The sequence below is a fragment of the Paracoccus aminovorans genome (assembly GCF_900005615.1).
GTDB classification, from domain to species: Bacteria; Pseudomonadota; Alphaproteobacteria; order Rhodobacterales; family Rhodobacteraceae; genus Paracoccus; species Paracoccus aminovorans.
This window is the reverse complement of sequence record NZ_LN832559.1, coordinates 1,261,919-1,373,611: the sequence shown is the minus strand read 5'-3', so window position 1 is coordinate 1,373,611 and position 111,693 is coordinate 1,261,919. Positions and strand designations below refer to the sequence as shown.

Annotated in this window: 106 protein-coding genes, 1 tRNA gene and 4 pseudogenes (2 of these 111 only partly in view); 42 read left to right on the top strand and 69 right to left on the bottom strand. The window is 65.7% G+C overall.

Going from position 1 to position 111,693, the window contains the following annotated elements; translation table 11 throughout:
• On the top strand, positions 1-378 hold the 3' portion of the coding sequence (locus JCM7685_RS06880; protein WP_083412962.1) for a c-type cytochrome. 84 nt of this gene lie to the left of the window's left edge; 378 of the gene's 462 nt are visible here — the last part of the coding sequence; the start codon falls outside the window, past its left edge; its stop codon occupies positions 376-378.
• Between the two features lie 526 nt (positions 379-904).
• Here JCM7685_RS06880 and JCM7685_RS19840 read toward each other — a convergent pair.
• Positions 905-1,147, bottom strand: coding sequence for a hypothetical protein (locus JCM7685_RS19840; RefSeq protein WP_139218142.1), 243 nt, complete (start codon positions 1,145-1,147; stop codon positions 905-907).
• A gap of 83 nt (positions 1,148-1,230) precedes the next feature.
• Between JCM7685_RS19840 and JCM7685_RS06875 the strand changes: the two genes are divergently transcribed.
• Positions 1,231-1,812, top strand: coding sequence for a dimethylsulfonioproprionate lyase family protein (locus tag JCM7685_RS06875; RefSeq protein WP_074970880.1), 582 nt, complete (start codon positions 1,231-1,233; stop codon positions 1,810-1,812).
• Positions 1,813-1,998: 186 nt separating this feature from the next.
• Here JCM7685_RS06875 and JCM7685_RS06870 read toward each other — a convergent pair whose 3' ends face one another.
• The 4 genes from JCM7685_RS06870 to putA form a co-directional block, all read right to left on the bottom strand.
• On the bottom strand, positions 1,999-2,208 hold the full coding sequence (locus JCM7685_RS06870; protein WP_074970878.1) for a TOBE domain-containing protein: 210 nt from the start codon (positions 2,206-2,208) through the stop codon (positions 1,999-2,001).
• A 26-nt stretch (positions 2,209-2,234) separates the two neighbouring features.
• On the bottom strand, positions 2,235-2,747 hold the full coding sequence (locus JCM7685_RS06865; RefSeq protein ID WP_074970876.1) for a DUF2478 domain-containing protein: 513 nt from the start codon (positions 2,745-2,747) through the stop codon (positions 2,235-2,237).
• A 290-nt stretch (positions 2,748-3,037) separates the two neighbouring features.
• A complete protein-coding gene (locus tag JCM7685_RS06860) occupies positions 3,038-4,447 on the bottom strand; it encodes a Glu/Leu/Phe/Val family dehydrogenase (RefSeq protein WP_074970874.1) in 1,410 nt (469 codons plus the stop codon).
• Between the two features lie 30 nt (positions 4,448-4,477).
• Positions 4,478-7,879 carry a bifunctional proline dehydrogenase/L-glutamate gamma-semialdehyde dehydrogenase PutA gene (gene putA / locus JCM7685_RS06855; RefSeq protein ID WP_074970872.1) on the bottom strand — a complete coding sequence of 1,134 codons (3,402 nt, stop codon included), beginning with the start codon at positions 7,877-7,879 and terminating at the stop codon, positions 4,478-4,480.
• A 110-nt stretch (positions 7,880-7,989) separates the two neighbouring features.
• Between putA and JCM7685_RS06850 the strand changes: the two genes are divergently transcribed.
• Positions 7,990-8,454 (top strand): Lrp/AsnC family transcriptional regulator, encoded by a 465-nt coding sequence (locus JCM7685_RS06850; RefSeq protein ID WP_074970894.1) that lies wholly within the window; start codon positions 7,990-7,992, stop codon positions 8,452-8,454.
• On the opposite strand, the gene JCM7685_RS06845 is transcribed toward JCM7685_RS06850, so the two are convergent.
• Both JCM7685_RS06845 and JCM7685_RS06840 read right to left on the bottom strand, forming a co-directional pair.
• Positions 8,451-9,380 carry an ornithine cyclodeaminase family protein gene (locus JCM7685_RS06845; RefSeq protein ID WP_074970892.1) on the bottom strand — a complete coding sequence of 310 codons (930 nt, stop codon included), beginning with the start codon at positions 9,378-9,380 and terminating at the stop codon, positions 8,451-8,453. The two genes, JCM7685_RS06850 and JCM7685_RS06845, sit on opposite strands and share 4 nt — an antisense overlap.
• A complete protein-coding gene (locus JCM7685_RS06840) occupies positions 9,377-10,159 on the bottom strand; it encodes a 3-hydroxybutyrate dehydrogenase (protein WP_074970869.1) in 783 nt (260 codons plus the stop codon). The genes JCM7685_RS06845 and JCM7685_RS06840 overlap by 4 nt, the downstream gene beginning before the upstream one ends.
• 367 nt (positions 10,160-10,526) lie before the next feature.
• On the opposite strand from JCM7685_RS06840, the gene JCM7685_RS06835 reads away from it, so the two are divergent.
• Genes JCM7685_RS06835 through JCM7685_RS06830 form a run of 3 tightly spaced genes read left to right on the top strand, consistent with a single transcriptional unit; the run spans position 10,527 to position 12,870 of the window.
• Positions 10,527-12,383 carry an extracellular solute-binding protein gene (locus JCM7685_RS06835; protein WP_074970867.1) on the top strand — a complete coding sequence of 619 codons (1,857 nt, stop codon included), beginning with the start codon at positions 10,527-10,529 and terminating at the stop codon, positions 12,381-12,383.
• Positions 12,380-12,517 carry a hypothetical protein gene (locus JCM7685_RS19835; RefSeq protein WP_170848986.1) on the top strand — a complete coding sequence of 46 codons (138 nt, stop codon included), beginning with the start codon at positions 12,380-12,382 and terminating at the stop codon, positions 12,515-12,517. Before JCM7685_RS06835 ends, JCM7685_RS19835 begins: the two co-directional genes overlap by 4 nt.
• Positions 12,517-12,870 (top strand): hypothetical protein, encoded by a 354-nt coding sequence (locus JCM7685_RS06830; RefSeq protein ID WP_074970865.1) that lies wholly within the window; start codon positions 12,517-12,519, stop codon positions 12,868-12,870. The genes JCM7685_RS19835 and JCM7685_RS06830 overlap by 1 nt, the downstream gene beginning before the upstream one ends.
• 175 nt (positions 12,871-13,045) lie before the next feature.
• On the opposite strand, the gene JCM7685_RS06825 is transcribed toward JCM7685_RS06830, so the two are convergent.
• Positions 13,046-13,516, bottom strand: a complete 471-nt coding sequence (locus tag JCM7685_RS06825; RefSeq protein ID WP_100526026.1) for a phage virion morphogenesis protein — start codon at positions 13,514-13,516, stop codon at positions 13,046-13,048.
• 219 nt (positions 13,517-13,735) lie between these two features.
• On the opposite strand from JCM7685_RS06825, the pseudogene JCM7685_RS06820 reads away from it, so the two are divergent.
• Positions 13,736-14,668 (top strand): annotated as a pseudogene (locus JCM7685_RS06820) (IS5 family transposase).
• A 293-nt stretch (positions 14,669-14,961) separates the two neighbouring features.
• On the opposite strand, the gene JCM7685_RS06815 reads toward JCM7685_RS06820, so the two are convergent.
• The 5 genes from JCM7685_RS06815 to JCM7685_RS06795 form a co-directional block, all read right to left on the bottom strand.
• Positions 14,962-16,011 (bottom strand): patatin-like phospholipase family protein, encoded by a 1,050-nt coding sequence (locus JCM7685_RS06815; RefSeq protein WP_074969617.1) that lies wholly within the window; start codon positions 16,009-16,011, stop codon positions 14,962-14,964.
• A 128-nt stretch (positions 16,012-16,139) separates the two neighbouring features.
• Positions 16,140-17,267 (bottom strand): peptide chain release factor 2, encoded by a 1,128-nt coding sequence (gene prfB, locus JCM7685_RS06810; RefSeq protein WP_062563715.1) that lies wholly within the window; start codon positions 17,265-17,267, stop codon positions 16,140-16,142.
• 148 nt (positions 17,268-17,415) lie between these two features.
• Positions 17,416-19,953, bottom strand: coding sequence for a penicillin-binding protein 1A (locus tag JCM7685_RS06805; protein WP_074969615.1), 2,538 nt, complete (start codon positions 19,951-19,953; stop codon positions 17,416-17,418).
• Positions 19,954-20,023: 70 nt separating this feature from the next.
• Positions 20,024-21,244, bottom strand: coding sequence for an N-acetylmuramoyl-L-alanine amidase (locus tag JCM7685_RS06800; RefSeq protein WP_074969614.1), 1,221 nt, complete (start codon positions 21,242-21,244; stop codon positions 20,024-20,026).
• The gene (locus JCM7685_RS06795; RefSeq protein ID WP_074969612.1) at positions 21,241-22,377 is read right to left on the bottom strand and encodes a pyridoxal phosphate-dependent aminotransferase; all 1,137 of its coding nucleotides are present in this window, start codon (positions 22,375-22,377) and stop codon (positions 21,241-21,243) included. The genes JCM7685_RS06800 and JCM7685_RS06795 overlap by 4 nt, the downstream gene beginning before the upstream one ends.
• Before the next feature lie 147 nt (positions 22,378-22,524).
• On the opposite strand from JCM7685_RS06795, the gene JCM7685_RS06790 reads away from it, so the two are divergent.
• Positions 22,525-23,274, top strand: coding sequence for a DsbA family protein (locus JCM7685_RS06790; protein WP_074969610.1), 750 nt, complete (start codon positions 22,525-22,527; stop codon positions 23,272-23,274).
• Between the two features lie 92 nt (positions 23,275-23,366).
• On the opposite strand, the gene ispG is transcribed toward JCM7685_RS06790, so the two are convergent.
• From ispG to hemA, 3 genes are all read right to left on the bottom strand, one after another.
• The gene (gene ispG / locus JCM7685_RS06785; protein ID WP_074969608.1) at positions 23,367-24,491 is read right to left on the bottom strand and encodes a flavodoxin-dependent (E)-4-hydroxy-3-methylbut-2-enyl-diphosphate synthase; all 1,125 of its coding nucleotides are present in this window, start codon (positions 24,489-24,491) and stop codon (positions 23,367-23,369) included.
• Between the two features lie 125 nt (positions 24,492-24,616).
• Positions 24,617-25,849: a helix-turn-helix domain-containing protein gene (locus tag JCM7685_RS06780; protein WP_074969606.1), complete on the bottom strand. Its 1,233-nt coding sequence runs from the start codon at positions 25,847-25,849 to the stop codon at positions 24,617-24,619.
• A gap of 106 nt (positions 25,850-25,955) precedes the next feature.
• Positions 25,956-27,185: a 5-aminolevulinate synthase gene (gene hemA / locus JCM7685_RS06775; protein ID WP_074969604.1), complete on the bottom strand. Its 1,230-nt coding sequence runs from the start codon at positions 27,183-27,185 to the stop codon at positions 25,956-25,958.
• 169 nt (positions 27,186-27,354) lie between these two features.
• On the opposite strand from hemA, the gene JCM7685_RS06770 reads away from it, so the two are divergent.
• The gene (locus JCM7685_RS06770) at positions 27,355-28,740 is read left to right on the top strand and encodes a dipeptidase (RefSeq protein WP_074969602.1); all 1,386 of its coding nucleotides are present in this window, start codon (positions 27,355-27,357) and stop codon (positions 28,738-28,740) included.
• A gap of 9 nt (positions 28,741-28,749) precedes the next feature.
• Positions 28,750-29,016 carry a hypothetical protein gene (locus JCM7685_RS06765; RefSeq protein WP_074969600.1) on the top strand — a complete coding sequence of 89 codons (267 nt, stop codon included), beginning with the start codon at positions 28,750-28,752 and terminating at the stop codon, positions 29,014-29,016.
• A gap of 77 nt (positions 29,017-29,093) precedes the next feature.
• On the opposite strand, the gene JCM7685_RS06760 is transcribed toward JCM7685_RS06765, so the two are convergent.
• From JCM7685_RS06760 to JCM7685_RS06740, 5 genes are all read right to left on the bottom strand, one after another.
• Positions 29,094-29,603: a CarD family transcriptional regulator gene (locus JCM7685_RS06760; protein WP_074969598.1), complete on the bottom strand. Its 510-nt coding sequence runs from the start codon at positions 29,601-29,603 to the stop codon at positions 29,094-29,096.
• A gap of 442 nt (positions 29,604-30,045) precedes the next feature.
• A complete protein-coding gene (fdxA, locus tag JCM7685_RS06755) occupies positions 30,046-30,384 on the bottom strand; it encodes a ferredoxin FdxA (protein ID WP_074969596.1) in 339 nt (112 codons plus the stop codon).
• A gap of 174 nt (positions 30,385-30,558) precedes the next feature.
• On the bottom strand, positions 30,559-30,834 hold the full coding sequence (locus JCM7685_RS06750) for an RNA-binding S4 domain-containing protein (protein ID WP_074969594.1): 276 nt from the start codon (positions 30,832-30,834) through the stop codon (positions 30,559-30,561).
• Positions 30,831-33,770, bottom strand: coding sequence for a helicase-related protein (locus JCM7685_RS06745; RefSeq protein ID WP_074969592.1), 2,940 nt, complete (start codon positions 33,768-33,770; stop codon positions 30,831-30,833). The genes JCM7685_RS06750 and JCM7685_RS06745 overlap by 4 nt, the downstream gene beginning before the upstream one ends.
• A complete protein-coding gene (locus JCM7685_RS06740) occupies positions 33,770-34,477 on the bottom strand; it encodes a tetratricopeptide repeat protein (RefSeq protein ID WP_231964696.1) in 708 nt (235 codons plus the stop codon). The genes JCM7685_RS06745 and JCM7685_RS06740 overlap by 1 nt, the downstream gene beginning before the upstream one ends.
• A gap of 70 nt (positions 34,478-34,547) precedes the next feature.
• Here JCM7685_RS06740 and JCM7685_RS06735 point away from each other — a divergent pair, with 70 nt between their 5' ends.
• The 3 genes from JCM7685_RS06735 (at position 34,548) to JCM7685_RS06725 (ending at position 37,730) form a co-directional block, all read left to right on the top strand.
• Positions 34,548-34,832: an SCP2 sterol-binding domain-containing protein gene (locus JCM7685_RS06735; RefSeq protein ID WP_074969590.1), complete on the top strand. Its 285-nt coding sequence runs from the start codon at positions 34,548-34,550 to the stop codon at positions 34,830-34,832.
• Positions 34,833-34,836: 4 nt separating this feature from the next.
• Entirely contained in the window at positions 34,837-35,781 is a 945-nt protein-coding gene (locus JCM7685_RS06730) for an alpha/beta hydrolase (RefSeq protein WP_074969588.1), read from the top strand.
• 83 nt (positions 35,782-35,864) lie between these two features.
• On the top strand, positions 35,865-37,730 hold the full coding sequence (locus tag JCM7685_RS06725; protein WP_231964695.1) for a M3 family oligoendopeptidase: 1,866 nt from the start codon (positions 35,865-35,867) through the stop codon (positions 37,728-37,730).
• Positions 37,731-38,649: 919 nt separating this feature from the next.
• On the opposite strand, the gene JCM7685_RS19555 is transcribed toward JCM7685_RS06725, so the two are convergent.
• A complete protein-coding gene (locus tag JCM7685_RS19555) occupies positions 38,650-39,003 on the bottom strand; it encodes a hypothetical protein (protein ID WP_139218115.1) in 354 nt (117 codons plus the stop codon).
• A 290-nt stretch (positions 39,004-39,293) separates the two neighbouring features.
• On the opposite strand from JCM7685_RS19555, the gene JCM7685_RS06715 reads away from it, so the two are divergent.
• Both JCM7685_RS06715 and JCM7685_RS06710 read left to right on the top strand, forming a co-directional pair.
• The gene (locus tag JCM7685_RS06715) at positions 39,294-40,460 is read left to right on the top strand and encodes a dipeptidase (RefSeq protein ID WP_074969586.1); all 1,167 of its coding nucleotides are present in this window, start codon (positions 39,294-39,296) and stop codon (positions 40,458-40,460) included.
• Between the two features lie 37 nt (positions 40,461-40,497).
• Positions 40,498-41,157 (top strand): glutathione S-transferase family protein, encoded by a 660-nt coding sequence (locus JCM7685_RS06710; protein ID WP_074969584.1) that lies wholly within the window; start codon positions 40,498-40,500, stop codon positions 41,155-41,157.
• Positions 41,158-41,191: 34 nt separating this feature from the next.
• Here the strand turns inward: JCM7685_RS06710 and ppk2 are convergent, their stop codons facing one another.
• Positions 41,192-42,232 carry a polyphosphate kinase 2 gene (gene ppk2, locus JCM7685_RS06705; RefSeq protein WP_074969582.1) on the bottom strand — a complete coding sequence of 347 codons (1,041 nt, stop codon included), beginning with the start codon at positions 42,230-42,232 and terminating at the stop codon, positions 41,192-41,194.
• A 236-nt stretch (positions 42,233-42,468) separates the two neighbouring features.
• Between ppk2 and parE the strand changes: the two genes are divergently transcribed.
• From parE to JCM7685_RS06685, 4 genes are all read left to right on the top strand, one after another.
• On the top strand, positions 42,469-44,439 hold the full coding sequence (parE, locus tag JCM7685_RS06700; RefSeq protein ID WP_074969580.1) for a DNA topoisomerase IV subunit B: 1,971 nt from the start codon (positions 42,469-42,471) through the stop codon (positions 44,437-44,439).
• Positions 44,436-44,768, top strand: coding sequence for a YnfA family protein (locus JCM7685_RS06695; protein ID WP_074969578.1), 333 nt, complete (start codon positions 44,436-44,438; stop codon positions 44,766-44,768). The genes parE and JCM7685_RS06695 overlap by 4 nt, the downstream gene beginning before the upstream one ends.
• Positions 44,769-44,923: 155 nt before the next feature.
• Positions 44,924-46,033, top strand: a complete 1,110-nt coding sequence (locus JCM7685_RS06690) for a hypothetical protein (RefSeq protein WP_139218114.1) — start codon at positions 44,924-44,926, stop codon at positions 46,031-46,033.
• Between the two features lie 12 nt (positions 46,034-46,045).
• Positions 46,046-46,348, top strand: coding sequence for a hypothetical protein (locus JCM7685_RS06685; protein WP_074969574.1), 303 nt, complete (start codon positions 46,046-46,048; stop codon positions 46,346-46,348).
• Between the two features lie 8 nt (positions 46,349-46,356).
• On the opposite strand, the gene JCM7685_RS06680 is transcribed toward JCM7685_RS06685, so the two are convergent.
• The 3 genes from JCM7685_RS06680 to JCM7685_RS06670 form a co-directional block, all read right to left on the bottom strand.
• The gene (locus JCM7685_RS06680; protein WP_231964694.1) at positions 46,357-46,839 is read right to left on the bottom strand and encodes a phosphatase PAP2 family protein; all 483 of its coding nucleotides are present in this window, start codon (positions 46,837-46,839) and stop codon (positions 46,357-46,359) included.
• 191 nt (positions 46,840-47,030) lie between these two features.
• Complete coding sequence (locus tag JCM7685_RS06675) at positions 47,031-47,705, bottom strand: ABC transporter ATP-binding protein (RefSeq protein WP_074969572.1); 675 nt, start codon at positions 47,703-47,705, stop codon at positions 47,031-47,033.
• Positions 47,698-48,999, bottom strand: coding sequence for an ABC transporter permease (locus JCM7685_RS06670; RefSeq protein WP_074969570.1), 1,302 nt, complete (start codon positions 48,997-48,999; stop codon positions 47,698-47,700). The genes JCM7685_RS06675 and JCM7685_RS06670 overlap by 8 nt, the downstream gene beginning before the upstream one ends.
• Before the next feature lie 131 nt (positions 49,000-49,130).
• Here JCM7685_RS06670 and JCM7685_RS06665 point away from each other — a divergent pair, with 131 nt between their 5' ends.
• Positions 49,131-49,586 carry a GNAT family N-acetyltransferase gene (locus JCM7685_RS06665; RefSeq protein ID WP_074969568.1) on the top strand — a complete coding sequence of 152 codons (456 nt, stop codon included), beginning with the start codon at positions 49,131-49,133 and terminating at the stop codon, positions 49,584-49,586.
• Positions 49,587-49,758: 172 nt separating this feature from the next.
• Here the strand turns inward: JCM7685_RS06665 and JCM7685_RS06660 are convergent, their stop codons facing one another.
• Both JCM7685_RS06660 and JCM7685_RS06655 read right to left on the bottom strand, forming a co-directional pair.
• The gene (locus JCM7685_RS06660; RefSeq protein WP_074969566.1) at positions 49,759-50,217 is read right to left on the bottom strand and encodes an Lrp/AsnC family transcriptional regulator; all 459 of its coding nucleotides are present in this window, start codon (positions 50,215-50,217) and stop codon (positions 49,759-49,761) included.
• A complete protein-coding gene (locus JCM7685_RS06655) occupies positions 50,214-50,669 on the bottom strand; it encodes an Lrp/AsnC family transcriptional regulator (protein ID WP_074969564.1) in 456 nt (151 codons plus the stop codon). The genes JCM7685_RS06660 and JCM7685_RS06655 overlap by 4 nt, the downstream gene beginning before the upstream one ends.
• A gap of 128 nt (positions 50,670-50,797) precedes the next feature.
• Between JCM7685_RS06655 and ilvC the strand changes: the two genes are divergently transcribed.
• A complete protein-coding gene (gene ilvC / locus JCM7685_RS06650; RefSeq protein ID WP_074969562.1) occupies positions 50,798-51,820 on the top strand; it encodes a ketol-acid reductoisomerase in 1,023 nt (340 codons plus the stop codon).
• Positions 51,821-51,868: 48 nt separating this feature from the next.
• Here ilvC and JCM7685_RS06645 read toward each other — a convergent pair whose 3' ends face one another.
• The 7 genes from JCM7685_RS06645 to JCM7685_RS06615 form a co-directional block, all read right to left on the bottom strand.
• Positions 51,869-52,930, bottom strand: coding sequence for a hypothetical protein (locus JCM7685_RS06645; protein ID WP_074969560.1), 1,062 nt, complete (start codon positions 52,928-52,930; stop codon positions 51,869-51,871).
• A gap of 49 nt (positions 52,931-52,979) precedes the next feature.
• Positions 52,980-56,450 carry a DNA polymerase III subunit alpha gene (gene dnaE, locus JCM7685_RS06640; RefSeq protein ID WP_074969558.1) on the bottom strand — a complete coding sequence of 1,157 codons (3,471 nt, stop codon included), beginning with the start codon at positions 56,448-56,450 and terminating at the stop codon, positions 52,980-52,982.
• 142 nt (positions 56,451-56,592) lie between these two features.
• Positions 56,593-57,066 carry a DNA starvation/stationary phase protection protein Dps gene (gene dps, locus JCM7685_RS06635; protein ID WP_074969556.1) on the bottom strand — a complete coding sequence of 158 codons (474 nt, stop codon included), beginning with the start codon at positions 57,064-57,066 and terminating at the stop codon, positions 56,593-56,595.
• Between the two features lie 128 nt (positions 57,067-57,194).
• Entirely contained in the window at positions 57,195-57,428 is a 234-nt protein-coding gene (locus JCM7685_RS06630) for an acyl carrier protein (protein ID WP_010397399.1), read from the bottom strand.
• Between the two features lie 137 nt (positions 57,429-57,565).
• A complete protein-coding gene (gene fabG / locus JCM7685_RS06625; RefSeq protein WP_074969554.1) occupies positions 57,566-58,303 on the bottom strand; it encodes a 3-oxoacyl-ACP reductase FabG in 738 nt (245 codons plus the stop codon).
• A 63-nt stretch (positions 58,304-58,366) separates the two neighbouring features.
• Positions 58,367-59,293, bottom strand: a complete 927-nt coding sequence (gene fabD, locus JCM7685_RS06620; RefSeq protein WP_074969552.1) for an ACP S-malonyltransferase — start codon at positions 59,291-59,293, stop codon at positions 58,367-58,369.
• A 72-nt stretch (positions 59,294-59,365) separates the two neighbouring features.
• Complete coding sequence (locus tag JCM7685_RS06615; RefSeq protein ID WP_074969550.1) at positions 59,366-60,706, bottom strand: ATP-binding protein; 1,341 nt, start codon at positions 60,704-60,706, stop codon at positions 59,366-59,368.
• 58 nt (positions 60,707-60,764) lie between these two features.
• Between JCM7685_RS06615 and JCM7685_RS06610 the strand changes: the two genes are divergently transcribed.
• Together JCM7685_RS06610 and JCM7685_RS06605 are read left to right on the top strand one after the other, a co-directional pair.
• A complete protein-coding gene (locus JCM7685_RS06610; protein WP_074969548.1) occupies positions 60,765-61,631 on the top strand; it encodes an MBL fold metallo-hydrolase in 867 nt (288 codons plus the stop codon).
• Between the two features lie 101 nt (positions 61,632-61,732).
• Positions 61,733-61,807 (top strand) — tRNA-Asn (locus JCM7685_RS06605).
• A gap of 498 nt (positions 61,808-62,305) precedes the next feature.
• Here JCM7685_RS06605 and JCM7685_RS06600 read toward each other — a convergent pair.
• Positions 62,306-62,620: pseudogene (locus tag JCM7685_RS06600) on the bottom strand (transposase); the annotation flags it as partial.
• A gap of 377 nt (positions 62,621-62,997) precedes the next feature.
• On the opposite strand from JCM7685_RS06600, the gene JCM7685_RS19550 reads away from it, so the two are divergent.
• Positions 62,998-64,314: a hypothetical protein gene (locus JCM7685_RS19550; RefSeq protein WP_139218170.1), complete on the top strand. Its 1,317-nt coding sequence runs from the start codon at positions 62,998-63,000 to the stop codon at positions 64,312-64,314.
• Positions 64,315-64,378: 64 nt separating this feature from the next.
• On the opposite strand, the gene JCM7685_RS06595 is transcribed toward JCM7685_RS19550, so the two are convergent.
• From JCM7685_RS06595 to JCM7685_RS19540, 3 genes are all read right to left on the bottom strand, one after another.
• Positions 64,379-64,735 carry an HNH endonuclease gene (locus JCM7685_RS06595; RefSeq protein ID WP_074971284.1) on the bottom strand — a complete coding sequence of 119 codons (357 nt, stop codon included), beginning with the start codon at positions 64,733-64,735 and terminating at the stop codon, positions 64,379-64,381.
• A 6-nt stretch (positions 64,736-64,741) separates the two neighbouring features.
• Positions 64,742-65,467 (bottom strand): hypothetical protein, encoded by a 726-nt coding sequence (locus JCM7685_RS19545; protein ID WP_139218169.1) that lies wholly within the window; start codon positions 65,465-65,467, stop codon positions 64,742-64,744.
• A 144-nt stretch (positions 65,468-65,611) separates the two neighbouring features.
• Positions 65,612-65,953: a hypothetical protein gene (locus tag JCM7685_RS19540; protein ID WP_139218168.1), complete on the bottom strand. Its 342-nt coding sequence runs from the start codon at positions 65,951-65,953 to the stop codon at positions 65,612-65,614.
• 139 nt (positions 65,954-66,092) lie between these two features.
• Here JCM7685_RS19540 and JCM7685_RS06585 point away from each other — a divergent pair, with 139 nt between their 5' ends.
• Positions 66,093-67,025, top strand: a complete 933-nt coding sequence (locus tag JCM7685_RS06585) for an IS5 family transposase (RefSeq protein ID WP_100526019.1) — start codon at positions 66,093-66,095, stop codon at positions 67,023-67,025.
• Positions 67,026-67,055: 30 nt separating this feature from the next.
• Here the strand turns inward: JCM7685_RS06585 and JCM7685_RS19535 are convergent, their stop codons facing one another.
• On the bottom strand, positions 67,056-67,295 hold the full coding sequence (locus tag JCM7685_RS19535) for a hypothetical protein (RefSeq protein WP_139218160.1): 240 nt from the start codon (positions 67,293-67,295) through the stop codon (positions 67,056-67,058).
• Positions 67,296-67,770: 475 nt separating this feature from the next.
• Between JCM7685_RS19535 and JCM7685_RS19530 the strand changes: the two genes are divergently transcribed.
• The 3 genes from JCM7685_RS19530 to JCM7685_RS06580 are packed head-to-tail and all read left to right on the top strand — an operon-like array spanning position 67,771 to position 70,434.
• Complete coding sequence (locus tag JCM7685_RS19530; RefSeq protein WP_139218161.1) at positions 67,771-68,340, top strand: hypothetical protein; 570 nt, start codon at positions 67,771-67,773, stop codon at positions 68,338-68,340.
• Between the two features lie 4 nt (positions 68,341-68,344).
• Positions 68,345-68,731 carry a hypothetical protein gene (locus tag JCM7685_RS19525; protein WP_139218162.1) on the top strand — a complete coding sequence of 129 codons (387 nt, stop codon included), beginning with the start codon at positions 68,345-68,347 and terminating at the stop codon, positions 68,729-68,731.
• Positions 68,732-68,769: 38 nt separating this feature from the next.
• Entirely contained in the window at positions 68,770-70,434 is a 1,665-nt protein-coding gene (locus tag JCM7685_RS06580) for a calcium-binding protein (RefSeq protein ID WP_083412987.1), read from the top strand.
• A 135-nt stretch (positions 70,435-70,569) separates the two neighbouring features.
• Here JCM7685_RS06580 and JCM7685_RS19520 read toward each other — a convergent pair whose 3' ends face one another.
• From JCM7685_RS19520 to JCM7685_RS06570, 4 genes and pseudogenes are all read right to left on the bottom strand, one after another.
• A complete protein-coding gene (locus JCM7685_RS19520; protein ID WP_139218163.1) occupies positions 70,570-71,229 on the bottom strand; it encodes a hypothetical protein in 660 nt (219 codons plus the stop codon).
• 41 nt (positions 71,230-71,270) lie between these two features.
• Positions 71,271-72,203, bottom strand: coding sequence for an IS5 family transposase (locus JCM7685_RS06575; RefSeq protein WP_100526042.1), 933 nt, complete (start codon positions 72,201-72,203; stop codon positions 71,271-71,273).
• A 128-nt stretch (positions 72,204-72,331) separates the two neighbouring features.
• Positions 72,332-72,433, bottom strand: a pseudogene (locus tag JCM7685_RS20705) (IS66 family transposase); the annotation flags it as partial.
• The gene (locus JCM7685_RS06570) at positions 72,388-72,972 is read right to left on the bottom strand and encodes an HK97 family phage prohead protease (protein ID WP_074966608.1); all 585 of its coding nucleotides are present in this window, start codon (positions 72,970-72,972) and stop codon (positions 72,388-72,390) included. The gene JCM7685_RS06570 and the pseudogene JCM7685_RS20705, both read right to left, overlap by 46 nt.
• Positions 72,973-73,033: 61 nt before the next feature.
• Here JCM7685_RS06570 and JCM7685_RS06565 point away from each other — a divergent pair.
• Positions 73,034-73,409 (top strand): annotated as a pseudogene (locus JCM7685_RS06565) (IS5 family transposase); the annotation flags it as partial.
• A gap of 86 nt (positions 73,410-73,495) precedes the next feature.
• Here the strand turns inward: JCM7685_RS06565 and lipA are convergent.
• Complete coding sequence (gene lipA / locus JCM7685_RS06560; RefSeq protein WP_074966607.1) at positions 73,496-74,443, bottom strand: lipoyl synthase; 948 nt, start codon at positions 74,441-74,443, stop codon at positions 73,496-73,498.
• A 141-nt stretch (positions 74,444-74,584) separates the two neighbouring features.
• Between lipA and JCM7685_RS06555 the strand changes: the two genes are divergently transcribed.
• Positions 74,585-75,133: a peroxiredoxin gene (locus tag JCM7685_RS06555; RefSeq protein WP_074966606.1), complete on the top strand. Its 549-nt coding sequence runs from the start codon at positions 74,585-74,587 to the stop codon at positions 75,131-75,133.
• 64 nt (positions 75,134-75,197) lie between these two features.
• Here the strand turns inward: JCM7685_RS06555 and JCM7685_RS06550 are convergent, their stop codons facing one another.
• Positions 75,198-76,382 carry a DUF6456 domain-containing protein gene (locus JCM7685_RS06550; RefSeq protein WP_083412607.1) on the bottom strand — a complete coding sequence of 395 codons (1,185 nt, stop codon included), beginning with the start codon at positions 76,380-76,382 and terminating at the stop codon, positions 75,198-75,200.
• Between the two features lie 212 nt (positions 76,383-76,594).
• Between JCM7685_RS06550 and JCM7685_RS06545 the strand changes: the two genes are divergently transcribed.
• A complete protein-coding gene (locus JCM7685_RS06545; RefSeq protein ID WP_074966605.1) occupies positions 76,595-76,927 on the top strand; it encodes a DUF6477 family protein in 333 nt (110 codons plus the stop codon).
• Here JCM7685_RS06545 and JCM7685_RS06540 read toward each other — a convergent pair.
• Positions 76,914-78,494 carry a helicase HerA-like domain-containing protein gene (locus JCM7685_RS06540; RefSeq protein WP_074966604.1) on the bottom strand — a complete coding sequence of 527 codons (1,581 nt, stop codon included), beginning with the start codon at positions 78,492-78,494 and terminating at the stop codon, positions 76,914-76,916. The genes JCM7685_RS06545 and JCM7685_RS06540 overlap by 14 nt on opposite strands.
• 491 nt (positions 78,495-78,985) lie before the next feature.
• Here JCM7685_RS06540 and JCM7685_RS06535 point away from each other — a divergent pair, with 491 nt between their 5' ends.
• Positions 78,986-79,726, top strand: a complete 741-nt coding sequence (locus tag JCM7685_RS06535; RefSeq protein ID WP_231964693.1) for an invasion associated locus B family protein — start codon at positions 78,986-78,988, stop codon at positions 79,724-79,726.
• Between the two features lie 75 nt (positions 79,727-79,801).
• On the opposite strand, the gene JCM7685_RS06530 is transcribed toward JCM7685_RS06535, so the two are convergent.
• From JCM7685_RS06530 to JCM7685_RS06500, 7 genes are all read right to left on the bottom strand, one after another.
• Positions 79,802-81,346: a DegQ family serine endoprotease gene (locus JCM7685_RS06530; protein ID WP_074966603.1), complete on the bottom strand. Its 1,545-nt coding sequence runs from the start codon at positions 81,344-81,346 to the stop codon at positions 79,802-79,804.
• A 213-nt stretch (positions 81,347-81,559) separates the two neighbouring features.
• Positions 81,560-81,811 (bottom strand): hypothetical protein, encoded by a 252-nt coding sequence (locus tag JCM7685_RS06525; protein WP_074966602.1) that lies wholly within the window; start codon positions 81,809-81,811, stop codon positions 81,560-81,562.
• Positions 81,812-81,822: 11 nt separating this feature from the next.
• On the bottom strand, positions 81,823-85,434 hold the full coding sequence (locus tag JCM7685_RS06520) for a vitamin B12-dependent ribonucleotide reductase (protein WP_083412605.1): 3,612 nt from the start codon (positions 85,432-85,434) through the stop codon (positions 81,823-81,825).
• Positions 85,435-85,858: 424 nt separating this feature from the next.
• Positions 85,859-86,416, bottom strand: a complete 558-nt coding sequence (locus JCM7685_RS06515) for a 5-formyltetrahydrofolate cyclo-ligase (protein WP_074966600.1) — start codon at positions 86,414-86,416, stop codon at positions 85,859-85,861.
• Positions 86,401-87,786: a magnesium transporter gene (gene mgtE / locus JCM7685_RS06510; RefSeq protein ID WP_100526041.1), complete on the bottom strand. Its 1,386-nt coding sequence runs from the start codon at positions 87,784-87,786 to the stop codon at positions 86,401-86,403. Before mgtE ends, JCM7685_RS06515 begins: the two co-directional genes overlap by 16 nt.
• Positions 87,787-87,862: 76 nt before the next feature.
• Positions 87,863-88,678 (bottom strand): histidinol-phosphatase, encoded by an 816-nt coding sequence (hisN, locus tag JCM7685_RS06505; protein WP_074966599.1) that lies wholly within the window; start codon positions 88,676-88,678, stop codon positions 87,863-87,865.
• Positions 88,679-88,755: 77 nt separating this feature from the next.
• Positions 88,756-89,115, bottom strand: a complete 360-nt coding sequence (locus tag JCM7685_RS06500; RefSeq protein WP_074966598.1) for a helix-turn-helix domain-containing protein — start codon at positions 89,113-89,115, stop codon at positions 88,756-88,758.
• 200 nt (positions 89,116-89,315) lie between these two features.
• Here JCM7685_RS06500 and JCM7685_RS06495 point away from each other — a divergent pair, with 200 nt between their 5' ends.
• The 3 genes from JCM7685_RS06495 to acnA all read left to right on the top strand — a co-directional run bounded on the left by JCM7685_RS06495 (position 89,316) and on the right by acnA (position 94,138).
• Complete coding sequence (locus tag JCM7685_RS06495; RefSeq protein ID WP_331716675.1) at positions 89,316-90,263, top strand: NADPH:quinone oxidoreductase family protein; 948 nt, start codon at positions 89,316-89,318, stop codon at positions 90,261-90,263.
• 122 nt (positions 90,264-90,385) lie between these two features.
• Positions 90,386-91,129 carry a Bax inhibitor-1/YccA family protein gene (locus JCM7685_RS06490; protein WP_074966597.1) on the top strand — a complete coding sequence of 248 codons (744 nt, stop codon included), beginning with the start codon at positions 90,386-90,388 and terminating at the stop codon, positions 91,127-91,129.
• A gap of 228 nt (positions 91,130-91,357) precedes the next feature.
• Positions 91,358-94,138 (top strand): aconitate hydratase AcnA, encoded by a 2,781-nt coding sequence (gene acnA / locus JCM7685_RS06485; RefSeq protein WP_074966596.1) that lies wholly within the window; start codon positions 91,358-91,360, stop codon positions 94,136-94,138.
• A 51-nt stretch (positions 94,139-94,189) separates the two neighbouring features.
• On the opposite strand, the gene JCM7685_RS06480 is transcribed toward acnA, so the two are convergent.
• The 4 genes from JCM7685_RS06480 to rpsD form a co-directional block, all read right to left on the bottom strand.
• On the bottom strand, positions 94,190-94,858 hold the full coding sequence (locus JCM7685_RS06480) for a metal-binding protein ZinT (RefSeq protein ID WP_074966595.1): 669 nt from the start codon (positions 94,856-94,858) through the stop codon (positions 94,190-94,192).
• A gap of 61 nt (positions 94,859-94,919) precedes the next feature.
• The gene (locus JCM7685_RS06475) at positions 94,920-95,528 is read right to left on the bottom strand and encodes a hypothetical protein (protein ID WP_074966594.1); all 609 of its coding nucleotides are present in this window, start codon (positions 95,526-95,528) and stop codon (positions 94,920-94,922) included.
• A gap of 111 nt (positions 95,529-95,639) precedes the next feature.
• Complete coding sequence (locus JCM7685_RS06470; RefSeq protein WP_083412601.1) at positions 95,640-96,053, bottom strand: DUF1801 domain-containing protein; 414 nt, start codon at positions 96,051-96,053, stop codon at positions 95,640-95,642.
• Between the two features lie 82 nt (positions 96,054-96,135).
• Positions 96,136-96,756, bottom strand: a complete 621-nt coding sequence (gene rpsD, locus JCM7685_RS06465; RefSeq protein ID WP_074966592.1) for a 30S ribosomal protein S4 — start codon at positions 96,754-96,756, stop codon at positions 96,136-96,138.
• Positions 96,757-96,953: 197 nt separating this feature from the next.
• On the opposite strand from rpsD, the gene JCM7685_RS06460 reads away from it, so the two are divergent.
• The 5 genes from JCM7685_RS06460 to JCM7685_RS06440 all read left to right on the top strand — a co-directional run bounded on the left by JCM7685_RS06460 (position 96,954) and on the right by JCM7685_RS06440 (position 100,791).
• Positions 96,954-97,334, top strand: coding sequence for a HesB/IscA family protein (locus JCM7685_RS06460; protein WP_074966591.1), 381 nt, complete (start codon positions 96,954-96,956; stop codon positions 97,332-97,334).
• Between the two features lie 82 nt (positions 97,335-97,416).
• The gene (gene tpiA, locus JCM7685_RS06455) at positions 97,417-98,145 is read left to right on the top strand and encodes a triose-phosphate isomerase (RefSeq protein ID WP_074966590.1); all 729 of its coding nucleotides are present in this window, start codon (positions 97,417-97,419) and stop codon (positions 98,143-98,145) included.
• Positions 98,146-98,278: 133 nt separating this feature from the next.
• A complete protein-coding gene (locus tag JCM7685_RS06450; protein ID WP_074966589.1) occupies positions 98,279-99,325 on the top strand; it encodes a methionine ABC transporter ATP-binding protein in 1,047 nt (348 codons plus the stop codon).
• Positions 99,315-99,989: a methionine ABC transporter permease gene (locus tag JCM7685_RS06445; protein ID WP_074966588.1), complete on the top strand. Its 675-nt coding sequence runs from the start codon at positions 99,315-99,317 to the stop codon at positions 99,987-99,989. The genes JCM7685_RS06450 and JCM7685_RS06445 overlap by 11 nt, the downstream gene beginning before the upstream one ends.
• Positions 99,990-100,008: 19 nt before the next feature.
• The gene (locus JCM7685_RS06440) at positions 100,009-100,791 is read left to right on the top strand and encodes a MetQ/NlpA family ABC transporter substrate-binding protein (protein ID WP_074966587.1); all 783 of its coding nucleotides are present in this window, start codon (positions 100,009-100,011) and stop codon (positions 100,789-100,791) included.
• Positions 100,792-100,959: 168 nt separating this feature from the next.
• On the opposite strand, the gene JCM7685_RS06435 is transcribed toward JCM7685_RS06440, so the two are convergent.
• Positions 100,960-101,385, bottom strand: a complete 426-nt coding sequence (locus tag JCM7685_RS06435; protein ID WP_083412599.1) for a DoxX family protein — start codon at positions 101,383-101,385, stop codon at positions 100,960-100,962.
• Between the two features lie 106 nt (positions 101,386-101,491).
• Here JCM7685_RS06435 and JCM7685_RS06430 point away from each other — a divergent pair, with 106 nt between their 5' ends.
• Entirely contained in the window at positions 101,492-102,403 is a 912-nt protein-coding gene (locus tag JCM7685_RS06430) for a LysR family transcriptional regulator (RefSeq protein ID WP_074966586.1), read from the top strand.
• Here JCM7685_RS06430 and JCM7685_RS06425 read toward each other — a convergent pair.
• The 10 genes from JCM7685_RS06425 to coxB all read right to left on the bottom strand — a co-directional run bounded on the left by JCM7685_RS06425 (position 102,366) and on the right by coxB (position 111,236).
• On the bottom strand, positions 102,366-103,766 hold the full coding sequence (locus tag JCM7685_RS06425; RefSeq protein WP_074966585.1) for an FAD-binding oxidoreductase: 1,401 nt from the start codon (positions 103,764-103,766) through the stop codon (positions 102,366-102,368). The genes JCM7685_RS06430 and JCM7685_RS06425 overlap by 38 nt on opposite strands.
• Positions 103,766-104,347, bottom strand: a complete 582-nt coding sequence (locus JCM7685_RS06420; protein ID WP_074966584.1) for a GNAT family N-acetyltransferase — start codon at positions 104,345-104,347, stop codon at positions 103,766-103,768. The genes JCM7685_RS06425 and JCM7685_RS06420 overlap by 1 nt, the downstream gene beginning before the upstream one ends.
• Positions 104,347-105,612: a M16 family metallopeptidase gene (locus JCM7685_RS06415; RefSeq protein ID WP_074966583.1), complete on the bottom strand. Its 1,266-nt coding sequence runs from the start codon at positions 105,610-105,612 to the stop codon at positions 104,347-104,349. The genes JCM7685_RS06420 and JCM7685_RS06415 overlap by 1 nt, the downstream gene beginning before the upstream one ends.
• A complete protein-coding gene (gene thrC, locus JCM7685_RS06410; RefSeq protein ID WP_074966582.1) occupies positions 105,609-106,997 on the bottom strand; it encodes a threonine synthase in 1,389 nt (462 codons plus the stop codon). Before thrC ends, JCM7685_RS06415 begins: the two co-directional genes overlap by 4 nt.
• A 9-nt stretch (positions 106,998-107,006) precedes the next feature.
• Positions 107,007-107,678, bottom strand: a complete 672-nt coding sequence (locus JCM7685_RS06405; RefSeq protein WP_074966581.1) for an SURF1 family protein — start codon at positions 107,676-107,678, stop codon at positions 107,007-107,009.
• 64 nt (positions 107,679-107,742) lie between these two features.
• Complete coding sequence (locus tag JCM7685_RS06400; RefSeq protein ID WP_074966580.1) at positions 107,743-108,543, bottom strand: cytochrome c oxidase subunit 3; 801 nt, start codon at positions 108,541-108,543, stop codon at positions 107,743-107,745.
• Between the two features lie 37 nt (positions 108,544-108,580).
• Positions 108,581-109,165, bottom strand: coding sequence for a cytochrome c oxidase assembly protein (locus tag JCM7685_RS06395; RefSeq protein WP_074966579.1), 585 nt, complete (start codon positions 109,163-109,165; stop codon positions 108,581-108,583).
• Positions 109,162-109,416 (bottom strand): hypothetical protein, encoded by a 255-nt coding sequence (locus JCM7685_RS06390; RefSeq protein WP_074966578.1) that lies wholly within the window; start codon positions 109,414-109,416, stop codon positions 109,162-109,164. Before JCM7685_RS06390 ends, JCM7685_RS06395 begins: the two co-directional genes overlap by 4 nt.
• Entirely contained in the window at positions 109,416-110,333 is a 918-nt protein-coding gene (gene cyoE / locus JCM7685_RS06385; RefSeq protein ID WP_074966577.1) for a heme o synthase, read from the bottom strand. Before cyoE ends, JCM7685_RS06390 begins: the two co-directional genes overlap by 1 nt.
• A 9-nt stretch (positions 110,334-110,342) precedes the next feature.
• A complete protein-coding gene (gene coxB, locus JCM7685_RS06380) occupies positions 110,343-111,236 on the bottom strand; it encodes a cytochrome c oxidase subunit II (protein WP_074966576.1) in 894 nt (297 codons plus the stop codon).
• Positions 111,237-111,400: 164 nt separating this feature from the next.
• On the opposite strand from coxB, the gene tldD reads away from it, so the two are divergent.
• Positions 111,401-111,693, top strand: the beginning of a protein-coding gene (gene tldD, locus JCM7685_RS06375; protein ID WP_074966575.1) for a metalloprotease TldD. Its footprint extends 1,129 nt past the window's final position; 293 of the gene's 1,422 nt are visible here — the first part of the coding sequence; its start codon is at positions 111,401-111,403; its stop codon lies off the right edge, out of view.

The following is a 111,693-nucleotide window of genomic DNA, read 5'->3' as shown; positions in this document are numbered from 1 at the left end:
GTCCGTACTGCGTCCACCGCCGCGGCGTCTGCAGAAGTCATCAAACAGGGCCGGCAGGTCTATGCGGATCAATGCGCGTCCTGCCACGGTGCGCAGCTTGAGGGGCAGCCCGACTGGAAGACGCCGCTTCCGTCCGGGCGTCTCCCGGCGCCACCGCACGATGCCGGCGGCCACACATGGCACCATCCCGATGACATCCTGTTCCGCATCGTCAAGGAAGGCACGGCCGCCATTGTCGGGGGCGGCTATGAGAGCGACATGCCGGGGTTTGCCGATGTCCTCGGCGACGCCGAGATCCGGGCTGTCCTCGCCTATATCAAGAGCACCTGGCCGGAGCGCGAGCGCGGATATCAGAAGGAGGTTTCCCGCCGCGACTGAAATGCCGGGGCCGCGTCCCTATCGCGGTCAATCCGCGCCGCGCAGCAGTCTTTGCGGATGGGTCCATGCTGCCGAGATGGTCTAGAAATTATTTGAAAACAATAATTCAGTAGATGGAGAAGGTTGGACGCCAGGCCCATCCCCTCCGCCATTTCAGACCGCCTCTGGGCACGCTAATCGCCGCCGATTGCCGCACTTGCCCCGCAATAAGCGTTCTTAGCAGCTCCGTCTTCGCATCCCATGATGCGGATTGCGTCGTCCGCGACCTCGACGCCCATAGTTCGTCTCCCTTGCTGCACATTATGCTATCAAAGGAGCGGCACCAAACCGCGACAGGTCCAGAGAGTTCCGCCGCGGCGGAGAGATGTCCCCCGAGGGACGAGAATTGCGCGATCCCGGCCCGGTCCTCAATCGGCGGCTTGCAGATAGGCGTTGGCTTCCGGCTCGGCGGCAGGCGGCGCGGTACGCAGCGCCAGGTCGTTTACGAGCCTCACGCCCCGGATGCGCATTGCGCCGCCATCGGGTTTCAGGTTGTCGAAAACGGGCGAAATGAAGCGGCAGCTGCGATCTTCCAGCGCGGCCTGCAGTCTGCGTCCACCTGACCGACGCCATGACCTCCGCCTTCCAGCTTCAGGTCCCTGATCCAGCCGGCCGCGCGAGAGTCGGCAATGGCCTGGGGCGCCATGGAACGATGGTCGAAGTCGATCGGAATTCCGTGCTCTGCCTCCGGGTCGGTGGAGAAGCGGGAACCTTGTTCCAATCCGTTCAACACCCCGGCTTTGACTCGCCTTCCACGTCCGGGCAATCTGCCGGGATCGAACCGGCCGACAACGACCGGCCAAGGAGGACGCCATGACCCGCCCCGCACCCCTGCAAAGCCTGCTGGACACAGCGCTGCCCGCCTTGCGCGCCCGCGCCCACGACGGCGATTCTCCCGCCTCGGTCGAGCGCATTGCCGCCGCCTGGGAAACCGTCGCCGCGCCCGGCGCCAAGCCCGCGCGCCTGCCGGTCTGCGAATGGTTCGACCGCGTGCTCGACGATCCGCCCGAGGCAGCGGACCTGGCGGCGCTGTTCGCGGCACTGCGGGAACTGTCGCCGCTGCTCTGCTGGCGCCGCCACAGCGGCGGCGACACCGCCAGCGCGAATTTCGCCGAAAGCCACGCCAACGCCATGCTGCTGGGACCCGCCGGGATCGAAGACCGTCGCGACCTCTGGCTGGGTCTTAGCGTTCTTGCACCGCAGACGCGCTATCCAGACCACCATCACGCGCCCGAGGAAACCTATCTGGTGCTGTCGCCGGGCCAGTTCCGGCATGGCGATTCCGATTGGTTCGAGCCGGGCATGGGCGGCAGCTTCTACAATCCTCCGGGGATCGTGCACGCCATGCGATCGGGCGATGCGCCGCTGTTCGCGCTGTGGGCGCTCTGGGCCTGAGGCCCGACGCTGGTTTCACGGGTGGTCCGCAGCGGCAAGCGGCACAGGGCGCAGGAGTTGGCCCGGGTCTTGTTCCCGGGCTTCCGCAACCAGCTCCGGGCGGACGACCACATCGCATGACTCCGCTCGGTCCCGGTCACGCAAGTGAAACTGCGGGAAGCTGCCTCACGCGTTGCGGGACACCGATCAGTCGTCCACACCGACCATCACGTCGGAGGCCTTGATCACGGCCGAAGCCCGAGAGCCGACCTTCAACCCCAGTTCCTTCACCGCCTCGTTGGTGATCGCGGCGGTGACGGTGCTGCCGCCCAGATCGATGCGGACATGGCTGGTCACCGCCCCGGTGACGATCTCGGTCACGGTGCCGGGCAGGATGTTGCGGGCGCTGAGTTTCATGGCGTGTCTCCTTGGTTTGATCGGGATCAGGCGGCGGAAGCGGCGCAGCCCGTCCGCAGCCAGTCGAATATCGGCGCCTCTTCGGCCGGCAGCCGCTCTGCCCGGCCGTCGGCGAAATCCAGGAAGGCATCCAGCAAGGCGGGCGAGACCCCGATCAACACCGGGATGCCCCGGGCGCAGGCCTCGCCGATGGCATGGACAAGGCCGCGACCGGCCGCCTCCTGCTTGCCGAACTTGTTCACCACCAGCGCCTGCGCACCGGGCAACCGGCGCTGGACGACCACGACGGCCTCCTCAAGGGCCCCGGGGTTCAGCCGGCAGCCCTCATGGCCGGGCTGCAGCGGATAGCTGATGTCGCGCCGCTCGCCGTCCGGCAGCAGGGCCAGCACGATATGGCATTTTTCCGGCGGCACATCGGGATCGACCGGCTGCACCGTGCCGGCCAGGGCGATGCCCTGCTGCGCTGCCCTTTCGGCGACGGCGGCCAGGACCGCGTCGGTCCTGCGTTCGTCCTCGGAGCAGACATAACGAATATCCATCGGCCTTCCCCTTGCCGGCAATGCAGCCCGGTCCTGTGCTGCCGATGGGCATAGTGAAACACATCGTGCCGACTTGGCAAGGCCCGGATCCGGCCGCGCCATGCCGGCCTTCGGCCCATCCAGGACCATCAGACCGGACTCCGGCGTTTCACACCCAGCTTTGGCAGATCGGACTGCAAGTGCGCGAGGCGGCCAAAGCCGTCCTGGCTTTCGCAGAAGATCGGCCTGAAGCAAGGCAGGGCACACCGTTCAAGGCCCCGCCGCGTCCACCCCGCCGCACAGGCCAGCCGTCAGAGACCGATGGCCTTGTAGGCCTGGGCGACCTCGTCGATGGCCAGCACATAGGCGGCGGTGCGCAGGTCGGGATAGGCGCCGTCGGGGCGGTTCCACAGCGCGCTCATGCGGCGATAGGCCGCGCGCATGATGTCGTCGAGCCCCGAGCGCACCAGCGCGATCTCGCTGCGCGCCTCCAGGAAGCCGGCGTGCTCGCTGGGAAAGTCCCGGCCGGTCATCTGTTCGAGCGAGCGGGCAAGCAGCCTGTGCTCGTCCTCTTCCAGCCGCCGCTCCATCAGGCCGAAGGGGATGTGGCTGAGGTTCTTGACCCATTCGAAATAGGACACCACCACGCCGCCGGCATTGGCGAACAGGTCGGGCAGGATGATCTTGCCGGCCTGGCGCAGGATGGTGTCCGCGGCCTTGGTCGTGGGACCGTTGGCGGCCTCGACGATCAGCGCCGCCTTGATCGCGGCGGCGTTCTCGGCGGTGATCGCGCCCTCGGCGGCGGCGGGGATCAGGATGTCGCATTCGTCGCCCAGCGCGCCCATGTCGGGCAGGCTGACCGCGCCGCCGGCAAAGCCCTCGACCGAGCCGGTCTGCACCAGATGCGCCTTGAGCGCGTCGATGTCGAGGCCGTCGGGATTGCGCACCACGCCCGTGCGTTCGATCACCGTGACGATGCGGACGCCGTCCTCTTGCGACAGGAACTTGGCGGCATGGAAGCCCACGTTGCCAAGACCCTGCACCACGCAGGCGAGGCCGGCCAGGGTTTCGGACTGGAACCCGGCCCGGGCGCGGTCGGCGGGGTGGCGGAAGAATTCGCGGATCGCATATTGCACGCCGCGGCCGGTGGCCTCGGTGCGGCCCTCGATGCCGCCGCCGCCGACCGGCTTGCCGGTGACGCAGCCCAAAGCGTTGATGTCCTGCGGCCGCGCGCGGCGGTATTCGTCGGCGATCCACATCATGTTCAGCTCGCCCGTGCCCATGTCCGGCGCCGGCACGTTGGTCGCCGAGCTGAGGAATTCGTGCGCCATCAGCTCTTGCGCGAAGCGGCGGGTGATCTTTTCCAGCTCGGTCTCGTTCCAGTCGGCGGGATCGATCTTCAGCGCGCCCTTGGAGCCGCCGAAGGGCAGCCGCACCAGCGCGCATTTGTAGGTCATCAGCGCCGCCAGCGCCTCGACCTCGTCCTGGTCGGCATCGGGGGCGAAGCGGATGCCGCCCTTGGCCGGGCGGCTATGCGTCGAATGCACCGCCCGCCAGCCGGTGAAGGTATGCATCCGGCCGCGCAGCCGCACGCCGAAGCGGGTGACATAGGTGGCGTTACAGACCTTGATCTTCTCGGCCAGCCCCTCGGGCAGGTCGCATCGGGTGGCGGCGACGTCGAACATCTCGTTCACGTCGGCGAGGAATGACTGGTTGCTCATGGGACGCCTCCTTGGGGCAATGTCCTGAATTCAGCCGGCCAGCAGCGCGGCATTGCCGCCGGCCGCGGTGGTGTCGACGCAAAGGTGCCGCTCATGCGCGACATGGGCGAGGTCGGGGATCGCCGTCACCAGCGACACGATCTCGCCCTCGCGCCGGGCCAGGGCCTGGGCATAGTCGCGGCCGCGCGCCGCGTCGCCCCACCACAGCACGGCGGAAAGCTGCGGCAGCCGGGTCAACGCCTCGGGGGGCAGGTCGCCCTCGGCGCCGACGGCCTGGCCGCCCAGCGCCTCGACCGCCGCCACCTGGGCCGCAACCGCCGCAGCGCCGGGGCCAAGGCACAGGACCGGCGGGCGGCGATGGGCGGTCAGCCGGTTCAGCTCTCCGGTCGGGCCGGGCATCAGCCGTTCCTCGATCTGCTTCGGGGCTGCGGCGGCCAGCGCGCCGCGCAGCCGCGCCTCGTCGGCCAGGCCCTGCCAGGTGCCGGCGGGGACCGGCGGCGCCGCAGGTGCGAAGAAGCGCGGCACATAGCGCGGTCCGCCGGCCTTTGGCCCGGTGCCCGACAGCCCCTCGCCGCCGAAGGGCTGGCTGCCCACGACCGCGCCGATCTGGTTGCGGTTGACGTAGATATTGCCGACATGGATCGCGTCCGACACCTCCTGCACGCGGCTGTCGATGCGGGTGTGCAGGCCGAAGGTCAGGCCGAAGCCGCGGGCGTTGATGTCGGCGATCACCTTGTCCAGCTGATCGCCGCGGAAGGTCGCGACATGCAGGACGGGACCGAAGATCTCGCGTTCCAGGTCGTTGATGCCCGCGACCTTCAGCATGGTCGGCGCGATGAAGAAGCCCTGCGACGGCGCGGCCAGCCTGTGGATGATGCGGTTGCTGTTCGCGGCGATGTAGTCGCCGATCTCGTTGCGCGCCTTGGGGTCGATCACCGGGCCGACATCGGTGGTCAGCGCCCAGGGATCGCCGATGCGCAGCTCGTCCATGGCGCCCTTGATCATCTCGATCAGATGCGGCGCCACGTCCTCTTGCACATAGAGGCAGCGCAGCGCCGAACAGCGCTGGCCGGCCGAACGGAACGCCGAGTTCACGATGTCGCGCACCGCCTGTTCCGGCAGGGCGGTGGAATCGACCACCATCGCGTTCAGCCCGCCGGTTTCCGCGATCAGCGGCATGCCGGGCGCCAGGTTCGCGGCCATGGTGCGGGCGATGGTCTGCGCGGTCGCGGTCGAGCCGGTGAAGACCAGCCCCGACACCCGCGCGTCCGCGGTCAGCGCCGTGCCGACCACGCGGCCAGCGCCCGGCAGCAGTTGCAGCGCCGTTTTCGGCACCCCGGCCTGATGCAGCAGGCGCACGGCATAGGCGGCGACGATGGGCGTCGGCTCGGCGGGCTTGGCGATGACGGCATTGCCGGCCATCAGCGCCGCCGCGATCTGGCCGGTGAAGATCGCCAGCGGAAAGTTCCAGGGGCTGATCGCGCCGACGATGCCGCGCGGGGCCTCGGCATGGGCCTCGCCCTCGGCGGCGTAGTAGCGCAGAAAGTCCACCGCCTCGCGCAGCTCGGCCACCGCGTCGGGCAGCGCCTTGCCGGCCTCGCGGGCGAGGATGCCGAAGATGGGGCCGTAATGCTCCTCGTAGAGGTCGGCGGCCCGGCGCAGCACCGCCGCCCGCTCGGCGGCCGGCACATCCCAGCTGCGGGCATCGTCGACGGCGCGGGTGGCGGTCTCGGCATCGACCATCAGCACCGCGGCGATCCTTTCGCCCGTCGCCGGGTTCAGCACGTCCTGCATCGTGCCGGTGGCCTCGGAAACCGTCAGCGGCATCGCATCGGGGATCGTCCCCTCGCGGGCAGCGGCGATGCGGGCGAGCGTCTGCGCGTCCGAGAGATCGAAGCCGGCTGAGTTCCGGCGCGACGCGCCGAACAGCGCCTCGGGCGCCAGCAGCCCACGCGGCGGCCGGGCCTCGGGCAGCGCGGCGATGGGATCGCGGGCGACCTCCTCGGGCGCAACCGCCTCGTCCACGATCTGGTGCACGAAGCTGGAATTGGCGCCGTTTTCCAGCAGGCGGCGCACCAGATAGGCCAGCAGGTCGCGATGCGCGCCGACCGGCGCATAAATGCGGCAGCGGGTGTTGTGGTCGCGCATTACGATGTCGTGCAGCCGCTCGCCCATGCCGTGCAGGCGCTGGAACTCGAAGCGGATGTCGCCGGCCATTTCCAGCACCGCCGCCACGGTCTGGGCGTTGTGGGTGGCGAATTGCGGATAGATGCGGTCGGCATAGCCGATCAGCTTGCGGGCATTGGCGATATAGCTGACGTCGGTCGCGACCTTGCTGGTGAACAGCGGAAAGCCGGGCAGGCCCTCGACCTGGGCGCGCTTGATCTCGGTATCCCAATAGGCGCCCTTGACCAGCCGCACCATGATGCGGCGGTCCAGCCGTTCGGCCAGCGCATGCAGCCAATCGATGGTCTGGCCCGCGCGCTTGCCATAGGCCTGGACCACGACCCCGAACCCGTCCCAGCCGGCCAGCGAGGGGTCGGACAGCACCGCCTCGATCACCTTGAGCGAGATCACCAGCCGGTCCTGTTCCTCGGCGTCGATGTTCATGCCCATGCCTGCGGCCTTGGCCTGCCGCGCCAGCTTCAGCACCACCGGCACCAGCTCGGTCATCACCCGTCCCTCCTGCGCCACCTCGTAGCGCGGATGCAGAGCGGACAGCTTGATCGAGATGCCGGGATTGTCCTCGACCGAGCCCTTGGTGCAGGCCTTGGCGATCGCCGCGATGGCGTCGGAATAGGCGCGGTCGTAGCGCGCGGCGTCAGTGCCGGTCATCGCCGCCTCGCCCAGCATGTCGTAGCTGTAGGTAAAGCCCTGCGCCTCGCGCTGGCGGGCGCGCTCCAGCGCGGCGTCGATGGTCTGGCCCAGCACGAACTGCCGACCCATCTCCTTCATCGCCCGACCGACGGCGGTGCGGATCACCGGCTCGCCCAGACGGCGCACGGCGCGGCGCAGCGTGCCGGCGATGCCGGCCTGGTCGTCGTCCAGCACCTTGCCGGTCAGCATCAAGGCCCAGGTCGAGGCGTTGACCAATGAGGACGAGGCCTCGCCCAGATGCTTGCCCCAGTCCGAGGGCGCGATCTTGTCCTCGATCAGCGCGTCGATGGTCATCTTGTCGGGCACGCGCAGCATCGCCTCGGCCAGGCACATCAGCGCCACGCCCTCGCGCGTGGACAGCCCGTATTCCGACAGGAAATGCTCCATCATCGTGGGCTTCGCCTCGTCGCGGATGCGGCGCACCAGTTCGGCGGCGCGGGCGGTGATCGCCGCGCGCGCCTGGGGGCTCAGCGCGGCCTGCGTGACCAGGTCCCGCAACAGCGCCGCCTCATCGGCGAATTTCGCGTCGGTGGTGAACGGGGCGGTGCTGGACATGGCGCTTCCTCTGCTGCGATGGGGCAGGAATACCAGAAAGGTGATGGACCATGCGCCTGAAGATGTGCATTCACATGGTCGAACGGAACATTTTCGGGGCGGTTTCCAGGATGGACGACAGGCTGGACGGCGTGGATCGCAAGATCCTGGCGGAACTGACGCAGAACGCGCGAATCCCGGTGGCGGAACTGGCGCGCAAGGTCGGGCTGTCCAAGACGCCCGTGGCGCTGCGCATCCGGCATCTGGAAGAGATCGGGCTGATCACCGGCTATCGCGCCATCCTGTCACCGCTGAAGCTGGGCCTGACCCATGTGACCTATGTCGAGGTTAGCATGAACGACACCCGCGAGGCGGCGCTGCAACAGTTCAACGCGGCCGTCCGCGCCATCCCGGAGGTCGAGGAATGCTACATGATCGCCGGCGGTTGCGACTACCTGATGAAGGTGCGCTCGCGCGACATGGCCGATTTCCGGCGCATCTTGGCCGAAAAGATCTCGACCCTGCCCCATGTCGGCAACACCTCTAGCCACGTCTCGATGGAGGCGGTGGTCGAACAGAACTTCCGGCTGGGCTAGCCCATCGCCCGGGCGATGTAAGCCGCCGTCATCAGGTCCAGATGCGCGCCGCCGCCGTTCTTGAAGACGGTGATTTCCGCGTCCGACTGCCGCCGGCGGGCGCCGGGCCGCACGAGGTCGTAGAAATCGCCCAGCACGCTTTCGGCCGTGATCGCGCCCGAGGCGATGGGCAGGATCAACTCGCCGATATGGCCCAGCGTGGTCTCGCGGCTGTCCACGAAAAGCGCGGCCTTGGCCATCAGCGCGTCGTCCGCCTCGCGCATGTCGGCCTTGAAGGCACCGATCAGGTCGACATGGGTGCCGGGCCGGACCCAGTCGCCCAGGATGACCGGCTGCCGCGCCATGGTGGCCGAGGAAACGATATCCGCCTGCCCGACCGCATCGCGCAGGTCCTCGACCGCGGCCAGTTCGGCCGCGACCCCGTCCAGCGCCGCCACCAGGTCGCGCGCCTGCTCGGGCCGGCGCGCCCAGACGGAAACGCGCTCGATCCCCGGCAGCACCGCCGTATAGGCCCGGACCAGGCTGGCCGCGACCGTGCCCGCGCCGACGACCAGCAGGTGTCGGCTGTCCGGCCGCGCCAGCAGGCGCGCGCCCAGCACGGAATCGGCGGCAGTCTTGATCTCGGTCACCAGCCGGCTTTCGACGATGGCCCGCAGCCCGCCGTCGTCCTTGTCGAAGACCAGCATCGCACCCTGCACCGTCGGCAGGCCCCGCGCCGCATTGCCATCGAAGACCGTGAAGGTCTTGGCGCCGTAGCCCAGCCCCTCGATCCAGGCCGAGCGGCTCATCATCGTGCCGGTCGGCGGGCCCAGGAACACATCCCGGATCTGGGCCCGCGGCAGGACGTGGCCCTGCCGCAGCGCCTCGACGGCATCCGACCAATCCAGCCGGCCGGCGGCCGCCTGATAGGTCAGGATCTGCGTCACAGCGCCGTCCAACCGCCATCGACCGAGATGGTGGTGCCGGTGATCTGGTCGGCCGCGGCCGAGCACAGGAAGACCGCGGTGCCACCGATCTGCTCGACCGTCGCGAACTGGCCCGAGGGCTGGCGTTGCAGCATGACCTTGGCGATCACGTCCTCGCGGCTCATGTTGTGGGTCTTCATCTGGTCGGGGATCTGCTTTTCCACGATGGAGGTCAGCACGTAGCCCGGGCAGATGGCGTTGCAGGTGATCGCCTCTTTCGCGGTCTCCAGCGCCGTCACCTTGGTCAGGCCGACGATGCCGTGCTTGGCCGCGACATAGGCCGACTTGAACTCGCTGGCGGTCAGCCCGTGGGCCGAGGCGATGTTGACCACCCGGCCCCAACCCGCCTTGCGCATCATCGGCAGCGCCACCGCCGTGGTGTGAAAGGCCGAGTTGAGGTTGATGGCGATGATCGCGTTCCATTTCTCGACCGGGAAATCCGGGATCGGCGCGACGTGCTGGATGCCGGCGTTGTTGACCAGGATGTCACAAGTGCCCGCCTGCGCGATCAGCGCCCGGCACTGCTCGCCGTCCGACATGTCGGCCTGGATGTAGCGCACCTTGACGCCGTGCTCGTGCGCCATGCTGTCGGCCAGGGCATGATCCTCGGGCGCGTCGGTGAAGCTGTTCAGGACGATGTCGGCGCCGGCGCGGGCCAGCTCATGGGCGATGCCCAATCCGATCCCCGAATTGGAACCCGTCACCACCGCCGTCTTGCCGCTGAGGAATTTCTGAAACATCGCTGCCTCCTGAGCCCTGCGTTGCTGTTGCGGCGGCAGCATGGGGAAAAAGCTGACGGGGCACAAGCAGCCGCCAGGGCCGCGCAAGCCCTGTCCTGCGTTCACATTTTCGCGTGATCGATTCCACCCCCGGGCGGTTTGGACCAGGACGGCCCGACGGCCCCCGGAAAGCCCATAAAAAAAGCGCCCGCACGAGGCGGGCGCAAGTCATGAGGCAGGTTTCATACAGGCAAGAAACCTATCGAGCAGTGCCTTATCTATACGCTTTTCCCCCCATGAGTCCAAGGCGTAAGTTTGCCTCGTGGTGAACGGGCGGCTAATCTGGCCGCGGGCAGGACCAACGACCCGGAAAACAGGGCAAACGAGCATGCGATTCTTCAAATTTGCTAACGAATCCGCGATCTGGCGGCGAATCGCGCTATGCGTGTGTGTTGCATCCATGCCGCTGGCAAGCCCCGCCGAGCCCATGCATGCCATTGCAATGTATGGAGAACCTGCGCTGGCGCCGGGTTTCGACCACCTGCCCTACGCCAATCCCGAGGCCCCCAAGGGCGGCACGATTCGCCTGGCCGAGACCGGCAGCTTCGATTCGCTCAATCCCTGGATCCTGATGGGCAACCCGGTCTGGCCGATCTTCACTCAACCCGGCCTTCTGACCGAGTCGCTGATGACGCGCTCGATCGACGAGCCCTTCACGCTTTACGGGCTCCTGGCCGAAAGCGTCGAGACCGACCCGGACCGCACCTGGGTCGAGTTCACCCTGCGGCCCGAGGCGCGGTTCTCGGACGGCTCGCCCGTCACCATCGAGGACGTGATGTGGTCCTACGAGATGCTGGGGACCAAGGGCCACCCGCGCTATACCACCGTCTGGTCCAAGGTCGCGACGATGCAGCAGACCGGTCCGCGCTCGGTCCGCTTCACCTTCAACACCCCGGACCGCGAGCTTGCCATGCTGATGGGGATGCGGCCGATCCTGAAGAAGGCGCAATGGCAGGGCCGCGACTTCGACCGTTCCAGCCTGATGGTGCCCGTCGGCTCGGGCCCCTATGTGATCGACAGGGTCGATCCGGGCCGCTCGATCAGCTTCCGGCGCAACCCCGATTATTGGGGCCGCGATCTGCCTGTCTCGCGCGGCCTGTATAATTTCGACGTGATCCGCTACGACTATTTCGCCGATGCCTCGACCATGTTCGAGGCCTTCAAGGCCGGCGAGATCGACGTCTGGCGCGAGCTGGTCGCCGCGCGCTGGGACCGCGATTTCGACTTTCCCGCCATCCGCGACGGCCGCGTGGTCAAGTCCGAGATCGCGCATCAGCGGCCCTCGGGGATCATCGGGCTGGTGATGAACACGCGCAATCCGCTGTTCGCCGACTGGCGGGTGCGGCAGGCGATGATCGAGGCCTTCAACTATCGCTTCATCAACATGACGCTGTCGGGCGGCAAGGACCCCCGGATCAGCAGCTATTTCTCGAACTCCGAACTGGCGATGGAGCCCGGACCGGCCACCGGGCGCGAGGCCGAGCTGCTGGCGCCTTTCGCGGACCAGCTGCCGCCCGGCACCATCGAGGGCTACAGCCTGCCCAAGGGCGGCACCCGCGCCATCGACCGCGAAGGCATCCGCGCCGCGCTGGACCTGCTGCGCCAGGCCGGCTGGACCGTGCAGGACGGCGAATTGCGCGATGCCGCAGGCCGCCCCTTCGCCTTCGAGATCCTGTTGAACCAGTCCGGCAGCGCCATGCGCACCAGCGCCGAGACCCGGCAGATCGTCGATATCTTCGTGCAATCTCTGCGCAACCTGGGCATCCGGCCGCAGGTGACGCTGCTCGACGCCGCGCAATATGTCGAGCGCACCAACAACTATCAGTTCGACATGACCTGGTACGAGCGCGGGCTGTCGCTGTCGCCCGGCAATGAGCAGCTGCTCTATTGGGGCCACAAGGGCGTGACCCAGACCGGCAGCAAGAACTGGATGGGGATGAACGTGCCCGCCGCCGAGGCGATGATCGCCGAGATGGGCCATGCCGGCGGCGCCGAGGATTACCGGGCCGCGGTCAGGGCGCTTGACCGGATATTAACCGCCGGGCGCTATGTGATCCCGGTCAGCTATTCGCGCATTTCGCGCTTGGCCCATGCCTCGCGTCTGGATTACCCTGAAAAGACGCCGCTTTACGGGGACTGGCCGGGCTTCATGCCGGAAACCTGGTGGCAGAAGGAGAAGAAATGAGAACCGTTCGGATCGCAACTTTGCTGGCCGTCCTGGCGTTGGCCGGATGCAACACCGTCGCCGGCGTCGGCGAGGATATCTCGGGCGCCTCACGCATGGTGCAGGGCGGCATCGGAGGAGGAGGAGGCTACTGATGAAATGGGTGCATGTCCGCGACAACTGGCCCGCCTTCTTCGAGGCGATCGTCGAGAAATGGCCCGAGGCCGACGAGGCCGAGCTTGACGAGATCGACGGCGACCAGCGCGCCTTCATCGCCTATATCGCCGAGGTGACCGGCCAGGAGATCGCCGAGACCCGGGACGAGATCCGCGACTGGCTGGCGGGCGAGATCCCCGCGGACGTGGTCATGGACCCCAGCCACGACAACCACTCGATCACGCTGTCGGCGAAATACGTCGGCGAGGGCGAGGACGAATACGACGACGACGCCCGTTTCGGCGACGACGACGAGATTCTGGGCGACGGCGACCTGAACGACCCGCGCTGAGGCTTGCGCGGCGGCGGGGGCTCTGCCCCCCGCCCCTTCGGTCCCTCGATGGTGTCATGTGTCAAAACCTTTGATCTACGGTGTCAAAAGGTTTGAGCCTGTTTTTCGTGGGAATAGCTGACAATAACCGATTACAAACAATAGTCCGGGAGATGTTGCGAATGTGGCTGCGGCACTACCCGGGCGAGCCCGCAGCGCGCTGCAAACACTCGTCGATGATTTCCAACACGTCGCTGCGATCTTCGTCTGACAGGCCGATGAAGGGCCGGGCGGGAATGTCACCCCAGAGGTTCGGATGCTCGGCCTTGCGGCCGCCGAATTGCATCATCGCCGCCTGAATGGCGTTTGACCCAATCGTCGCGGCGTCCATTTCGGCCTGCATGTGGATCTTGCCGTAAAGGTCACCATGACGCCACAGCGGCTTCTTACCGTAGTGCTCGCCTGCCTTGTCGTAGTGCCCAAGCGTCACGGGCGACCGCAGCGCGAAAGCGGTTCCTCCGGCGTCACGCCAGCCTTGAATCGCTTTGTCGTTGAGGCAAGCAGCGAATCGCCAAGGTCGTTCATCAGGCCTGAAGTGTCGGTAAACGCCCTCTATCTCCTTAAACGCACGACGGATAACCGCATCGTTGAACTCGACTTCAATCATGCTTCACGTCCTCTTTCTGGCGCGGCGCTCCGCATCAGCGCGCAGTCGCTCGCGGTTCTCGGCCTCGCGGCGCAGATAGGTGCGGACCGAGATATCGGAGATGCGCAGTTTGCGGGCGATCTGGGCGATGGACAGACCCTGCGCATGGAAATGGGCGGCACTGTTGCACAAATCCTGTCATGGATTCATCTGATGAAACCCGTACGGTAGCTGGTCTGCATGAGCCGACCCGCATCCCCGACATACAGAACCCGGAACTGACCAGCCTACAATGAAGCGCTCAAGCGCCGGGGTTCGCTGACGATCTGGTTCGACCCCGAGATGAGCTGGGATGCCGCGCCGACAGGCAGGCGTGGCCGCCAGCAGACCTACAGCGATGCCGCCATTCAGACGTGTCTTTCGATGAAGGTGCTCTTCGGCATGGCGCTCAGGCAGACGACTGGTTTCGTCGAGAGCCTGCTGCAGTTGGTTGGTCTCGACTGGACGGTGCCTGACTTCAGCACCCTGTCCCGTCGCCAGAAGACCCTGGCTGTGAACATACCGTATCGCGGGTCCAAGGGGCCGCTGCACCTGCTGATCGACAGCACTGGCATCAAGGTCGAGGGCGAAGGCGAGTGGCACGCCCGCAAGCATGGCGGCCCGAAACGGCGCGTCTGGCGCAAGATCCATCTGGGGATTGATGAGGAAACGCTGGAGGTTCGGGCGGTGGAGATCACAGGGAGCCACATCGGCGATGCGCCGGTGTTACCCGACCTGCTCAAACAGATCCCGGCGCACGAGCAGATCGGCCGCGTCACAGCAGACGGCGCCTACGACACCCGCAAATGCCACGATGCCATCGCTGACCGCGGCGCCGACGCTGTCATTCCGCCCCGCAAGAACGCCAAACCCTGGAAGACAGTCGCCGCCGGCGCGGGCGCACGAAACGAGGCTCTGCGGGCATCGAAATACCTCGGTCGTGCCCTCTGGCGACGATGGAGTGGATACCACCCCCGAAGCCGCGTCGAGACGAAGATGCACTGTGTGAAACTGCTGGGTCAGCGCCTCATGGCACGGGACTTTGACCGACAGGTCGCCGAGCTTCAGGTCCGTATCGCTATTCTGAACCGTTACACCGCGCTTGGCACCCCCGTCACAGAGGCCGTGGGATAGATCTGTCCGGGGAAAGGGGGAAAACCGGCCATCAACTCTTTGGTGCAACAGAGTCCGCGGCACCAAGAACCTTACTTAGTGGTGATGATTGGAAGGGCGGGGAGCGATCCTCGCCCTTTCTGCTGGGCTGGTGAGTCTCGAAAATGGGGGGCCGCGTTTGCCTAAGATGCCAACTTGACGTAACGTTAACTTTTGTCGGAATTTGGCATAAATTTGGTGCCAGAATCACTCATAAGATATTGATTTTGCTTATCCGATGGTGAAGCCCAGCCTTCACCCTTGCCGCAGCAGCGCTAATGGAACAGCTTCGACAGGTCGTAGGAATCGCGGCTGCCGATGTTGCCGGCATCGTTCTCCAGGAACCGCTCGGCGGCAGCCACCCCTGCGTCATGCATGCGCGCCAGCAGCCCCGGGGCCGGTATCAGCTTGGTGCTCGCGCTCAGCGAATTCATCAGGCTTTCGTCCATGATCGCATGCAGCAGCACGTTCTTCATCGATCGCCCCGTAAGCCGGCCCTCGGCATGCAGCTTCTTGACGAAATTGATCGCCCGCAGATCGGCCAGCAACGAGGCATTGAAGCTGATCTCGTTCACCCGGTCCTGGATCGCGGCCGGAGTCTTCGGCACCGCCTCGCGCAGCATCGGGTTGATGTTCACGATCACGATGTCGCGCGGCAGGTCGACGCGATACAGCGGAAACAGCGCCGGATTGCCGGAATAGCCGCCGTCCCAGTAAGCCTCGCGCCGACCCGTCTTCGGGTCGTCGATCTCGACCGCGCGGAACAGTTCCGGCAGGCAGGCCGAGGCTAGGATCGTGTCCACCGTCACCTCTGCGCCGCCAAACACCCGGACCAGACCGGTGCGGACATTGGTGGCGGTGACGAAAAAGGCCGGCCCCTCTTCGCGGCCCAGCCGTGGATGCGGCATCTCGCGCAGGATGGCGGCCAGCGGATTGGTATAAAACGGCCCGGAATCGTAAGGGCTGAACACACGGGTCAGCGAACCCAGCCACGCCACGGGAGAGAACAACTCCGTCAGCCGCTGCCAGGCCCGGGGCGCGGGAAACATCGAATGCAGCCATCGCACCATGGAATTGTCGCTGACCTGCCCGACCTGCGACCAGACATAGGCCAGGTTATCGCGTGCCGCCTGACGCCCACGCCGACCCGGCCCGCAGGACAGCCCCGCCGCCAGGGCCGCACCGTTCAATGCCCCCGCGGATGTGCCGCTGATACCGCGGATCTCGATCTCGGGCTCGTCCAGCAGCCGATCCAATACGCCCCAGGCAAAGGCGCCATGCGCGCCGCCGCCCTGCAAGGCCAGATTGATGCGCTTGACCGCCATGTCGCCTCCGAGGTTTGGCCGTATTTCGTACTCGCAGCATATCATGCTGCAATGCAGCATCAAACGGGACGCTTCCGGCTTTCCGTTTTCCAAATACCCCCCGCGACCGGGCCACAGGCGCGGCGGGCTCAGTCCTCGGCCTGCGCCTCGGCGCGGGATTTGCCGGCCACGTCCAGCGCCAGGGTCGCCGCCATGAACGCGTCGAGATCGCCGTCCAGCACCCCCTGCGTGTCCGAGGTCTCATGTGCGGTGCGCAGATCCTTCACCATCTGATAGGGATGCAGCACGTAAGAGCGGATCTGGTTGCCCCAGCCGGCATCGCCCTTGGCCTCGTGCTGGGCGTTGATGGCGGCATTGCGCTTGTCGAGTTCCAACTGATAGAGCCGCGCCTTCAGCGCCGCCATGGCGTTGGCGCGGTTCTGGTGCTGCGACTTTTCCGAACTGGTCACCACGATTCCGGTCGGCAGGTGCGTGATCCGCACCGCCGAGTCGGTGGTGTTGACGTGCTGCCCGCCCGCGCCCGACGAGCGATAGGTGTCGATGCGGATGTCCTTGTCGGGAATGTCGATCTCGATATTGTCGTCCACCACCGGATAGACCCAGACCGAACTGAACGACGTATGCCGCCGCGCCGCCGAATCATAGGGCGAGATGCGGACCAGCCGGTGCACGCCCGATTCCGACTTCAGCCAGCCATAGGCGTTCGGACCGGAAATCTTGTAGGCGGCCGAGCGGATGCCGGCCTCGTCGCCGCCGGTCTCGCTGAGCAGTTCGACGGTGTAGCCCTTTTTCTCGGCCCAGCGGACATACATGCGCGCCAGCATCGAGGCCCAGTCGCAGCTTTCGGTGCCGCCGGCGCCGGCATTCACCTCAAGGAAGGTATCGTTGCCGTCGGCCTCGCCGTTCAGCAGCGCCTCGAGTTCCTTCTGCGCCGAAAGCTCGGCCAGCGCCTTCAGCGATGCCTCGGCATCGGCGACGATCTCGGCGTCATCCTCGGCCTCGCCCAGCTCGATCAGTTCGGCATTGTCCTTGAGCTCGGTCTCGATGCGGCGATAGGTCTCCACCGCATCCGAGAGCATCTGCCGGTCGCGCATCAGCTTTTGCGCGCGGGCCGGATCGGACCAGATGTCGCCGGCCTCGATCATCGCGTTCAGTTCCTCCAGCCGGTGCGGCGCGGTTTCCCAATCCATGCGCTGCGCCAGAAGCTTCAGCGACTTGCGGATCGCATCGATGGTGGCTTGGGTTTCGGCGCGCATGGGTCGGTCTCTTTCAGGTCGGAACCGCAGACAGATAGCGCGGGCGCGCGTCGCGGGCAAGGGATGCGCGCGGGGCAAGGCCGCTGCCGGGGGTCCTCGGCCCCCCGGACCCCCGAGAGTATTTGGGAACGGAGAAAGCCCGGGAAGCCTAGTAGAGGCCGCCCGAGGAGAGGGTGCCGAAATCGGCCTTTTTCGGGATCACCTTCTTCTTGCCGGTCGAGGTGGTGACCGCCTGGCCGCCGTCGCGGGCCGAGGTGAACAGCGGCAGCGTCGCCGGGTCGGCGCGACCAAAGCCGCCATCGACCAGGCCGAGGCCGCTGAGATCCTGGCCGTCGCGGAAATATTCGGCGATGACATTGTCGCCCTTGGCGTCGGGGCCGAGGATGGCGCCGCTGAAGCGGTCGATGTTGACGAAATGCCCTCCCGGCGGGACATTGAACGCGGTGCCGCCGAATTCCTTGACCGCTTCCTTCATGAATTCGTTGAACACCGGGACGCAGAGCGTGCCGCCGAAGGCGTTCGAGCCCAGCGTGCGCGGCTGGTCATAGCCCAGGTAGCAGCCGGCGACGAGGTTCGAGGTGAAGCCGATGAACCAGACGTCCTTGGCATCGTTGGTGGTGCCGGTCTTGCCGGCCACCGGCACCGGCAGGCTGACGCCGCGGCCCGAGCCGCGCTTGACCACGCCCTCCATCATCGAGGTCAGCTGGTAGGCGGTGATCGCGTCCATCACCCGTTCGCGATTCGAGACGATCTGCGGCGAGGCGCCGGCCGGCAGCGTCGCCTGGCCGCAGGTCACGCAGTCGCGGCGGTCGTGGCGATAGATGGTCCGGCCGCGCCGGTCCTGCACGCGGTCGACCAGCGTCGGTTCCACCCGTTCGCCGCCGTTGGCGAACATGGCATAGGCCGCGACCATCTTGAACAGCGTCGTTTCCTGCGCGCCGAGCGAATTCGCGAGGAAATGGCCGAGATGGTCGTAGACGCCGAATTTCTCGGCATATTTCGCCACCGTATCCATGCCGATGTCCTGGGCGATGCGGATGGTCATCAGGTTCCGGGACTGCTCGATCCCGGTGCGCATCGGCGTCGGACCGTAGAACCTGCCGCTGGCGTTCTTGGGCGTCCACAGCCCCTGCGGCGTGTTCACGGTGATCGGCTCGTCGACGATGATCGTCGCGGGCGTGAAGCCCGAATCCAGCGCCGCCGCATAGACGAAGGGCTTGAAGCTGGAGCCCGGCTGGCGCTGCGCCTGGGTGGCGCGGTTGAAGACCGAGCTTTGATAGCTGAAGCCGCCCTGCATCGAGATCACCCGGCCGGTGTTCACGTCCATGGCCATGAAGCCGCCCTCGATCTCGGGCACCTGGCGCAGGGTCCAGCGGATCAGCGCGCCGGTCTTGTCGTCGGTCATTTGCCGGACCAGCACCACGTCGCCGACCTCGAGCAGGTCCGAGGCGACCCGCGCCTTGGGGCCGAGCTTGCCGTCCGAGAGCCGCTTTCGCGCCCATTGCACGTCCTTGGCGGGGATGGTCTGGGTCGCCTCGTTGTCCTCGATGCCGATGGTCGCGTCGGTGTCGCCGAGCGCCAGCACCACGGCCGGGAACCAGCCCTCGATGTCGCGGGGCACCTTGGTCTCGGCCAGGGCGGCGCGCCAATCGGCCTCGGTGGCAAGCTTTTCGGCCGGGATGGTCACGCGGGTGCCGCGCCAGATGCCGCGGCCGCGGTCGTATTGCTCCAGCGCCTTTTGCAGCGCCCGGGCCGCGACCTTTTGCAGCCGCGGATCGACGGTGGCGCGGATGGCGAGGCCGCCCGAGAAGAACTCTTCGGCGCCGAATTGCGCCGAAAGCTGGCGGCGGATCTCGTCGGTGAAATAGTCGCGCGGCGGCAGTTGTTGCTGGAAGGCGGGGAAATCGCCGTTCTGCACCGAGCGCAGCGGTAGCTTCGATTCCGACTGATAGGTCGCCTCGTCGATATAGCCGTTCTGCCACATCTCGCGCAGGACGTAGTTGCGCCGTTCGGTGACCCGTTCCTTGGCACGGACGGGATGATAGCGGCCGGGCGCCTGCGGCATGGCGGCCAGCGTCGCCGCCTCATGCGGCGCGAGCTCGGTCAGCGGCTTGTTGAAATAGGTCTGCGCCGCGGCGGCGACGCCGAAGCTGTTCTGGCCGAGGAAGATCTCGTTCAGATACAGTTCCAGGATCTGGTCCTTCGACAGGGTCGTTTCCAGCCGGGTGGCCAGGATCAGTTCCTTGATCTTGCGTTCGACGCTGCGGTCGCTGGACAGCAGGAAGTTCTTCATCACCTGCTGGGTGATGGTCGAGGCACCGCGCACGTTCTCGCCCCGCGTGCGCACGGCCTGCACCAGCGCCCCCATCATGCCGCGCGGGTCGAAGCCGTGGTGATGATAGAAATTCTTGTCCTCGGCGCTGATGAAGGCTTCCTTCACCAGCGGCGGAATCTCGTCGATGGGCACGAAGATGCGGCGTTCCTCGGCGAATTCGTCGATGATCCGGCCCTCGCCGGAATAGATCCGGCTGATGGTCTTGGGGGCGTATTGCGCCAGCTGCTCATGGCTGGGCAGGTCGCGCGTATACATCCAGAAGACCGCGCCCAGCGTCAGGGCAACGAAGAAGGCGGCGGTCACGAGCCAGGAAAAGATCGCGCCGAAGAAGGACAGGACGAAACGCAGCAAGGGGCAAGGCCTCTGGGGAAAACAGGGTCTCTATAGACAGCACCGCGGCCCCCGTCAAAGCAACCTTGCGCTACTTTCGGGAAAGCGCCGCGCGTGCCGCGTCGTCCTGGGCCCACAGCCCCACCGCCCGCGCAATGGCCTGCGCGGTGCGGGAGCGCCATTCGGGATCGAAGAGGTTGGCCCGGTCGCCGGCATCGGTCAGAAAGCCCAGCTCGATCAGAACCGAGGGAATATCGGGCGATTTCAGCACCGAAAAGGCCGCACCCCGCACCGGCCGGCGGTGCATGACGATGCCGGCACGGTTCAATTCGGAAACGGCGAACTTGGCGAAGGCCTCGGAACGCGGCTGGGTCTCGGTGCGGGCCAGGTCCATCAGCACGTCGGCGATCTGGTCGTCTGTGCCGGCCAGGTCCAACCCGGCCACCAGGTCGCTGCGGTCGTGGCGCATCGCCAGGTCGCGGGTGGCGCGGTCGTCGGCCTGCGGGTTCCAGGTATAGATCGACAGGCCGGCGGCCTCGCCCGCCGGCAATGCGTCGGCGTGAAGCGAGATGAACAGGTCCGCCTTGCCCGCCCGCGCCAGGGTCATGCGCCGTTCTAACGGCACGAAGCTGTCGTCGCTGCGCGTCGCCACCACCTCGAAACCGGCGCGGGACAGGACCTCGGTCAGTTCGCGGGCAAAGCCCAGCATGACCGCGGCCTCGTAGATCGCGCCGACCTGCGCCCCGGGATCGTGGCCGCCATGGCCCGGGTCGATGGCGACGCGCAGCACCCGCTCGGCGATTCGGCGCGGCACCGGCGCCACCGCGGCCGGCGCCGGCAGGTCCCAGAGCGCGGAAAGCGCGTTGTCGCGGGGCGCGAACTCATCCTGGCCGACCGGTTCGATCCGCAAGGCGACCGCCGCGCCGCCGCCCTGGGCCGGACCCTGCACCGCCGCGCGCAGCGCATAGGGGCCTGGCAGTTCCATCACCAGCCGCGACCAGCCCGGCCGGAACCGGCCCCAGCGCAGCGCCGGCACCAACTCGCGGCCGCTCAGCGCGGCGGCATCGGCGCCGGAAAAGTCGATTTCGCGAAAATCGGCCACCAGCCGCGGCGGGCCGTCGAGGAAATAGACCCGATAGGGCACCGGCTGGTCCAGCACCAACCGCAGCTCCATCGGCCGCGGCTTGCCGCGGTCGCGTCCCTCGGCCACCAGCGACGAGCGCGCGGCATCGATCCTGGCCAGCGCCGAAGGCTGCTGGGCCAGCACCGGCAGCGCCAGCCAGACCAGCAGCAGGGCGCAGAGCCACCTCATCGCGCCGCCATGAAGGCGGCGAGCCGGTCGAGCCCCTCGGCGATCTCGGCCGTGGCCCGCGCATAGCTGAAACGCAGCGTGCGCGCGCCCCGCACCGGGTCGAAATCCAGCCCCGGCGTGACGGCGACGCCGGCCTTTTCAAGGATTTCCGCCGCAAAGCCGAGGCTGTCCTTGGTCAGGTCCGAGACATCGGCATAGATGTAGAAGGCGCCTTCGGGCGGGGCGATGCGCGAGAAGCCGATCTGCGGCAGGCGCTCCAGCATCAGGCGTCGATTTTCGGCGTAGACGGCAAGGTTTGCATCGGCTTCCTGGAAACAGTCCAGCGCCGCCAGCGCCGCGACTTGACTGGCATGGGGCGGGCAGATGAACATGTTCTGGGCGATGCGCTCGACGGTGCGGATCATGGTTTCGGGTACCACCATCCAGCCGACGCGCCAGCCGGTCATGCTGAAATATTTCGAGAAGCTGTTGATGACGAAGGCGTCGTCCGTCACCTCAAGCGCGGAATGGAAGCCCGCGCCATAGTCGAGCCCGTGATAGATCTCGTCCGAAATGACATTCATCCCCAATTCCGCCGCCCGCGCGGTCAGCGCCGCCAGTTCTTCGCGCCGCAGCACCGTGCCCGAAGGGTTGCCGGGCGAGGCCAGGATCAGCCCCTGCGCATCGATGGGCAGGTCCTGCGGGCGCGGCTGGTAGCGGTCCTCGACCCGGGTCGGGATGCCGACGGGGTCCAGCGACAGGGCGCGCAGGATCTGCCGATAGCTGGGATAGCCCGGCTCTCCCAGCGCCACGCGGTCGCCAGCATCGAACAGCGCCGAAAAGGCCAGGATGAAAGCGCCCGACGACCCGGGCGTCACCACCACGCGATCGGGGTTCAGCTCGATCCCATACCAGCGCCGGTAAAGCCCGGCGATGCCCCGGCGCAGCTCCGGCAGGCCAAGCGCGACCGTATAGCCCAGCGGTTGTTCCAGCGCGGCGGCCAGCGCGCGACGCGCGCCCCGCGGCGCCGGGGTCGAGGGCTGGCCGACCTCCATATGCACGATATGGCGGCCGGCGGCCTCGGCCCGGCGCGCGGATTCCATGACATCCATGACGATGAAGGGATCGACCTGCCCGCGGCGGGATTGTCTCATGTCTGCCTCGATGGTTTTGCGCCGGGTATCACGCCTGCGGCCGGTCGGGTCAAGCTTTGCCGGTCAAGCCCGCGTGAAACCGGGACGCATCGCTTGCAAGGGGCGGCCCGGCGGGCCAATCTTCGCGCCAAGATGAAAGGACCCCCGATGAAAGCCATCCTGACCGCCGCCGCCCTGACGGCGACCGCCCTGCCCGCCTTCGCCTTCGATCCGGCCGACATGAACGAGGCCGAGAAGGCCGCCTTCGGCCAGGCGGTGCGCGAGTTCCTGATGGCCAATCCCGAGGTGCTGGTCGAATCCATCAACGTGCTGGAGGAGCGCCGGCTGGCCGACGAGTCGAAGAACGATCTTCTGCTGGTCGAGAACAACCGCGAGGCCATCTTCAACGACGGCCACAGTTGGATCGGCGGCAATCCCCAGGGCGACGTGACCCTGGTCGAGTTCATCGACTATCGCTGCGGCGTCTGCAAGAAGGTGAACCCGGACCTGGAGAAGCTGATCTCGGCCGACGGCAATATCCGCTGGATCCTGAAGGAATTCCCGATTCTGACCCAGGAAAGCGACCTGGCCGCACGCTTTGCCGTGGCCGTCCAGCAGGAAGCGGGGCCGGAGGCCTACAAGAAGGCGCATGACGCGCTGATGGAATCGCGCGGGCCGGTGAACCTGGAAAGCCTGACCGCGCTTGCCGGGGAGTTGGGCGTGGACGACAAGACGGTGCTGAACCGGATGAACACCGAGGAGGTCTCGGCCGTGATCCGCAAGAACCGGCAGCTGGCGGAGCAGATGAGCGTGATGGGCACCCCCACTTTCATCATCGAGGGCGAGATGCTGCGCGGCATGCCGGCTGACGGGCTGGAAGGCGCCATCGCCCGGGCGCGGGCGGCGAAGCAGGGATGAGCTTTCGCCGTTCGGGCCGATGGCGCGGGCGGCATTGGGTATTTGGGAAACGGAAAAAAAGGCAGGGGCGGCGTGTCGGGCCGCCCTTTCGCTTATTCGGCCGCCTCGGATCGGGCGGATTCGAGTTCGGCGGCGCGTTTCTCGACCAGTTCCACGATATGGTCGACCATCTGGTCGTTGGTCATCTTGTGATCCTGCTTGCCGGCCAGATAGACCATGCCCGCCCCGGCGCCGCCGCCGGTGAAGCCGATATCGGTCATCAGCGCCTCGCCCGGGCCGTTGACGACGCAGCCGATGATCGACAGGCTCATCGGGGTCTTGATGTGTTCGAGGCGTTTTTCCAGCGTCTCGACGGTGCGGATCACGTCGAAGCCCTGACGCGCGCAGCTGGGGCAAGAGATGATCTGCACACCGCGGGTGCGCAGCCCGAGCGATTTGAGGATTTCGAATCCGACCTTGACCTCTTCGACCGGATCGGCCGACAGGCTGACGCGGATGGTGTCGCCGATGCCCATCCACAACAGGTTGCCGAGGCCGATGGCGGATTTCACCGTGCCCGCCGTCAGCCCGCCCGCCTCGGTGATACCAAGATGGATCGGCGCGTCGGTCGCCTCGGCCAGTTGCTGATAGGCGGCGGCGGCGAGGAAGACGTCCGAGGCCTTCACGCTGATCTTGAATTCGTGGAAGTCGTTGTCCTGCAGGATCCTGATATGGTGGAGGCCGGATTCGACCATCGCGTCCGGGCAGGGCTCGCCGTATTTCTCCAGCAGGTGCTTTTCCAGGCTGCCGGCGTTGACGCCGATGCGGATCGAGCAGCCGTGATCGCGTGCGGCCTTGATCACCTCGCGCACGCGGGTGGCGTCGCCGATATTGCCGGGGTTGATGCGCAGGCAGGCGGCGCCGGCCTCGGCGGCCTCGATGGCCCGCTTGTAGTGGAAATGGATGTCGGCGACGATCGGCACCGGGCTTTCGCGGCAGATTTCGCGCAGGGCCGCGGTCGAAGCCTGGTCGGGGGTCGAGACGCGGACGATGTCGGCGCCGACATCGGCGGCGCGGATGATCTGGTCCAGCGTCGCCTTCACGTCGCTGCTGTCGGTGTTGGTCATGGTCTGCACGCTGATGGGCGCGTCGCCGCCCACGGGCACATTGCCGACCATGATCCGGCGCGACTTGCGGCGGTCGATATTGCGCCAGGGGCGGATCGGATTATGCGACATGGTCGGGACCTTTTCCTGCGCCGAGAGCGGACTGTTGCCAGAGAGATAGGCGCATGCGCCCGGACGGGCAAGCCGTCAGCCGGTGCCGGGCCGGGCAATAGCGCATCCGTGACCGTCGCGCGGGGCTATTCCTGGACCGGGGGCTGGTCGGTGCCGGCGGTCGATGCCAACGTCACCATCTGCGCCAGTTCCGGATCCTTGGCCAGGTCGGCAAAGGCGTATTTCGAGGTCAGGGCGGTCGGCGACAGCTCGACGTTCTTGACCACCTTGGCCCCCGGGGCGGCCGGGCCGTAAGCGCGGCCGTTCACGGCGAAATAGACCGCGCCCGAGTTACCGGCGCGCAGGATCGGCGGCGCTTCGAGCTTGGGCAGGGCGAAGCGTTCGCCGGCATCCATGGTTTTTTCCAGCAGCACCGTGCCATCGGCCGAAGTCACCCGCACCCAGGCCGGGCGAGCGGCGAGAATCTCGATTTCGGCGGCATCGGGGGCGACGGTGCGCACGGCCAGCTGCTCGGCCGGCATCTGCGGGCCAAAGGTCTCGGCCGCCTGCGCCGGGCCGGGCGCGGTCACCGCCTGCGCCACGACGCTTTCCGGCGCCAGCGCCGCCGGAGCGGCGCGGCCGGGGTCGATGGCGGCGATGGGGCCGTCGCGGGCCACCAGCACCGGCACCTCGAGCGCCTGCGGGCGATAGGTGCGGTCCAGACCTTCGGGACGCGGCAGGTTGACCTGGGCCGATTCGACGGTCTCGGGCTCGGCCGCCTCTTGCACCGGGTCCAGCGCGGCGATCACGCCGGGGGCCTGGTCGCCCGGGGTCAGATTGACCTTCTGCACCTCTTGCAGCACCGCCCAACCGCCATAGCCCAGCCCGCAGGCCAGCGCGACCATCACCGCGAGCGAGCCGATGGCGCGGGGCTCGATCGAATTCCAGATGCTTTCCTGCCGCGGCAGGAAGATCGGATGCGGATTGGCCAGCGCCTCGGCCGGGTCCGAGGGCCGGCGCTGCGGCTTCGGACCCGAGGCCGCGGGGGCCATGCCATGCGTTGGCTGGAAGCCGGATTCCTGGCAGAAGCGCCGGAAGGTCCAATCGCAATCCATGCCCAGATAACGGGCATAGGAGCGGACGTAGCCGGCGATGAAGCTGGGCGTATCGAAGGCCGAAATGTCGCAATTCTCGATGGCGGCGACGTAGGAGGCGCGGATTCGCAGCTCGCGCTGCACGTCCAGCAGCGACTTGCCCAGCGTGGCGCGTTCGCCCCGCATCAGGTCGCCGAGTCGAATATCAGGATCGTCGAAGCCGTGCGGCAAAGCCGCAGCCTCGTCATGGCCATGCGACGGGGGATTACCCCTCAGCCCGATCATCGCGCCTGCCCCATTCTTGTCTGCTCGCCTCCCGAATCGGGAGACTCTCACGATTTGATTAAAGCAAGGTTATCACGGGCGCGAGAGGGGTTCACCTTGAAACGTATCAAGCCGCAGAAGTTGAACGGTTCAGTTTGCACTGCGACCACAGGTTGTCCATGGCACGGACCAGCTGGTCGATCTGGCGCGGATCGTGCACTGGCGAGGGCGTGAAACGCAGCCGCTCGGTCCCGCGCGGCACGGTCGGGAAGTTGATCGGCTGCACATAGATGCCGAAATCGGCCAGCAGCATGTCCGACAGCGCCTTGCAATGCACCGGATGGCCGACATGCACCGGCACGATGTGGCTGCCGTGGTCCATGATCGGCATGCCGAGCCCGCGCAGCCGCATCTTCAGGATGCGGGCGTTCAGCTGTTGCTGGTCGCGCAGCACCTGGCCCTGTTCGGTCTTCAGGAAGGCGATCGAGGCCGCCGCGCCCGCCGCCACCGCCGGCGGCAGCGAGGTGGTGAAGATGAAGCCCGGCGCATAGGAGCGGACCGCGTCCACCATCTTCGCCGAGGCGGCGATATATCCGCCGAAGACGCCGAAGGCCTTGCCCAGGGTGCCGTTGAAGATGTCGATGCGGCCCATGAGCCCGTCGCGCTCGGCCACGCCGCCGCCGCGGGGGCCGTACATGCCGACGGCATGGACCTCGTCCAGATAGGTCAGAGCGTTGAATTCCTGGGCCAGATCGCAGATCGCGGCGATGGGGGCGAAATCGCCGTCCATGGAATAGATCGATTCAAAGGCGATCAGCTTCGGCGCCTCGGGATCGTCGGCTTCCAGCAATTCGCGCAGATGCGCCACGTCGTTGTGGCGGAAGATGCGCTTGGCGCCGTCGAAGCGCTTGATGCCCTCGATCATCGAGGCGTGGTTCAGCGCGTCGGAATAGATGATCAGGCCCGGGAACAGCTTGCGCAGCGTGGAAAGCGTCGCGTCATTGGCGGTATAGGCGCTGGAAAACACCAGCGCGGCCTCTTTCCCGTGCAGGTCGGAAAGCTCCGCCTCGAGCCGCTTGTGATAGATCGTGGTGCCCGAGATGTTTCTCGTGCCGCCCGAGCCGGCGCCGGTGCTGTCCAGCGCCTCGTGCATCGCGGCCAGCACCACCGGATGCTGGCCCATGCCCAGATAGTCGTTGCCGCACCAGACGGTGATTTCCCGCTCGGTGCCGTCGGCGCGGGTCCAGACCGCCTGCGGATAGGCCCCCTTGCGGCGCTCGATGTCGATGAAGGTGCGATACCGCCCTTCTTCGTGCAGCTTCCCGATGGCTTGGTCGAGGGCGGCTGAATAGTCCATCTGAGTCCCTTGCCTTGCTTGAACTTGCTCGCTTGGGGGATCATGCTCCGATCCCGCGGGTCACGACTTGATACGGGTCAATTCAGGGAAAATATAGGGTCAAAATGTCGCAATACGACCATCGAACCATGCGCTTTCCCTGAGAAATTCATTCAGGAACAGGGAAAACATGCCAGACAGCACCAGAATCGACGAAGTTCTTTCTACGCTGGACGCGGAATTGCCGCGGGCGCTGGAACGGCTGAAGGACTTCTTGCGCATCCCGTCGATCTCGACCGACCCGGCGCATCGGGCCGATGTGCGCCGCGCCGCCGAATGGCTTTGTGCCGAGCTGGCGGGGCTGGGCTTCGACGCCTCGGTCCGCGACACGCCCGGCCATCCGATGGTCGTCGCCCATTCGGCGCAAGGCGACCGTCGCCCGCTGCTGTTCTATGGCCATTACGACGTGCAGCCGGTCGATCCGCTGGACCTGTGGGACCGCCCGCCCTTCGAGCCCGAGATCGAGGACACGCCGCAGGGCCGCGTCATCCGCGGCCGCGGCGCCGCCGACGACAAGGGCCAGCTGATGACCTTCGTCGAGGCCTTACGGGCCTGGAAGGCGGTGCATGGCGCCCTGCCCTCGGACCTGGTGCTGCTCTTCGAGGGCGAGGAGGAATCCGGCTCGCCCAGCCTGCAGCCCTTCCTGCGCGAGAATGCCGAGGAATTGCGCGCCGGCATCGCCATGATCTGCGACACCGGCATGTATTCCGACGGCCGCCCGGCGATCACCACCCAGCTGCGCGGGCTGCTGGGCGAAGAGATCGTGGTCCGCGCCGCCGACCGCGACCTGCATTCGGGCAGTTTCGGCGGGCTCGCCGCGAACCCGATCCAGGTGCTGGTCGATGCGCTTGCGACCGTGAAGGGCGACCAGGGCCGCATCACCCTGCCCGGCTTCTACGACGGCGTCGAGGATCTGACGGACGAGCTGCGCACCGACTGGGCCGCCCTCGGCTTCGACGCGGAGGCGTTCCTGGCGCAGGTCGGCCTGCGCCGGCCCGTCGGCGAAAGCGGCCGCACCGGGCTGGAGATGGTCTGGAACCGCCCCACCTTCGAGATCAACGGCATCACTGGCGGCTATACCGGCGAAGGCTTCAAGACCGTGCTGCCGGCCGAGGCCCGCGCCAAGGTCAGCTTTCGCCTGACCGGCACCCAGGACCCGGCGGCGATCCGCGAGGCATTCCGCGCCCATGTCCGCGCCGCCATCCCCGAGGATTGCCGGGTCGAGTTCCACGGCCACGGCGCCAGCCCCGCCAGCCGCATGGACATCGCCGACCCCGCCTTCGCGGCGGCCAAGCAGGCGCTGTCGCAGGAATGGGGCCGCGAAGCCGCCTATATCGGCGCCGGCGGCTCGATCCCCATCGCCGGGGATTTCAAGCAGATCCTGGGCATGGATTCGATGCTGATCGGCTTCGGCCGCGACGACGACCGCATCCATTCCCCGAACGAGAAATACGACCTCGACAGTTTCGCCAAGGGCGCGCGCAGCTGGGCACGCATCCTTGCGGCGCTGACCTGAGGCGGCCGGATGGGAACGGTCAGCTTCCCGGCCAGGATCCTGCGCAAGCGGGATTTCCTGCCGCGCTATATCGTCGTACGGCCCGAACATGTGCCGGGCCGCAGCGCCGCCTTTGCCGTGCAGGTGATGCTGAACCAGGCCGGCCCCTTCGCACGCAACATCCGGCCCTGGGGCAAGGGATCGGACCTGTTCTTCTTCAACTTGACCGAAGTGCAGTGCCGGCGCGCCGGGCTTGACACCAACGACCAGTGCCTGGTGACGCTGACGGCGGATTGACCGGGCCGGCTGGGCTCGGGCAGACAAAGGAAAAGGGCGCCCGGCACGGGCGCCCTTCCTGCAATCGGTGCGGGTGATCAGGCCGCGCGGGCGGTCAGCACGGTCTCGACCTTCTTCTGGGCGCCGGCCTCGTCCATGCCGGCCACGGCGGCGACTTCGCGAGTCAGCCGGTCCAGCGCCGATTCATAGAGCTGACGCTCGGAATAGGATTGCTCGCGCTGGTCGTCGCTGCGGTGCAGGTCGCGCACCACCTCGGCGATGGAAATCAGGTCGCCCGAGTTGATCTTGGCCTCGTATTCCACGGCGCGGCGCGACCACATCTGGCGCTTGACGCGGGCCTTGCCCTTCAGCGTGGCCAGCGCCTGCTCGACCAGATCGGGGGTGGAAAGGCTGCGCATGCCGATTTCCGAGGCGCGCGCGGTCGGGACGCGCAGGGTCATCTTGTCTTTCTCGAACGAGATCACGAACATTTCGAGGCGCAGCCCGGCGACCTCCTGTTCTTCGATCGAGACGATCCGCCCCACGCCATGGGTCGGATACACCACGAAATCATCGGGGCGGAATTCGGTCTTCTTGGCTTTCGACATTGGGCTTCCTTCGCAGTTGCGCCGCGATACGGCACAAAAAACCCTCAGGCGGGACGATCCCCCCTTACGGGTCAATCCGTGTTTCTTGCGCTTCTGGCCGGGCAGTCGGTCAGAACAGGCAGCAACGCCGACCAAGCCACCAAAGCGGCCTGATCGGCGCGATATGGCGGCATCATAGCATAAAATTCAGTCCGGTTCAAAGCCTTGCTGCAAAGCGGCACCGGTCCTGCAGTGAGAGGAATAATCGTTTCAAATCAGGCACTCGGGAACTTTCACCGGCAGAACCGATGCATGAGTCCGCACGAATCGCTCATGCCGACCCACAATCAGCGCCTAGCGATTCCGGTGGCGTCGCGCCACGGCTATTCAGACAAATGCGAGAATAAAAATAAGCCTTGCTTACAATTCCGCCACGCGGCGGGTCGGTGCGAGACCGCCGGTCTCAATCGCCCTCGCCCGGTGCTTCCGAGAAATATTTCTCCAGCTTGCCGGACTGGCCGTCCATTTCCTGATAGCCGGGCATCGGGTCCTTCTTGCGGGTGATCACCGGCCAGAGTTCGGCATATTTGCGGTTGAACTCGACCCAGTTTTCCATGTCCGGCTCGGTATCGGGGCGGATGGCATCGGCCGGGCATTCGGGTTCGCAGACGCCGCAATCGATGCATTCGTCGGGATGGATGACCAGCGTATTCTCGCCCTCGTAGAAACAGTCGACGGGACATACCTCGACACAATCGGTGTATTTGCACATGATGCAATTATCGGTGACGACGTAGGTCATGGGGACTGTTCCTGCTTTCCTGAGCGGGTAGTTACGCCCGCCGCTGCCGTGATTCAAGGCCGTGCCAGGCGAAAAGACGGGCATCACCGCCATGCCGGGGCCGGCGGGACGCCGTTCCGCATTCCCCCGGCCAGCGTGGAACCCGGTTCCAGGCTGGGGTGCGAACGGGCCGAATCAGAGCCCGATTTCCTCGTAGAGCGTCTCCGCCTCGGTCGCAGGACCCCGCCTTTCGCCCAGAAGCAGCACCCGCAGGACCCGCACCCTGCCATGGGCCGAGACCGTCACCGTGTCGCCATGCCGCACCGGCTGGGCCGGCTTGTGGCAGGGCTGGCCGTTCACCCGGATGCCCCCGCTGCCGATCGCATCGGCAGCCAGGGTGCGGGTGCGGAACAGCCGCGCGTGATGCAGCCAGCGGTCCAGCCGAAGCGCCCCCGCGGCCGCAGCGCTCACGACTTGTTCTTGAGCGAGGCCAGAATCGCGAAGGGGCTGTCGGGATCGGCCTGCTTCTCGGCCCGCGGCGGCCGGGCCTCGAAGCTTTTCGGGCTCTCGTGGCGGGGCTTGCCCTTGCCGTCGTGGCGCGGCTTGCCCTTGGGTCCGCGTTCGCCCCGTTCGCCGCGATTGTCCTCGCCCCGGCGCTTGCCCTCGAAGGGCTTGCCGCCCTCGCGGGGCTTGTCGCCGTCGCTGCGTTCGCGGCGCGGGCCGCGTTCGCCCTGTGGGCGCGGCTGGCGGTCGCCTTGCCCCTGCCCTTGACCCTGGCCCTGCCCTTGGCGCTCGGGGCGGCGGTGGCCGCCGCGCGGACGCGGTGCCCAGGTGAAGGTATAGAAAACCTCCGTCTCGGGCGCGGCTTCCTCGGCCGCCTCGCCCGTGGCCTCGGCCTCGGCGGCCTTGCGGGCGGCCTGCTCGGCCTCCCACTTGGCGCGGGTCTCGGCGGCAAGCACGCTTTCCTCCTCGGTCAGCGGATGCTCGTGATCGGCGGCCTCGGGGGCGGGCGCGTCGGCCGGGGCCGTCTCGGCGCGGGCCTTGGGACGCTCGCCCTTTTCGGCACGATAGCCCAAGCCCGCCATCAGGCCCGAGAACTGCTCCAGCGTCATGCCGGTGATCGACAGCATGTCGGCCGTCGCCTCGAAGCCGGCGCGGCTGTCTTGCGCGCGCAGCATGTCGGCCAGCCGTTCCAGCATGTCGATGCGGATCGCCCGCTCGCCCGCCGGGTGATAGCCCGAGAGCGTGTAATAGCCCTTGGGCACGTCCGGCAGGTTCGGGATCGTCACCAGACCCGGGGGCGGGCTTTCCGGGAACTCGGCCAGCCCCTGATCCAGACCCCACAGCACCAGCCGCAGCCGGGTCGGCGCCGGCTTCAGCAGCGCCGGCTGGAAGATGGTGAACTGGCCGAAGCGCACGCCATGTTTGCGCAACAGGCCGCGCGCCTCCTGGTCCAGTTCCTTGACCTCGTTCGCGACGCCCTCGCGCGGCAGGACGCCCAGCGCCTCGACCAGGCGGAAGGCGAAGCCGCGGGCCAGGCCGGTCAGCGTCTCGTCGTTCTTCAGCGCCTGCAAGGGCTCGAAGGCGGTGCCGATCTTGCGGTCGATGAAATGCTGCAGCCGGCGGCGCACCTTCTCGGCGATGTCCGGGCCGGCCTCTTCGTCGACGAAGGCCTCGACGCCGGGCTTCAGCGGCTCGGCGCCCTTGACCAGCTTGCCGACGGCGGACGAACCCCACATCAGGCCGCCCTGCTCGGTAAAGTCCAGCTCGGTGTCCGGCGCGTTGTAGAACCGGTCGGCCCGCAGGTGGAACTCGGGCCGCAAGGCCTCATAGGCGGCGCGGGACAGCATCTTCGCCTCGTCCCCGGTCGCATTCGGATCGGCGTGGAAGCGGAAGCCTTCCAGACGGCCGGCGAATTCGCCCTCGACCGTCACTTCGCCCTTGTCATTCACCTCGGCCAAAAGGCTCTCCTTCTGTTTGAGCCGGCGCAGCAGCACGGAGGTGCGCCGGTCCACGAATCTTTGCGTCAGAGCCGCGTGGAGCGCGTCCGACAGTCGATCTTCTACCGCGCGAGTCTCGGCGCGCCAATGACTTTCATCGGAAACCCAACCCGATCGCTGCGCGACATAGGTCCAGGTCCGTATAAATGCCAATCGTTTCGACAATGTGTCGATGTCGCCCGCCGTCTTGTCGATGCGCTCGACCTGGCGGCGCAGCCAGTCGCCCGGAACCTTGCCCGTCCGCAGGAAGCCGAAGATTCGCGCCAGCAGCGTCGCATGTTCGGCCGCCGAAATGGCGCGGAAATCCGGGATCCGGCAGACGTCCCACAGCAGACGCACGTCCTTGGGATGCGTCAGCAGGTCGCGGATCTCGGGCATCGAGGCGAGCGTCTTCAACGCCCGCAGGTCGTCGGCCTCGCGCCCGCGGGTCAGCCATTCCGATTGCGGCGTGGTTTCGAGGCTGGCGATCAGCCGCTCGACGGTGCCGAATTCCAGCGCCGCATTGCGCCACATCAGCCGGCTGATCGGCTGGAAGCGGTGGTTCTCGATCGCCTCGATCAGCCCTTCGTCCAGGGGCGAGGCATCGCCGGTGACGCCGAAGGTGCCCGGCTCGGTATGGCGGCCGGCGCGGCCGGCGATCTGGCCCAGCTCATGCGGGAACAGCGGGCGATAGCGGCGCCCGTCGAATTTCTCGGTGCCGGAAAAGGCGATGTGGCGAATATCGAGGTTCAGCCCCATGCCGATGGCGTCGGTGGCGACCAGGAAATCCACCTCGCCGTTCTGATACATGGCGACCTGGGCATTGCGGGTGCGGGGCGACAGCGCGCCCATGACCACGGCGCAGCCGCCCTTCTGCCGGCGGATCAGCTCGGCCGTGGCATAGACCTCGTCGACCGAGAAGCAGACGATGGCCGAGCGCGGCGGCATCCGGCTGATTTTTTTCGACCCCGCCCAGGTCAGCGTCGAAAACCGCTCGCGCCGCATGAATTGCACGCCCGGCACCAAGGCCGCGATGGCGGGCCGCATGGTGTCGCTGCCCAGCAGCAGGGTTTCGTGCAGGCCCCGCATGTTCATCAGCCGGTCGGTGAAGACATGGCCGCGCTCGGGATCGGCGCAAAGCTGGATCTCGTCGATGGCGACGAAATCGGCGCCGACCTCGGGCATGGCTTCGGTGGTGGCGACCCAGTATTGCACCCGTTCGGGGACGATGCGCTCTTCGCCCGTCACCAGCGCCACGACCGAGGGGCCGCGGGCCTTGACGATGCGGTCGTAGACCTCGCGCGCCAGCAGGCGCAGCGGCAGGCCGATGACCCCAGTGCGATGCGCCAGCATCCGGTCGATGGCGTAATGGGTCTTGCCGGTATTGGTCGGGCCCAGCACGGCCGTGACCCGGGATTTGTCATTCATCAAACGGCCGTGCCCTGCAGTTCCTGTTCGATCCGCCGGACGGCGTCCTGCGCATCCTCCTGATGCGGATGCAGCTTCAGGCTGGCCCGGAACGCCTCCAGCGCCCGGCGCTTGTCGCCCAGCTCATCCAGCATGGTGCCAAGCTGGGTCAGCGCGCCGAAATGGCGCGGCTCCAGCCGCAACACCTGCTCCAGGTCGGCGATGGCGGGACCGTAGTCGCCGTCCAGATAGAAGGCGACCGAGCGGAGATACCAGCCCGCCGCGAAATCCGGCGCGTGGTCGGTCAGCGCGGTCAGGTGGCCGAGGGCGGTCGGGATGTCGCCCGCGTCCAGCGCCGACTCGCCCCGCTTGTAGAGCAGGTCCATCGCCGCCGAACCCGAGCGCGACCAGATGCGCAGGATGTCGGTTTCGGCCCGCGCCCAGGTCTCGCCCCCGGGCTGGGCCAGTTCGGCGAAAAGCAGGTCCAGGTCCTCGCGTTCGCGCGTCAGGGCCTCGACGGTCGGCTCGGCCGGGGCGGCGGGCTCGGACAGCGCGTCCTCGACCGGCGAATCGCTTTCATTTTCGGGAGATTCTTCTTGCGGGTCCGCATCCTGCGCTTGTATCGCTGGGGCGTCCTTGGGGACGTGCTGGCCCCATGCCGGGAAACCGCCGGGAACCGCCAGCCCCAGAAGAAGCCCTGTCGCAACGGCATGATGGAAATGAGGCACTGGCCAACGCATGGTCCCCATGTAACCCTCCCACCCCCGCAATACCAGATACGAGAACAGGAGACATCGAATGAGCAAAGTCATCGAGGGCGCCGTGGCCGCGCTGGCCGAAAAGGCCAAGGGCTTCGACGGCACCGCCAAATTCGTCATCGAGGGCGAAGGCTCGGTCTATATCGACGAAAACGGCGCCCGCGCCGGCGATGACGAGGCCGAGGTGACGCTGACCGCCAACCGCGAGACCTTCGAGGGCATCCTGTCGGGCGACGTGAACCCGACCACCGCCTTCATGACCGGCAAGCTGAAGGTCGACGGCTCGATGGGCACGGCGATGAAGCTGGGCGCGCTGCTGTCTTGACGCGATGACCCCGGCGCCCTTCAACACGCTCCCGGGCGATCCGCTGCCCATGGCCCGCGCCTTCTGGCTGCGGGCCGAGGACGGGGTGCGGCTGCGCGCGGGGCACTGGGCGGCGGGCGGCGCCTCGGGGACGGTGCTGCTGTTCCCCGGGCGCACCGAATACCTTGAGAAATATGCCGAGGTCGCGGCGGATCTGAATGCCGCCGGGCTGGACGTGCTGGCGCTGGACTGGCGCGGTCAGGGCATGTCCGACCGCCTGCAGGACAATGTGCGGCCCGGCCATATCGGCAGCTTCCTGGACTATCAGCGCGACGTGGTCGAAATGGTGGTCGCGGCACAGGACCTGGACCTGCCGCGTCCCTGGCACCTGCTGGCCCATTCCATGGGCGGCGCCATCGGGCTTGCGGCGCTCGACGGCGGGTTGCCGGTCGCCAGCGCGGTGTTCTCCTCGCCGATGTGGGGCATCGACCTGCACGGCATTCCCGAGGCGCTGGCCCTGGCCCTGGCCACGGCGATGGCGCGCCTGGGCCGCGGCGGCCATCCCGCGCCCCGCTCGGGCGGCGAGGAAAGCTTCGTGCTGCTGGACCCGTTCCGCGACAACCTGCTGACCCATGACGGCCGCCGCTGGGGCCGGCTGGTGGCCGAGGCCGCCGCCTGGCGCGACATCTCGATCGGCGGCGCCAGCAACGACTGGCTGCGCGAGGCGATCCTGGAATGCCGCCGCCTGGCCACCCTGCCCGCCCCCGCCCTGCCGGCGCTGATCGCGCTTGGCGACGGCGAGCGCATCGTCTCGCCCCGGGCGATCCGCAGCCGAGCGGCCGGCTGGCTCGGGGCCCGGCTGCTGGAGCTGGATGAATGCCGGCATGAGCCGATGATCGAGCGCGATCCGGTCCGCGACCGCTTCCTGCAAGCAGCGCTGGCGCATTTCGCCGCGGCGGCCTCGCCCTAGAGTCCTGTGCCCCGCCGCGCGACCCGGCCCTTGCAGGCGGGCGCGTCAGGCGTCACATCTGGGGGCAGAGGAAAGGACCGACCATGACGATTTCTGCCTGCCGCCCGCCCTTCCGCGCCCTGCCCGCCCGCCTGCCGGTCCGGGACGAGAATGCGCTGCCCGTCGCCGCCGAAAACCCCGATCTGGGCAGCCTGCCCGACTGGGACCTGACCGACCTCTACCCGGCGCCCGACGCGCCGGAACTGACCCGCGATCTCGATGAGGTCGAGGCGGCTTGCTGCATGTTCGCCCGCGACTACGAAGGCAAGCTGGCGTCGCTCGAACCGGACAAGATGCTGGAATGCATCGAGCGCTACCAGCAGATCGACATCCTGGCCGGGCGGATCATGTCCTATGCCGGGCTGCGCTATTACCAGAACACCACCGACGCGGCGCGCGCCAAGCTGATGGGCGACCTGCAGGATCGCATCACCACGGCGACGACCAAGCTCGTGTTCTTCAGCCTGGAATTCAACCGCATCCCCGAGGCCCGCTACGACGAGCTCTTCGCGGCACCGAACGGCCCGGCGCGCTACAAGCCGGTCTTCGACCGCATGCGCGCCATGCGGCCCTACCAGCTGTCGAACGAGCTGGAGCGTTTCCTGCACGACAATTCCGTGGTCGGCGCCGCCGCCTGGAACCGCCTCTTCGACGAGACCACCGCCGCCCTGACCTTCGAGGTCGAGGGCGAGACGCTGGGTCTTGAGGCGACGCTGAATCTGTTGACGGACCACGACCGCGCCCGCCGCGAGGCCGGCGCCAGGGCGCTGGCCGAGGTGTTCGGCAAGAACGTCAAGCTTTTCGCCCGCATCCACAACACCCTGGCGAAGGAAAAATCCATCGAGGACAAGTGGCGCAAGATGCCGACACCGCAGACCGCGCGCCACCTGTCGAACCATGTCGAGCCCGAGGTGGTCGAGGCCCTGCGCAACGCGGTGACCGCCGCCTATCCGCGCCTGTCGCATCGCTACTACCGGCTGAAGGCGAAGTGGCTGGGGCTCGACAAGCTGCAGGTCTGGGACCGCAACGCGCCGCTGCCCACCGAGACCCCGCGCCTGATCGCCTGGCCCGAGGCCGAGGCCACGGTCCTCGACGCCTATGCCGGCTTCTCGCCGAAACTGGCGGAACTGGCGCAGCCCTTCTTCGAGCGGGGCTGGATCGACGCCGGCGTGAAGCCCGGCAAGGCGCCCGGCGCCTTTGCGCATCCCACCGTCACCACCGTGCATCCCTATGTGCTGCTGAACTACCTCGGCAAGCCGCGCGACGTGATGACGCTGGCGCATGAGCTGGGCCACGGCGTCCACCAGCGACTGGCCGCGGCACAGGGCGAACTGCTGGCCTCGACGCCGCTGACCCTGGCCGAGACCGCCTCGGTCTTCGGCGAGATGCTGACCTTCCGCGCGCTGCTGGCGAAAACCACCGATCCGGCCCAGCGCAAGGCGCTGCTGGCGGGCAAGGTCGAGGACATGATCAACACGGTCGTGCGCCAGATCGCCTTCTACGATTTCGAATGCAAGCTGCACGCCGCGCGCGCCAAGGGCGAGCTCACGCCCGAGGACATCAATGCGCTGTGGATGTCGATCCAGGCGGAATCGCTGGGCGACGCCTTCGAGTTCATGCCGGGCTACGAGACCTTCTGGACCTATGTGCCGCATTTCGTGCACTCGCCTTTCTACGTCTACGCCTATGCCTTCGGCGACGGGTTGGTGAACGCGCTCTACGCCGCCTACGAGGACGGGCTGCCCGACTTCCAGGCGAAATATTTCGCCATGCTTTCGGCCGGCGGGTCGCAGCATCACAAGGAACTGCTGGCTCCCTTCGGCCTAGACGCCTCGGATCCGGCCTTCTGGGACAAGGGCCTGTCGATGATCGAGGGATTCATCGACGAGCTGGAAGCGTTGGAGGCGTAATCCCGCCCTTAGTGCCGGGGGCGCTTCGCCCCCCGGACCCCCAGAGGATATTTGGACACAGAAGAAAACATCCTCGTTTTCTTTAATGCGATGCAGTCCGACCGATACGGAATATTCGAATCGGAGAGTACTGGAATATTCGATTGAGGAAGGTGGACGGATCGCCAGATTTTCCGCTGCCTCGGTTTTCTTTCTGTGGACGGGGAAAAAGCTCATGGATATGGGTCGTGACCGTAGCGCCACGACAGCGCACGCCATCCGAGCTGCGATACAGCAATCGGAGGTCTCGCTGGCGGCACCGCACCGGGAGCTGATTCAGCCGCAAACCCGTCTCGCAATGTCGTAAGCGGGCCAGGGGGCGATGACCTGAGGACCTCGCCCCGACGATTCTGGTTCGGCTGTGCTGAGCCAGGAGCAAGCCATGGTTATCGCGTTCAGACGTCCCAGGCTGCTGCCGCTTCGCTTCCTCTACAGCCCTGTAGCCGTCAGTTCCCATCCGGCGCGTTCGGTTTCTCTGCCTTCAACGGAACGGGATATTGCGCCTGCCGGATGTCGATGAAGATCAGCAGAAACGGTAGCGCTTCAAGCGCCATCCTATCGGCTGTTTCATGCTGGAATCGCCGAAATGCAGACATCGAGGGAAAGCCTATTCCTTTGTCGTGATTGACAGAACCAGAAAGTTCGCCTCGTTCGGAAGGCCGGAAAGATGGCTGCAGCGCAATTCCTGCGCGACCTGCGCGACAGTTCTGCGGCGGATCCAAACCATATCGACCGACAACGGCGTGCAGTTCGCAACCGGCGCCGCGGCACCAGCGCCTTCGAGCACATCGTCGGTCGCGCGTGCCGTGAACACGAGAGCACGCGGCTGACGAAGCGAAACATCGCGACCTGTTTCGACCTCGGCGCCAGAGAATGCCCGTCACGGGGATTGTCCAGCAATCTGCGAGCGCCAACGAAGCTGCCGTCGACGGTCATGGCGAGGCTGTTTTGGTGCCGACTTCCTAGCGGACTCGCGCCTTGTCTTTCGAGATGCCGTCGACACGGCCTCGATCAGGGAATAGGGCTTGTCCTTGTTCTTCGGTATCTGTTCCAGAGCGTCCGGCACCTTCCCGCACAGCGCGTTCTGGGGGACGCCCCGCAATTGCCGGCACAGGACACGCATCCGGCCGACATAGGCTTTGAGTTGGCGTAGCGCCTTGAGCCCGCCAGCATCAACGTCATGGCCGATCTGGAACGCCCGGCGCGGGCAAAGACGCGCATAGCTCTGACGCATATCGATCCCGGCCTTCTTGGCCGGGCCAGTCGGCAGCGTCCGCGCCCACTCATAGGGCAAGCGTCGGACGGGCGGGCGATATTCTTTCCATTCCTGTCGTGTCCACGACCACCCGCTTCAAACTCCCATTCATCCCAGTCCCGAAGGATCGCCCCGATCTTGGATCGTCTGTTCGAAACCGTTCCACCGCAGGGCCGGGACAGATCACGCTGCTTGCCGCGGGCCAGGTTTTTCGTCGCCTACCCCGCGCCTCTGCCCTATGCTTTTCCGCAACGACAACGGAGGACCGCATGATCCGGCGCATTTTCCTTTGGCTTCTGGCGCTGGCGGTGCTGGCCGCAGCGGCGGTGGCAGTCTGGGGTCCGGGCTTCGTCGAGCGGCGCCTGAACCCGGTGACCATGCCCGAGGCGGGGTGGCCGGTCTCGCCCCAAGCCGAGGCGCTGCACCAGCGCCTGGTGATCGGCGACTGGCATTCCGACGCCCTGCTGTGGGACCGCGACCTGCTGCGCCGCGCCGGGCGCGGCCATGTCGACATCCCCCGGCTGGTCGAGGGCAATGTCGGGCTGCAGGTCTTTGCCACCGTGACCAAAAGCCCGCGCGGCCAGAACTACAGCCGGAACTCGGCCGAGGCGCCGGACAATATCACGCCGCTGTTCATCGGCCAGTTGCGGCCGCTCTCTTCCTGGTTCAGCCTCAAGGAGCGCGCCCTGGTCCAGGCCGCCGCCTTGCGCCGCGCCGCCGAGGAAGCGCCGGAAGAGCTGATGCTGATCCGCTCGGCCGAGGATCTGCAGACCCTGTTGGAGGCCCGGCAGAACGGCGCCAGGACCGTCGGCGCGCTGCTGGGGACCGAGGGCGGGCATCCGCTGGAAGGCAATATCGCCAACCTGCAGGTGCTTTACGGCGCCGGCTTCCGCCTGGTGGGGCTGACGCATTTCTTCGACAACGAACTTGGCGGCAGCCTGCACGGCACCGGCGGCGAGGGCCTGACCGATTTCGGCCGCGAGGTGGTGGAGCAGATGATGGCGCGGCGCATGATCGTCGACCTGGCCCATGCCGGCCCGCAAGTGGTGCGCGACGTGCTGGCGATCCCGGGCAGCCGGCCGATCCTGTCCCATACCGGCATCCACGGCCATTGCGCGACACCGCGCAACCTGCCCGACGATCTGGTCCAGGCTATCGCCGAGAAGGGCGGCGTCATCGGCATCGGCTTCTGGGCCGACGTGAACTGCGGCAAGACCCCCGCCGACATCGCCGCCTCGATCAAGGCCGCGATCGCGCTGGTGGGAGAGGACGCGGTCTCGCTGGGATCGGATTACGATGGCTCGGTCGACGCGCCCTTCGATGTGGCCCATCTTGCGGCATTGACCCAGGCGCTGATGGATGCGGGCCTGACCGAACAGCAGATCGCCAAGGTCATGGGCGGCAACATGATGCGCTATCTTGCCCAGAACCTGTGAACCCGCCTAACCTCGGCCGCATATTGGGGAGAGAACCATGCTGACCGTCTATGGCGTCACCCGCTCGCGCGCCTCGCGCATCATCTGGCTGTGTCACGAGCTGGACCTGCCCTTCAAGCAGGTGCCGGTGATCCAGGCCTATCGGCTGGAGGATGCGGATGCGCCCGGCGCGCCCCTGAACACGCGTTCGGAAAGCTTCCTGAAGCTGTCGCCCGCCGGGGCGATCCCGGTGATCCAGGACGGCGACCTGGTGCTGTCCGAATCGCTGGCCTGCACGCTGCACCTGGCGCGCAGGCACGGCCAGCCCCTGGGTCCCGCCGACCTGGTCGAGGATGCGCTGATGCTGCAATGGAGCTTCTACGCCGCGACCATGATCGAGCCGGACGCGCTGGTGATCCTGTTCAACCACCGCAACGGCCAGGCCCAGCCCGGCGCGGCGCAGGCCACGGTCGCCCATGCGGCCGAGCGGCTGGTGCGGCCGCTGCGGGTGATCGAGGACCACCTGGCCCGCCACGGCCATATGGTCGGCGGCCGCTTCACCGTCGCCGACCTGAACCTGGCCGAGGTGCTGCGCTATGCCCAGGGCCATGGCGAGCTGATGGAGCCGTTCCCCGCGGTGCAGGCCTGGCTTTCCGACTGCCAGGACCGGCCGGCATTCCGCAAGATGTGGCAGGAGCGGCTGGCCGAACCCGAGTGATCCCGGGTTGCCCCCCGGCCGGACCAGCCGCCCCCTAGCCCGCCGCCGGCGCCACGCGCCGCCGGTCGGGATGCAGTGAAGTGCCGAGGATATGCTCGGCCTGGTGGATCACATGGCTGGCATGGCCGACGATCAGCGGGTCCGGCGGCGCGACGATGCCCGGGTCCTTGTCGGGATAGTCCAGCGTGGCCAGGAAATGCCGCATGCAGTTCAGCCGCGCACGCTTCTTGTCGTTCGACTTGACGATGGTCCAGGGCGCGTCGGCGGTGTCGGTATAGAAGAACATCGCCTCTTTCGCCTCGGTGTAGTCGTCCCATTTGTCCAGGCTGGCCAGGTCGATGGGCGACAGCTTCCAGCGCTTCAGCGGGTCGGTCTCGCGTTCGCGGAAGCGGCGGCGCTGCTCGTCCCGCGTGACCGAGAACCAGTATTTGTAAAGCCGGATGCCTGAGCGGACCAGCATCCGCTCGTATTCCGGGGCCTGGCGCATGAACTCCAGGTATTCGACCGGCGAGCAGAAGCCCATCACCCGCTCGACCCCGGCACGGTTGTACCAGCTGCGGTCGTAGAACACCATTTCGCCGGCCGTCGGCAGGTGCCGGACATAGCGCTGGAAGAACCATTGCCCCCGCTCTTCCTCGGAGGGCTTGTTCAGCGCCACCACCCGGGCAAAGCGCGGATTCAGATGCTCCATGAAGCGCTTGATCGTGCCGCCCTTGCCGGCGGCGTCGCGGCCCTCGAACAGGATGACGAATTTCTGCCCGGTCTCCTGCGCCCAGATCTGCACCTTCAGCAATTCCGCCTGAAGCTGCGCCTTTTCCCGCTCATAGGCCGCGCGGCCCATGCGGCGAGGATAGGGATAGCGCCCCGTCTCGAAGGCCAGCCGGATGGCGTCGGGGTCGACGCGGGGAAAGCGGGTCGGTCCCCGCACGCCCTCCGCCGCGTCGGCACCCTTCGCCGCGTCAGCCCCCTCGGCCGGCTGCTCGTCCACCGCAGCAGCCGCCGGGACGGGAATCGCTCCTGCCCCGGCGACCAACTCACCACCCTCGGAATGCGCCCGCGACTGACTCGTCACCATTTCACCATCCATACGCGCTTCTCCGATCACTTTTGAACGGAGGAAGAATGCCACCGGAGAAATCCGCCCGCCTTGATGCGTGTCAAGAAAAAGACAATTTGTCGCTCTTGACAGCCGCGAATCATTCTGGGCCGACCCCATCCCTTGCGGCCCGGCGCCTGTCCGACACTTGCCCTTGCCCCGGCCGGCCCCGCCATGAGATAACCCCGGCCCAAAGAGCAAGACGAGCAGGTGCCATGGCAGACGATCTTTTCCCGGCCTCGGACAAGGCGATTGACAGCTATTCCGCCGCGTCCATCGAGGTGCTGGAAGGGCTGGAACCCGTCCGCAAGCGCCCCGGCATGTATATCGGCGGCACCGACGAACGTGCGCTGCACCACCTGGTCGCGGAAATTCTCGACAACTCGATGGACGAGGCCGTCGCCGGCCACGCCAGCCGCATCGAGGTCGAGCTTCTGGCCGATTTCAGCGTGGTGATCCGCGACAACGGCCGCGGCATCCCCATCGACCCGCATCCGAAATTCCCCGGCAAGTCGGCGTTGGAGGTGATCCTGTGCACGCTGCATGCCGGCGGCAAGTTCTCGGGCGACGCCTACCAGACCTCGGGCGGGTTGCACGGCGTCGGCGCCTCGGTCGTCAACGCGCTCTCGGACAGCATGGTGGTGCAGGTCGCCCGCAGCAAGGAGCTGTTCCAGCAAAGCTTTTCGCGCGGCATCCCGCTGGGCCCGGTGGAAAAGGTCGGCGCCGCCCCGAACCGGCGCGGCACCACAGTGACCTTCCACGCCGACGAGCAGATCTTTGGCCACCACCGCTTCAAGCCCGCCCGGCTGGTCAAGATGGTGAAGTCGAAGGCCTATCTGTTCTCGGGCGTCGAGATCCGCTGGAAATCCGAGATCGACGACGGCGAGACGCCCACCGAGGCGGTCTTTCACTTCCCCGGCGGCCTGGCCGACTACCTGAACGAACAGCTCACCGGCGCCTCCAGCTATGCCGACCGCCCCTTCGCCGGCAGCGTGGACTTCAAGGAGAAATTCGGCGTTCCCGGCAAGGTCGATTGGGCGATCAACTGGACGCCCTCGCGCGACGGTTTCATCCAGAGCTATTGCAACACCGTGCCCACGCCCGAGGGCGGCACCCATGAGGCCGGCTTCTGGTCGGCGATCCTCAAGGGCATCCGCGCCTATGGCGAGCGAGTCAGCAACAAGAAGGCCGCGCAGATCACCCGCGACGACCTTTTGACCGGCGGCTGCGCGCTGGTGTCCTGCTTCATCCGCGAGCCGGAATTCGTCGGCCAGACCAAGGACCGCCTGGCCACGGTCGAGGCCACCCGGCTGGTCGAGGGCGCCGTGCGCGACCATTTCGACAACTGGCTGGCGGCCGATACGAAATCGGCGGGCGCGATCCTGGACTTTCTGGTGCTGCGCGCCGAAGAACGCCTGCGCCGCCGTCAGGAAAAAGAGACCGCCCGCAAATCGGCCACCAAGAAGCTGCGCCTGCCCGGCAAGCTGGTCGATTGCTCGGCCACCAACCGCGAAGGCACCGAGCTGTTCATCGTCGAGGGCGACTCGGCCGGCGGCAGCGCTAAGATGGCGCGCGAGCGCCAGACCCAGGCGCTGCTGCCCCTGCGCGGCAAGATCCTGAACGTGCTGGGCGCCGCCAGTTCCAAACTGGGCAGCAACCAGGAGATCAGCGACCTGTGCCAGGCGCTTGGCGTCGGCATGGGCTCGCGCTTCAACGTGGACGACCTGCGCTACGACAAGATCATCATCATGACCGATGCGGACGTGGACGGCGCCCATATCGCCAGCCTGCTGATGACCTTTTTCTTCACCCAGATGCGGCCGCTGATCGACAAGGGGCATCTCTATCTGGCCTGCCCGCCGCTCTATCGCCTGACCCAGGGGCCGCATCGCATCTATGTCGCCGACGATGCCGAGAAAGAGACGATGCTCGCCAAGGGCCTGGGCGGCAAGGGCAAGATCGACGTCCAGCGCTTCAAGGGCCTGGGCGAGATGGACGCCAAGGACCTGAAGGACACGACGATGAACCCGAAGACGCGCAAGCTGATCCGGGTCTCGATCGACGAGGAGGACGGCGGCGAGACCTCGGACCTGGTCGAGCGGCTGATGGGCAAGAAGCCCGAGCTTCGCTTCCAGTTCATCCAGGAGAACGCGCAATTCGCGGATGCCGAGGAACTGGACCTGTGACCCTTGCCGCGCCGCTGGCGGTCTATGTGCTGGCGGCGCTGGCCGAGATCGCCGGCTGCTTCGCCTTCTGGGCTTGGCTGCGGCTGAGCCGCTCGGCTCTGTGGCTGGTGCCGGGCATGATCTCTCTGGCGCTGTTCGCCTGGCTGCTGACCCGCGTGAACGCAGATTTCGCCGGCCGCGCCTATGCGGCCTATGGCGGGATCTACGTGGCCGCCTCGCTCGGCTGGCTGTGGCTGACCGAGGGGCAGGTGCCCTCGCGCTGGGACCTGCTCGGCGGCGGGCTGTGCGTGGCGGGCGCGCTGGTGATCGTGGCGGGCGCGCGCGGATAATAGCCGGCGGCGCATGGATCGATGCCGGTCCCGCCCTTCCGCCTCTGCAATATATGGGGCGGCAGTGCCGAAAACCCGGGCATATGGCATTTTATTGATTTTTCTCAACCTATGTGAGAAAATTATATTGTCGCCGATTCTCTTGGTAAGCCGTTATGACGCGCGCTTCTCGACATCTCGTTGCAGCAGGGATATGTTTCCTGTTCGGCGGTGCGCATTTTGCGATGGCAGAGCCTTTTCAGTATTACAATCTGACCATCATCGCCCGAACGGAATACGATTCCGATATCAAGCAGGCGGATAATGCGCCGATCATCCTTGATTTCTTTTCCGATCAGGGGGGAACCCCGATATCAGACCAGATCAACGCGAAGCCCGCAAATGGGAAATGGCTGATAAGACGGGAACAGGGGGGCATCCCGAGCGTAGACTACACGAAAATTACGCAAATATGCGCCCGGTTCGCAAAGTCCAAAAAATTTCCCATCGTCGAAACCTGCCAGCCCATCGACCCCAAGAACATCCAGAGCGATGGCGTGTATTGGGACCCCCGCTCCTACGCTCCTGCACAGGAATACTGGGCGGCGCGCAGAGACAGGCTGAGCGCCGAACTGGCCGTCAACGGCTTCTCACCGGAGATCGAGCAGAAAATCAACAACCACTTCGACGGCATTCCCGCGGATTTCATTGATAAGCATTCGATAAATCTCTACGCACGCATGATCGAGGCCGCATCGGATGCGAAAAGCGCTCTTACCTATAACAGGTACTACCTGCTCGGAAAAGGCAGCAACACACCTGGCCTGATGAAGATCGAGAATGCCATTCTTGAGGAGCCGGCATATGCGGATATAGTCCTCAACAGCTATCTGAATATCAGCCTTCAAGCTCAGGACGATGCGTCAAATCCGAACTTCTACAAGAACTACATTTCAACCCTTGTCTGGCTGGCGAACACGTCGCCGCCGAGAAGCTCCCTGATGAATTTTCGCAAGATAACCAGCATGGTGAGGGACAGTACCCGGCCGGGGATGAAGGAAGAATTTATAAGGCAGATGGAGTTTTTCCAGTCCGATCGTATGTCGGGCGACACGGATGCCGACCGGCGATATGCCCTTCTGTCCGCGAATGATCTGGCGAGCATGGTCGACTGCAAGGGTGCCGCGCAACCTTCCATAATGGACCTGATAGATGCGCTGGTACGGCGTTCCCCAACCCAGGGCTACAGCAATTTCACCGAGCTGAGACGATGCTTCGGAACATAGGGAGAGGAGTTGATGAGTACGGACACTAAAATCAGTACCGCCATCGCCAGGATAATGATGATCAACAGCATCATATCCGGGTTTATCGCCTTGGCCATATTTGTCGCGATGGCAGCCATTGCGCTCTACGCAATCTCGACCAGCACGCCGGTAAAGGACAAGATACCGCCGGAGTTTTCAAACTGGGGCGGCGTCATAATCGGTTTTTACTTCGGATCGGCATTGACGCAGACCGCATCGCTCATCGCTGCCGAACGAGGAAAGAAGCAAAACGAGTCAGCCCCTGAAGGCGCGGCAGCCGGCGGCAAGACCTGAGGCGGCCGTCAGAACCGCATCCCCCATTCGAACCCGACCCCCTCGGTTCCGATGCCGAAACTCGCCGCGCCGAAACTGATCCCGATCAGCGCCCCGGTCCAGACCTGCTGCGGGGTATGTTCGCCCGCGTGGACGCGACTCCAGCCCGTCAGACCCGCGGCACCATAGGCCGCGGCCCCCGCCCAGGGCTTGTCGTCGAAGCATTTCCCCGCCAAATCCGACGCGCCGAAAAAAGCCGCCGCCGTATGACCCGAGGGGAAACCCTTGCCCTCGCCCGATGGACGGCGCGAGATCGGAGCGCCGTCGAAGACCGCTTTCATTCCCCAGACCACCGCCGCCTGCAGCACGCCGCGCACCGCGAAATCCTCCAACCGGTTCTGGTCGGCGGCGCAGACCGCCGCCGCCAACGGCAGGCCGTATTTCATCGCCGTGCCGAATTGCTCGAACGGCTCGGCAGAAGCCTGGGCGGGCAGCAGGCAGAGAAGTGCCAAAGCCGCCGCCAGACGGTCCGCGCTTTTGCGAGAAGGCGCGAAGCGGAAAGACGAGGCGGCGCACAGGCTGCTTGTCTGGGCCGGAGCGGCGGAAACGCCCGCAGGCGCGGAAGGGCCTTGCGCCGTCATCGCCGTGCAGCGGCCGTGCGCCGCGCGGACACCGACCTTGCACCGCCTGCCGGCACCCGCGCTCATGCCGCGCGGCCCTCGCCCAGCCGCACCACCCGGTCCATGCGGCCCGCCAGTTCGAGGTTGTGGGTGGCGATCAGCGCCGCCAGCCCGGTCTCGCGCACCAGCGCCATCAGCACGTCGAAGACCTTGTCCGAGGTCGCCGGGTCGAGATTGCCCGTCGGCTCGTCGGCAAGCAGCAGCGAAGGCTGGTTCGCCAGCGCCCGGCAGAAGGCCACGCGCTGCTGCTCGCCGCCCGAAAGCTGTGCCGGGCGATGGTCGGCGCGATGCGACAGCCCGACCCGGCCCAGAAGATCGCCGGCCCGCGCCCGCGCGGCCGCATCGGCCACGCCATTGGCCAGTTGCGGCAGCACGATGTTCTCGGCAGCGGTGAATTCGGGCAGCAGGTGGTGGAACTGATAGATGAAGCCCAGCTCTTCGCGCCGCGCCTCGGTCCGGGCGCGGTCGCCCTGCCCGCCCATGTCGCGGCCGTTGATCGCCACCCGCCCGGCATCGGGCGTGTCGAGCAGGCCGGCGATGTGCAGAAGAGTCGATTTCCCCGCGCCCGAGGGCGCCACCAGCGCCACCACCTCGCCGCGCGCCACCCTCAGCGACAGGTCCGAGAGCACCGGCACCGGCGCCGGACCGCCCTTGCCGTAGGTCTTGGAAATCCCGTCGAGGACCAGGACGTCACTCATAGCGCAGCGCCTCCACCGGGTTCATGCGCGCCGCCCGCCGCGCCGGAAAGATCGTCACCACGAAGGCCAGCCCCAGGGACAGCGCTACGGCGCGGAAGATGTCCCAGGCGCGCAATTCGCCGTGCAGGGCATAGATGCCGCGCACCTCGGGCTGCCAGGCATTGCCGCCGGTCAGCGCGTTCAGCGCCGCCATGACGTGATCGACGTTCAGCGACAGCGCCACGCCCAGCACCACCCCAGCCGCGGTGCCGATCACGCCGGTGAAGGCGCCACAGAGAAAGAACACCCGCAGCACCGCGCCTTCGGTCAGGCCCATGGTGCGCAGGATGCCGATGTCGCGGCCCTTGTTCTTGACCAGCATGATCAGCCCTGAGGTGATGTTCATCGACGCGATCAGCACCAGGATCGCCAGGATGACGAACATCACGTCATCCTCCATGTCCAGCGCGGCAAGGAAGCTGCCCGCGGCGTCGCGCCAGGTCCAGACCTGCCCCCGCTCGCCCGCCGCGCTCAGGAGTTGCGGCGTCCAGTCGTCCACCCGCTCCGGGTCGCGGACGAAGACCTCGATCTCGTCCGCGACGCCCTCGCGGTTGAAGAAGCTCTGCGCCGCGGCCAGGGGCATGTAGATGCGGGCCTCGTCGATGTCCCAGCGCCCGGCCGAGAAGATATAGACCACCTCGTAGCTTTCGATCCGGGGCGTGGTGCCCACCGCCGTCTGCGCCCCGTCGGGCGAGACCAGCTGGATGCGGTCGCCGACGCCCACGCCCAGCGTCCGCGCCAGGCCGATGCCGATGGCGATGCCCCGGTCGTAATCGGCGATATCGCCGCTGGCACGCTCGGGGTCGACGACGCCGGGCAGCGCCGCCATCGCCTCGGCCGAGACGCCATAGACGTCGCCCAGTCCGCGCTGACCGTTCTGCGTGGCCATGACCTTGCCGCGCACGGCCGGATCGGCGCGGGTGACGCCCGGGATCGCCGCGATCCTGGCGGCCAGCGCGTCATAGTCCTGGATGGTGCCGGGCGAGAAATAGGTCTCTTCGGTCAGCTCGTTATAGACCTGGCTCGGCGCGTAAGAGACGGTGCTGTGCGGATTGGCCCCCAGGATGGTGTCGACGAAATCCGCGCGGAAGCCGGCGCGGACCGCCAGGGTGGCGATCAGCGCCATCACGCCCAGGGTGATGCCGATCAGGCTGATCCAGGTCATCACGCTGACCCCGCCCTCGGCCCGGCGGGCGCGCAGGTAGCGCCAGGCGATCAGGAATTCGTAACGCGAAAAGGGGCGCGGGCTGGCCATCGGTCACCTGCTGGTTGGGTGGCGCCTGATTGACCGCTCGCGCGGGACAATGCAAGCCAACAAGGCCGTGAAAGCGCCGGCTTGGCCGGCACCGCCGGCGGTGATAGCCTGCCCCGGAAACAGGAGGCGCCATGTCAGACCCCGGCCCCGATATCCGCCCCGCCGCCCCGGCCGACCTGCCGCAGGTCGCGCGCATCGTAGCGAAGGCCTATGGCCGCTATGTGGCGCTGAACGGGCTGGTTCCCGGCCCGATGCGCGACGATTATGCCGCCCGGCAGGCCGCCGGCCAGCTTTGGGTCCTGGACGACGGCACCGTGCGCGGCATCCTGGTGCTGGTCGAAGGCGACGGCCACCTGCTTCTGGACAATGTCGCCATTGACCCCGGCGCGCAGGGCAAGGGTTATGGCCGGATGCTGCTGGATTTCGCCGAGAACCGTGCGCGGCAGACGGGCCTGCCGGCGATGCGGCTTTATACGCAGGAGATCATGGTCGAGAACATCGCCATCTATGCCGCACGCGGCTATGCCGAGACGCATCGCGCCACCGAACTGGGCCTGCGGCGGGTCTATATGGAAAAGCGGCTCTAACAGGCTGCTGAAAAAGAGCCCCGAAAGGTCGTCGGGACGGATAATCGTTCCGGGCCCGACCAGGATCGGCTGGAAAACAGGGCATTTGCAGGCGATTTGAGGCGGATTTCCCGCTTTCTGCCCAATGTGCTGCGTCGCTGAGACTTTTTCAGCCGCCTGCAAAGGGACCGGATCACAAAGGGCCAGGCCGGCGTTCCTCGGACAGCATGACGTTCGCCTCGACCTGGCCGACGCCCGGCAGGGTCATGATGCGGCGGCGCAGGATGCGCTCGAAATCGGCAATGTCGCGGGCATGGATGCGCAGGCGGTAATCGAACTGGCCCAGCACATGCTGCACGGTCTGCACCTCGGGGATGGCGGTCACCGCACGCTCGAAATCCTCGAGGCCCGGACGGCCCTTGGCGGCCAGGCGGATGCCCAGGAAGACGGTGACGCCGAATCCCAGCGCGGCCTCGTCCACCACGATGCGGCGACCGGCGATCACCCCGGCCTCGGTCAAGCGCTTGATGCGGCGCCAGGTGGCGGGCTGGGTCAGGCCCAGGACGCGCCCGATCTCGGCCGCGCCGCGGGTCGCGTCCTGGGCCAGCAGCCGCAGGATGGCCAGGTCGGTGGCGTCGGGGGCAAAGCTCACAGCGGCAGCTCCTGCACGTCCTTGATGGTGCTGACCAGCATCAGCGCATCGGAATCCGAGACATGCGGCAACGTCAGGATGCTTTCGCGGTACAGCTGCTGCCAATGTGCCATGTCGCGGGCAATCACCGACAGCCGCAGGTCCACCGAGCCCAGGAAGGTCTGGATCTCGGTCACCTCGGGCACGCGGCGGGCGGCGGCGGTGAAATCGTCGAAGGCGCGGGGCTGGGTCTTGTCAAGGGTGAAGCGCAGGCTGACCTGGACCTCGTAACCGAGCTTGCGCCAGTCGATGCGGGTCTCGGTCGCCCGGATCACGCCGGTCTCGCGCAGCTTTTCCAGCCGGCGCCACAGGCTGGCGGGGGTCACCCCGGCGCGTTGTGCCAGTTCGGCATTCGCGATGTCGGGGTCGGCAAGAAGCTGGCGCAGAATACGGCGATCAGTGGCGTCTGGCATGATTTTTTCACTACAGTAAGCACTTACTTATTATCATCGCAAATTATCGTTTGAAAATGCAAAAATTGCACGGAACGTGCTGAGCAACTTTGCTACAACCTCCTCAGCGAAAATGGAGGGAGTTTCCGATGCGCGTTTACTATGATCGCGATTGCGACGTGAACCTGATCAAGGACAAGAAGATCGCCATGCTGGGCTATGGCTCGCAAGGCCACGCCCATGCGCTGAACCTGCGCGATTCGGGTGCCAAGAACGTCGTCGTCGCGCTGCGCGAAGGCTCGGCCTCGGCCAAGAAGGCGGAAGCCGAGGGCCTGAAGGTCATGGGCATCGCCGAGGCCGCCGCCTGGGCCGACCTGATCATGTTCACCATGCCCGACGAGCTGCAGGCCGAGACCTACAAGAAATACGTGCACGACAACATCCGCGAAGGCGCCGCCATCGCCTTCGCGCATGGCCTGAACATCCACTTCGGCCTGATCGAGCCGAAAAAGGGCGTCGATGTCATCATGATGGCGCCGAAGGGCCCCGGCCACACCGTGCGCGGCGAATACACCAAGGGCGGCGGCGTGCCCTGCCTGTTCGCGGTCCATGTCGACGCGACCGGCAAGGCGCAGGACCTGGCGCTGTCCTATTGCTCGGCCATCGGCGGCGGCCGCTCGGGCATCATCGAGACCAACTTCCGCCAGGAATGCGAAACCGACCTGTTCGGCGAGCAGGCCGTGCTGTGCGGCGGTCTGGTCGAACTGATCCGCATGGGCTTCGAAACCCTGGTCGAAGCCGGCTACGAGCCGGAAATGGCCTATTTCGAGTGCCTGCACGAGGTGAAGCTGATCGTGGACCTGATCTACGAAGGCGGCATCGCCAACATGAACTACTCGATCTCGAACACCGCCGAATATGGCGAGTATGTCTCGGGCCCGCGTGTGCTGCCCTACGAGGAAACCAAGGCCCGCATGAAAGCCGTGCTGACCGACATCCAGACCGGCAAGTTCGTGCGCGACTTCATGCAGGAAAACGCCGTCGGCCAGCCGTTTTTCAAGGCGACCCGCCGTCTGAACGACGAACACCAGATCGAACAGGTCGGCGAGAAGCTGCGCGCCATGATGCCCTGGATTTCCAAGGGCAAGATGGTGGACAAAGAGCGCAACTGAGCGCCCCCGCCAAAAGGAAAGCCCCGCCATCCGGCGGGGCTTTTTCGTTCAGGACACGCCCTGCGCCGCTTGCAGCCGGTCGATGGCGCGCTGTTCGTCGGCGGCGGTCCAGCCGGCCTGCAAAAGCCGCACCAGCTGCGCGACGAATGCCGGATCGACGGCCCGCAGCGCCGCGATCTGCTGGTCCGAAAGCAGGTTCACATATTCCAGCGCCACGTCGTCGCTGTCGGTGAAATGCGCCGACTCCAGCCGGTCGAAGATGGCACGCAGCCGCTTGGTGTTGGTGCCGAGCCCGGCGCAGAACTTCGCCAGCCCCTTCTCGTCCATGTTCACCGTCATGCCCCAGCCGCCGGTGCGGAAGCGGTTCACCACGAATTCGCCGTCCTGGGCGACATAGTTCAGGAAACCATGCGCAACCTTGAACCCGACCTTCGCGCTCGACAGGTCCATGGTCAGGTCCAGCAAGCTGACCGGGTCGAACGTATAGGCGTTGTTCACGCGGTTCAGCCCCACCGGCCAGCCGCGCGCGGGCGAGCCGAAGCTGTTCACCTCGAGCCCGCGCACCGATTCCGCGCCCTTGACCAGCGTCACCGCCGACAGCGCGTTCGAGGTCACCAAGTTGCCCTGGCTGTGGCAATAGATCGGCGTGCCCAGCATCCCGCCCGGCTGGCCGATCAGCAGCGCGAACAGCGATTGCGCCGCCGGGTTGCTGGCCAGCATCTCATGGGCGAAATCCTCCTTGGTCAGCATCGGCCGCGTCTCGCGGCTCTTCTGCCAGACCTGGTCGAAGAAGGCGATCCAGTTGGTGTTGTGGTTCAGGTTCGAGGTCTGGACCTGCGTCAGCCGCGCCTTGTCGGTGATGCATTGGAACAGATCGGCCCAGAAACCGTCCTTGCGGTTGTAGACGCCGACGACCGGACAGCCCAGCATCAGCGACAGCGCCTCGGCGCAGGCGCGGTGGTCGGCGCCGGTGTTCAGCATGCCGTTGACGAAGATCACCGGCCGGGTCGGGTTGAACCAGCTCTTGTTCTGAACCTCGGGCGAGACGAAGCGCGTCACCGCCCCGTCCGCCGAAGGCGTGGCGCCCTGCGCAATGGTCGGGAATCGCATGAAAGCTCCTTGTGACAAAGCGGCCGCAAAGATCGGCCGGATAAAAAACCTATTCCTCAAGCACTTCCAGCACGCCGGGAATGACGCGCAACGCCTGGCGCGCCGGCGTGGTCAAAGGCGCATCCTCGGCGATCTCGATATCCACCAGATCCTCGCCGTCCTTCAGCCGCAAGGCAATAGGGCCGCGCGCGCGGGCGGGTGCCGCGACCTCGGCCTGGATGCGGGCCAGCGCCTCGGCGATGCCGGGCACGGCGTCCGGCCCCGCGATCTCGACCGCCAGCCGGTTCGCCCCGGCATCGGCCACCGCCTGGTCGAGCGGCGTCACCGCCCGGGCCAGCAGCTTGACCTGGTCGCCCGAGGGCTCGACCTGCACCTGCAGGACCACGTTCTCGCCCGGCTCCAGATGCTGCCGATGGGCGTCGAGCGTGTCCGAGAACACGGTGACTTCGTAAAGCCCGGTCGGATCGGAAAGACCGACGAAGGCGAAGCGGGTGCCGCGGGCCGATTTCTTTTCCTGCCGGAAGGCCACGGTGCCCGCCAGCGAGGCGACCAGCGCCCCATCCTGCGCGGCCTGCGTCACCTCGGCCAGCGTCTGCACCCCCTTGCGGCGCAGCGCCGGCTGATAGTCGTCCAGCGGATGGCCCGAAAGGTAGAAGCCGACGGCCGCATGTTCCTCGCCCAGCTTCTCGGTCGGCATCCAGATCGGCGCCGGGACCGGGCGCGGCGGCGGCAGGTCCTCGCCCCCGCCGAAGAGCGAGCTTTGCGACGATGCCGCCGCCTCCTGCACCGCCGCCGACCAGGCAACCAGCCCGTCGAGGGATTTCAGCACCCGGGCCCGGTTCGGCTCCAGCAGGTCGAAGGCGCCGGCGCGGGCCAGCATTTCCAGCGGGCGCTTGCCCACGCGCTTCATGTCCACGCGGCGGGCAAAGTCGTGCAGGTCGCGGAACGGGGTCTGCCCGCGCGCCTCGGTGATCAGCCGCATCGCCTCGACCCCGACGCCCTTCAGCGCCCCCAGCGCATAGACGATCTTGCCGTCCTTGACGCTGAAGGTGGGCTCCGAGCGGTTGACGCAGGGCGCGACGGTCTCGATCCCCATCCGGTCGGCCTCGCGCTTGTAGATCGCCAGCTTGTCGGTCAGGTGGATATCGCAGTTCATCACCGCGGCCATGAATTCGACCGGGTGGTTCGCCTTCAGCCAGGCGGTCTGATAGCTGACCACGGCATAGGCCGCAGCATGGGACTTGTTGAAACCGTAGTTTGCGAATTTCTCAAGCAGGTCAAAGACCTCGCCGGCCTTCTTCTTGTCGATTCCCTGCGCCGTGCAGCCTTCGACGAACTTCGGCCGCTCCTTGGCCATCTCCTCGGCGATCTTCTTGCCCATGGCGCGGCGCAACAGGTCGGCGCCGCCGAGGCTGTAGCCGGCCATGACCTGGGCGATCTGCATCACCTGTTCCTGATAGACGATGATGCCCTGGGTCTCGGCCAGGATGTGGTCGATGGTCGGATGGATCGATTCCAGCGGCCGCAGCCCGTTCTTCACCTCGCAATAGGTCGGAATGTTCTCCATCGGGCCGGGACGATACAGCGCGACCAGCGCGACGATATCCTCGATGCAGGTCGGCTTCATCCGCCGCAGCGCATCCATCATGCCCGAGCTTTCGACCTGGAACACCGCCACGGTGCGGGCGCTGGCGAAAAGCTCGTAGCTGGCCTGATCGTCGAGCGGGATCAGGTTGATCTGGTTCTCCGCCCCCGGCGCCGGCTGATAGAGCACCTGCCCGTCGGCCGCGACATGCAGCGGCCGACCGCCGGCATTGATCAGATCGACGGCGTTCTGGATCACCGTCAGGGTCTTGAGGCCCAGGAAGTCGAACTTGACCAGACCGGCCTGCTCGACCCATTTCATGTTGAACTGCGTCGCCGGCATGTCCGAGGCCGGATCGCGATAAAGCGGCACCAGCCGGTGCAGCGGCCGGTCGCCGATCACCACCCCCGCGGCATGGGTCGAGGCGTTCCTCAGCAGCCCCTCGATCTTGGCGGCATAGTCCAGCAGCCGGGCGACGACCTCTTCCTTGGCCGCCTCGCGCAGGCGCGGCTCGTCGGCGAGCGCCTTGGTGACGCTGACCGGTTTCACGCCCTCGACCGGGATCATCTTGGACAGGCGGTCCACCTGGCCGAAGGGCAGCTGCAGCACGCGGCCGACGTCGCGCACCGCCGCCTTGGACAGCAGCGCACCGAAGGTGATGATCTGGCCGACCTTGTCGCGGCCGTATTTCCCTTGCACGTATTGGATCACCTCTTCGCGGCGATCCATGCAGAAGTCGATGTCGAAGTCCGGCATCGATACCCGTTCCGGGTTCAGGAACCGCTCGAAGAGCAGGCTGTAACGCATTGGATCCAGGTCGGTAATCGTCAACGCATAGGCGACCAGAGACCCCGCGCCCGACCCACGGCCCGGCCCGACCGGAATGCCTTGATCCTTGGCCCATTTGATGAAGTCGGCCACGATCAGGAAATAGCCGGGAAAGCCCATCTGCTCGATGATGCCCAGCTCGAAGCGCAGGCGCTCCTCATATTCCTCGGCTGTCGCCGAATGCGGGATCACCGCCAGCCGGGCGCGCAACCCGTCCCAGGCCTGGCGGCGCAGCTCCTCGACCTCGTCATCGGCGAAGCGCGGCAGGATCGGCTTGTGCTTCTTGACCGCGAAGGCGCAGCGGCGGGCGATCTCGACGGTATTCTCCAGCGCCTCGGGCAGATCGGCGAACAGCGTCGCCATCTCGGCGGCGCTCTTGAAGTAGTGCTGCGGCGTCAGCCGGCGGCGCGGCGCGGTCTGGTCGACATAGGCGCGCTCCGAAATGCAGATCAGCGCGTCATGGGCGTCGAACAGGTCGGGCTTCGGGAAATAGACGTCGTTGGTGGCGACCAGCGGCAGATCGAGCGCATAGGCGATGTCGATCATGCCGCCCTCCGCGCCCGCCTCCTCGGGCACCGGCTGGCCCTCGGCATCGTGGTGGCGCTGCAGTTCGACATAGAGCCGGGTCGGAAAGGCCGCCGCCAGCCTCTCGGCCAGGGCGCGCGCCTCGGCGGGCCGGCCTTGCAGCACCAGCTGGCCCAGCGGACCGCCGGCGCCGCCGGTCAGGCAGATCAGCCCCTCGGCATGGGCCACCAGCTCGTCAAGGGTGACATGCGGCAGCGCATTGCCGTCGCGCAGATAGAGGCAGGTCGACAAGGCCATCAGGTTCAGCCAGCCAGCCTCGTTCTGCGCCAGCAGGACCACCGGGCCGGTGACCTCGGCGGCCAGGGTGATCTGGCAGCCGATGATCGGCTGCACACCTGCATCCTGCGCCTTGACCGAGAATTCCAGCGCCGCAAACAGCGCGTTGGTGTCGGTCAGCGCCACCGCCGGCATGCCGTTCTGCGCCGCGAGCTCGGCAAGCTTCTTGACCGGCACCGCGCCTTCCAGCAGCGAATGTTCGGAATGGGTGCGCAGGTGGATGAATCGGGGCGAGTTTTCGGGCATGGCGCCAATCTAGGGGCGGGGCGCGGGGCAGCGCAATCGCCCCGCGGCGGAAAACTGCGCGGCCGAGACAAAAACCGCCGCCCTGCGCCAAGAAAAAAAGCCGGGACCCCAGTCCCGGCTTCATGTCAGCCCTGAAGGGGGTTCATTCGAGATGGCTTTCCATGAACCATAGGTCTTTGTCCGCCGTGCGCGAGGCGGCGGTGAACAGGTCGGCGGTATCGGCATCGCCCGCCTCGTCGGTGGTGTCGATGGCCTCGCGGACCTTCTTGCCGTAATCGCGCATCCGTTCGCAGACCGCCTTGATGTGATCCTCGGCCTTGGTCAGGTCGGTCGGGTATTCCTTCAGCGTACTCGCCTTGGCGACCTTCTCGACCGTGCCCACGGCGACGCCATCCAGCACCTGCACGCGCTCGGCCATGGTGTCGACATGGCCCTGCAGGTTGCGGAACACGGTGTCGAACAGCTCATGCACGGCGATGAAGTTGCGACCCTTGACGTTCCAATGCGCCTGCTTGATCGCGGCGGAAAGCGCCACGGCATCGGCAAGCCGGGCGTTCAGTTCGGCGATGGCGGTCTTGCGGGCATTGTCGCTGAGACCCTGGACGTTGACTGCCATAGGGCATTCTCCTTTCTTCAGGTTCGCCCGCTAAACGGGCCGGAGATGCCGGCAGTTCCGGAAAAGCCAAAAGAAAAGGCGGCGCTTCCGCCCTGGAAGCACCGCCCGGAAAATCCCATGGGACGGGATCAGACCGCGCCCTGGATGAACTTCACCGCATCGCCGAAGGTCTGGATGGTCTCGGCCGCGTCATCCGGGATCTCGATGCCGAATTCTTCCTCGAACGCCATGACCAGTTCCACGGTGTCCAGCGAGTCGGCGCCGAGATCGTCGATGAACGAAGCGGTCTCGGTCACCTTGTCCTCATCGACACCCAGGTGCTCGACGACGATTTTCTTCACGCGATCAGCGATATCGCTCATGTCTCTTCCTCGTTTTCGCGGGCATCCGCCCAGAAAGGTCCGGCTTTACGCCGGGCGCAGCCCAGGGCGGTTCCCCTGCGGCCTTGTTTGCGGGATATAGCACGGAGGCGTGATCTTGCAACCCGCATAAACCACGATCAGATCATCGCCATGCCGCCGTTGACATGCAGGGTCGCGCCGGTGACATAGCCCGCCTCGGGACTCGACAGATACAGCACCGCCGCTGCGATCTCCTGCGCGGAACCCATGCGCCCGGCCGGGATCTGCGTCAGGATGCGGCCCTTCTGCTCGTCGTTCAGCTTGTCTGTCATCGCCGTCTCGATGAAGCCCGGGGCCACGCAGTTCACCGTGATCCCGCGCGAGGCGACCTCATAGGCCAGGCTCTTCGACATGCCGACGAGCCCCGCCTTGGCGGCGGCATAATTGCCCTGCCCCGGATTGCCGGTGGCGCCGACGACCGAGCCGATGTTGACGATCCGGCCCCAGCGCGCCTTCATCATGCCGCGCAGCACCGCCCGGCACAGCCGAAAGCTCGAGGTCAGGTTCACTTCGATCACCTGCGCCCATTCCTCGTCCGACATGCGCATGAACAGGTTGTCGCGGGTGATGCCGGCGTTGTTCACCAGCACGTCGACCGAACCCATGGCCTCGGCCGCGGCCTTGGGCAGCGCCTCGACGGCGGCGGCATCCGACAGGTTCGCGGTCACGACATGCGCCCGCGAGCCCAGCTTCTCGGCCAGCTCGCGCAGCGGCGCCTCGCGCGTGCCCGACAGCGCCACCGTGGCGCCGGCGGCATGCAGCGCCTCGGCCACAGCGCCGCCGATCCCGCCCGAAGCGCCGGTCACCAGCGCATTCCTGCCCGTCAGATCAAACATCAAGCTCTTCTCCGTTTTCCAAATACTCCGGGGGAATCCCGCAGGGATGGGGGCGGAGCCCCCTTATGCCTTCAGCGCCGCGATATCGCCCGGCACGCCGATATTCTTCACCACCGCCTCCTTGGCGATGCGCTTGATCATCCCCGACAGCGCCTTGCCGGCGCCGATCTCCCAGAACTCCGTCACGCCGGCTCCGGCCAGAAACGCGACCGACTCGCGCCATCGCACCGCGCCGGTCACCTGCTCGACCAGCAGCCGGCGGATGGCGCCGGGCTCGGTCACCGGCTCGGCGCGGACATTGGCGACCAGCGGCACGGCGGGGGCTGCGATCTCGACCGCCGCCAGTGCCTCGGCCATCACCGCCGCCGCCGGCTGCATCAGCGCCGAGTGGAACGGGGCCGAGACCGGCAGCATCAGCGCCCGCTTGGCGCCGCGTTCCTTGGCCAGGGCCGCCGCGCGCTCGACCGCCTCCTTGTGGCCCGAGATCACCACCTGCGCCGGGTCGTTGTCATTGGCAGCCTGGCAGACCTCGCCCTCGGCCGCGTCGCGCGCGATCTGGTCGACGGTGGTGAAGTCCAGCCCCAGGATCGCCGCCATGGCGCCCTGCCCGACCGGCACCGCCTCCTGCATGGCCTGGCCGCGCAGGCGCAAAAGCCGCGCGGTATCCGCGAGGCTCAGCGCGCCGGCCGCACAAAGCGCCGAATATTCGCCAAGCGAGTGGCCGGCGACGAAATCCGCGTCCTGGATGCCGAACCCCTCGGATTCCAGCGCCCGGAACGCCGCCAGCGAGGTCGCCATCAGCGCCGGCTGGGCGTTCTGGGTCAGGGTCAGGATCTCGATGTCGCCGTTCCAGATCAGCTCCGACAGGTTCTCGCCCAATGCCTCGTCCACCTCGGCAAAGACCGCGCGCGCCGCCGGATAGGCCTCGGCCAGCTCGCGCCCCATGCCCACGACCTGGGCGCCCTGCCCCGGAAATACGAATGCCCGCATCGCGGAATCCCTTCTGTCTTATGTCCTTGCGACAGGCTTAGCCCGCGGCGGGGCATCCCGCAACCGCGCCGCTCAGCGCGGAATGACGATCTCGGCCCGCAAGCCGCCCAGCCGCTCGCCCTCGCCCAGCCGCAGCTGGCCGCCATGGGCGCGGGCGATGTCGGCGGCGATGGCCAGGCCCAGGCCGACGCCCTGGCCCTGGTTCTGGTTGCGGGCCGGGTCCAGGCGGGTAAAGGGCTTCAGCGCCTCCTCGCGCTTTTCAGGCGGGATGCCGGGCCCGTCGTCCTCGATCGAGATGCGGAAATAGCTCGGCCCCAGCGCGGCATCGACCTCGGCCCGCTCGCCATAGCGCACGGCATTGCCGATCAGATTTTCGATGGCGCGGCGCAGGCTGTCGCGGCTGAAGGTGGCGCGGCCGGCCTCGTCGCCGGTCAGTTCGTGCAGCCGCACCGCTTGGCCACCGCGCTGCGCATCGGCGACGATGCTGCGCAGGAAATCCAGTGCCGGCACCGATTGCGGCGGCGCATCCTGGGCGGCGTCGCGGGCATGGTCCAGAAAGGCGTCGACCATGGTGCCCATCGCCGCCACATCGCCTTCCAGCGCCGCGATCTCGCCCGGCTCGGGCGGGTAGTCGGGCGACAGCATCGACAGCCCCAGTCGCAGCCGGGTCAAGGGCGTCCTCAGGTCGTGGCTGACGCCCGAGAGCATCTGCTTGCGCTGCTCGTTCTGGCGCTCGATGCGGGCGCGCATCTCCAGGAAGGCGGTGCCGGCGCTGCGGATCTCGCTGGCGCCGGCCGGGCGATAGGGGATGATGCGGCCCTTGCCATATTCCTCGGCCGCGCGCGCGAGGCGCCGGATCGGGCGCAACTGGTTGCGCAGAAAGATCGTGGCGATGGCGGTCATCAAGAGCGAGGTGCCGACCATCAGCACCAGCAGCTGATGCGGATTCGACGCGCTGACCCGCACCCGCGGAAACACCAGCTGATACGGGCCCCAGCGGCCGTGCAGCGTCACCCGGACCTCGCGCCGCAGACCCAGGTCCACGGCACGGACCTCGGGCAGGCGGTCATGCAGTTCGGCGATGACGATGCGCCCCGAGAGGTCATAAAAGACGTGGTCGTCGGCGCCTTCCTCCGCTGCGGGCAGGACTAGGTCCAGGCCCAGCGGCCCGGCGATCTGCCGCGCCGAATCGCGCGCCGCGGCGATATCGGGGGCCGCGTCGATGCGCGCCGCGACCAGCGCGATCTCGCTGGCCATGCCCGAGGTCATCTGCCGGGTCACATCCTCGAAATGGCGCTGCAGGAACATGACGGTGACCACTACCGTCACCACCACCACCGGCAGGAACAGGATCAGCGCCGCCCGGCCGTAGAGCCCGCGCGGCATCGCCCGCTTCAGCCATTCGAAATTCATCGTGCCTCATCCCTTCGGCGGCCTTGGACAGGCGGCCCCGCGCGGCTAGGTTAGCCGCATGACGAGCGCCGAGAAAGCCCTGCGGGTCATCACCGCCGACAATCCCTCGCCCCTGACCGGCCCGGGGACGAACACCTTCCTGCTGGGGCGCGACCAGGTCGCGGTGATCGACCCTGGCCCCGACCTGCCCGCCCATCGCGCGGCGATTCTCGCCGCCATCGGGTCCGGCCGCGTCAGCCATATCCTGGTCACCCATGCGCATCTGGACCATTCCGGCGGCGCGCGCGCCCTGGCGCAGGCGACCGGAGCGCCGATCCTGGGCTTCGGCCCCGCCGAGGCCGGGCGATCCGCCCTGATGCAGCGCCTGGCGCGCGAGGGCGGCATCGCCGGCGGCGAAGGGCTGGACCGCGGCTTTGCGCCGGACGTGGCGCTGGCCGACGGCGCCGTGGTGGAAAGCGACGAATGGCGGCTGGTGGCGCTGCACACGCCGGGCCATTTCGCCGGCCACCTGAGCTTTCGCACCGAGCGGCAGATCTTCTGCGGCGACGTGGTGATGGGCTGGTCCTCGACGCTGATCTCGCCTCCGGACGGCGATCTCGCGGATTATTTCCGCACCCTGTCGCGGCTGGATTCCGAGGCTGCCGCCGCGTTGCTGCCCGCGCATGGCGGCGCGATCGCCGATCCTTCGGCCCGGCTGGCCGAACTGGCCGCCCATCGCCGGACGCGGACGGTGCAGATCCTTTCGGCGCTGCGCGACGGCCCGGCCGATGCCGAGACGCTGGCCCGCCGGATCTACGACGTGCCGCCGACCCTGATCCGAGCGGCGACCCGCAACGTGCTGGCGCATCTGATCGCGCTCTCCGAACTGGGCGCTGTCTCGACCCCCGGCTCCATCGGTCTGGAGGCGGTTTTTTCGACGCATTGAAGGGGGTGGTGCGAGCCGATGGAGATTTTGAGCAGAGCCGCAAAAAATCCGCAAATGGCTCTGGACGCCCCCGAAACCGGCGGCTATATACCGCCCCGTGTTCCGGCGTAGCTCAGCGGTAGAGCAGTTGACTGTTAATCAATTGGTCGTAGGTTCGATCCCTACCGCCGGAGCCAATCAATTTCGCATAAGCGATTGAAAAGATTGGCAAAACACCAAATCAGCCCCTGATATGTCCCAATCCACGACCCAATCTCTGACCGAGGTTCCCTGCCCCGGTTTTGCGCGTGGATCGAACTCGATTCGGCTGGGCTAACGCGCTGCCTCAGCTTGCCAGAGGCGTTTGGCGATACGCGTCAAAGCGTCCGGGCTTTGGCTAGCATAGTAATCATCACCGTTGCGTGAATGGCGAACCTATGAGACCATTTCCGAAGAAAGATGTCAGGTGTGCCATGTATCGGACGTTATTCTTCTGCTTGGCTGTATCACTTGTTCCGAGCAAGGGCATGTCGCAAACATGCGATAATATCCTTTCGCTAAGAAACCTTACTGTGCAGCAAGAAGATTCGCGCGCCCAAGACGCCCGAAAACAGGAAGCGTGTGCCCTTTCATACAGCGAAGACTCTGTTGCACCAAAGAGTTGATGGCCGGATTTCCCCTTTCCCCGGACAGATCTATCCCACGGCCTCTGTGACGGGGATGCCAAGCGCGGTGTAACGGTTCAGAATAGCGATACGGACCTGAAGCTCGGCGACCTGTCGGTCAAAGTCCCGTGCCATGAGGCGCTGACCCAGCAGTTTCACACAGTGCATCTTCGTCTCGACGCGGCTTCGGGGGTGGTATCCACTCCATCGTCGCCAGAGGGCACGACCGAGGTATTTCGATGCCCGCAGAGCCTCGTTTCGTGCGCCCGCGCCGGCGGCGACTGTCTTCCAGGGTTTGGCGTTCTTGCGGGGCGGAATGACAGCGTCGGCGCCGCGGTCAGCGATCCACCCGGCTTCAAGGGAGGATAGAGTTGAACACCAGATAGCGGCCTGGTCTGGGGTCAAATGGTCGGGTGGTGTAGCAATAGACATTGAAAATACCTTCGACTATGTGAAGGTATTTATTCGGACCAGAAAAAAGGTTTTTTATGCCCGGTTGTAATCTGCAGTGCCCCCGTGCCGATTACGGTTCCCCCGGCCCGAAGATCGACCTTCCCCCCGAGGGGCCTTGACAAGGGAGGCGAGATATCTTTCGCAGAGCGAATCGGTTGCAATAAATCGCTGGGAAGCATTACGCCCCATTTTCAGAAGATAATTTTGCGAATCACAACTCTGTGATACACTGCCCTGACTGTCTACCCAACATGTTAATGAGGTGCGTTATGCGTTTAGGAAGTATTTCTGCAATCGCCGTGATATCTTTGTGCGCCAGCAACGCCGGTGCAGAAGATATAAAGCTGAATATTGTAATCGCAAACAATGTCCACCGGACAACTCATCACTACAAGACCGCTGTCGCAGAAGCAAATCGGATACTCCAACAATGCACTGGAGTTTCCGTAAAGCTGAATAATTTGGTTAAAATGGGGAAAACAATCGGCAATGTTGCTCTCATAGAAGAAAAGACTCGACAGGAAGTTATGAATATTGCCATTGCTGGATATGGAGCAAATGTTCTTGTTGTGAATGATCTTAGAGTGTGCGGCCCGTTGAAAGAGGAGGCAGGAAAAAATGTTCTCGGCTGTGCGGGCCATAAAAGTGCTATGACAATCGAAACCCTTCGAGATCCACACGTGGAGGGGCGCGCTATCGCACATGAACTTGGGCACACAGTAAACCTTATGTGGTCAATCTCAAACGGAAGCGCCCACTCCCCTGACGGGAATTATCTAATGTATAATTCTCTCAATCCAAGCTTGGCAACTCCAATGGTGTCGGACGCAGAATGTGCGAAGTTCGCTAACATAGCGGATCGTTATAAGTCTCCGAGTTCTGTCGCTCATCCTGAGGCGGTATATCTTACAAATGACAGCCATCTCCCAGAAGCCTCTGGGGCGGCTTTTGCTGAAGAAGTATCAGATAAAATGCAGGTCGTGACATTGACCCTTGACAGTATATTGCAGCAAACTTGGCAGGGCGCTTTCCCACAGGCCGAACTTGACGAACTGATGAAGGACGAAACCTCTCTCCCAATGGTGCGCGCGAAAGTGATTGCCGGCGAAAACCTAACGATTAGACAGAACTCTGCAGACATTTTAGGCGCTTATGGTCAACCTGTAGACATTGACATACTGCAGAGTTCTTTGAAAATATCGAAGGCGGACGATGATCCCGCAGAGCTTCAGAGATTTTCAGCAGCGGTTATCACTGCAATCACAAATCTTGGCATAACTCATAACGAAAAAAGAGCCGCCACAATTATTCAAACGCTACTAACCCAAATGGTAGCCGGAAACTCAAGCGGACTGCCAGTCGAAGGACTAGACGACAGCCAGCAGATAGATGTGATGTCAAGCGCCGCAACGGCAGCACTTGAAGCGACGCCGGCGCTTACTCAAGCGGGACTTATTGATGGACCTGCGGCATTAATTGAAGATTCAGGCGGCGATCTCATCAGCGATGAGGCTCTTCGGAAGGTTATTGAAGATTCCCCGCTTCTTATTGATCGGAACTTCATGAACAGGATAATAAACTTCTGACGATAGATTTTCCGGCATTCCGGAAGAGTTGTAGCCGCTGGGGAGAGCATCAGCGGCTACAGTATTAAACGCCGACTTCGAGTTCGGCGTTCCTCTTTCGGATCAGTTCCAGCCAATCAAGTTCCACCATAGGCCAGCCGGTGTCGGGGTTCAGCTTCGGGCGGAAGCCAGACAGTCCTTGCGCTTCCCGTTGAGTCTTCTCGCGATGGCATGCGATGCACAGCAGCCAGGCGTTGTCCTGGCTGTCGGTGCCGCCTTGGCTGACAGGAACGATGTGGTCTACCTCGGCCCCATGCACGGCCAGGCCGTAGTAGCTGCACCGGAAGTATAGACCGGCATCACGACTACGGACGTAGCGGCGCGTCGCTCGCCATGCACGGCTGTTGTAGTCGTTGTGATGGTTCTTCCTGTCCCATGCCATGCCGCGTCACACCCAGACCAGTTCAGGTGCAGGCATCTTAGAAACAAGCTTACGCGCGGATACAGCGTCGTCCTGCGGCAGAGTCTTTGTTCTGATGATGTTGGTAGCCAGATGGTCGCGGAGCCTGCCCACGCCTTCTACAGCAATGCTACGGTTGGCTGTATAAGCCTTGCCGAACATCCGCAGCCTGATCTCGTCTTCTGGGTTCGGTCGTTCAAAGGTTTCCAGTTCCTTCGGCAGGTCGCGGGCGATGGATAGCAGCAGGTTGACGATGCGATCAGCGTCAACAACGATCCAGTCGCCATGCTTGGTTTTCGGGTCGATGCGATAGACAATAAACCTTTGCAGCGGGGCAGAATAGCGGACGTAGCTGCCGTGCAGCACAAGCAGCCGGATCAGGATACCGCGCGGGCTGATCGGAACATATTGGGCGCAGTAGTAGTGCTTTAGCCACTTGCGCGCTGTCATTCCTTTTGGTCTGTGATGTTCAGCTTCATCGGCAATGTCTGCGAAGTCTTTTTGAATAACAGATAGAGTCGGCAATTCAAGTTCAGTGTATTCAGTCATTGTAATTTTCCGTTCCCCGAGTCGGATAGGGCTTGCTTTTCTTTTCTGGAATTCGGAACGCTTCTGGTCTCGGAACGGATTGCCACCCGTGGGTTGATACAGCATGATCCAATCCGGGAGACCGCTTTCCAAGAAAGAGATGTAGTTTTCGGGTTCAATCGCCAAGTGTTGCTTCATCTTCGTTTTTAGGCGGAACGTCTTTACCGGAACTCGGTAAACGGCGTGGCAATAATGGTCGCAGATTCCCGCGATGGTTCTATTACGAATATTGCCTTGATAGAACATCGCAGATAGAAGTTCACCATAGTTTCATCGTAGTATCTTATTGTATCTGATCTTCTGTGAACGGGTCAGGTCTTTGCGATCTGTCCGAACGCCTTGCACATTGCGCCGAGGCATGTAGAGGTAATCTGCACCGAACATGCGCTTCACCTTCGGGTCGTTTGAAATGATCAGCTTTTCAATGAACCGGGTTGCGGCTTCGCCATCGTGGCGAATTGAGAACAGATGTTCGGTTAGTCGCTTTTGCAATTTGGCAACTTCTGCATTGCGGGCTTTTGTTCTGACCTTCTCCCAGCAAGCTTCGCAGCAATACTTGCGGCCAGCGCCTTCAAGAAAGGTTTGGTCGCAGCCCGGACGGGCACAGGTCATGGTTCGCTTTTGGGACGCCTTCGCTTCGCGGCGAAGATTGTTCTTGTAGTTGGTGCGGCAAGCATCCCCGCAGACCGGCTCTGTTGCACAAATCCTGTCATGGATTCATCTGATGAAACCCGTACGGTAGCTGGTCTGCATGAGCCGACCCGCATCCCCGACATACAGAACCCGGAACTGGCCAGCCTACAATGAAGCGCTCAAGCGCCGGGGTTCGCTGACGATCTGGTTCGACCCCGAGATGAGCTGGGATGCCGCGCCGACAGGCAGGCGTGGCCGCCAGCAGACCTACAGCGATGCCGCCATTCAGACGTGTCTTTCGATGAAGGTGCTCTTCGGCATGGCGCTCAGGCAGACGACTGGTTTCGTCGAGAGCCTGCTGCAGTTGGTTGGTCTCGACTGGACGGTGCCTGACTTCAGCACCCTGTCCCGTCGCCAGAAGACCCTGGCTGTGAACATACCGTATCGCGGGTCCAAGGGGCCGCTGCACCTGCTGATCGACAGCACTGGCATCAAGGTCGAGGGCGAAGGCGAGTGGCACGCCCGCAAGCATGGCGGCCCGAAACGGCGCGTCTGGCGCAAGATCCATCTGGGGATTGATGAGGAAACGCTGGAGGTTCGGGCGGTGGAGATCACAGGGAGCCACATCGGCGATGCGCCGGTGTTACCCGACCTGCTCAAACAGATCCCGGCGCACGAGCAGATCGGCCGCGTCACAGCAGACGGCGCCTACGACACCCGCAAATGCCACGATGCCATCGCTGACCGCGGCGCCGACGCTGTCATTCCGCCCCGCAAGAACGCCAAACCCTGGAAGACAGTCGCCGCCGGCGCGGGCGCACGAAACGAGGCTCTGCGGGCATCGAAATACCTCGGTCGTGCCCTCTGGCGACGATGGAGTGGATACCACCCCCGAAGCCGCGTCGAGACGAAGATGCACTGTGTGAAACTGCTGGGTCAGCGCCTCATGGCACGGGACTTTGACCGACAGGTCGCCGAGCTTCAGGTCCGTATCGCTATTCTGAACCGTTACACCGCGCTTGGCACCCCCGTCACAGAGGCCGTGGGATAGATCTGTCCGGGGAAAGGGGAAATCCGGCCATCAACTCTTTGGTGCAACAGAGTCAAGGCACTTGCGTAACAAAAAGACATCTAATGTCGGGCTTCGCCCGTTCAAGTGTTCAATGGAAGAAAAATCAAAAAGAATCTGAAGCGAGGCGAAGCCCGCGACATTGGAAGGCAATCCACCTTCATCACGGGCTTCGCCCGAACCATTTTCATTCCATTCTTCTGTTGGTAACAAGAAGGGAATCAAAACAGGCGAAGCCGTCATGATGTTCATAAAATGTCACAAGTTCAATCTATTTCCAATCTGAAAGAAAAAAGCCGAAGGCGTTCGCCAAAGCCAATCACCTTGTCAAAAGGCTTCGCCCTCGCTGTGACCTCTGGAAACCTATTGTCTTCCTATGTTGCGGGCTTCGCCTCGCTTCAGATTCCTTCCTTGTTGATTGTCTTTCTATCTTATAGACGGCTTCGCCTATTTTGGATTATTCCATCATTGGTTCCGCCGAAGGCGGTGATTGATGGCATTGGTTCCAGCAGTTGCTCTTATAACAACGCCCGGTCAGTTTTACCCGGCAACGATACACAGTAGTATATACCCGTGGCTGTCACCCTTCATCCGGGCAGACTTATCGACCAGCGTGTTTATGATCCTAGATCGTCCGAGGTGTGTAGCTGCTGCAGCAAATAGCATGTAATACAAAATGGCAAACGAATCGGGGTTGACGAACATGATTGGTTAGAGGAAGGAACTGTTGTTTCATCTTGAAACGCTACAAAAGCTTCCTGCCGCTGGGGCCTTGATAGTTCAAGCCCTTTGCGCTCAACATTTGGAACGAACTATGAAGCGCCCCACTAAAGTTTCAGTTAGAGTAATTGACTATGCCTTAAAGATTTCTTTAGTATATTTGGTGGCGCAGATTTTTTATCTCCCGCCTTTAGCGAACAATTGGATTGTTACCCGCCTATCATCAATTACATCAACCCAAGCTGAATACACATTCAGTCAAGCATATTTTGGATTTTCGTTTATTTCATATATCATTTGCGGCTCACTAGTTTTCTATGTAGGCAGGCATTACACCGTCCAGCTTCCCGCAGGTCTCAGGCGGGTCGGAGTTGGAACCCATTTTTCAACCATAATGATGTTTGCTTTTTGCAATATCGCACTGTTCATGAGATTGGACAATGTTCGACCATCCCCGGAATTTTTGCGATATCTATCCTACATAGTGTTGTGGATTATCGTAATTTGGTGGATATCAAACCTAAAAAACAGCATAGCCGGTATTTCTTCTACCAAACCCCAAGACGAAAGAAAATGAACCAATGACGGAAAGCGTAACCTTAGATACGGTAACCATCCACGGCAGTAATGGCTTTGGAATCGGCGACGGATTCGATGCGTTTATGAGCTCCATTCTGGGATGGGCCAATGAGCATAATATCGCCGTATATTACTACCATCCTGGAGACGGCCCCGGAGATCCGAATGCCCCACCCGGGATATATATACCGCTTCCGGTATCTGTCACACCAACGAATTTCAATAATATTGCAAGTGATTTTAACACTGCTCTTATTTTTTCCGCGACTACATCTTGGGGGTTCATAACCTCGGCAATTATGGATGACTTTAAGCAGGGGAACGTTGCTGCTTTTGATACAGGCATGCAAGTGGCCGTCGGTATCAAAGAGCAATTCACCGCGCCGTAATAACTGCCAGTGCCGGAGATATCGTTAAAGGCGCGGCTATGGCGAATGCAGTAGGCCGCACCTTTACTGCTATTGGTTTTCTTCTCGAATCTCCTGAAATCGTGGAAGCACTTCATACGCGCCAAGGACTCGCTGGTGTTACCACACAGTTTGCCGGAGCAATTGCGGGGGTCGCCGGCGGACTTTGGGGAGCCAGTATAGGCGCTGCAGCGGCCGCGAGCATGGCGGCAGCGTTGGTTGGCCTATTGGCTGGTATGCCTATTACCATTCTCAGCGCAGTAGCAGTTGTAGGCATATCCTTCATAGCAGCATCCATTAGCGAAGCCATTGTTGAAAGTTTGGTTACCCAACTTTTCGAAGGCATGGGTGACGATTTGAAGGTTCACACCAATGATGTCGATGTTTATATTGGAGGATTGCGTGGCGAGACGCTCATGGCAGGAAGCGCGGATGATTTCGTATATGGGAGAGGTGGAAACGACAATATCTCGGGCGGGACAGGCTCGGATCATTTGCTTGGAGGCTCTGGGAACGATACAATTACAGGAGGATCGGGAGACGATTTTATTTCTGGCGGAAGCGGAAGCAACAACATGACTGGGGGCGTCGGAAATGATAGCTATGTTGTTGAATCCGAGGGCGACACGGTAAATGAAAATGTTAATGGCGGAGTTGACAAGATAGTGGCAAACATTAGCATTAATCTAAATGATGCAAGATATGCAAATGTTGAAAATGTCACCCTTATTGGAGAATCCAATATTTCCGCTACTGGTTCCGATCACGATAACAGCTTAATCGGCTATCTTGGGAATAATCGCCTATACGGAAATGATGGCGACGATCATTTGAGTGGCTCTTACGGAAATGATACTCTTTATGGTGGAGGCGGAAACGACACGCTGAACGGGGGCTTTGGCTTGGACTCCATGATCGGTGGGGCGGGAAATGATATATATTATGTTGATGATCTTGGTGATGTTGTCATCGAGGGGTCTAATGGAGGTGAGGATACCATTAACTCGGCGATCTCGATCAATCTAGACAGACCTAATGATGCCTACGCCAATGTCGAGCATGTAGTTCTCCAAGGCACCGAAAATATTAATGCCTACGGTTCAGTTTCCGATAATAGCCTAACCGGAAACAGGGGAAACAACCTTCTGAACGGAAGAGCGGGAAATGACAGTATTGTTGGCGCAGCAGGAAATGATACTTTGTATGGTGAAGCTGGCAACGACATTCTGAATGGCGGAGCCGGGGTAGACAGTATGGTCGGTGGCACTGGCAACGATATCTACTTTGTCGATGATATTCGTGACATCATCGTCGAAACGGCCACCGGCGGCACGGATCGGATCAACTCCTCAATTAGCATTGACCTGAACCGATCTGGTGATGTTTACGCCAATATTGAAAACATTATCTTGCTCGGCGCGCAGAACTTGAACGCCTATGGTTCAGGTGGAAGCAACAATATAACCGGAAACAGCGGGGCGAATATCATATCCGGTCGATACGGCAACGACAACTTGGCCGGAGGTGCGGGCGCCGACACATTCATATTCAGTAAGAATTACGATCAAGATGTAATCACTGACTTTGAGGACAATACGGATACAATCCGCCTGCTCAACTTTGGGGTAACAACATTTACCCAGGCTCAAGGCTACGCCGCAGATTGGTGCAAATGTGGTATTTGATTTTGGAAACGGTGATACATTGACAGTTCGAAATACAACAATCACTGCTTTAGCTGACGACTTGGTATTTAGACCGTCCTGTCAGCGATATAGACTTTCTATTATACGCGGATATATATCGGTCGTTAGCTCTGATCATAAGTGCGGTCTAGTTCGCAAGTTGATACCCGCCTCGGAGTTGGGGCGGGTGTCTTTACACCACTGCTCAGCCATCGCCCGTGCGATCCCTGGGTAGGTTAATGACCGCTGCAACCACCTGCCCTCAGTCGGTCCCAGACGGTTTTGCCCAGAGTCTGTCTGGTTGAACCACCTCTCCACAACCTTGCCGTCAGGACGCGTCACCAGCCGTCCTGGAACACGCTTGGTCGGATCAGGGACAAGACGTGGCAGACGGTCCAGCCATAGCCCTGTGGCCTTTGAGGCGTCGTCCCCGAACTGCCACGGCTGGATCACCTGATCGGGCGGTCGGATCGCCCTGTTGACGAAGCTTGTTGCCGGGTTCTCAATGGCTTTCGGATACGGCAGGTCCAGCAACCGCTTGAAGTCATCGAGTGCTGCCGCGCGGGCTTCCCTTCGGGCCGCGCCGGTCAACGTGCCTGGCTGAACCCTCTGGTGATAGCCGGTGCCCGGGTAGCGGTCATAGTCGAGGTCTTTGAACGCCCATGCCGCAGAACATGTGAGATAAGTGCAGGTCGGATGAAACACTGCCCAATCCCAATCGTCGTGGATATGGTTCCAGATATCGTCTTGGATGTGCCACGGATGATTTGCCGGTCGGATGAGACTCTGTTGCACCAAAGAGTTGATGGCCGGATTTCCCCCTTCCCCGGACAGATCTATCCCACGGCCTCTGTGACGGGGATGCCAAGCGCGGTGTAACGGTTCAGAATAGCGATACGGACCTGAAGCTCGGCGACCTGTCGGTCAAAGTCCCGTGCCATGAGGCGCTGACCCAGCAGTTTCACACAGTGCATCTTCGTCTCGACGCGGCTTCGGGGGTGGTATCCACTCCATCGTCGCCAGAGGGCACGACCGAGGTATTTCGATGCCCGCAGAGCCTCGTTTCGTGCGCCCGCGCCGGCGGCGACTGTCTTCCAGGGTTTGGCGTTCTTGCGGGGCGGAATGACAGCGTCGGCGCCGCGGTCAGCGATGGCATCGTGGCATTTGCGGGTGTCGTAGGCGCCGTCTGCTGTGACGCGGCCGATCTGCTCGTGCGCCGGGATCTGTTTGAGCAGGTCGGGTAACACCGGCGCATCGCCGATGTGGCTCCCTGTGATCTCCACCGCCCGAACCTCCAGCGTTTCCTCATCAATCCCCAGATGGATCTTGCGCCAGACGCGCCGTTTCGGGCCGCCATGCTTGCGGGCGTGCCACTCGCCTTCGCCCTCGACCTTGATGCCAGTGCTGTCGATCAGCAGGTGCAGCGGCCCCTTGGACCCGCGATACGGTATGTTCACAGCCAGGGTCTTCTGGCGACGGGACAGGGTGCTGAAGTCAGGCACCGTCCAGTCGAGACCAACCAACTGCAGCAGGCTCTCGACGAAACCAGTCGTCTGCCTGAGCGCCATGCCGAAGAGCACCTTCATCGAAAGACACGTCTGAATGGCGGCATCGCTGTAGGTCTGCTGGCGGCCACGCCTGCCTGTCGGCGCGGCATCCCAGCTCATCTCGGGGTCGAACCAGATCGTCAGCGAACCCCGGCGCTTGAGCGCTTCATTGTAGGCTGGCCAGTTCCGGGTTCTGTATGTCGGGGATGCGGGTCGGCTCATGCAGACCAGCTACCGTACGGGTTTCATCAGATGAATCCATGACAGGATTTGTGCAACAGAGCCCCGTGGACCGGAAAGTGAGGCGGCGGATGATCGAGCGGGACCATCCTGCGCTGTCGGTCGGCGTCGATCTGGCGCAGGCCCTCGGCGGCAATCTCCAAGCCATCGCGGTCGAAGACCTCTTTCAGCTTGCGCCTTGCGTGCGCCCAGCAATGCGCCAGCCGAATGGGATCAGGTGACAGGCCGGGCCGCGATAGGGCTGGCGGTCCTGGTGGATTTCCCATGCCCTCGCCTCGATCTGGGCTTGCGAATAGGCCGGCCGGGTGACGGCCGAGACCTCGAACAGGTCTGCCGCCGTGACGGTGCGCAGCGTCCCGGCCGCGCGCCGCTCGATCCGCTCGCCACCGCGGGGAACGCGGAAGCCCGGCGACAGGCCCCGGATCAGGCCCGAGGCATGGGCGGCAAGGAAGTCCCGCGGCCAGCTGGTCTGACCGTCAATCGTGGCCTCGATCTGCAAGGCGCTATCGGTGTCGCGCAGCTGCAAGGTGCCTGCCGCGCGCGAGGCCAGTGGGCGGTTGAAGTCGTGGCCGGCCAGCAGGTGGATATCCTCGCCCCACTCGATCCGGCCCGCGAAGGCGCGGGCCGCGATGACCTCATACCGCCCGGCTGCCAGTTCGGTTTCCGCGCCATAAGGGAACATGGCCCGAAGGCGAGTTGCCCCGCCCTCGCTGCGCAGTTCCAGCGCCCCGAGTGACGCTCCCCACAGCATTACGGCTCTCCGATGCCGGTCAGGTTGCGGGTCTGCATCCTGCGCGGCACGGTGAAATCGGGGCATGAACATCAAACTGCACGCCGGAGCCGACGCCAAAGGCCGACCGATCGGGTTTTTCCTGTCCGCTGGTCAGCTGAGCGATTCCACCGACGCGGCGGCCCTTCTGAGCAGCCTGCCGAAGGCGGGCTGGTTGCTGGCAGATCGGGGATATGACGCCGACCGGTCCAGGGATGCATTGAAAAACAAGGGCCTGCATCCCAGGCCGGAAGATTCGCAAGAAGGCGGTGGAATGCGACAAGCGGCGCCACAACCGGCGCAACCGCATCGAGACCATGTTCGGGCACCTCAAGGACTGGCGGCGTGCCGCCACACGAGACAGCCGATGCCCTGATACTTCCTTCTCCGCGATCATGCTCGCCGCAATCGTTCTCTTCCGGCGGTCAAATTCAATGAGCCTGGAGCCTAAGACCTCGTGGAACACCTCCTGCACAATCCCGAAGCGCTTTTGCAAGAGACCGCGTCAGGCGCGGCCCAGCTTCTCCATCCGCGCCGTGCGCATCCGCGCGAAATCGTCGCCGGCGTGATACGAGGACCGCGTCAGCGGCGTCGCCGAGACCATCAGGAAGCCCTTGCCATAGGCGGCCTTCTCATAGCTCTTGAACTCCTCGGGGGTGACGAAGCGGTCGACGCGGTGATGCTTCGGCGTCGGCTGCAGGTATTGCCCGATGGTCATGAAGTCGATGTCGGCGGCGCGCATGTCGTCCATGACCTGCAAGACGCCCTGCCGATCCTCGCCAAGGCCGACCATGATCCCCGACTTGGTGAACATGCCGGGATCCAGTTCCTTGACGCGCTGCAACAGCCGCAGCGAGTGGAAATAGCGCGCGCCGGGCCGCACGGTCGGGTAAAGCCCGGGCACGGTTTCCAGGTTGTGGTTGAAGACGTCGGGCCGCGCCTCGACCACCGTTTCCAGCGCGCCGGGCTTTGACTTCAGGAAGTCGGGCGTCAGCACCTCGATGGTGGACTTGGGCGAGCGGTGGCGAATGGCGCGGATGGTCTGGGCGAAATGCTCGGCGCCGCCGTCGTCCAGGTCGTCGCGGTCGACCGAGGTCAGCACGACATGGTTCAGCCCCAGCTTCTGCACGGCATGGGCGACGCGGCCCGGCTCGAAGGCGTCCAGCGCATTGGGCTTGCCGGTCTGGACGTTGCAGAAGGAACAGCCGCGGGTGCAGATCTCGCCCATGATCATCATGGTGGCGTGGCCCTGGCTCCAGCATTCGCCGACGTTGGGACAGCCCGCCTCTTCGCAGACGGTGGACAGGCGATGCTCGCGCAGCAGGTCGCGCGTGTCCTTGTAGCCCTGGCTGGTCGGCGCCTTGACCCGGATCCAGTCCGGCTTCTTGGGCTGGGACTGGTCGGGGCGATGGGCCTTCTCGGGGTGGCGCAGAACCGGGGGCATGTCCGCCATGTCGGCATCCTTTGCTGATTTCCGCCGAACCTAAGACCTTTTCACCCCTTGATCAACGCCCATGCAGTGTGCATCTAGACCCCGTCGATGCCGCACCGCAGCATCGGCCTGAGGGAGGAGCGGATGATGAAAGGACCAAAGATGAACAAAGGCGATCTGCTTCCCGACGTGACCTTCCAGACCCGCGTCCGCGACGAATCCGTGGGTGGGCCGAATCCCTATCGCTGGCAGGCGATGACCACGGCCGACTACTTCGCCGGCAAGCGCGTGGTGCTGTTCTCGCTGCCGGGCGCCTTCACGCCGACCTGCTCGACCTACCAGCTGCCCGGCTTCGAGAAGGCCGCCGCGGAAATGGCCGATCTGGGCATCGATGCGATCTATTGCATGTCGGTCAACGACAGTTTCGTGATGAACCAATGGGCCAAGGGCCAGAACCTTGAAAACGTCAAGGTCATTCCCGACGGCTCGGGCGCGTTCACCGACCAGGTCGGCATGCTGGTGCGCAAGGACAACCTGGGCTTCGGCGCCCGCAGCTGGCGCTATGCCGCCATCGTCAACGACGGCCGCATCGAGGCCTGGTTCGAGGAACCCGGCCGCTGCGACGACTGCCCCGAGGATCCCTATGGCGCCAGCTCGCCTGAATCGGTGCTGGAATGGCTGCGCGCCAATCCGGTGCAGGCCGCAGCCTGATCCGACCCCCGGAAACACGAAAGGGCGCCACCGGGGCGCCCTTTTTCATGGCCGGGACCGGAACTTAACCGATCAGCGGCGCGCCCGAGCCATAAGTCTCGCGGTAGTGGCGTTCCAGCCGCATCAGCGCCAGGCGCAGCACGATCTTGCCCGAGCGAGCCGACCAGCCCAGCCGGCGCTCGGTCATCTCGACCCCTTCCAGAAAGCAGCACACCCGCAGGCACATGTCGCCCATGCCCGGCCCCAGCTCGCGCAGCGCCGCGGCGACCCGGTTGCGCGCCCCTTCCGAGCCGCCGCCCATGCCGGCCGACACGCGCGAGGTGTCGATGCCCGAGGTCAGGAAGCCGTCCCAGTTCTGCGTCACCCGCGGGCCCATCTGCGCCAGCTCGAAATCCTCGCGCAGGCGCTCGCCCGCGGCGACCAGTTCGGGGGCCAGGAACGGGCGCCCGTCCGGCTCGCGCCGCCGCGCCAGCATCAGGAGCGGGCTTTCGGCGATATTGACCCGGGTGCGGCGGCGGCGGCCGTCCTCGGGGTCGGTGATCTCGCGCTCTTCCCATTGGCGGTGCCGGTTGGCATGGGCGAATTCGGCCGCGGCCTCGGCGCAGCCCTGCGGCTCGGCCATGGCCACCGGCGCCGCCTGGGCGAAATCCTCGTCCTGCGGCAGGGCATTGCCGCGCCGGGCGGCCAGGATGCGCCGCAGCGCCTCGCGCCCCTGCCCCGAGATCGCATAGCGGCTGACCCGACCCTGACCCAGCAGTTGCACCCAGGCGCGGATCGCCATGTGCTCGGCCAGTTCGCGGTCGAGGATCGCGGTGCGGATCTCGTCGCGCACGACGATGGCCTTGTCCATGCCCTCGGCCACCACCAGCTGCGCCCCCGGCTCGGCCAGCCGGCGCAGGATGCGGGCGATCTGGCGCATGCCGGTGCGGCCCGGCGACGGCGGGTTCGCGGTCCGGCCGCGGTCCGCCGCACGCTCGACCGCCTGGTCGACCAGCGGATCGTCGCGCCGCGCCTCGAAGCGGCGGATGCGGCGCAGGATGGTCGAGGCGTGGCAGCCCGCCTCGCGTGCCAGCGCCCGGATGGTCTCGCCGCCCTCGACATGGCGCAGATACAGCGCCAGGTCGGCATCCTGGGCCTGGGAGCTTTCGTCCGCATCGCTCGGGCCGAAGGCCGAGGTCCCGAAGCCGCCAGGCAGAGCGGCGATCGAGGCTTCCGGGGCGAAATCTCCCGTCAAAATCGTCATGGTCATTCCTTCGCTTCCTGCAAACGAGCGGGCAGACGCTCGCCTATGGGTTGTTTTACGCCCTGCCCGTCCGCACCGGGATCAGGCCGAGATGCGGCGATATTTGCTAAGAATTCCTAAATATTCCTTGCTGCGGCGCGCGCAGCTCGGCGCTGCGGCGCAACACACGCATTGGTTGTGCAAAATTTTCCCTGTTCCGGCCAGCAAGGGAAACCGCCATGACGATGATGAGCAATGTGATCGCCTTCCAGCCGCGCCTCGGCCAACCGCAGATGCGCCGTCCGCGGCTTCTGGTGCGGGCGGCACGGGCCGGGCTGGCGGGCTGGAACCGCCGCCGCGACCTGCGCCGGCTGCTGAAATGCGACGACCTGCCGGCGGCCGGGGTCGCCCTGGCCCGGCTGCGCGCCGAGGAGGCGCAGCTGGACGCGGTGCGACGCGAACGCCGCGCCGATTATGACGTCCACCGCCATATCCTGCTGTTGATCGCGATCCTGGCCGAGACTGCCGAGGCCGCGCCCCGCCCCGTGCGGGCGCCGCTTACTTGCCTCTGAACAGCGAACCCAGAACGCCGCGCACCAGGGCCTGCCCGGTCTTGGTGCCCAGTTGCCGCGCCAGGCTCTTGCCGAAGGTGGTGGCGATCGAGTCGCTGCTGCCCGCGCGGGTCCGGCTCGGCTTTGCGGCCGGCTCGGGCGGGATCTGCAGCTTCGGATCGTAGCGCCGGCCGCGGTTGTGCGGTGCCTCCATCGACCACAGGTCGTCGTCGCCCGGCTTTGCCGGCGGCGCGCTGGCCGCGGCGGCTTCCTCGGCGCGGTGGGCCAGGATCTCGGCCGCCGATTCGCGGTCCAGGGCCGTACCGTATTTCGCCGCCATCGGCGAGGCCGCGTTCAGCGCCGCGCGCTCGGCATCCTCAATCGGCCCCAGCTGCGACAGCGGCGGCCGGACCAGCGTGCGCTGCACCATCCCCGGCACGCCCTTGGCCTCCAGAAGCGAGGTCACCGCCTCGCCGGTGCCGACCGCCTGGATCGCTTCGGCGGTATCGAACGCCGGGTTCGGGCGATAGTTCTGCGCCGCCAGCTTCAGCGCCTTCTGGTCCTTGGCGGTAAAGGCGCGCAGCGCGTGCTGCACCCGATTGCCCAGCTGCCCCAGCACCGATTCCGGCAGGTCGGCCGGGTTCTGGCTGATGAACCACAGGCTGACGCCCTTGGACCGGATCAGCCGCGCCACCTGCTCGATCTTGGCCACCAGCGCCGGCGGCGCGTCGTCGAAGAGCAGATGCGCCTCGTCGAAGAAGAAGGCCATCTTCGGCTTGTCGGGATCGCCCACCTCGGGCAGCTGCTCGAAAAGCTCGCTCATCAGCCACAGCAGGAAGGTCGCGTAAAGCCGGGGCGCGTTCATCAGCTTCTCGGCCGAGAGGATGTTCACCATGCCCTTGCCCGCGCCATCCAGCCGCATCATGTCGGCCAGTTCCAGCGCCGGCTCGCCGAACAGCCGGTCGCCGCCCTCGCCCTCCAGCACCAAGAGCGCGCGCTGGATCGCGCCGACCGAGGCGGTCGAGACATTGCCGTATTTCAGCGACAGCTCCTTGGCGTTCTGCCCGACCCAGACCAGCATGGCCTGAAGGTCCTTCATGTCCAGCAGCGCCAGCCCCTCCTCGTCGGCGACGCGGAAGGCGATGTTCATCACCCCCTCCTGCGCGTCGGTCAGCCCCATCAGCCGCGACAGCAGCAATGGGCCCATCTCGGCCGGCGTGGTGCGGACCGGGTGGCCGCGCTCGCCCCAGATGTCCCAGAAAGTGACGGGGAAGGCCTGATAGTCCAGCGCCATGCCGATCTGCGCGGCCCGGCTGGCGAAAGCGTCCTTCAGCTTGCCCTCCGGATCGCCGGCCCGGGCGATGCCGGCCAGGTCGCCCTTCACGTCGGCCATGAACACCGGAACCCCCGCCATCGAGAACGATTCGGCCAGCACCTGCAGGGTGACGGTCTTGCCGGTCCCGGTGGCGCCCGCGATCAGCCCGTGACGGTTGGCGTATTTCAGCAGCAGGTTCTGCGGCTGGGCATGACCTTCTCCGCCGCCGCCCAGAAAGACCGTTCCGGCGGCCAGATCGACGATTGCTGTCATGTTTTCTCCTCGGATCGGCAAAAAAATGCGGCCTGCGGCAAATTGACAATACAACCGCAACGATTTTGTGCCAGTCTGTTCCTGTCGGTCACCGCTCTCGCGGGCGGCCGGCTTCCTCCCTGTTGGACTGTGCCGCGCCCTCCGGCGCGGCATTTTTTTGCCCGCGCCGACGCTCCAGCCCGTTCACGCGGCGGTCATCACGATGTCACAACCTGTCGAATAGAGTAGTTGACGGACAAGTTTCCTGCCTCTAGCTTTCGCATCAATGATGACCGGCCAGTCCGGCAGGGAAGGTAAATTTCGGGGATCCGGGGTGCCGTGCGCGCTTCGGGTCCCTTGCTTTTCGGGGCCCGCTCTCGCCCCGCCGCCGCAGGTTTCCGCCCATATCCCCTTGGCACGCAAAGGTGACGGCCGCCGACGCGATCCGTCCTGACAAGCCGCGGCGCCCGTGCTAGGAGCGGGTCCGATGCATGGACCAAAGGAAGAGAACCATGGCAAATAGGACTTCCGCGGCGCTGATCGCCGCCCTCTTCACCCTGACCGGCACCGCCGCCAGCGTGATGGCGCAGGACGCGACCACCCCGGCCCCCGCCGAAGCCCCCGCAGAGGCTCCCGCCAGCGAAACGCCCGCCGCCGCCCCGGCCGCCACCGAGACGCCTGCAGCCGAAACGCCCGCCACCGCCGCCGAAGCCCCGGCCGAGACCCCCGCCGCCGACGGCGAGCCCAAGGTCGGCCAGCCCTATGTCAAGTCGACCAACGGCGACTGGACGCTGCGCTGCATGAAGACCGACAACGGCAAGGACCCCTGCGAGCTGTTCCAACTGCTGAAGGACCAGAACGATTCGCCGGTGGCCGAGGCCTCGGTCATCCCGATGACCGGCAATGTGCAGGCCGTGATCACCTTCATCGCGCCCTTGGAAACCGATCTCCAGGCCGGGCTGGGGCTGCAGGTCGATGCCGCGAAAGAGGCCCGCTATCCCTTCATGCTCTGCGCCCAGGTGGGCTGCATCTCGCGCATCGGTCTGGCCGACGCCGAGCTTGCGCCGCTGAAAAAGGGCAACAAGGCCACCGTCTCGGTGCTGCCCTTCGGCGCCCCGAAAGAGCAGATGGTCAAGCTGAACCTGTCGCTCAAGGGCTTCACCGCCGGCATGACCGCGCTGGCCGAGGCCAACAAGGGCCTGACCGAGACCGCGCCGGCTGCGGCCCCCGCGGCCGAGGCGCCCAAGCCGTAAGCCATGCGAAAAGGGGCGCCGCTGCGGCGCCCCGTTCCAGTCGGGCCGGGCGAACCCCGGCCCTTTTTCATGCGATCATTCCACCGGCAGGGCGACGAAGCGCGGCTCGCCCGCGCGGCGCACCATGACCAGGATCGACTTGCGGCCGGCGTCGCGCGCCTCTTTGACCCGCGCCTCCAGATCGGCCAGCGAGGCGACCGGCTGCTGGCCCGCCTCGGTGATGACATCGCCCGGCGCCAGGCCGCGGTCGGCGGCGGCCCCGGTCGGATCGACCGATTGCACCACCAACCCCTGCATCTCGCGCGAGACGCCCAGTTCGGCCGCGATCTCGGGCGTGAGCGGCGCCAGCGCCATGCCCATCACGTCGCTCGCCGCCTCGCTGGCGCTGTCCATCTTGCCCGAGCCGCTGCCCTCGGCCAGTTCGCGCCGGCCCAGCGTCACCTTCAGCTCGACCGGCTTGCCGTCGCGCTGCACCGTCACGTCCACGGCCTTGCCCACCGGCGCATCCGCCACCCGGCGCACCAGGTCGCGCGGATCCTTGACCTCGCCGCCGGCGAAGCTGGTGATGACGTCCCCGGACTTCATCCCGGCATCCGCCGCCGGCCCGGTCGGAACGTCGGTGACCATGGCCCCCTTGGCATCGGCCAGGCCCAGCGAATCGGCGATGTCCTGCGTCACCGGCTGGATCTTGACCCCCAGCCAGCCGCGCCGGGTCTCGCCATATTCCTCGAGCTGCTCGACCACCTTCGAGACCACGTTCGAGGCCATCGAGAAGCCGATGCCGATCGAGCCGCCGTTGGGCGACAGGATCGCGGTGTTCACCCCGATCACCTCGCCGTCCATGTTGAACAGCGGCCCGCCCGAGTTGCCGCGGTTGATCGCCGCGTCGGTCTGGATGAAATCGTCATAGCTGCCCGACAGCGCCCGGTTGCGCGCCGAGATGATCCCGGTCGAGGCCGAGAAGCCCTGCCCCAGCGGGTTGCCCAGCGCCAGCACCCAGTCGCCCACGCGGCCCTTGTCGCTGTCGCCGAACTTGACGAAGGGCAAGGGATCCTTGCTTTCGACCTTCAAGACGGCGATGTCGGTCTTGTCGTCCTTGCCGATCACCTTGGCCGGCAGCGTCTTGCCCGAGAAGAACTCGACCTCGATCTCGTCGGCGCCCTCGATGACGTGGTTGTTGGTGACGATCAGCCCCTCGGGCGAGACCACGAAGCCCGAGCCGAGCGCGTTCGAGCGCTGTTCCTCCATCGGGCCGCCGAAGGGATTGCCCCCCGGCCCCTGCGGGAAGCCCGGAAAGCCGAATTCGCGGAACAGGTCGCTGAACGGGCTGCCCTCGGGCAGTTGCGGGCCGCGCGCGAGCGGCGTCGAGACGGTCGAGGTGGTGGTGATGTTCACGACCGCCGGGCTGACCTGCTCGACCAGGTCGGCAAAGCTTTCCGGCATGACGTTTTCGCGGCGCGCCTTGCTTTCGGGCGCAGCCAGCGGCTGGTTGTCGTTGGCGGCGGCCTGCGCGGAATCGGCGCCGGGCGTGGCGGCCTGCTGGGCGACGGCCGGCGAGAACGCCATCAGCAGGGCCAGGCCCGAAGCGGTCAGAAGATGACGGGAAGAGGGTTTGTTCATCTGGATTGTCTCCTTCCATGCCGGGACGACTCTTACAGGCACCGCGGCAATATGCTCATGTTCAAGGGGATTTTCGAGCCCGTTGCAAATGAACCACGCTCGCAAAGAATGAACTGATCGTGACTTGCGGGCAATGCTGGCAGGCACCCGGAAACGAAAAGATTTCCGCGCCCCCAAGGGGACGCGGACCCGGCCTGGCCGTCGCGACGATCTTCAGTGCAGCCGCGCGGCCTCGCCGGCGCAGAGCAGCGTAACCAGGGTCGAGGCGCCCCGCATCTCGATTCCCGCCACGTCCATCGGCCGCCGGTCCAGGCCACCGCCTAGGATCTCGATCCGGCCGGCGCCGTGAAAGGCCGCGTCCAGCAGCGACAGCACGGCATCGCCGCGCAGTTCCGCCTCGACCCCGCCGGGGATCGGCTGGATGCTGTCGGGGGTGATCCGGCGCGCGCCGACGAGCAGTTCCATGGCGGTCTCCCTCAACTGCATCCGCTGGTCGCGCCGCAGGTGTTGCACTTCATGCAGGTGCCGTTCCGGACCAGGGTGTAATTGCCGCATTCGCCACAGGGATCGCCCTCATAGCCCTGCAACCGGGCCTTGGCGCGCGCGTCCATGGTGACCACCGCCGCCGCGCCCTCGGCCGTCGAGACCGCCGCGACCGAGACCCCGGCCTGCAAGGCCACCAGATCCTGCGGCAGGCGCTTCCTCAGATAGCCGGTCGAGCTGATCTGCCGCAGCATTTCGAGCGAGCGCGAGGCGCCCTCGCCCACCGGGGCGATATTGGGCTGGCTTTCGTTCTCGCCGCCGCCCAGGTCGTCGAAACGCGCGCCCTGCGGCTTCACATGCGCAAGGTCGGTCCGGTCCAGATAGCTGACCGCCAGTTCGCGGAACACGTAGTCCAGGATCGAGGTCGCGTTCTTGATGCTGTCGTTGCCCTGCACCATGCCCGCCGGCTCGAAGCGGGTGAAGGTGAAGGCATCGACGAATTCCTCCAGCGGCACGCCGTATTGCAGGCCGACCGACACGGCGATGGCGAAATTGTTCATCATCGCCCGGAAGCCCGCGCCTTCCTTGTGCATGTCGATGAAGATTTCGCCCAGCTTGCCGTCGTCGTATTCGCCGGTGCGCAGATAGACCTTGTGCCCGCCGATGATCGCCTTTTGGGTATAGCCCTTGCGGCGCTGCGGCAGCTTCTCGCGATGGCTGCGCACGGCCTCCTTGACGATGATCTTCTCGACCACCTTCTCGGCGATGACCGCGACCTTCTCCTGCAGGTTGCCGCTGGCCAGGATCTCTTCGGCCTCCTCGTCGTCCTCGACCAGGGCCGAGGCCAGCGGCTGGGACAGTTTCGAGCCGTCGCGATACAGCGCATTGGCCTTGATCCCCAGCGACCAGGACAGTTCATAGGCGGCCAGCGCATCGGCGATGGTGGCGTCGTTGGCCATGTTGATGGTCTTCGAGATCGCGCCCGAGATAAAGCTCTGCGCCGCCGCCATCATGCGGATATGGCTTTCCACCGACAGGGTGCGGGTGCCCTTCTTGCCGCAGGCGTTGGCGCAGTCGAAGACCGGGTAATGCTCGGGGCGAAGATGCGGCGCGCCCTCCAGGGTCATGGTGCCGCAGACATGGTCGTTCGCGGCCTCGATCTGCGCCCTGGTAAAGCCCAGGTGCCGCAGCAGGTCGAAGCCGGGGTCGTTCAGCCGCTCGGCCGGGATGCCCAGCGTCTCGCGGCAGAAGTCCTCGCCCAGCGTCCATTGGTTGAAGACGAAGCGGATGTCGAAGGCCGAGGCCAGCGCCGCATCGATCTTTTCCAGCTCGCGCGGCCCGAAGCCATGGCCGACCAGGCTGGCATGGTTGATGCCGGGGCAATTCCCCAGGCTGGCGTGGCCGACGGCATGGGCGACGATCTCCTCGATCTGCGCCGGGCCGTAGCCCAGCGATTCCAGCGCCGCGGGGACCGAGCGGTTGATGATCTTGAAATAGCCGCCGCCGGCCAGCTTCTTGAACTTGACCAGGGCGAAATCCGGCTCGATGCCGGTGGTGTCGCAATCCATCACCAACCCGATGGTGCCGGTCGGCGCGATCACGGTCGCCTGGGCGTTGCGATAGCCGTGCTCCTCGCCCAGGGTCAGCGCCTCGTCCCAGGCGCCCTGCGCCAGCGCCACCAGCCGGGGATCGGGACAGTTCTCGGCGTCCAGCTCGACCGGTCGGACGTTGACGCCGTGATAGGCCCCGGTGCCATGGGCGGCGGCGCGGTGGTTGCGGATCACCCGCAGCATATGCGCGGCGTTCTTTCGGTAGCCCGGGAACGGCCCCAGCTCAGCCGCCATCTCGGCCGAGGTGGCATAGGCCACGCCGGTCATGATCGCGCTCAGCGCGCCGCACAGCGCCCGGCCCTGGTCGCTGTCATAGCTCAGGCCCATGGTCATCAGCAGCCCGCCGATATTGGCATAGCCCAGGCCCAGGGTGCGGAAGTCGTAGCTGCGCTGCGCGATCTCGCGGCTGGGGAACTGCGCCATCAGCACGCTGATCTCCAGCGTCAGCGTCCACAGCCGGCAGGCATGGACATAGGCATCCGCGTCGAAACCGTCGCCCTTCCAGAAGGTCAGCAGGTTCATCGACGCCAGGTTGCAGGCGGTATCGTCCAGGAACATGTATTCGCTGCACGGGTTGGAGCCGCGGATCGGCCCGTCCTCGGGGCAGGTGTGCCAGGCGTTGACGGTGTCGTGGAACTGGATGCCCGGATCGGCGCAGGCCCAGGCGGCATGGCCGATCTGGTCCCACAGCGCACGTGCCGAGACCGTCTTGGCCACCTTGCCGTCGGTGCGGCGCAGCAGCTCCCAGGGCGCATCCTCGCGCACGGCGCGCAGGAACGCATCCGTGACCCGCACCGAATTGTTGGAATTCTGCCCCGAGACCGAGGAATAGGCATCCGAATCCCAATCGGTATCATAGGTCGGGAATTCAATCGAATCAAAGCCCTGCCGGGCGTATTGCAGAACCCGGTTGACATAGGTTTCCGGGATCATGCTGCGTTTTGCGCTGCGGATCGCCGATTTCAACGCCGCGTTCCGGGCCGGGTCGGCAGCGTCTTCCATGCTGCCGTCCCAACCGCGGATCGCGGCGAAGATCTCGTTCAGCTTCCGTTCGTGCATCTTGGAACCGGCAACCAGCGAGGCGACCTTCTGCTCTTCGATGACCTTCCAGTTGATGAACTGCTCGATGTCGGGGTGATCCATGTCGCAGATCACCATCTTTGCCGCGCGTCGGGTCGTGCCGCCCGATTTGATCGCGCCGGCTGCGCGGTCTCCGATCTTCAGGAAGCCCATGAGCCCCGAAGATTTCCCGCCGCCCGACAGTTTCTCGCCCTCCCCTCGAAGGGACGAAAAATTGGTGCCCGTTCCCGAGCCGTATTTGAAAAGCCGCGCCTCGCGGACCCACAGGTCCATGATGCCGCCCTCGTTCACCAGATCGTCCGAAACCGACTGGATGAAGCAGGCATGGGGCTGCGGATGCTCATAGGCGCTTTCCGATTTCACCAGCGTGCCGGTCTTGTAATCGACATAGAAATGCCCCTGCGACGGCCCGTCGATGCCATAGGCCCAATGCAGCCCGGTGTTGAACCATTGCGGGCTGTTCGGCGCCCCCATCTGCGCCGCCAGCATGAAACGCATCTCGTCGTAATAGGCGCGGGCGTCTTCTTCGTTCGAAAAATACTCACCCTTCCAGCCCCAATAGGCCCAGGCGCCGGCCAGCCGGTCGAAAACCTGGCGGGCCGAGGTCTCGCCCACCTGCCGCGCCTCTTCCGGCAGGTCCGCCATCGCCTCCTGATCGGGGACCGAGCGCCACAGGAATTCGGGCACGCCCTTTTCCTTGACGCGCTTCAGCCGCGCCGGAACACCGGCCTTGCGGAAATATTTCTGCGCGATCACGTCCGAGGCGACCTGGCTCCAGCCCTGCGGCACCTCCACCGATTCGTTGCGGAACACGACCGTGCCGTCGGGATTGCGGATCTCGCTGGTGGTGGTGGCAAAGGCCAGTTCCCCATAGGCGCCGCCCTCGGCCGTGGTGAAATGCCGTTCGATCCGCATGACCTGCTGTCCCTCATCCTCGCCTTGCCGGACGCCGCAGCAAGCCGGCCCGCGCCCATTCAAGCACGGTGCGGCCGATCCTGCGGACGGCGTCGGAAAGCCTTGTTTTTTGAATCTGCCGCGTTCAGCCGATCTGGATCTTTGCCTAGCAAGAGACACAAGATCTGGTGGCGCCGCGAACCTGGGACACAAACTGACGCGAGTTTGCCTGCATTTCAATCGGTTTTTTCGCTTTACAGCGCCGACCTCGGCTGCCGCGCAGCGCGCCGCAGATTCGCCCCCGACGCCTTGTTAACAAGTGCCGGCGGCGCGGCGCGGGCGGAAAATCCAAGCGATCCGACGCGCTTCCCAGCTGCGGTTCAGGTGTTTTCCACAGGCTTATCCCCGCCCTAATCGCGCCAGGGTTGCAGTTTCGTTCCAGAAATCACGCATCGCGATTTTCAGCCTGCGGCAGAATGACCTCGCGGTCCGTGACGATCATATCCAGCACCTGGTCGGTCGGCTCGGCGGGAATCGCGCGAATCTCCTGCACGGCATAGGCCAGGCCGATGGCGAGGACCGGGCCGGCGGCGCGCAGCGATTCCAGGGTCCGGTCGTAGAAACCGCCGCCATAGCCCAGCCGGTTACCGGTGCGGTCGAAGCCGGCCAGCGGCACGATCAGCACCTCGGGGCGCAGCTCCGCCGAATCGGCGGGCGGATGGCTGGTGCCGAAGCCGCCCGGCTCCAGCCGGCCGTCGGCGGTGCGGAACAGCAGCGGCCGCGCCGGGCCGGTGACCACGGGCAGGCAGACCGGGCCGTCATGCGCCTCCATGGCCGGCCGCGGATCGGCCTCGTCGCGCATCGGCCAATAGCCGGCCAGCACCTTGCCGCGATGGGGGGCAAGGGCCGCGATCAGCCGCCGGGTCAGTTCCGCGGCATCGCCGCCCGCGGCGCGCGCCGCCAGCGCCTGCTGGCGCAGCGCCGATTTCAGATCAGTATCCATGAGGCAAGTCCCAGAAATGCAAAGAAACCCATCATGTCGGTCATGGTGGTCACGAAAGTCCCCGAGGCCAGCGCCGGGTCCAGCCCCAGCCGGCTGAGCCCCAGCGGCACCAGCACGCCGCCGGTCGCGGCGACGATCTGATTGGCGATCATCGCCATGCCCAGCACCGCCCCGATCATCGGCGCACCCAGGATCAGGCTGCCGGCCAGGAACAGGATCGCCGCCAGCCCCAGCCCGTTCAGCATCCCCGCCGCCAGTTCGCGCAGGATCACGCGGCGGGCGTTGGCGCTGGTCAGCTCGCGCGTGGCCAGCGCCCGCACGGCGACGGCCAGCGACTGCGTGCCGGCGATGCCCCCGGTCGAGGCGACGATGGGCATCAGCGCCGCCAGGATCACCAGCTGCGTCAGCGTCGATTCGAAGCGCGAGATCACCAGCGCCGACAGCGAGGCGGTGAACAGGTTCGCCACCAGCCAGGGCAGCCGCTGCCGCGCGGTCTGGAACGGCCCGTCCGAGACGTGGCTTTCGTCCGAGACCCGGGCCATGCGCAGGAAGTCCTCCTCGTGCTCTTCGTCCAGCACGGACATGGCGTCGTCGATGGTGATGACGCCGACCAGCCGGTCATCCTCGTCCACCACCGGCGCCGAGATCAGGTGATACTTGTTGAAGGCATAGGCCACGTCGCCTTCCTCGGCCAGCACGCTGATCGGGCGAAAGCTGTCCTCGGTGATGTCGCGCAAGGGGGTGTCGCGGCGCGAGGCCAGAAGCTTGCCCAGCGTGACATAGGCGGTTGGGTGGCGGCGCGGATCGACCAAGATGACGTGATAGAACTGGTCGGGCAGCCATTCCTCGGCCCGCAGGAAGTCGATGGTCTCGCCCACCGTCCAATGCTCGGGGGCGGTGACCACCTCGGATTGCATCAACCGGCCGGCCGAATATTCCGGATAGGTCAGCGAGCGTTCTACCGCGGCCCGGTCGCTGTCGTCCAGCGCCGCCAGGATCTCCTGCTGCTCGGGCGGGGTCATGTCCTCGATCAGGTCGACGACATCGTCGCTGTCCATCTCGCGCACGGCCTCGGCCAGCACGTCGCGGGGCAGCTGCTCGACCACCTCGTCGCGGATCGATTCGTCGATCTCGGACAGGATCTCGCCGTCGATCTCGCCGGAGTAGAGGTGCAGGAACTCGCGCCGCCGGGCGGGGGTCAGCTGCTCGATCAGGTCGGCGATGTCGGCGGCGTGCATGGGCTCCAGCAGCGCGTCCAGCGCCGGGCCGTCGCCGTCGTCGACCGCCCTGTTGATCGCCTCCTGCTCCTGCCGGTTCAGGCGGAAATCGTCCTCGGGGGTCTCGGTCTCGGCTTCGCGGGGCTCGGTCATCGGCTGGCTCCTCGGAGTGCGGGGCTGGGGACGAGGATGGAATTCGGCGCCACCATAGGGGCGCGGCGCGCGGGCCTCAATCGCCGTTCAGAAGCGCCAGCGCCTCGGCGTGCAGCTCGGGCGAGCCGGCGGCGATCAGGGTGCCGCCGTGATGCGCCGGACCGCCCCGCCAGTCGGTGGCAACTCCGCCCGCGGCCCGCACCACGGCGATGGGCGCGGCCACGTCATAGGGCTGCAGCCCGGCCTCGATCACCAGATCGACATGGCCGGCCGCCAGCAGCGCATAGGCATAGCAGTCGAGCCCGTAGCGCACCAGCCGCGCCCGCTCGGCCACGCGGCGGAAGGCGGCGTGTTCGGTCGGGCTGCCGACCTCGGGATAGGTGGTCATCAGCGTGGCCTGGGCCAACGCCACGCCGCGTCGGGTGGCCAGCGGCCGTTCCTCTCCGCGCGAAATCAGCCGGGCGCGGCCCAGCCCGCCCTCGAAGCGCTCGTCCAGATGCGGCTGGTCGACGATGCCGTAGATCGGCCCGTCGGAATCGGAAAGCCCGATCAGCACGCCCCAGCTGGGCGCGCCGGCCATGAAGGCGCGGGTGCCGTCGATCGGGTCCAGCACCCAGGTCAGGCCGCTCTGTCCGTTCTGGACACCGTATTCCTCGCCCAGGATCGCGTCCTCGGGGCGCTCGGCGGCCAGGATCGCGCGCATGGCGCGCTCGCTGGCCCGGTCGGCCTCGGTCACCGGGTCGAAGCCGGCGGCGGCTTTGTTGTCGGGGTGCAACCCGGGACTGCGGAACAGGCCCAGGGTCTCGATGCGGGCCGCGTCGGCCAGGCGATGCGCCACGGCCATGATCCGCTCGGCCCCTTCAACAGGGATTTGATCGTTCGCGCTTGTCATCGCCTGCCCCCGGGACGTTGCTGGGTGCAGGTTTAGCCGCTCGTCGCCGCGAGCGGAAGCCTGTGCGGCCCCGCGGCTCAGGCCGCGTCGGACAGCACCCGCGCCAGCTCGAAGATCTGGCGGCGCTGCGCCTCGGGCATGGCGTAATAGGCGCGGACCAGCTGCAGCGCTTCCTTGTCGGCCAGGATGTCGCCTGCGACCGCATCGTGCAGATGGCCGTCCTCGAGTCCCTCGAAGAAGAAGCTGATCGGCACGTCCACCGCCTGGGCAATGTCCCACAGCCGCGAAGCCGAGACCCGGTTCATGCCGGTCTCGTATTTCTGGATCTGCTGGAACTTGATCCCCACCTTCTCGGCCAACTGCTGCTGGGTCATGCCGATCATCCAACGGCGGTGGCGGATACGCTTGCCGACATGGACATCCACGTTGTGCTTCATGGTAACACCTCACTCAATCTAAACGGGCGCTACACCAGTTTGACGCAATTTTCGAGTTCGATAATGTAGACCTGTCCAAAAAGACAATCGCATGCGACCGGTCCGGCAGACTATCCGAAGCCCCGGTAAAGACAGGAAAAAGCAGTGCCGGAATCGCCCGGACGAGCAGAGGATGGATCATGGGCAGCAATTGGAAAATGATGCAAATCAAGGAAATGGCAGGACGGCCGGTGCCCGGGACGCAGGCTTTGCCGGCGCCGGGACCCGGGCAGGTTCTGGTCCGCATCCATGCCGCTGCGCTGAATTTCGCCGATCTGCTGATGACGACCGGCCGCTACCAGGAAACCCCTGCCCTGCCCTTCATCCCCGGCCTCGAAGGCGCGGGCGAGATCCTGGCCGCCGGCCCCGGCGTGGACCTGACCCCGGGCACCCGCGTCGCCGTCCAGGCCCAGGGCACCATGGCCGAGGCCAATCTCTTCGCCGCCGCCGACTGCCACCCGATCCCCGAAGGCATGGGCTATGACGAGGCGGCGGGCTTCCTGATCGCCTATGGCACCAGCCATTTCGCGCTGACCCTGCGCGCCGGCCTGCGCCCGGGCGAGACCCTGGCCGTGCTGGGCGCCGCCGGCGGCGTCGGCCTGACGGCGGTCGAGATCGGCGCCGCGCTCGGCGCCCGCGTCGTCGCCGTGGCGCGGGGCGAGGACAAGCTGGCGGTGGCGCGGGCGGCGGGGGCGGCGGTCTGCATCGACAGCGACACCTGTCCCGACCTGCGCGCCGCGCTGCGCGAACTGGGCGGCGTGGACGTGGTCTACGACCCGGTCGGCGACGCCCCGGGCGCAGCGGCCTTCGGGGCATTGCGCGCAGGCGGCCGCTTCCTGGTCATCGGCTTTGCCGGCGGCAAGCCGCCCGCGCTGCCGCTGAACCACGCGCTGGTCAAGAACATCGCCATCCACGGCTTTTACTGGGGCGGCTACCGCAAGCTGGACCCGGCGCTGCTGCGCCAGGACATCCAGGCGCTGTTCGCGCTTTACGCGCAGGGCAAGCTGCGCCCCCATGTCGGCGCCACCGTGACGCTGGACCGGCTGGCCGAGGGCTATGATCTGCTGGAATCCCGCCGCTCGACCGGCAAGGTGATCGTTAGCACATGAAATTTTCGTCAAATGCCGCGCAAATCGCCGCGATCGCATTGAAATAGGGACCCGTCTCGCCGATATTTGCGGGGATGGTGGGCCGTTGCGGCTGCACCGCGATTTTCGACCGGGGAGAACTTATGCAAGACTACAATTCGATCCGCACGGCCGGGACCGCGACGCGCTCGGCTGCCGTGGATGAAGGCCTGCGGGCCTATATGAACAAGGTCTACGGCCTGATGGCCGTGGCCATGCTGGTGACCGCGGGCGCCGCCTGGGGCATCTCGGGCCTGGCCATGAACCCGGACGGCACGCTGACCGGGCTCGGCGCCGCGATCTATACCTCGCCGCTGCGCTGGGTGATCATGTTCGCGCCGCTGCTGGTGGTCTTCGGCTTCGGCGCCGCGCTGAACCGGCTGTCGGTTTCGGCCGCGACGACCGTTTTCTATGTCTTCGCCGCACTCATGGGCCTGTCGATCAGCTGGATCTTCATGGTCTACACCAGCTTCTCGATCATCCAGACCTTCCTGATCACGGCCATCGCCTTTGCCGGCCTGTCGCTTTACGGCTACACGACCAAGCGCGACCTGTCGGGCATGGGCACCTTCCTGATGATGGGCCTGATCGGGCTGATCGTCGCCTCGATCGTGAACATCTTCCTGAAATCCAGCGCCATGCAATTCGCCATCTCGGCGATCGGCGTGCTGATCTTTGCCGGCCTGACCGCCTTCGACACGCAGAACATCAAGAACACCTATCTGCAACTGGCGAATTCGGACCGCGATTTCCTGGGCAAGGCTGCGATCATGGGCGCCTTGCAGCTGTACCTGGACTTCCTGAACCTGTTCATGTTCCTGCTGCAGTTCATGGGCAACCGCGACTAAGCCGGCCGTCCGCCGCGATCCAAGACCAGCCCCGCCGGTCGCCCGCCGGCGGGGCTTTTCCGTTCCCGACCCGGCCGGGATGCGGGCAATGCTGCGCCCTGGTGCGAAAAATTTGCATACCATCGCATACAAACCTGCCCGCGCCCCCTTGATCCGACCTCGGAAAAGGGGCACATGGCAAGCAGCACCAGCCATCAGCCACCTTTTTCCAGGATAGGGAGCCGAGTCATGCCCATCGAAACAGGAACAGACACCGCGAAGACGCGCCGCCAGCTTCAGGTCGGCGGCTCGTCCATCGCCTATTACTCGATCGACGCCGCGACCGAGGCCGGCCTGGGCGATTTCTCCCGGCTTCCGGCCTCTCTGAAGGTGGTGCTGGAAAACCTGCTGCGCTTCGAGGACGGCGGCCGCACGGTCAGCGTTGACGACATCCGCGCCTTCGCCGAATGGGCGGACCTGGGCGGCAAGAACCCGCGCGAGATCGCCTATCGCCCGGCCCGCGTGCTGATGCAGGACTTCACCGGCGTTCCGGCCGTGGTCGACCTGGCCGCGATGCGCGACGGCATCAAGGCGCTGGGCGGCGATCCGCAGAGGATCAACCCGCTGAACCCGGTGGACCTGGTCATCGACCATTCGGTCATGGTGGACGAATTCGGCACCCCGCGCGCCTTCCAGTTGAACGTCGATCTGGAATACGAGCGTAACATGGAGCGCTATACCTTCCTGAAATGGGGGCAGAACGCCTTCAACAACTTCCGCGTGGTGCCGCCCGGCACCGGCATCTGCCACCAGGTGAACCTGGAATATCTGGCCCAGACCGTCTGGACCGACAAGGACCAGAACGGCGTCGAAGTGGCCTATCCCGACACGCTGGTCGGCACCGACAGCCACACCACCATGGTCAACGGCCTGGCCGTGCTGGGCTGGGGCGTCGGCGGCATCGAGGCCGAGGCCGCGATGCTGGGCCAGCCGATCTCGATGCTGATCCCCGAGGTCGTGGGCTTCAAGATCACCGGCGCGCTGACCGAGGGCGTGACCGCCACCGACCTGGTGCTGAAGGTCGTGCAGATGCTGCGCAAGCACGGCGTGGTCGGCAAGTTCGTCGAATTCTATGGCGACGGCCTGGACCACATGCCGCTGGCGGACCGCGCCACCATCGCCAACATGGCCCCCGAATACGGCGCCACCTGCGGCTTCTTCCCCATCGACGACGAGACCCTGCGCTATCTGCGCCAGACCGGCCGCGACGAAAGCCGCATCGCCCTGGTCGAGGCCTATGCCAGGACCAACGGCTTCTGGCGCACCAAAGACTATGCCCCGGTCTACTCCTCGACGCTGGAGCTGGACCAGTCGACCGTGGTCCCGGCGATCTCGGGCCCGAAACGGCCGCAGGACCATGTGGCGCTGACCGACTCGGCCAAGGCGTTCAGCGACTATATCCTGGGCATCCGCCCCGCCCCCTCGGTCTCGGCCGAGCAGAAGGAAAAGATGACGCGCGAGGGCGGCGCCCCCGATCCCAAGCCCTCCGAGATCCCGGGCAGCCACCACGGTCACCTGAACACCGGCACGGTCGAGGGCCAGGACTATACCCTGCGCGACGGTTCGGTGGTGATCGCGGCGATCACCTCCTGCACCAATACCTCGAACCCCTATGTGCTGATGGCGGCGGGCCTGGTCGCCCGCAAGGCGCGCGCGCTCGGCCTGAACCGCAAGCCCTGGGTCAAGACCTCGCTGGCGCCCGGATCGCAGGTGGTCGAGGAATATCTGCGCGCCGCGAACCTGCAGGACGACCTGGACGCGCTGGGCTTCAACCTGGTCGGCTTCGGCTGCACCACCTGCATCGGCAACTCGGGGCCGCTGGCGCCGGAAATCTCGAAATCGGTCAACGAGAACGACCTGGTCGCGGTCTCGGTCCTGTCCGGCAACCGCAACTTCGAGGGCCGCATCAGCCCCGACGTGCGGGCGAACTATCTGGCCTCGCCGCCGCTGGTCGTCGCCTATGCCATCGCCGGCGACATGAACATCGACCTGACGACCGAGCCGCTGGCCCATACGGCCGAGGGCAAGCCGGTGTTCCTGAAGGACATCTGGCCCAGCTCGAAAGAGGTCGCGGAACTGGTCGACACCATCGTCACGCGCGAGATGTTCCAGGCGAAATATGCCGACGTGTTCAAGGGCGACGAGCGCTGGCAGGGCGTCGAGGTCACCGACAGCGAGACCTACGACTGGCCGCCGACCTCGACCTATATCCAGAACCCGCCCTATTTCCAGGGCATGGGCAAGGAAAAGGGCGCGATCCACAATATCGACGGCGCGCGCGTCCTGGCGCTGCTGGGCGACATGATCACCACCGATCACATCTCGCCCGCCGGCTCGTTCAAGCCGACCACGCCGGCCGGGAAATACCTGACCGAGCGGCAGGTCGCGCCCAAGGACTTCAACAGCTACGGCTCGCGCCGCGGCAACCATGAAGTGATGATGCGCGGCACCTTTGCCAACATCCGCATCAAGAACGAGATGCTGGACGGCGTCGAGGGCGGCTATTCCAAGGGTCCCGACGGCCAGCAGACCTCGATCTACGACGCCGCCATGGCCTACAAGGACGCCGGCATCCCGCTGGTGGTGATCGGCGGGATCGAATACGGCGCCGGCTCCAGCCGCGACTGGGCCGCCAAGGGCACCAACCTTCTGGGCGTCAAGGCGGTCATCGCCGAAAGCTTCGAGCGCATCCACCGCTCGAACCTGGTCGGCATGGGCGTGATCCCCTTCGAGTTCACCGGCGGCGACAACCGCAAGACGCTGGGGCTGACCGGCGACGAGGTGATCTCGATCGACGGGCTGGAAGGCGACTTCAAGCCGCTGTCGCTGGTGCCCGCCACCATCCGCTACGCCGACGGGACCGTGAAGGTGATCCAGCTGAAGGCCCGCGTCGATACCGAGGTCGAGATCGAATATCTGGAAAACGGCGGCGTGCTGCATTACGTGCTGCGCAACCTGGCGAAAGCCTGATCCCCGCCCGCCGGAATGGAAAAGGCCCCGGTTTTCCGGGGCCTTTTCGCGTCAATGGGCCAGCATCTCGGCCACGATCCCGGCACTGTCCAGCCCGGCCGGGTAATAGGTCGGCCAGTGCTCCATCTCCTTGAGCAGCGCGGCGCGGTCATCGCCCAGGTAGATGTGGAAGTGGTCGGACTTCTCGGGCGCGATCTTGTGGTCGCTGAACTGGATGAAGCCCGGGGCGCCCGCGTCGCCCTCGACCTTCCGGAAGATGAAGCGCACGCCGCGGTTGCCCTTCTCATAGGTCAGGATTTCATGCCCGACGGGCTGATACCGGCCCGAGACGGTTTCCTTGCCGTGAAAGGTCACGCGGTCGCCGTCGATCTCGATCCGGTCGATGTCGCTGCGATAGCCGGTCTCGTAATAGGCGCGGTATTCCTCGGCGCTCTTGTCGCCGGTCTCGGCCTTGTGGGCCAGGACCGGGTCCAGCGTCCCGTCGCGCAGATAGGGATAGACCGATTGCCAGTCGCCCTGCCAATCCGAAAGCGGCCGGTCCGCGACCTGCGCATCCTCGAAATAACCGCTGTAGACGGAGTTCTTGCCGTGATCATGGGCGTGGCCGTGATCATGGGCATGGTCGTGCCCATGGTCATGGTCATGCGCCGTCTCGGCCGCGGCCTGCCCCAGCCCCAGCGCCGCCGCCAGCAGTGCGGCCCCCATCAAAGTCCCTCGCATGTCTTGTCCTCGTTAGTTACGTTATAACGTAACTAAACGATCCTCGCAGCCGGGTGCAAGCCTATTCCTCGGCGCAATACCACATGGTGCCGCCCACCGCAGCCGAGCCGATGACCATCGAGCCCACCGCGACCGGCGACGAGGCCACGCCCACCGCCGCCGCACCCGCCGCTTCCAGCGTGCCGACCATCGAGCCCGAGGTCGCCGCCAGGATCGTCGCCCCCGGCCGCTGCGTCACCGCGTCATAGCCGGCCACCGCCAGCGCATTGGCATTGCGGAAGGCCGCCTGCCGCGTGCCGTTCACCCGCTCGCACAGGGTCTTGCGGCACAGCGCATTGCCTTTGCGCGCGCCCTTCCGGGCGCCGATATAGGTGTCGTTCTGCTTGTCCCAGAGCAGGCAATAGCTGCCGTCGTCGGCCATCTGGTTGCGACGCAGGATCTCGCGCAGCGTGACATAGCCGGGGCAGCTGATCCGGCCCCAGCCGGACAGGTTCTTTTCCAGCCGCCCGACGTTCTGGCGGAATTCGGCGTCGCGGACATAGTTGATCTCGGTCTTCTCGCCGGCGATCGAGGTGTCGCAGGTCCACAGCCTCTCTTCAGCCGCCGGCTTGTCCTGCGCCGCCGCAGGCCCGGCCAACAGCGCCGCCATCAGAACCGCCACAACCCGCATCGCATCCTCCGCGTCTGGAAATCCGGACCCGAAAATCCGCGATGCGGCGGCGGCTTGCAATCCGTCCCGCCCGGCGATCCGCGCATTGTGATCGCCCGGCCCCCGGCGCGGCTACATCCTGACGCCGGGCAGCCGGCTGGCCTGCTGCAGCCAGTCGGCGAACCGGCCCTCATCCAGCGGCTCGGATTCCCAGACATGCAGGTAACGCACCTCGGGCTGCCTAGACCCGACCGGCGGCATCGGTTGCAGCGACGCGCCGCGAAAGAAGGCCAGCTTGATATAGCGGGTCATGCAGTGAAAGCTGAGAAACCACAGGTCCTTCTCCATACCGTAGAAGGGCGAGTTCCATTTCACCGCCTTGACCACGCTTGGCAGCTCGCGGGTGACGGCCGCGTCGAGCCGGCGGCACGCGTCCTGCTTCCAGCCCGGCACGGCGGCCAGATAGGCCTGCACCACCGCCTCGCCATAGCCCTTGGCGATCTGCGGGTTCCCGCCCGCCAGAAGTCTTGGCCGGTCCTGTTCCATGCCGCCATTCTGGCGCAAGGGCGGGCAAAGGAAAAGGCCGCCCCGAAAGGGACGGCCCTGAACTCCGCGCGATCCGAAGGGATCAGTTCTTGGCGTAATATTCGACGACCAGGTTCGGCTCCATCTGCACGGCATAGGGCACGTCGCCCAGGGCCGGAGTGCGCACGAAGGTCGCGGTCATCTTGTTGTGGTCGACTTCCAGGTAGTCCGGCACGTCGCGCTCGGCCAGGCCCACCGATTCCAGCACGATGGCCAGCTGGCGCGAACGCTCGCGGATCGAGACCACGTCGCCCTCTTTCACCCGGTAGGAGGCGATGTTCACGCGCTTGCCGTTCACCTCGATATGGCCGTGGTTCACGAACTGGCGGGCGGCAAAGATGGTCGGCACGAACTTGGCGCGATAGACGACGGCGTCCAGGCGCCGCTCCAGCAGGCCGACCAGGTTCTCGCCGGTGTCGCCCTTGACGCGCTCGGCTTCCGAATAGATGCGGCGGAACTGCTTCTCGGTCAGGTCGCCGTAATAGCCCTTCAGCTTCTGCTTGGCGCGCAGCTGGGTGCCGAAGTCCGACAGTTTCTGCTTGCGGCGCTGGCCGTGCTGGCCGGGACCGTATTCGCGCTTGTTCACCGGCGACTTGGCGCGGCCCCAGATGTTCTCGCCCATGCGGCGGTCGATCTTGTACTTGGCAGCGGTGCGTTTGGTCATCGCTGATCTCCTTCTTTACACGTTGTCGAAGGGCGTTGTCCTTTGGCATAATGCCCGACAGGGTTCCCCTTGCGGGGTCCACCAACACCAATGAAGCGGCGCTTATAGCCGCGTTCCCCCCAGAGTCAAGCGGCCCAGGCCCTTGAGCGGCAGGTTTCACGCACTTAAATGAGGGGCAGCGAACAAGGAAGGCGCGCATGTTCTCGATCCCCGGCAAGAGCCCCGTCACCATCACCCAAGCGGCCGAGCGCCAGATCGCCCGGCTGATGGCCGCGAAATCCGCCAGCGGGCTGCGCATCGGCCTGAAGAAGGGCGGCTGCGCCGGCATGGAATACACCATGGAGCTGGCCGAGACCGCCTCGCCCGGCGACGAGGTCGTCGAACAGGGCGCAGCGCGGGTGCTGATCGCCCCCACCGCGCAGATGTATCTGTTCGGGACCGAGATCGACTACGAGACCGGCATGCTCGAATCCGGCTTCAGGTTCCGCAACCCGAACGTGACCGACGCCTGCGGCTGCGGCGAATCGGTCAGCTTCGCCATCGCGGGCAATGCCGCGGGCGCCGCGCCGAAGCTCTAGCGTGCCGGGCGTTAGCGCACCCATCCTTGATCCGCCCCGGCAGCCGGCCTAATCCCCTGACAGCACAACAAGGGAGAGGCTGATGGCCCCGCGCAAACTCGCCGCCGGCAATTGGAAGATGAACGGAACCCTGGCCGCGCTGGCCGAGATCGACAGGGTCCTGGCGCAACCAGCGGGCTGCGACGTGCTGATCTGCCCGCCCGCGACTCTGATCCAGGCCGTGGCCGCCAAGGGCATCGCCACCGGCGGCCAGGACTGCCACGCGAAGCCCTCGGGCGCCCATACCGGCGACATCGCCGCCGGCCAGCTGAAGGACGTGGGCGCGAGCCATGTCATCCTCGGCCATTCCGAGCGCCGCACCGACCATGCCGAGACCGACGCCCAGGTCGCCGCCAAAGCCACCGCCGCGCATGAGGCGGGCCTGGTTGCGGTGATCTGCGTCGGCGAGACCGAGGCGCAACGCGACGCGGGCCAGACGCTGGACGTGATCTCGGCCCAGCTCGCCGGCTCGGTGCCCGACTGCGCCACGGCGGCGAACACGGTGATCGCCTATGAGCCGGTCTGGGCCATCGGCACCGGCCGCACGCCCACCAACGACCAGATCGCCGAGGTCCACGCCCTGATGCGCGACCGTCTGGCCGCGCGCTTCGCCGACGGCGCCGACTTCGCCCTGCTCTATGGCGGCTCGGTCAAGCCGGGCAACGCGGCGGAAATCTTCGCCATCCCGCATGTGAACGGCGCGCTGGTCGGCGGCGCCAGCCTCAAGGCCAGCGACTTCGGCCCCATCGTCGCCGCGCTTTCCGCAGCGTAATCCCCGCGAAAAGAACGCCATTCCACCACCCGGGCCGGGTTTGGAATGGCGTTGCCCCTTTGCGACCGCCCTGCCCCTTGCCAAGCCCGGCCCGCCGGGCATAGGTCTCGGCTGACATTCAAGGCACGGGCAGATGGCAGAGCCGGCAATCTCATTCCAGGGCGTGACCCGCCGCTATCCGCAAAAGGGCGGCAGCGACGTCGTGGCGCTGCACGACATCTGGCTGGACGTGCCGCAGGGTGCGATCACCGGCATCATCGGACGCTCGGGCGCCGGCAAGTCCACCCTTCTGCGCATGGTGAACGGGCTGGAACGGCCCAGCACCGGCAAGGTCATCGTCAACGGCCGCGACGTCGGCGCCGCCTCGGGTCCCGCGCTGCGGGCGGTCCGGCGTCAGGTCGGGATGATCTTCCAGCATTTCAACCTGCTTGCCAGCCGCACCGCGGCGGAAAACATCGCCCTGCCGCTGGAAATCGCCGGGACCGATCCCGCGAAGATCGCGCCGCGCACCGCCGAACTGATCGAGCGCGTCGGCCTGACCGCACAGGCGGGCCGCTATCCGGCCGAGCTTTCGGGCGGGCAGAAGCAGCGCGTCGGCATCGCCCGGGCGCTCGCCACCGGCCCGCGCGTGCTCTTGTCGGACGAGGCGACCTCGGCCTTGGACCCCGACACCACCCGGCAGGTGCTGGAGCTGTTGCAGGCGATCAACCGCGACCTCGGCCTGACCATCCTGCTCATCACCCATGAGATGGCGGTGGTCCGCGATATCTGCAGCCATGTCGCGGTGATCGAGGCCGGCCGCATCGTCGAGGCGGGCGAGACCTACGACGTGTTCTCGAAACCCGCCCATGCCACCACGCGCTCGTTCCTGACCGGGGTGACCGGCGTCGCGGTGCCGCAATTCGTCGCCGGTCAGATGCGGGAAGCGCCGCAGGGCACGGAGGCGCAGGCGGTGGTGCAGATCACCTTCATCGGCGCCCATGCCACCGACCCGATGCTGGCGCGGCTGACCGCCGAACGCGGCGTCGGCGTCAACATCCTGGCCGGCGCCATCGAGGAAATCGGCGCCCGCCCCTTCGGCAGCCTGATCGTCGGCCTGCCCGCCGCGCGGCTGGCCGAATCGCAGGCCTTCCTGGAGGAACACGGGCTTCTGACCGAGGTGCTGGGCTATGTCGGCTAACCTGATTCCGATCCTGTGGGAAGCCACGCTGCAAACGCTCTACATGGTCGCCATGTCGACGCTGCTCGGCACGCTGATCGGCGGGCCGCTGGGCGTGTTCCTGGCCACCTCGCGCCGGGGCGAACTGCTGTCCGCGCCCTGGCTCAACACCGTCCTCGGCCTCGTGGTGAATGCGGCGCGCTCGACGCCCTTCATCATCCTGGTGGTGGCGATCATCCCCTTCACGCGGCTGATCGCCGGCACCTCGATCGGCACCACCGCGGCCACCGTGCCGCTGACCATCGCAGCCGCCCCCTTCATCGCCCGCCTCATCGAGACCGCGATTCGCGAGGTCGATGCCGGCCTGATCGAGGCCGCCCGCGCCATGGGCGCCACGCCGGGCCAGATCGTCCGCAAGGTGCTGATCCCTGAGGCGATGCCCGGCATCATCCTGGGCCTGACGCTCGCCGTCGTCAGCCTGATCGGCTATTCCGCCATGGTCGGCGCGGTGGGCGGCGAAGGCCTGGGCGATCTCGGCATCCGCTACGGCTATCAGCGCTTCATGCCCGAGGTGATGCTGGCCGTGGTGGTGATCCTGATCGTGCTGGTGCAACTGGTGCAATCGGCCGGCGAATGGATCGCCGCCCGTTTCGACAAGCGCGCGCCCCGCAACCGGGGCCGATAACCCTGAAAGGACCAGACCCATGCGCATATTCAGCCTTGCCACCCTCGCCTCGGCGCTTGCCCTGGCCGCCAGCATGGCAGCCGCCGAAGAGATCAAGGTCGGTGTTTCGCCCGGCGAGCATGGCGAGATCATGGAAGAGGTCGCCAAGGTGGCAAAGGCCAAGGGCCTGACCATCGACATCGTCGAATTCACCGATTACGTGGTGCCGAACCAGGCGCTGAACGACGGCGACCTGAACGCCAACAGCTTCCAGCACCAGCCCTATCTGGACAACCAGATCAAGGACCGCGGCTTCGACCTGGTCAGTATCGCCAAGACCATCACCACGCCGATGGGGGTCTATTCGCAGAAGCTGAAATCGCTGGACGATCTGCCCGAAGGCGCCAAGGTCGCGATTCCGAACGACCCCACCAACGGCGGCCGCGCGCTGCTGATCCTGCAGGAAAAGGGCGTGATCACGCTGGCCGAAAACACCGGCCTGACCCCCTCGCCGCTCGACGTGACCGGCAATCCGAAAAAGCTGAAGTTTCTGGAACTCGAAGCCGCGCAACTGCCCCGCGCGCTCGCCGATGCCGATATCGCCGTCATCAACACCAATTACGCGCTGGATGCGGGCCTCGATCCCAGCAAGGACGCCATCGCCATGGAAAAGGCCGACAGCCCCTATGCCAACATCATCGTGGTGCGCAAGGCCGATGAGAACGCCCCCTGGGCCAAGGAGCTGGTCGAGGCCTATCACGACCCGGCGGTGAAGACGTTCATCGAGGAAAAATACCAGGGCGCCGTCATCCCGGCCTGGTGATCCTCTTCGTTCTCCAAATACTCCGGGGGACGCCTTTCAAGCCCCGTCGAGGGGCCTGAAAGGCGGGGGGCGGAGCCCCCGCTGCGGCCACGCAGAAACGCACCCCGCAGGTTTCGCGAGACGCGCCTTTGCCCACGCAAGCGGCAAGCGCGCCGCGCCGCAAGACCGTCAGCGACGACGGCCCAGCGACCAGGCCCCATCACCCAGCGCCGACAGCGCCAGCATGACGACGGCCCAAAGCACCGGATATTCCCAGCCGCCGCCGGGATTGCCGAAAGCAAAGCCGTTGCCGCCATGGCCGAACCAGGCCGCACCCAGCAGCACCGCGGCCAGAACCAGCGCCACCTGGCGGGTGAAAAGCCCCGCGATCAGCGCCAGCCCGCCCGCGATCTCCAGCACCATGGTCAAAGGACCAAGCGCGCCGGGCAGACCGATGGAGCGGAAATAGCCCGCCGTGCCGGCGGGCGTGAAGACCAGCAGCTTGGTCAGCCCGTGGGTCAGAAACCAGGCGCCGGTCACGGCGCGCAAGAGGAGGGCAGCCAGGTCGGTATTGCGCCCGTTTGCGGCCGCGCCGCGATGCTCAGCAGAGGTCATGGGATGTTTCCTTGGATCCTGTTCACTGCCGCCAAAGGTAGTGCTTGGCGATTGTCGCAAAAATGGGCATATTCATGGAAACATTGTCCCCGGAATGAGGAATACCATGGACAGGATCGACGGCATTCGCGCCTTTGTCGCCGTGGTCGATGCCGGCTCGTTCACGCGGGCGGGCGATCGGCTGAGGATTTCGAACAAGCTGGTCAGCAAATATGTCGCGGCACTGGAAGGGCAGCAGGGCGTCACGCTGCTGAACCGCACCACCCGGGCGCTGTCGCTGACGCCCTCGGGCGAGCGTTACCTGGCCGCGGCGCGCCGGGTGCTGGCGGCGGTCGAAGAGCTCGACGGCCAGGCCAGCGCCGAGGAGGGCGCCCTGACCGGCCGGCTGCGGGTGACCGCGCCGGTGACCTTCGGCGAGATGTTCGTCGCGGTGCTGACCCGCGACTTCACCCGCCGCCACCCGGCGCTCTCGCTCGACCTGCACCTGACCGACCGCTATGTCGATCTGGCGGCCGAGGGGTTCGACTTGGCGCTGCGGATCGGGCAATTGCCGGATTCCAGCCTGATCGCCCGCCGCATCGGCCAGACCGAGGCCTGGGCCGTCGCCAGCCCGGCCTATCTGGCCAGCCACCCCCGCCCCGCGCATCCCGAGGCGCTGCGCGACCATCTGTGCATCCGCGACAGCAATGCCCAGACCCCGGGACGGGCCAGCTTCCTGATCGAGGGCAAGGCGGTCAGCGTGCCGCTGCCCGGCCGGATCACCGTCAACAGCGCCCAGGCGGTGCGGCAGCTGGTGCTGGAGGGCGAGGGCGTGGCGCTGATCCCCAGCTTCGTGGTGGCGCGCGACGTGGCCGAGGGCCGGCTGCAGCGTCTGCTGCCGGATTTCGCCCGGCCGCAGCTGGACATCCAGGCGGTCTCGCTGCCGCAGCCCTTCGTCCCGCCGCGGCTATCGGCCTATCTCGACCATCTGCGGGCGCGGCTCAGCCCGCTGTTGAAAGCACCGCCCCCGGGTTCATGATCCCCAGCGGGTCGAGCGTGGCCTTGATCGCCCGCATGACGGCCAGCCGCGCCGGGTCGGCCCAGCGTTCCAGGTCGCCCACCTTCAGCCGGCCGACGCCGTGCTCGGCCGAGAACGAGCCGCCGCGATCCACCACCATCTGATGCACAAGATGCGACAGCGCCCGGCGCCGGTCGTCGTAATCGGCGCGACTGCGGCCGGGCGCCGGGAACAGGTTGTAATGCAGGTTGCCGTCGCCCAGATGACCGAAGCAGTTGATCCGCAGCCCCTCGCCCGCCAGCGCCGCACCGGCATCGCGGATGAACCCCGCCACTTCCGACAGCGGCAGGCTGATGTCGTGGCTGGCGACGGCGCCGATGCGGCGGTTCGCCTCGGGGATATGTTCGCGCAGATGCCAGAACGCGGCCGCCTGCTGGCCGGACTGGGCGATCGCCCCGTCCAGAACCAGCCCGCGTTCCATCGCGTCCTCGAGCAGCGCCTCAAGCGCGCCCTCGGGGGGCAGGCCGGCGGGCAGGCCGACCTCGATCAGCACCGACCATGCGGCGCCGGGCAAGGGCTGGCGGATCTCGGGCAGCACCTCGGCGAGGAAGGCCAGCCCCTGGCCGCCGATCAGCTCGAAGGCGGTGACGCCGCCGGCCATGCGCCCTTCGGCCAGCGACAGCAGCGTCAGCGCCGCCTCGGGCGAAGGCACCTGCAGCATGGCGGTGCCGATCCCCGGCGGCGGCACCACCAGCTTCAGGCTGGCGGCGGTGATGATGCCCAGGCTGCCCTCGGCCCCGATCAGCAGGTCGCGGATGTCGTAGCCGGTATTGTCCTTGCGCAGCCGCTTCAGGTCGTGGACGACCGAGCCGTCGGGCAACACCGCCTCGATCCCCAGGCACAGCGCGCGGGCGGTGCCGTAGCGCAGCGCGGTGACGCCGCCGGCATTGGTCGACAGGCAGCCGCCGATGGCCGCCGTGCCCTGGCTGGCCAGCGACAGCGGAAACAGCCGCCCCACCGCCTCGGCTGCGTCGCGCACGGCTTGCAACGTCATGCCGGCCTCGGCCACCAGCACGTTCTCCTCGGGCCAGATGCCGCGCAGCGCGATCATGCGTTCCAGCGACAGGATCAGCGGCGCCGGCCCTTCGGGCATGACCTGGCCCGAGACCAGGCCGGTGCCGCCGCCGCGCGGCACGATGCCGACGCGGGCCTCGGCGCAGGCGCGGACCACGGCGGCGACCTCGGCGGTGGTGCGCGGCGCGGCGATCAGCCCGGCCCGGCCGTGCCAGCGGCCGCGCGGCTCCTCCAGATAGGCCGGCGCCACCTCGCGCAGCACGCCCGCGGGCAGGCGCGCGGCCAGGGCGTCATCGGCCGGATTCAGCATCACCGCACCTCGGTCTTGCCGCGGCGGTCGTGGCGCAGGTTCGCGTAAAGCACATGGTTGCGCCAGCGGCCGTTGATCTGCAGATAGCTTTGCGCCACGCCCTCGTATTTGAAGCCCGAGCGTTCCAGCACCCCGCGCGAGGGCGTGTTCTCGGGCAGGCAGGCGGCCTCGATCCGGCTGAGGTCCATCTCGCCGAAGGCGTGCTGCACCAGCCGGCCGATGGCCTCGCGCATATAGCCCTGCCGGACGTGGGGCTGGCCGATCCAGTAGCCGATGGTCGCCGATTGCGCCGGGCCGCGCCGGATGTTGTCCAGCGTGATCGCCCCCAGCAGCAGGCCGTCGCGGCGGATCAGGAACAGCGCCAGCGCGGTGCCGTTGCGGCTGGCGCGCTGCGCCCAATAGACCCGGTTGGTGAAACTGCGCTTGGACAGGTGGTCGGTGGCCCAGACCGGCTCCCACGGGGTCAGGAAGGCGCGGCTTTCGACCCGCAGCGCCACCCAGGGCATGAAATCCTGATGCTCCGGCAGGCGCAGCACCATCCGCTCGGTTTCAAGGCGAATCGGACGGCGGCGGCCGAACATCAGGCGGCGATCCTTTCGGCCAGTTCCTCGCGCGTGGGGGCGGCCCTGACCGGGCCGTAAAGCGCCAGCGCCGGGCGGGCGTGACCGATCAGCCGCTGGGCATGGTCGCGGACCTGCGCCGCGGTCACGGCATCGATGCGCTCGGCCACCTCGGCCGGGTCGGGCACCCGGCCCCAGATCGCCAGCGACCGCGCCATGCGCTCGGCCTGGCCGGTCGGGCTTTCCAGCCCCATCAGTAGCCCGGCCTTGAGCTGGGCCCGCGCGCGGGCCACCTCGACCTCGGTCATGTCCTCGGCCGAGCGTTTCAGCTCGTCCACGGTCAGCATGGCCAGGTCGGCGACCTGATCGCCCGAGGTGCCGGCATAGATCGTCACCATGCCGGTATCGTCGTGAAAGCCCGACTGCGCGAAGATCGAATAGCAGAGCCCCTTTTCCTCGCGGATCTTCTGGAACAGGCGCGAGGACATGCCGCCGCCAAGCGCCGCGGTCCAGATCTGCGCCGCATAGAAATCGGGATCCTGGTAGCCCGGCCCCTCGAAGGCCAGGGCGAAATGGGCCTGTTCCAGCTTCTTCACGCGCCGCGCCTCGGCGCCCTGCCAGCGGGCGGGCTCGCGAGTGGTGACGGGACGCGCCGCCAGCCCGCCGAAGATCGCCTCGACCTGGCGCAGGATGCGGTCATGGTCCACCGCGCCGGCGGCGGCGACGATCATGCGCTCGGGGCCGTAATGCTCGCCGATGAAGCGCGACAGGTCGTCGCGGGTGAAATGGCTGACGCGCTCGGCCGGGCCCAGGATGGTGCGGCCCATGGGCTGGTCGGGATAGGCGGCCTCTTGCAGCCAGTCGAAGATCACGTCGTCGGGCGTATCCAGCGACTGGCCGATCTCTTGCAGGATCACGCCGCGCTCGACCTCGATCTCGCGCGGCTCGAACACCGGGTTCAGCACGATGTCGGCGATCACGTCCAGCGCCAGCGCCACGTCGCCCGCCAGCACCCGGACGTAATAGCTGGTCACGTCGCGCGAGGTATAGGCGTTGATATAGCCGCCGACATTTTCGATGGTCTCGACGATTTCCAGGGCCGAGCGCGTGGCCGTGCCCTTGAAAGCCATGTGTTCCAGGAAATGCGCGATGCCGTTCTGCTCGGCGCGTTCGTCGCGGCAACCCGCGTTGACCCAGATGCCGATGGCGGCGGAATGCAGGCCGGGCATGGCCCGGGTGACGACGCGCAGCCCGTTCGGCAGCGCGCTGATGTTCGGCTGGGTCAAGCAGACCTCCGTTCAAGGATCAGCGACTTGAGCGCCTCGGGGTCGTTGCCGATCCGGGTGATGCGCTCCTCGCGCTCGAAAAGATCCGCCATATGCGGCGGCAGGCCGGGGCGGATGCCGATGGCGTCCTGCACGGCGTCGGGGAATTTCGCCGGATGCGCCGTCGAAAGCGAGATCATCGGCACACCGGGGCGCAGGTGTTCGCGCGCGACCTTTACGGCGACGGCGGTATGCGGGCAGATCACCTCGCCGGTTTCCGCGCGGATGGTGGCGATCATCGCCGTGGTCTCGGCCTCGGAGGCACGGCCCGAGACATAGGTCTCGCGCAGGTGCTGCAAGGCGCCCTGGCTGATGGTGAAGCCGCCGGATTTCAGCTCGTCCATCAGCTGCGCCACGGCGGCGCCGTCGCGGCCATAGGCCAGCCACAGCGCGCGCTCGAAGTTCGAGCTGACCTGAATGTCCATCGACGGGCTGATCGAGGGCTGCGCCTCGCCCACGCGATATTCGCCCGTGGTCAGCGCCCGGTGCAGGATGTCGTTCTGGTTGGTCGCCACCACCAGCCGGCCGGTGGGCAGGCCCATGGCCCGGGCGATGGAGCCGGCGAAGATGTCGCCGAAATTGCCGGTCGGGACGGTGAAATCCACCTCGCGGCCCGGTGCGCCCAGGGAAACGGCGGCGGTGAAGTAATAGACGATCTGCGCCAGCACCCGCGCCCAGTTGATCGAGTTCACGCCGGCCAGCCCGACCGCATCGCGGAAAGCGTGGTCGTTGAACAGGTCCTTCAGCCGCGCCTGGCAGTCGTCGAAAGTGCCGTCCACCGCCAGCGCATGGACATTGGCATCGGCGGGGGTGGACATCTGCCGGCGCTGCACCTCGCTGACGCGGCCATGCGGATACATGATGAACACGTCCACGTTGTCGAGACCCCGGAACGCCTCGATCGCGGCCGAACCGGTATCGCCCGAGGTCGCGCCCAGGATCGTCACCCGCTGGCCGGAGCGCCGCAGCGCCAGCTGGAACAACTGGCCGATCAGCTGCATGGCGAAGTCCTTGAAGGCCAGCGTCGGCCCATGGAACAGCTCCAGCAGGTGATGGCCGGGGGCAAGCTGGACGAGTGGCGCGCGGGCGACATGGTCGAAACCGGCATAGGCGCGGGCGATGGCGCCCTTCAGTTCCTCGGTGGTGAAGCTGTCGCCGACGAAGGGGGCGACGACGCGCAGCGCGACCTCCTCATAGGGCAGGCCCTCGAGCGCGGCGATCTCGTCACCCGAGAACATCGGGATGGCCTCGGGCAGATACAGCCCGCCGTCGCGCGCGAGCCCGGTCATCATCGCCTGTTGGAAGTCCAAGACCGGAGCCCGTCCCCGGGTCGAAACGTAACGCATCGCGTCCCCCTAGAATTTCCGCTGCCTGATACGCCAGATCAGGGCGACTGTCATCCCTGCCCAGACCGCCGCGAACATGAACCATTGCACGGCATAGCCCAGGTGGTTGTTCGGGATGCCCTCGACCGCGAGCGGGATCGGCGCGACGCCCTGCGCATCGCCGCGCACCTCGGCGGCGACCACGAGGATCGGCTGGGTCCCCAGCGTTTCGGCCATGGCCGGCACGTCGCGGGCGAACCAGATGTTCTCGGACAGGTTCGGCGCGGGCGTGGCGCTGCCCTTTTCCTGCGGCCAGTGCAGGTTGCCCGCCACCTCCAGCCGGACGGACGGGCGCGGGTCGCGCTTGTGGTCCTGGTCGACGAAGCCGCGATCCAGCAGGATCCTGCGTCCGTCGTCGGTCACGAAGCCCGAGACCACCTGATAGCCGCCGCCGGATTCGCGGGTGCCGGACAGCACGTCGATCTCGTCCCCGGTGGTGGTGCCGGACACCGTCACCGGCAGGTATTTCATCGTCGGGTCCACGGCGGGCGGCAAGGGCACGGGGGCGGCCTCGATCCCGTTCTGGATGCGGGCGATCATGTCCTCTTTCCACTCCAGCCGCCGCAACTGCCACAGGCCCAGCGAGATCAGGATGGCGCAGCCCAGCACCCCGACGATCAGCGGAAAGAGATAGCGGCGCATCCGGGATTCTCCAAAGCGAACGGCGCGGGACCAGGCCCCGCGCCGCCGGAATTTCGGGTCTGGGTCAGCGGCCCCAGATATAGACCACGACGAATAGGAACAGCCAGACCACGTCGACGAAGTGCCAGTACCAGGCGGCGGCCTCGAAGCCGACGTGCTGCTGCTGCGTCATCTGGCCTTTCAGCATGCGGATCAGGCAGATGAACAGGAAGATGGTGCCGATGATGACGTGGAAGCCGTGAAAGCCCGTCGCCATGTAGAAGGCGCCGGCATAGACCGTGTCGGCCATGCCGAAGGCGGCGTGGCTGTATTCATAGGCCTGCAGCGCGGTGAAGCACAGCCCCAGGATCACCGCCACGATCAGGCCGTTGATGGTGGTCTTGCGGTCGCCCTCGTGCACGAAGGCGTGGTGGGCCCAGGTCACGGCGACGCCCGACAACAGCAGGATCAGCGTGTTGATCAGCGGCAGGTGCCAGGGATCGAAGGTGGTGATGCCCTCGGGCGGCCAGACGCCGTCCTTGATCGGGCTGTCCGGTCCCATCGGGTAGAGCGCGTTCTTGATGAAGGCCCAGAACCAGGCGACAAAGAACATCACCTCGGACATGATGAACAGGATGAAGCCGTATTGCAGCCCGATGCGCACCACCGGGGTATGTTCGCCGGTCTCGCCTTCCTTCACCACGTCCGACCACCAGCCGAACATGACGTAGAGCACGCCCACCAGGCCGATCAGGAACATCCACGGCCCGCCGCCCTTCATCCACATCACCGCGCCGGACAGCATGACGAAGGCACCGATGGCACCGAAAAGCGGCCAGATGGATGGCGGCAGGATCTGATAATCGTGGTTCTTTACATGGGCCATGGCTGCGTTCCCGGCTGTTGCTGCTGGTTCTTGTTGCTCAGTTTACGGTCGGTTCGTTTCCGGGTTCCAGCGCCGCCTGCCTGGGCGCGCTGGGTTCGGAGCGGTGGAAGGTATAGGACAGGGTGATGTCGCGGATGCGGCCGGCGTCGCGGTCGGTCACCAGATCGGCGTCGACATAGAAGCTGACCGGCATCTCGACCCGCTCTCCGGGTTGAAGGGTCTGCTCGGTAAAGCAGAAACACTCGATCTTGTTGAAGAAATAGCCGGCGGCATCGGGGGCGACGTTGTAGCTGGCCGTGCCGGTGATCGGCTGGTCGGTGTTGTTGACCGCCTCGTAGAAGGCGATGGCGTTCTCGCCGATGCGCAGGTCCATTTCCCGCTGCAGGGGGCGGAAGGTCCAGCCCATGCCGGGATCGACGTTGGAATCGAAGCGCACGCGGATCTTTTCGTCCAGCACCCGGTCCGAGGCGGACTCGGCGACATTGGTCGTCCCGCCGAAGCCGGTGACCTTGCAGAACCACGAATAGAACGGCACCGCCGCCCAGCTGAGCGCGCCCATCAGCACGACGACGCCGACCAGCAGGCCCACGGTGCGGGCGTTGGAACGCGGCTTGGCGGTCATTGCTCTGCCTCCTGCTGCGCGGCCGGCGTGCCGGGCGCGGCGACGGGTGCGGTGCGCGTCGGCGGATTCGGGTCCTTGGGCAGCATCGAGGCGCGCGGCCGGTGGTCGTAACCCTGCATCATGTCGCCCTGGGTGATCTTGACCACCGACAGGCCGAAGACCAAGGCGACGAAGCCCGCCAGCACCAGGCCCAGGCCGATGTTGCGGCCGCGGCGGCGCCTGTGCAGTTCATGCTCGACATGCAGCGCCATCACCATCCTCCGACCGAATGCTGCACCAGCAGCGCCAGGAAATGCAGGAACAGGTAATAGAGCGACAGGCGGAAATAGCGTTTCTCGACCCGATAGGCATCGGCCTGGGCCTGTTCCTCGGTCCGGTGCAGGATGCGCCAGCCGCCGGCGATGAAGAGCAGGTTCAGAACCGCGGAGACGCCCAGATAGATCGGCCCGCCGACCGAGGTGAAGCCCAGCCAGATCGCGAAGGGCGCCAGCACCAGCGTATAGAGGAAGATGTGCCGGCGGGTGACCTTGCGGCCGTGGGTGACGGTCAGCATCGGAACGCCGGCCTTGGAATAGTCGTCCTTCATGAACAGCGCCAGCGCCCAGAAATGCGGCGGCGTCCAGAAGAAGATCAGCGCGAACATCAAGAGCGACTCGATGCCGATGCCGCCGGTGGCGCAGGCCCAGCCGATCATCGGCGGAAAGGCCCCGGCCGCACCGCCGATGACGATGTTCTGCGGCGTCGAGCGCTTCAGCCAGATCGTGTAGACCACGGCATAGAAGAAGATAGTGAAGGCCAGGAAGCCCGCCGCGAACCAGTTCGCCGCCAGCCCCAGCATCATCACCGACAGGCCCGAAAGCGCGATGCCCAGGCCCAGCGCCTCGCCCGGGGCGACGCGGCCCGCGGGCACCGGACGGCCCGAGGTGCGCTTCATCACCGCGTCGATGTCGGCGTCGTACCACATGTTCAGCGCGCCGGAAGCGCCGCCGCCCAGGGCGATGAACAGCACCGCGCAAAAACCGACGAAGGGGTTCACCGGCTGCGGCGCGATCCACAGCCCGACGAAGGCGGTGAACACCACCAGCGACATCACCCGCGGCTTCAGAAGCGCGACGTAATCGCCGAAGCCCGCCTCGACAGGCCCCTCATATGCGTTGATATCGGCCACGGCCCGACCTTACTCCGCCGAAGCCAGCTTGACCGGCGCGGCAGGCAGGTAGTCCGAGGCGTCGGCGGCGAATTCTTCCTTCGCGCCGGCCAGCCAGGCGTCGTATTTCTCTTGGCTGACGGCCTTGATCACGATGGGCATATAGGCGTGGTTGATGCCGCAGAGTTCCGAACACTGGCCGAAATAGACGCCTTCCTTGTCCACTTCGAACCACAGCTGCGCGATGCGGCCCGGAACGGCATCCTGTTTCACGGCGAAGGCAGGCACGGTCCAGCTGTGGATCACGTCGGTCGCGGTGACCTGCACCAGCACCTTCTTGCCCACCGGCACCACCACCGGGTTGTCGGCGGCCAGCAGGTATTCGTCATCGGTATAGCCGGCGTCGGCCAGGGCGTCCTTTTCCAGCATCAGCGCATCGAAGGCGATGGCGTCGTTGGGATATTCATAGGACCAGTACCACTGGTGGCCGATGGCCTTGATCACCAGGTCCGGGTCGTTGGGCATTTCCTGGCTGCGGAACAGGATCGGCAGCGAGAAGGCGCCGATCGACACCAGGATCAGCACCGGGACCAGGGTCCAGACCACCTCGACCGGGGTGTTGTGGGTAAAGCGCGCCGGAACGGGGTTCACGCGCCGGTTGTAGCGAACGATGCAGATCAGCAGCAGCAGGCAGACGAAGATCGTCACGGCCGCGATGATGTAGAGCACGAAATGGTCCAGCCATTGCTGGTCATGCGCCAGCGGGCTGGACGCCGGCTGAAAGCCCATCGCGCCGTTCACCGGCTTGCCGATCACGGGCAGATCGCCCAGCACGTCCTGCGCCATCGCCGGAGCGGCCGCCGCCATCGCAAGCCCAAGCCCAGTTACCGCCGCAACTCCGCGGCGCATCGTCGCAATTGCCATCTTCCCATCCCGTTGCCTATCATGCCACCGGCAGGCCGCGACTCCTCGTGCTGCCGGCATTCGGTCTTGAACCAGAACCATATCTTGCCCCTGCGGGCAAGCCAAAGCTATCGACTTGCGACCAAAAAACCCCTAGTCGGGGCTTCCAGGCCAGGAGCGCTTACATGACGGACGCATCGTTTTCGCCCTTTGAATCGCATCTCGACCGCGACCGCGCGTTGCAGGTCCTGCGATCGGCGCTTGCGGGGGCGGATGACGGCGAGCTGTATCTGGAACGCTCGCGATCCGAGGCGCTGGTCTTCGACGACGGCCGGCTGCGCACGGCAAGCTACGACGCCGAACAGGGTTTCGGCCTGCGCGCGGTGCGCGGCGACGTGACCGGCTATGCCCATTCGACCGAGATCGACGAAACCTCGCTCAGGAAGGCCGCCGAGACGGTGCGCCTGGCCGTGGGCGA

Coding starts and splice junctions, on each gene's coding strand:
- JCM7685_RS19835 (WP_170848986.1), top strand. CDS start 12,380: ATGAGAACCGTTCGGATCGCAACTTTGCTGGCCGTCCTGGCGTTGGCC.
- JCM7685_RS06495 (WP_331716675.1), top strand. CDS start 89,316: ATGCAAATCAAGGAAATGGCAGGACGGCCGGTGCCCGGGACGCAGGCT.
- JCM7685_RS19540 (WP_139218168.1), bottom strand. CDS start 65,953: ATGACCTGTGCCCGTCCGGGCTGCGACCAAACCTTTCTTGAAGGCGCT.
- JCM7685_RS06390 (WP_074966578.1), bottom strand. CDS start 109,416: ATGGCGCTGCATGTCGAGCATGAACTGCACAGGCGCCGCCGCGGCCGC.
- coxB (WP_074966576.1), bottom strand. CDS start 111,236: ATGGCAATTGCGACGATGCGCCGCGGAGTTGCGGCGGTAACTGGGCTT.
- JCM7685_RS06770 (WP_074969602.1), top strand. CDS start 27,355: ATGCCAGACAGCACCAGAATCGACGAAGTTCTTTCTACGCTGGACGCG.
- JCM7685_RS06420 (WP_074966584.1), bottom strand. CDS start 104,347: ATGTTCGGCCGCCGCCGTCCGATTCGCCTTGAAACCGAGCGGATGGTG.
- JCM7685_RS06730 (WP_074969588.1), top strand. CDS start 34,837: ATGACCCCGGCGCCCTTCAACACGCTCCCGGGCGATCCGCTGCCCATG.
- JCM7685_RS06595 (WP_074971284.1), bottom strand. CDS start 64,735: ATGGCATGGGACAGGAAGAACCATCACAACGACTACAACAGCCGTGCA.
- JCM7685_RS06580 (WP_083412987.1), top strand. CDS start 68,770: ATGGCGAATGCAGTAGGCCGCACCTTTACTGCTATTGGTTTTCTTCTC.
- JCM7685_RS06550 (WP_083412607.1), bottom strand. CDS start 76,382: ATGACCATGACGATTTTGACGGGAGATTTCGCCCCGGAAGCCTCGATC.
- JCM7685_RS06865 (WP_074970876.1), bottom strand. CDS start 2,747: ATGGATATTCGTTATGTCTGCTCCGAGGACGAACGCAGGACCGACGCG.
- JCM7685_RS06545 (WP_074966605.1), top strand. CDS start 76,595: ATGACGATGATGAGCAATGTGATCGCCTTCCAGCCGCGCCTCGGCCAA.
- JCM7685_RS06480 (WP_074966595.1), bottom strand. CDS start 94,858: ATGCGAGGGACTTTGATGGGGGCCGCACTGCTGGCGGCGGCGCTGGGG.
- tpiA (WP_074966590.1), top strand. CDS start 97,417: ATGGCCCCGCGCAAACTCGCCGCCGGCAATTGGAAGATGAACGGAACC.
- JCM7685_RS06790 (WP_074969610.1), top strand. CDS start 22,525: ATGAAAGCCATCCTGACCGCCGCCGCCCTGACGGCGACCGCCCTGCCC.
- JCM7685_RS06500 (WP_074966598.1), bottom strand. CDS start 89,115: ATGAAGCACAACGTGGATGTCCATGTCGGCAAGCGTATCCGCCACCGC.
- ppk2 (WP_074969582.1), bottom strand. CDS start 42,232: ATGGTGACGAGTCAGTCGCGGGCGCATTCCGAGGGTGGTGAGTTGGTC.
- JCM7685_RS06425 (WP_074966585.1), bottom strand. CDS start 103,766: ATGCTGAATCCGGCCGATGACGCCCTGGCCGCGCGCCTGCCCGCGGGC.
- JCM7685_RS06450 (WP_074966589.1), top strand. CDS start 98,279: ATGGCAGAGCCGGCAATCTCATTCCAGGGCGTGACCCGCCGCTATCCG.
- JCM7685_RS06490 (WP_074966597.1), top strand. CDS start 90,386: ATGCAAGACTACAATTCGATCCGCACGGCCGGGACCGCGACGCGCTCG.
- JCM7685_RS06825 (WP_100526026.1), bottom strand. CDS start 13,516: ATGATTGAAGTCGAGTTCAACGATGCGGTTATCCGTCGTGCGTTTAAG.
- JCM7685_RS06405 (WP_074966581.1), bottom strand. CDS start 107,678: ATGCGCCGCTATCTCTTTCCGCTGATCGTCGGGGTGCTGGGCTGCGCC.
- JCM7685_RS19550 (WP_139218170.1), top strand. CDS start 62,998: ATGCGTTTAGGAAGTATTTCTGCAATCGCCGTGATATCTTTGTGCGCC.
- JCM7685_RS06645 (WP_074969560.1), bottom strand. CDS start 52,930: ATGCGATTCCCGACCATTGCGCAGGGCGCCACGCCTTCGGCGGACGGG.
- putA (WP_074970872.1), bottom strand. CDS start 7,879: ATGTCCAGCACCGCCCCGTTCACCACCGACGCGAAATTCGCCGATGAG.
- JCM7685_RS06795 (WP_074969612.1), bottom strand. CDS start 22,377: ATGAGACAATCCCGCCGCGGGCAGGTCGATCCCTTCATCGTCATGGAT.
- JCM7685_RS06745 (WP_074969592.1), bottom strand. CDS start 33,770: ATGAATGACAAATCCCGGGTCACGGCCGTGCTGGGCCCGACCAATACC.
- JCM7685_RS06615 (WP_074969550.1), bottom strand. CDS start 60,706: ATGAATTTCGAATGGCTGAAGCGGGCGATGCCGCGCGGGCTCTACGGC.
- JCM7685_RS06555 (WP_074966606.1), top strand. CDS start 74,585: ATGAACAAAGGCGATCTGCTTCCCGACGTGACCTTCCAGACCCGCGTC.
- fdxA (WP_074969596.1), bottom strand. CDS start 30,384: ATGACCTACGTCGTCACCGATAATTGCATCATGTGCAAATACACCGAT.
- JCM7685_RS06760 (WP_074969598.1), bottom strand. CDS start 29,603: ATGTCGAAAGCCAAGAAGACCGAATTCCGCCCCGATGATTTCGTGGTG.
- dnaE (WP_074969558.1), bottom strand. CDS start 56,450: ATGCCCGAAAACTCGCCCCGATTCATCCACCTGCGCACCCATTCCGAA.
- JCM7685_RS06860 (WP_074970874.1), bottom strand. CDS start 4,447: ATGAGCAACCAGTCATTCCTCGCCGACGTGAACGAGATGTTCGACGTC.
- JCM7685_RS06435 (WP_083412599.1), bottom strand. CDS start 101,385: ATGACCTCTGCTGAGCATCGCGGCGCGGCCGCAAACGGGCGCAATACC.
- JCM7685_RS19555 (WP_139218115.1), bottom strand. CDS start 39,003: ATGCGTCAGAGCTATGCGCGTCTTTGCCCGCGCCGGGCGTTCCAGATC.
- dps (WP_074969556.1), bottom strand. CDS start 57,066: ATGGCAGTCAACGTCCAGGGTCTCAGCGACAATGCCCGCAAGACCGCC.
- JCM7685_RS19525 (WP_139218162.1), top strand. CDS start 68,345: ATGACGGAAAGCGTAACCTTAGATACGGTAACCATCCACGGCAGTAAT.
- JCM7685_RS06830 (WP_074970865.1), top strand. CDS start 12,517: ATGAAATGGGTGCATGTCCGCGACAACTGGCCCGCCTTCTTCGAGGCG.
- JCM7685_RS06395 (WP_074966579.1), bottom strand. CDS start 109,165: ATGACCGCCAAGCCGCGTTCCAACGCCCGCACCGTGGGCCTGCTGGTC.
- JCM7685_RS06655 (WP_074969564.1), bottom strand. CDS start 50,669: ATGCCAGACGCCACTGATCGCCGTATTCTGCGCCAGCTTCTTGCCGAC.
- prfB (WP_062563715.1), bottom strand. CDS start 17,267: ATGCGCGCCGAAACCCAAGCCACCATCGATGCGATCCGCAAGTCGCTG.
- ilvC (WP_074969562.1), top strand. CDS start 50,798: ATGCGCGTTTACTATGATCGCGATTGCGACGTGAACCTGATCAAGGAC.
- fabD (WP_074969552.1), bottom strand. CDS start 59,293: ATGCGGGCATTCGTATTTCCGGGGCAGGGCGCCCAGGTCGTGGGCATG.
- hemA (WP_074969604.1), bottom strand. CDS start 27,185: ATGGACTATTCAGCCGCCCTCGACCAAGCCATCGGGAAGCTGCACGAA.
- acnA (WP_074966596.1), top strand. CDS start 91,358: ATGCCCATCGAAACAGGAACAGACACCGCGAAGACGCGCCGCCAGCTT.
- JCM7685_RS06440 (WP_074966587.1), top strand. CDS start 100,009: ATGCGCATATTCAGCCTTGCCACCCTCGCCTCGGCGCTTGCCCTGGCC.
- JCM7685_RS06575 (WP_100526042.1), bottom strand. CDS start 72,203: ATGAGCCGACCCGCATCCCCGACATACAGAACCCGGAACTGGCCAGCC.
- JCM7685_RS06690 (WP_139218114.1), top strand. CDS start 44,924: ATGACGCGCGCTTCTCGACATCTCGTTGCAGCAGGGATATGTTTCCTG.
- JCM7685_RS06515 (WP_074966600.1), bottom strand. CDS start 86,416: ATGGATACTGATCTGAAATCGGCGCTGCGCCAGCAGGCGCTGGCGGCG.
- JCM7685_RS06470 (WP_083412601.1), bottom strand. CDS start 96,053: ATGGAACAGGACCGGCCAAGACTTCTGGCGGGCGGGAACCCGCAGATC.
- JCM7685_RS06715 (WP_074969586.1), top strand. CDS start 39,294: ATGATCCGGCGCATTTTCCTTTGGCTTCTGGCGCTGGCGGTGCTGGCC.
- JCM7685_RS06780 (WP_074969606.1), bottom strand. CDS start 25,849: ATGATCGGGCTGAGGGGTAATCCCCCGTCGCATGGCCATGACGAGGCT.
- fabG (WP_074969554.1), bottom strand. CDS start 58,303: ATGTTTGATCTGACGGGCAGGAATGCGCTGGTGACCGGCGCTTCGGGC.
- JCM7685_RS06850 (WP_074970894.1), top strand. CDS start 7,990: ATGGACGACAGGCTGGACGGCGTGGATCGCAAGATCCTGGCGGAACTG.
- JCM7685_RS19535 (WP_139218160.1), bottom strand. CDS start 67,295: ATGAACATCATGACGGCTTCGCCTGTTTTGATTCCCTTCTTGTTACCA.
- JCM7685_RS06840 (WP_074970869.1), bottom strand. CDS start 10,159: ATGTTTCAGAAATTCCTCAGCGGCAAGACGGCGGTGGTGACGGGTTCC.
- hisN (WP_074966599.1), bottom strand. CDS start 88,678: ATGACAAGCGCGAACGATCAAATCCCTGTTGAAGGGGCCGAGCGGATC.
- JCM7685_RS06610 (WP_074969548.1), top strand. CDS start 60,765: ATGACGAGCGCCGAGAAAGCCCTGCGGGTCATCACCGCCGACAATCCC.
- JCM7685_RS06400 (WP_074966580.1), bottom strand. CDS start 108,543: ATGGCCCATGTAAAGAACCACGATTATCAGATCCTGCCGCCATCCATC.
- rpsD (WP_074966592.1), bottom strand. CDS start 96,756: ATGACCAAACGCACCGCTGCCAAGTACAAGATCGACCGCCGCATGGGC.
- JCM7685_RS06735 (WP_074969590.1), top strand. CDS start 34,548: ATGAGCAAAGTCATCGAGGGCGCCGTGGCCGCGCTGGCCGAAAAGGCC.
- JCM7685_RS06630 (WP_010397399.1), bottom strand. CDS start 57,428: ATGAGCGATATCGCTGATCGCGTGAAGAAAATCGTCGTCGAGCACCTG.
- JCM7685_RS06535 (WP_231964693.1), top strand. CDS start 78,986: ATGGCAAATAGGACTTCCGCGGCGCTGATCGCCGCCCTCTTCACCCTG.
- JCM7685_RS06475 (WP_074966594.1), bottom strand. CDS start 95,528: ATGCGGGTTGTGGCGGTTCTGATGGCGGCGCTGTTGGCCGGGCCTGCG.
- JCM7685_RS06765 (WP_074969600.1), top strand. CDS start 28,750: ATGGGAACGGTCAGCTTCCCGGCCAGGATCCTGCGCAAGCGGGATTTC.
- mgtE (WP_100526041.1), bottom strand. CDS start 87,786: ATGACCGAGCCCCGCGAAGCCGAGACCGAGACCCCCGAGGACGATTTC.
- JCM7685_RS06570 (WP_074966608.1), bottom strand. CDS start 72,972: ATGCTGTGGGGAGCGTCACTCGGGGCGCTGGAACTGCGCAGCGAGGGC.
- JCM7685_RS06685 (WP_074969574.1), top strand. CDS start 46,046: ATGAGTACGGACACTAAAATCAGTACCGCCATCGCCAGGATAATGATG.
- JCM7685_RS06870 (WP_074970878.1), bottom strand. CDS start 2,208: ATGAAACTCAGCGCCCGCAACATCCTGCCCGGCACCGTGACCGAGATC.
- JCM7685_RS06710 (WP_074969584.1), top strand. CDS start 40,498: ATGCTGACCGTCTATGGCGTCACCCGCTCGCGCGCCTCGCGCATCATC.
- JCM7685_RS06670 (WP_074969570.1), bottom strand. CDS start 48,999: ATGGCCAGCCCGCGCCCCTTTTCGCGTTACGAATTCCTGATCGCCTGG.
- JCM7685_RS06800 (WP_074969614.1), bottom strand. CDS start 21,244: ATGAGGTGGCTCTGCGCCCTGCTGCTGGTCTGGCTGGCGCTGCCGGTG.
- lipA (WP_074966607.1), bottom strand. CDS start 74,443: ATGGCGGACATGCCCCCGGTTCTGCGCCACCCCGAGAAGGCCCATCGC.
- JCM7685_RS06815 (WP_074969617.1), bottom strand. CDS start 16,011: ATGGCGGTCAAGCGCATCAATCTGGCCTTGCAGGGCGGCGGCGCGCAT.
- JCM7685_RS06445 (WP_074966588.1), top strand. CDS start 99,315: ATGTCGGCTAACCTGATTCCGATCCTGTGGGAAGCCACGCTGCAAACG.
- JCM7685_RS06540 (WP_074966604.1), bottom strand. CDS start 78,494: ATGACAGCAATCGTCGATCTGGCCGCCGGAACGGTCTTTCTGGGCGGC.
- thrC (WP_074966582.1), bottom strand. CDS start 106,997: ATGCGTTACGTTTCGACCCGGGGACGGGCTCCGGTCTTGGACTTCCAA.
- JCM7685_RS06665 (WP_074969568.1), top strand. CDS start 49,131: ATGTCAGACCCCGGCCCCGATATCCGCCCCGCCGCCCCGGCCGACCTG.
- JCM7685_RS06520 (WP_083412605.1), bottom strand. CDS start 85,434: ATGCGGATCGAACGGCATTTCACCACGGCCGAGGGCGGCGCCTATGGG.
- JCM7685_RS06875 (WP_074970880.1), top strand. CDS start 1,231: ATGACCCGCCCCGCACCCCTGCAAAGCCTGCTGGACACAGCGCTGCCC.
- JCM7685_RS06585 (WP_100526019.1), top strand. CDS start 66,093: ATGAGCCGACCCGCATCCCCGACATACAGAACCCGGAACTGGCCAGCC.
- JCM7685_RS06675 (WP_074969572.1), bottom strand. CDS start 47,705: ATGAGTGACGTCCTGGTCCTCGACGGGATTTCCAAGACCTACGGCAAG.
- JCM7685_RS06530 (WP_074966603.1), bottom strand. CDS start 81,346: ATGAACAAACCCTCTTCCCGTCATCTTCTGACCGCTTCGGGCCTGGCC.
- ispG (WP_074969608.1), bottom strand. CDS start 24,491: ATGTCGCATAATCCGATCCGCCCCTGGCGCAATATCGACCGCCGCAAG.
- JCM7685_RS06725 (WP_231964695.1), top strand. CDS start 35,865: ATGACGATTTCTGCCTGCCGCCCGCCCTTCCGCGCCCTGCCCGCCCGC.
- JCM7685_RS06835 (WP_074970867.1), top strand. CDS start 10,527: ATGCGATTCTTCAAATTTGCTAACGAATCCGCGATCTGGCGGCGAATC.
- JCM7685_RS06430 (WP_074966586.1), top strand. CDS start 101,492: ATGGACAGGATCGACGGCATTCGCGCCTTTGTCGCCGTGGTCGATGCC.
- parE (WP_074969580.1), top strand. CDS start 42,469: ATGGCAGACGATCTTTTCCCGGCCTCGGACAAGGCGATTGACAGCTAT.
- JCM7685_RS06525 (WP_074966602.1), bottom strand. CDS start 81,811: ATGGAACTGCTCGTCGGCGCGCGCCGGATCACCCCCGACAGCATCCAG.
- JCM7685_RS06460 (WP_074966591.1), top strand. CDS start 96,954: ATGTTCTCGATCCCCGGCAAGAGCCCCGTCACCATCACCCAAGCGGCC.